The sequence below is a fragment of the Dactylosporangium sp. NPDC051087 genome (assembly GCF_055586325.1).
In genome coordinates this window covers 56,573-171,915 of sequence record NZ_JBVJIJ010000024.1, presented here as the reverse complement: position 1 = coordinate 171,915, position 115,343 = coordinate 56,573, and the positions used below count along the sequence as shown (strand labels likewise).

The 115,343-nt window shown below is 71.6% G+C and carries 93 protein-coding genes, 1 tRNA gene and 1 pseudogene (2 of these 95 running past the window's edge); 61 read left to right on the top strand and 34 right to left on the bottom strand.

Going from position 1 to position 115,343, the window contains the following annotated elements:
* The 3 genes from ACZ6TV_RS38955 to ACZ6TV_RS38945 all read right to left on the bottom strand — a co-directional run.
* Positions 1–10: the start of an Ig-like domain-containing protein gene (locus ACZ6TV_RS38955; RefSeq protein ID WP_465303592.1), read on the bottom strand. The gene continues 1,238 nt to the left of window position 1, outside the view; only the first 10 of its 1,248 coding nucleotides appear in the window; it begins with the start codon at positions 8–10; its stop codon lies beyond the left edge, outside the window.
* 21 nt (positions 11–31) lie between these two features.
* The gene (locus tag ACZ6TV_RS38950; RefSeq protein WP_465303590.1) at positions 32–2,443 is read right to left on the bottom strand and encodes a sensor histidine kinase; all 2,412 of its coding nucleotides are present in this window, start codon (positions 2,441–2,443) and stop codon (positions 32–34) included.
* Between the two features lie 62 nt (positions 2,444–2,505).
* Entirely contained in the window at positions 2,506–3,255 is a 750-nt protein-coding gene (locus ACZ6TV_RS38945; RefSeq protein WP_465303588.1) for an ABC transporter ATP-binding protein, read from the bottom strand.
* A gap of 58 nt (positions 3,256–3,313) precedes the next feature.
* Here ACZ6TV_RS38945 and ACZ6TV_RS38940 point away from each other — a divergent pair, with 58 nt between their 5' ends.
* Positions 3,314–3,904 (top strand): PadR family transcriptional regulator, encoded by a 591-nt coding sequence (locus tag ACZ6TV_RS38940; protein ID WP_465303586.1) that lies wholly within the window; start codon positions 3,314–3,316, stop codon positions 3,902–3,904.
* A 160-nt stretch (positions 3,905–4,064) separates the two neighbouring features.
* Here the strand turns inward: ACZ6TV_RS38940 and ACZ6TV_RS38935 are convergent, their stop codons facing one another.
* On the bottom strand, positions 4,065–5,177 hold the full coding sequence (locus ACZ6TV_RS38935; RefSeq protein ID WP_465303667.1) for an NAD(P)/FAD-dependent oxidoreductase: 1,113 nt from the start codon (positions 5,175–5,177) through the stop codon (positions 4,065–4,067).
* Between the two features lie 90 nt (positions 5,178–5,267).
* Here ACZ6TV_RS38935 and ACZ6TV_RS38930 point away from each other — a divergent pair, with 90 nt between their 5' ends.
* The gene (locus tag ACZ6TV_RS38930; RefSeq protein WP_465303584.1) at positions 5,268–6,197 is read left to right on the top strand and encodes a PfkB family carbohydrate kinase; all 930 of its coding nucleotides are present in this window, start codon (positions 5,268–5,270) and stop codon (positions 6,195–6,197) included.
* A gap of 11 nt (positions 6,198–6,208) precedes the next feature.
* Positions 6,209–7,303, top strand: coding sequence for a DUF5925 domain-containing protein (locus tag ACZ6TV_RS38925; RefSeq protein WP_465303582.1), 1,095 nt, complete (start codon positions 6,209–6,211; stop codon positions 7,301–7,303).
* Positions 7,304–7,307: 4 nt separating this feature from the next.
* Here the strand turns inward: ACZ6TV_RS38925 and ACZ6TV_RS38920 are convergent, their stop codons facing one another.
* Positions 7,308–7,715, bottom strand: coding sequence for a hypothetical protein (locus tag ACZ6TV_RS38920; RefSeq protein ID WP_465303580.1), 408 nt, complete (start codon positions 7,713–7,715; stop codon positions 7,308–7,310).
* Between the two features lie 243 nt (positions 7,716–7,958).
* Here ACZ6TV_RS38920 and ACZ6TV_RS38915 point away from each other — a divergent pair, with 243 nt between their 5' ends.
* From ACZ6TV_RS38915 to ACZ6TV_RS38900, 4 genes are read left to right on the top strand one after another with little or no spacing between them, the layout of a single operon-like run.
* Complete coding sequence (locus ACZ6TV_RS38915) at positions 7,959–10,433, top strand: sensor histidine kinase (RefSeq protein WP_465303578.1); 2,475 nt, start codon at positions 7,959–7,961, stop codon at positions 10,431–10,433.
* Positions 10,434–10,856, top strand: a complete 423-nt coding sequence (locus tag ACZ6TV_RS38910) for a roadblock/LC7 domain-containing protein (RefSeq protein ID WP_465303576.1) — start codon at positions 10,434–10,436, stop codon at positions 10,854–10,856.
* The gene (locus tag ACZ6TV_RS38905) at positions 10,843–11,226 is read left to right on the top strand and encodes a DUF742 domain-containing protein (RefSeq protein WP_465303574.1); all 384 of its coding nucleotides are present in this window, start codon (positions 10,843–10,845) and stop codon (positions 11,224–11,226) included. Before ACZ6TV_RS38910 ends, ACZ6TV_RS38905 begins: the two co-directional genes overlap by 14 nt.
* Positions 11,207–11,812, top strand: a complete 606-nt coding sequence (locus tag ACZ6TV_RS38900) for a GTP-binding protein (protein WP_465303572.1) — start codon at positions 11,207–11,209, stop codon at positions 11,810–11,812. Before ACZ6TV_RS38905 ends, ACZ6TV_RS38900 begins: the two co-directional genes overlap by 20 nt.
* Here ACZ6TV_RS38900 and ACZ6TV_RS38895 read toward each other — a convergent pair.
* Positions 11,766–13,076 (bottom strand): FAD/NAD(P)-binding protein, encoded by a 1,311-nt coding sequence (locus ACZ6TV_RS38895; RefSeq protein WP_465303570.1) that lies wholly within the window; start codon positions 13,074–13,076, stop codon positions 11,766–11,768. The genes ACZ6TV_RS38900 and ACZ6TV_RS38895 overlap by 47 nt on opposite strands.
* Positions 13,077–13,191: 115 nt before the next feature.
* On the opposite strand from ACZ6TV_RS38895, the gene ACZ6TV_RS38890 reads away from it, so the two are divergent.
* On the top strand, positions 13,192–14,676 hold the full coding sequence (locus ACZ6TV_RS38890) for an amino acid permease (RefSeq protein ID WP_465303568.1): 1,485 nt from the start codon (positions 13,192–13,194) through the stop codon (positions 14,674–14,676).
* A gap of 73 nt (positions 14,677–14,749) precedes the next feature.
* Positions 14,750–15,205 (top strand): hypothetical protein, encoded by a 456-nt coding sequence (locus ACZ6TV_RS38885; RefSeq protein WP_465303566.1) that lies wholly within the window; start codon positions 14,750–14,752, stop codon positions 15,203–15,205.
* Here the strand turns inward: ACZ6TV_RS38885 and ACZ6TV_RS38880 are convergent, their stop codons facing one another.
* Entirely contained in the window at positions 15,206–15,868 is a 663-nt protein-coding gene (locus ACZ6TV_RS38880) for a hemerythrin domain-containing protein (protein WP_465303564.1), read from the bottom strand.
* A gap of 106 nt (positions 15,869–15,974) precedes the next feature.
* Here ACZ6TV_RS38880 and ACZ6TV_RS38875 point away from each other — a divergent pair, with 106 nt between their 5' ends.
* On the top strand, positions 15,975–20,285 hold the full coding sequence (locus tag ACZ6TV_RS38875; protein WP_465303562.1) for a BTAD domain-containing putative transcriptional regulator: 4,311 nt from the start codon (positions 15,975–15,977) through the stop codon (positions 20,283–20,285).
* Here the strand turns inward: ACZ6TV_RS38875 and ACZ6TV_RS38870 are convergent.
* The gene (locus tag ACZ6TV_RS38870; RefSeq protein WP_465303560.1) at positions 20,243–21,259 is read right to left on the bottom strand and encodes a hypothetical protein; all 1,017 of its coding nucleotides are present in this window, start codon (positions 21,257–21,259) and stop codon (positions 20,243–20,245) included. The two genes, ACZ6TV_RS38875 and ACZ6TV_RS38870, sit on opposite strands and share 43 nt — an antisense overlap.
* Before the next feature lie 68 nt (positions 21,260–21,327).
* Here ACZ6TV_RS38870 and ACZ6TV_RS38865 point away from each other — a divergent pair, with 68 nt between their 5' ends.
* From ACZ6TV_RS38865 to ACZ6TV_RS38855, 3 genes are all read left to right on the top strand, one after another.
* Positions 21,328–22,020 (top strand): DUF6518 family protein, encoded by a 693-nt coding sequence (locus ACZ6TV_RS38865; protein WP_465303558.1) that lies wholly within the window; start codon positions 21,328–21,330, stop codon positions 22,018–22,020.
* Positions 22,021–22,053: 33 nt separating this feature from the next.
* Positions 22,054–25,644: a hypothetical protein gene (locus ACZ6TV_RS38860; RefSeq protein ID WP_465303556.1), complete on the top strand. Its 3,591-nt coding sequence runs from the start codon at positions 22,054–22,056 to the stop codon at positions 25,642–25,644.
* A 76-nt stretch (positions 25,645–25,720) separates the two neighbouring features.
* Positions 25,721–26,953: a glycosyltransferase gene (locus ACZ6TV_RS38855; protein ID WP_465303554.1), complete on the top strand. Its 1,233-nt coding sequence runs from the start codon at positions 25,721–25,723 to the stop codon at positions 26,951–26,953.
* Here the strand turns inward: ACZ6TV_RS38855 and ACZ6TV_RS38850 are convergent.
* The 4 genes from ACZ6TV_RS38850 to ACZ6TV_RS38835 are packed head-to-tail and all read right to left on the bottom strand — an operon-like array spanning position 26,896 to position 30,489.
* Positions 26,896–28,098: an ABC transporter permease gene (locus ACZ6TV_RS38850; RefSeq protein WP_465303552.1), complete on the bottom strand. Its 1,203-nt coding sequence runs from the start codon at positions 28,096–28,098 to the stop codon at positions 26,896–26,898. The genes ACZ6TV_RS38855 and ACZ6TV_RS38850 overlap by 58 nt on opposite strands.
* Positions 28,095–28,796, bottom strand: coding sequence for an ABC transporter ATP-binding protein (locus tag ACZ6TV_RS38845; protein ID WP_465303665.1), 702 nt, complete (start codon positions 28,794–28,796; stop codon positions 28,095–28,097). Before ACZ6TV_RS38845 ends, ACZ6TV_RS38850 begins: the two co-directional genes overlap by 4 nt.
* Before the next feature lie 5 nt (positions 28,797–28,801).
* Positions 28,802–29,836, bottom strand: coding sequence for a peptidoglycan-binding protein (locus tag ACZ6TV_RS38840; protein ID WP_465303550.1), 1,035 nt, complete (start codon positions 29,834–29,836; stop codon positions 28,802–28,804).
* 35 nt (positions 29,837–29,871) lie between these two features.
* Positions 29,872–30,489, bottom strand: a complete 618-nt coding sequence (locus ACZ6TV_RS38835; RefSeq protein ID WP_465303548.1) for a hypothetical protein — start codon at positions 30,487–30,489, stop codon at positions 29,872–29,874.
* Between the two features lie 125 nt (positions 30,490–30,614).
* Here ACZ6TV_RS38835 and ACZ6TV_RS38830 point away from each other — a divergent pair, with 125 nt between their 5' ends.
* From ACZ6TV_RS38830 to ACZ6TV_RS38815, 4 genes are read left to right on the top strand one after another with little or no spacing between them, the layout of a single operon-like run.
* Positions 30,615–31,271 (top strand): response regulator transcription factor, encoded by a 657-nt coding sequence (locus ACZ6TV_RS38830; RefSeq protein ID WP_465303546.1) that lies wholly within the window; start codon positions 30,615–30,617, stop codon positions 31,269–31,271.
* 2 nt (positions 31,272–31,273) lie between these two features.
* Entirely contained in the window at positions 31,274–32,413 is a 1,140-nt protein-coding gene (locus ACZ6TV_RS38825; protein WP_465303544.1) for a sensor histidine kinase, read from the top strand.
* Positions 32,414–32,443: 30 nt separating this feature from the next.
* Positions 32,444–33,013, top strand: a complete 570-nt coding sequence (locus tag ACZ6TV_RS38820; RefSeq protein ID WP_465303542.1) for an NADAR family protein — start codon at positions 32,444–32,446, stop codon at positions 33,011–33,013.
* Entirely contained in the window at positions 33,010–33,693 is a 684-nt protein-coding gene (locus tag ACZ6TV_RS38815; protein WP_465303540.1) for a hypothetical protein, read from the top strand. Before ACZ6TV_RS38820 ends, ACZ6TV_RS38815 begins: the two co-directional genes overlap by 4 nt.
* A gap of 5 nt (positions 33,694–33,698) precedes the next feature.
* Here the strand turns inward: ACZ6TV_RS38815 and ACZ6TV_RS38810 are convergent, their stop codons facing one another.
* On the bottom strand, positions 33,699–34,241 hold the full coding sequence (locus ACZ6TV_RS38810) for a DoxX family protein (protein ID WP_465303538.1): 543 nt from the start codon (positions 34,239–34,241) through the stop codon (positions 33,699–33,701).
* A gap of 306 nt (positions 34,242–34,547) precedes the next feature.
* Between ACZ6TV_RS38810 and ACZ6TV_RS38805 the strand changes: the two genes are divergently transcribed.
* The gene (locus ACZ6TV_RS38805) at positions 34,548–36,341 is read left to right on the top strand and encodes a hypothetical protein (protein ID WP_465303536.1); all 1,794 of its coding nucleotides are present in this window, start codon (positions 34,548–34,550) and stop codon (positions 36,339–36,341) included.
* 60 nt (positions 36,342–36,401) lie between these two features.
* Here ACZ6TV_RS38805 and ACZ6TV_RS38800 read toward each other — a convergent pair whose 3' ends face one another.
* The 3 genes from ACZ6TV_RS38800 to hrpB form a co-directional block, all read right to left on the bottom strand.
* The gene (locus tag ACZ6TV_RS38800; protein ID WP_465303534.1) at positions 36,402–38,522 is read right to left on the bottom strand and encodes an MMPL family transporter; all 2,121 of its coding nucleotides are present in this window, start codon (positions 38,520–38,522) and stop codon (positions 36,402–36,404) included.
* A gap of 100 nt (positions 38,523–38,622) precedes the next feature.
* Positions 38,623–39,921, bottom strand: coding sequence for a DUF1254 domain-containing protein (locus tag ACZ6TV_RS38795; protein ID WP_465303532.1), 1,299 nt, complete (start codon positions 39,919–39,921; stop codon positions 38,623–38,625).
* A gap of 124 nt (positions 39,922–40,045) precedes the next feature.
* Positions 40,046–42,430: an ATP-dependent helicase HrpB gene (gene hrpB, locus ACZ6TV_RS38790; protein WP_465303530.1), complete on the bottom strand. Its 2,385-nt coding sequence runs from the start codon at positions 42,428–42,430 to the stop codon at positions 40,046–40,048.
* Between the two features lie 73 nt (positions 42,431–42,503).
* On the opposite strand from hrpB, the gene ACZ6TV_RS38785 reads away from it, so the two are divergent.
* The gene (locus tag ACZ6TV_RS38785) at positions 42,504–43,166 is read left to right on the top strand and encodes a GNAT family N-acetyltransferase (protein ID WP_465303528.1); all 663 of its coding nucleotides are present in this window, start codon (positions 42,504–42,506) and stop codon (positions 43,164–43,166) included.
* Positions 43,167–43,227: 61 nt separating this feature from the next.
* On the opposite strand, the gene ACZ6TV_RS38780 is transcribed toward ACZ6TV_RS38785, so the two are convergent.
* Positions 43,228–45,810, bottom strand: coding sequence for a sugar-binding protein (locus ACZ6TV_RS38780; RefSeq protein ID WP_465303526.1), 2,583 nt, complete (start codon positions 45,808–45,810; stop codon positions 43,228–43,230).
* Between the two features lie 671 nt (positions 45,811–46,481).
* Between ACZ6TV_RS38780 and ACZ6TV_RS38775 the strand changes: the two genes are divergently transcribed.
* The 7 genes from ACZ6TV_RS38775 (at position 46,482) to ACZ6TV_RS38745 (ending at position 54,750) form a co-directional block, all read left to right on the top strand.
* Positions 46,482–47,558 carry an ROK family protein gene (locus ACZ6TV_RS38775; RefSeq protein WP_465303524.1) on the top strand — a complete coding sequence of 359 codons (1,077 nt, stop codon included), beginning with the start codon at positions 46,482–46,484 and terminating at the stop codon, positions 47,556–47,558.
* A gap of 29 nt (positions 47,559–47,587) precedes the next feature.
* Entirely contained in the window at positions 47,588–48,646 is a 1,059-nt protein-coding gene (locus ACZ6TV_RS38770) for an extracellular solute-binding protein (protein WP_465303522.1), read from the top strand.
* Between the two features lie 102 nt (positions 48,647–48,748).
* Complete coding sequence (locus ACZ6TV_RS38765; RefSeq protein ID WP_465303520.1) at positions 48,749–49,834, top strand: ABC transporter ATP-binding protein; 1,086 nt, start codon at positions 48,749–48,751, stop codon at positions 49,832–49,834.
* A complete protein-coding gene (locus tag ACZ6TV_RS38760) occupies positions 49,831–51,585 on the top strand; it encodes an ABC transporter permease (protein WP_465303518.1) in 1,755 nt (584 codons plus the stop codon). Before ACZ6TV_RS38765 ends, ACZ6TV_RS38760 begins: the two co-directional genes overlap by 4 nt.
* Positions 51,573–52,403, top strand: coding sequence for a creatininase family protein (locus tag ACZ6TV_RS38755; RefSeq protein ID WP_465303516.1), 831 nt, complete (start codon positions 51,573–51,575; stop codon positions 52,401–52,403). The genes ACZ6TV_RS38760 and ACZ6TV_RS38755 overlap by 13 nt, the downstream gene beginning before the upstream one ends.
* Positions 52,400–53,863: a lyase family protein gene (locus ACZ6TV_RS38750; protein ID WP_465303514.1), complete on the top strand. Its 1,464-nt coding sequence runs from the start codon at positions 52,400–52,402 to the stop codon at positions 53,861–53,863. Before ACZ6TV_RS38755 ends, ACZ6TV_RS38750 begins: the two co-directional genes overlap by 4 nt.
* The gene (locus ACZ6TV_RS38745) at positions 53,860–54,750 is read left to right on the top strand and encodes an ROK family protein (RefSeq protein ID WP_465303512.1); all 891 of its coding nucleotides are present in this window, start codon (positions 53,860–53,862) and stop codon (positions 54,748–54,750) included. The genes ACZ6TV_RS38750 and ACZ6TV_RS38745 overlap by 4 nt, the downstream gene beginning before the upstream one ends.
* A 342-nt stretch (positions 54,751–55,092) precedes the next feature.
* Here the strand turns inward: ACZ6TV_RS38745 and ACZ6TV_RS38740 are convergent, their stop codons facing one another.
* Positions 55,093–56,214, bottom strand: coding sequence for a mannosyltransferase family protein (locus tag ACZ6TV_RS38740; protein WP_465303510.1), 1,122 nt, complete (start codon positions 56,212–56,214; stop codon positions 55,093–55,095).
* Between the two features lie 707 nt (positions 56,215–56,921).
* Here ACZ6TV_RS38740 and ACZ6TV_RS38735 point away from each other — a divergent pair.
* The 8 genes and pseudogenes from ACZ6TV_RS38735 to ACZ6TV_RS38700 all read left to right on the top strand — a co-directional run bounded on the left by ACZ6TV_RS38735 (position 56,922) and on the right by ACZ6TV_RS38700 (position 68,240).
* The gene (locus ACZ6TV_RS38735; RefSeq protein ID WP_465303508.1) at positions 56,922–63,923 is read left to right on the top strand and encodes an RHS repeat-associated core domain-containing protein; all 7,002 of its coding nucleotides are present in this window, start codon (positions 56,922–56,924) and stop codon (positions 63,921–63,923) included.
* A 115-nt stretch (positions 63,924–64,038) separates the two neighbouring features.
* Entirely contained in the window at positions 64,039–64,320 is a 282-nt protein-coding gene (locus ACZ6TV_RS38730) for a hypothetical protein (protein WP_465303506.1), read from the top strand.
* Positions 64,321–64,603: 283 nt separating this feature from the next.
* Complete coding sequence (locus ACZ6TV_RS38725) at positions 64,604–64,861, top strand: hypothetical protein (RefSeq protein ID WP_465303504.1); 258 nt, start codon at positions 64,604–64,606, stop codon at positions 64,859–64,861.
* A 10-nt stretch (positions 64,862–64,871) separates the two neighbouring features.
* Positions 64,872–65,321: a hypothetical protein gene (locus tag ACZ6TV_RS38720; RefSeq protein ID WP_465303673.1), complete on the top strand. Its 450-nt coding sequence runs from the start codon at positions 64,872–64,874 to the stop codon at positions 65,319–65,321.
* A pseudogene (locus ACZ6TV_RS38715) lies at positions 65,233–66,269 on the top strand (DUF3987 domain-containing protein). Before ACZ6TV_RS38720 ends, ACZ6TV_RS38715 begins: the two are co-directional and overlap by 89 nt.
* Positions 66,270–66,310: 41 nt before the next feature.
* The gene (locus ACZ6TV_RS38710) at positions 66,311–66,820 is read left to right on the top strand and encodes a DUF3987 domain-containing protein (RefSeq protein ID WP_465303502.1); all 510 of its coding nucleotides are present in this window, start codon (positions 66,311–66,313) and stop codon (positions 66,818–66,820) included.
* Between the two features lie 101 nt (positions 66,821–66,921).
* A complete protein-coding gene (locus tag ACZ6TV_RS38705; RefSeq protein WP_465303500.1) occupies positions 66,922–67,101 on the top strand; it encodes a helix-turn-helix domain-containing protein in 180 nt (59 codons plus the stop codon).
* A complete protein-coding gene (locus ACZ6TV_RS38700; RefSeq protein WP_465303498.1) occupies positions 67,098–68,240 on the top strand; it encodes a tyrosine-type recombinase/integrase in 1,143 nt (380 codons plus the stop codon). Before ACZ6TV_RS38705 ends, ACZ6TV_RS38700 begins: the two co-directional genes overlap by 4 nt.
* Before the next feature lie 72 nt (positions 68,241–68,312).
* On the opposite strand, the gene ACZ6TV_RS38695 is transcribed toward ACZ6TV_RS38700, so the two are convergent.
* The 4 genes from ACZ6TV_RS38695 to ACZ6TV_RS38680 all read right to left on the bottom strand — a co-directional run bounded on the left by ACZ6TV_RS38695 (position 68,313) and on the right by ACZ6TV_RS38680 (position 71,512).
* The gene (locus tag ACZ6TV_RS38695; protein WP_465303663.1) at positions 68,313–69,140 is read right to left on the bottom strand and encodes a DnaB-like helicase C-terminal domain-containing protein; all 828 of its coding nucleotides are present in this window, start codon (positions 69,138–69,140) and stop codon (positions 68,313–68,315) included.
* A 1,002-nt stretch (positions 69,141–70,142) separates the two neighbouring features.
* Positions 70,143–70,215 (bottom strand) — tRNA-Lys (locus tag ACZ6TV_RS38690).
* Positions 70,216–70,295: 80 nt separating this feature from the next.
* Complete coding sequence (locus ACZ6TV_RS38685) at positions 70,296–70,433, bottom strand: hypothetical protein (protein WP_203853294.1); 138 nt, start codon at positions 70,431–70,433, stop codon at positions 70,296–70,298.
* Between the two features lie 50 nt (positions 70,434–70,483).
* Entirely contained in the window at positions 70,484–71,512 is a 1,029-nt protein-coding gene (locus tag ACZ6TV_RS38680; protein ID WP_465303496.1) for a LacI family DNA-binding transcriptional regulator, read from the bottom strand.
* A 187-nt stretch (positions 71,513–71,699) separates the two neighbouring features.
* On the opposite strand from ACZ6TV_RS38680, the gene ACZ6TV_RS38675 reads away from it, so the two are divergent.
* From ACZ6TV_RS38675 to ACZ6TV_RS38645, 7 genes are all read left to right on the top strand, one after another.
* Positions 71,700–73,040, top strand: a complete 1,341-nt coding sequence (locus ACZ6TV_RS38675; RefSeq protein ID WP_465303494.1) for an ABC transporter substrate-binding protein — start codon at positions 71,700–71,702, stop codon at positions 73,038–73,040.
* 71 nt (positions 73,041–73,111) lie between these two features.
* A complete protein-coding gene (locus ACZ6TV_RS38670; protein WP_465303492.1) occupies positions 73,112–74,110 on the top strand; it encodes a carbohydrate ABC transporter permease in 999 nt (332 codons plus the stop codon).
* Complete coding sequence (locus ACZ6TV_RS38665; RefSeq protein ID WP_465303490.1) at positions 74,107–75,048, top strand: carbohydrate ABC transporter permease; 942 nt, start codon at positions 74,107–74,109, stop codon at positions 75,046–75,048. Before ACZ6TV_RS38670 ends, ACZ6TV_RS38665 begins: the two co-directional genes overlap by 4 nt.
* Positions 75,045–76,661 (top strand): glycoside hydrolase family 13 protein, encoded by a 1,617-nt coding sequence (locus ACZ6TV_RS38660; protein ID WP_465303488.1) that lies wholly within the window; start codon positions 75,045–75,047, stop codon positions 76,659–76,661. Before ACZ6TV_RS38665 ends, ACZ6TV_RS38660 begins: the two co-directional genes overlap by 4 nt.
* Before the next feature lie 31 nt (positions 76,662–76,692).
* On the top strand, positions 76,693–76,887 hold the full coding sequence (locus ACZ6TV_RS38655) for a hypothetical protein (RefSeq protein ID WP_465303486.1): 195 nt from the start codon (positions 76,693–76,695) through the stop codon (positions 76,885–76,887).
* Between the two features lie 115 nt (positions 76,888–77,002).
* Positions 77,003–77,365: a response regulator gene (locus tag ACZ6TV_RS38650; protein WP_465303484.1), complete on the top strand. Its 363-nt coding sequence runs from the start codon at positions 77,003–77,005 to the stop codon at positions 77,363–77,365.
* Positions 77,366–77,475: 110 nt separating this feature from the next.
* Positions 77,476–79,107 carry a S8 family peptidase gene (locus tag ACZ6TV_RS38645; RefSeq protein ID WP_465303482.1) on the top strand — a complete coding sequence of 544 codons (1,632 nt, stop codon included), beginning with the start codon at positions 77,476–77,478 and terminating at the stop codon, positions 79,105–79,107.
* Positions 79,108–79,178: 71 nt separating this feature from the next.
* Here ACZ6TV_RS38645 and ACZ6TV_RS38640 read toward each other — a convergent pair whose 3' ends face one another.
* Positions 79,179–79,607 carry a hypothetical protein gene (locus ACZ6TV_RS38640; RefSeq protein WP_465303480.1) on the bottom strand — a complete coding sequence of 143 codons (429 nt, stop codon included), beginning with the start codon at positions 79,605–79,607 and terminating at the stop codon, positions 79,179–79,181.
* A 224-nt stretch (positions 79,608–79,831) separates the two neighbouring features.
* On the opposite strand from ACZ6TV_RS38640, the gene ACZ6TV_RS38635 reads away from it, so the two are divergent.
* Positions 79,832–82,570, top strand: coding sequence for a BTAD domain-containing putative transcriptional regulator (locus tag ACZ6TV_RS38635; RefSeq protein WP_465303478.1), 2,739 nt, complete (start codon positions 79,832–79,834; stop codon positions 82,568–82,570).
* Between the two features lie 138 nt (positions 82,571–82,708).
* On the opposite strand, the gene ACZ6TV_RS38630 is transcribed toward ACZ6TV_RS38635, so the two are convergent.
* From ACZ6TV_RS38630 to ACZ6TV_RS38615, 4 genes are all read right to left on the bottom strand, one after another.
* The gene (locus tag ACZ6TV_RS38630; RefSeq protein ID WP_465303476.1) at positions 82,709–83,428 is read right to left on the bottom strand and encodes a GAF and ANTAR domain-containing protein; all 720 of its coding nucleotides are present in this window, start codon (positions 83,426–83,428) and stop codon (positions 82,709–82,711) included.
* A gap of 46 nt (positions 83,429–83,474) precedes the next feature.
* Complete coding sequence (locus ACZ6TV_RS38625; RefSeq protein WP_465303474.1) at positions 83,475–84,614, bottom strand: SigB/SigF/SigG family RNA polymerase sigma factor; 1,140 nt, start codon at positions 84,612–84,614, stop codon at positions 83,475–83,477.
* Positions 84,615–84,789: 175 nt separating this feature from the next.
* Entirely contained in the window at positions 84,790–85,530 is a 741-nt protein-coding gene (locus tag ACZ6TV_RS38620) for an ATP-binding protein (protein WP_465303472.1), read from the bottom strand.
* A gap of 67 nt (positions 85,531–85,597) precedes the next feature.
* Complete coding sequence (locus ACZ6TV_RS38615) at positions 85,598–86,290, bottom strand: phosphoribosyltransferase (RefSeq protein ID WP_465303470.1); 693 nt, start codon at positions 86,288–86,290, stop codon at positions 85,598–85,600.
* A gap of 281 nt (positions 86,291–86,571) precedes the next feature.
* Between ACZ6TV_RS38615 and ACZ6TV_RS38610 the strand changes: the two genes are divergently transcribed.
* Positions 86,572–87,069: a phosphatase domain-containing protein gene (locus ACZ6TV_RS38610; protein WP_465303468.1), complete on the top strand. Its 498-nt coding sequence runs from the start codon at positions 86,572–86,574 to the stop codon at positions 87,067–87,069.
* On the opposite strand, the gene ACZ6TV_RS38605 is transcribed toward ACZ6TV_RS38610, so the two are convergent.
* Positions 87,066–89,285 (bottom strand): putative bifunctional diguanylate cyclase/phosphodiesterase, encoded by a 2,220-nt coding sequence (locus ACZ6TV_RS38605; RefSeq protein ID WP_465303466.1) that lies wholly within the window; start codon positions 89,283–89,285, stop codon positions 87,066–87,068. The genes ACZ6TV_RS38610 and ACZ6TV_RS38605 overlap by 4 nt on opposite strands.
* Before the next feature lie 143 nt (positions 89,286–89,428).
* Between ACZ6TV_RS38605 and ACZ6TV_RS38600 the strand changes: the two genes are divergently transcribed.
* From ACZ6TV_RS38600 to ACZ6TV_RS38525, 16 genes are all read left to right on the top strand, one after another.
* Entirely contained in the window at positions 89,429–90,127 is a 699-nt protein-coding gene (locus tag ACZ6TV_RS38600) for a sortase (RefSeq protein ID WP_465303464.1), read from the top strand.
* Positions 90,128–90,276: 149 nt separating this feature from the next.
* Positions 90,277–92,829: a chemotaxis protein CheW gene (locus ACZ6TV_RS38595; protein WP_465303462.1), complete on the top strand. Its 2,553-nt coding sequence runs from the start codon at positions 90,277–90,279 to the stop codon at positions 92,827–92,829.
* A 2-nt stretch (positions 92,830–92,831) separates the two neighbouring features.
* A complete protein-coding gene (locus ACZ6TV_RS38590) occupies positions 92,832–93,287 on the top strand; it encodes a chemotaxis protein CheW (RefSeq protein ID WP_327008652.1) in 456 nt (151 codons plus the stop codon).
* A gap of 6 nt (positions 93,288–93,293) precedes the next feature.
* Positions 93,294–94,835: a methyl-accepting chemotaxis protein gene (locus tag ACZ6TV_RS38585; protein WP_465303460.1), complete on the top strand. Its 1,542-nt coding sequence runs from the start codon at positions 93,294–93,296 to the stop codon at positions 94,833–94,835.
* A gap of 90 nt (positions 94,836–94,925) precedes the next feature.
* Positions 94,926–95,816, top strand: a complete 891-nt coding sequence (locus tag ACZ6TV_RS38580) for a hypothetical protein (protein ID WP_465303458.1) — start codon at positions 94,926–94,928, stop codon at positions 95,814–95,816.
* 185 nt (positions 95,817–96,001) lie between these two features.
* The gene (locus ACZ6TV_RS38575; RefSeq protein WP_465303456.1) at positions 96,002–97,207 is read left to right on the top strand and encodes a protein-glutamate methylesterase/protein-glutamine glutaminase; all 1,206 of its coding nucleotides are present in this window, start codon (positions 96,002–96,004) and stop codon (positions 97,205–97,207) included.
* Entirely contained in the window at positions 97,204–98,061 is an 858-nt protein-coding gene (locus ACZ6TV_RS38570) for a CheR family methyltransferase (protein ID WP_354782224.1), read from the top strand. The genes ACZ6TV_RS38575 and ACZ6TV_RS38570 overlap by 4 nt, the downstream gene beginning before the upstream one ends.
* Positions 98,062–98,067: 6 nt before the next feature.
* Positions 98,068–98,469: a response regulator gene (locus tag ACZ6TV_RS38565; RefSeq protein WP_465303454.1), complete on the top strand. Its 402-nt coding sequence runs from the start codon at positions 98,068–98,070 to the stop codon at positions 98,467–98,469.
* Positions 98,466–98,939, top strand: coding sequence for a chemotaxis protein CheX (locus tag ACZ6TV_RS38560; protein WP_465303452.1), 474 nt, complete (start codon positions 98,466–98,468; stop codon positions 98,937–98,939). Before ACZ6TV_RS38565 ends, ACZ6TV_RS38560 begins: the two co-directional genes overlap by 4 nt.
* Positions 98,936–99,298 (top strand): response regulator, encoded by a 363-nt coding sequence (locus ACZ6TV_RS38555; protein ID WP_465303450.1) that lies wholly within the window; start codon positions 98,936–98,938, stop codon positions 99,296–99,298. The genes ACZ6TV_RS38560 and ACZ6TV_RS38555 overlap by 4 nt, the downstream gene beginning before the upstream one ends.
* Before the next feature lie 8 nt (positions 99,299–99,306).
* Positions 99,307–99,798: a hypothetical protein gene (locus ACZ6TV_RS38550; RefSeq protein WP_465303448.1), complete on the top strand. Its 492-nt coding sequence runs from the start codon at positions 99,307–99,309 to the stop codon at positions 99,796–99,798.
* 122 nt (positions 99,799–99,920) lie between these two features.
* Positions 99,921–100,961, top strand: a complete 1,041-nt coding sequence (locus ACZ6TV_RS38545; RefSeq protein ID WP_465303446.1) for a LacI family DNA-binding transcriptional regulator — start codon at positions 99,921–99,923, stop codon at positions 100,959–100,961.
* Between the two features lie 443 nt (positions 100,962–101,404).
* Positions 101,405–102,775, top strand: a complete 1,371-nt coding sequence (locus ACZ6TV_RS38540; protein ID WP_465303444.1) for an ABC transporter substrate-binding protein — start codon at positions 101,405–101,407, stop codon at positions 102,773–102,775.
* A gap of 105 nt (positions 102,776–102,880) precedes the next feature.
* A complete protein-coding gene (locus ACZ6TV_RS38535) occupies positions 102,881–103,870 on the top strand; it encodes a carbohydrate ABC transporter permease (protein WP_465303442.1) in 990 nt (329 codons plus the stop codon).
* Between the two features lie 35 nt (positions 103,871–103,905).
* Positions 103,906–104,925 carry a carbohydrate ABC transporter permease gene (locus tag ACZ6TV_RS38530; RefSeq protein ID WP_465303440.1) on the top strand — a complete coding sequence of 340 codons (1,020 nt, stop codon included), beginning with the start codon at positions 103,906–103,908 and terminating at the stop codon, positions 104,923–104,925.
* Between the two features lie 72 nt (positions 104,926–104,997).
* Entirely contained in the window at positions 104,998–106,590 is a 1,593-nt protein-coding gene (locus ACZ6TV_RS38525; RefSeq protein ID WP_465303438.1) for a glycoside hydrolase family 13 protein, read from the top strand.
* A 511-nt stretch (positions 106,591–107,101) separates the two neighbouring features.
* On the opposite strand, the gene ACZ6TV_RS38520 is transcribed toward ACZ6TV_RS38525, so the two are convergent.
* A complete protein-coding gene (locus ACZ6TV_RS38520; RefSeq protein ID WP_354782205.1) occupies positions 107,102–107,986 on the bottom strand; it encodes a helix-turn-helix domain-containing protein in 885 nt (294 codons plus the stop codon).
* 87 nt (positions 107,987–108,073) lie between these two features.
* On the opposite strand from ACZ6TV_RS38520, the gene ACZ6TV_RS38515 reads away from it, so the two are divergent.
* Positions 108,074–109,714 (top strand): alpha-amylase family protein, encoded by a 1,641-nt coding sequence (locus ACZ6TV_RS38515; protein WP_465303435.1) that lies wholly within the window; start codon positions 108,074–108,076, stop codon positions 109,712–109,714.
* An 18-nt stretch (positions 109,715–109,732) separates the two neighbouring features.
* Here ACZ6TV_RS38515 and ACZ6TV_RS38510 read toward each other — a convergent pair whose 3' ends face one another.
* From ACZ6TV_RS38510 to ACZ6TV_RS38500, 3 genes are all read right to left on the bottom strand, one after another.
* The gene (locus ACZ6TV_RS38510; RefSeq protein ID WP_465303433.1) at positions 109,733–110,416 is read right to left on the bottom strand and encodes a nuclear transport factor 2 family protein; all 684 of its coding nucleotides are present in this window, start codon (positions 110,414–110,416) and stop codon (positions 109,733–109,735) included.
* A gap of 349 nt (positions 110,417–110,765) precedes the next feature.
* Positions 110,766–112,514 (bottom strand): putative bifunctional diguanylate cyclase/phosphodiesterase, encoded by a 1,749-nt coding sequence (locus tag ACZ6TV_RS38505; RefSeq protein WP_465303661.1) that lies wholly within the window; start codon positions 112,512–112,514, stop codon positions 110,766–110,768.
* A 50-nt stretch (positions 112,515–112,564) separates the two neighbouring features.
* A complete protein-coding gene (locus tag ACZ6TV_RS38500; RefSeq protein ID WP_465303431.1) occupies positions 112,565–113,014 on the bottom strand; it encodes a MarR family winged helix-turn-helix transcriptional regulator in 450 nt (149 codons plus the stop codon).
* Between the two features lie 44 nt (positions 113,015–113,058).
* On the opposite strand from ACZ6TV_RS38500, the gene ACZ6TV_RS38495 reads away from it, so the two are divergent.
* The gene (locus tag ACZ6TV_RS38495) at positions 113,059–113,433 is read left to right on the top strand and encodes a hypothetical protein (protein ID WP_465303429.1); all 375 of its coding nucleotides are present in this window, start codon (positions 113,059–113,061) and stop codon (positions 113,431–113,433) included.
* Here ACZ6TV_RS38495 and ACZ6TV_RS38490 read toward each other — a convergent pair.
* Positions 113,420–114,544, bottom strand: a complete 1,125-nt coding sequence (locus ACZ6TV_RS38490) for a geranylgeranyl reductase family protein (RefSeq protein WP_465303427.1) — start codon at positions 114,542–114,544, stop codon at positions 113,420–113,422. The two genes, ACZ6TV_RS38495 and ACZ6TV_RS38490, sit on opposite strands and share 14 nt — an antisense overlap.
* A gap of 10 nt (positions 114,545–114,554) precedes the next feature.
* On the bottom strand, positions 114,555–115,343 hold the 3' portion of the coding sequence (locus ACZ6TV_RS38485; RefSeq protein ID WP_465303425.1) for an EscU/YscU/HrcU family type III secretion system export apparatus switch protein. It continues 291 nt past the right edge of the window; the window shows 789 of its 1,080 coding nt (coding positions 292–1,080); the start codon falls outside the window, past its right edge — the gene reads right to left on this strand; it ends in the stop codon at positions 114,555–114,557.

Sequence of the window (115,343 nt, the reverse complement as noted above, 5' to 3'; positions counted from 1 at the left end):
GTAGTTGCATCAGCAACCATTGTGCCCCGGTCTACAGCGACGGCAAGCGGACGAGGAACGTCGTGCCCGGTTTGTCACCATGGTCCGTGACGGTGATCGTGCCGCCGTGCCGTTCGACGACGGTGCGGCTGATGGCCAGGCCGAGGCCGGTGCCGGGGAGGCCGAGGCTGCGGATGTTGGAGCCGCGGAAGAAGCGTTCGAACAGCCGGGAACGCTCCTCCTCGGGGATCCCGACGCCGGTGTCGGTGACGCGCAGGTCGACCCCGGCCCGGTCGCGAACCAGCTCGATCTCGACCCGCCCGCCGGCCGGCGTGAACTTCACCGCGTTGGTGACGAGATGGTCGACGACCTTGCGCAGCCGCGGCTGGTCCCCGGCGACAGGTGCCGGGCCGTCCGGCAGCGTGACCTGCATGTCGATGTCCTTCTCCGCGGCCGTGCGGGTGCCGACGGCCGCGGCGGCGCCGACGACCTCGGCGAAGTCCAGGGGCCGCTCGACGAGGGAGACGTAGCCGCTCTCCAGGCCGGCCAGGTCCAGCAGGTCGTCGATGATCACCCGGAGGTTCTCCGCGTTGCGGGCGATCACCGCCAGGAACTGCGACCGGGTCGTCTCGTCGTCGTTGTCGTGCAGCAGCAGCTCGGTGTACGAGGAGATCGACGTCAGCGGCGTGCGCAGCTCGTGGCCGACCAGCGAGATGAACTCGTCCTTGGTGCGGGCCAGCTGCCGGGCCAGGTCCTCGGCGCGGCGGCGCTCCAGGAACTGCCCGACGTGCGCGGCGATCCCGGACAGCAGCGCGATGAGGGACTGCTCGGGCTCCTCGGCGGCGTCGCCGAAGAAGCTGAGCGTGCCGGTGACCCCGCCGCCGTCGCGGATCGGCACGGCGAGACCGACCCGCAGGCCGTGCCGGGCCAGCGACGGCACGTTGAGCCGGCTCGCGGTCGCGGAGATGTCGGGGATCCAGGTGGGCTGGCCGGTCTCCCAGGCGACGCCGGAGACACCGACGCCGGGGGCGAGCGGCCCGGGCTCGGGGATGACGTAGCCGGGTTCGGTCCACATGGCCGCGTTGCGCAGGACGTTGCCGACCTTGTCGACCAGCCACAGCTCGCTGTGCGGCCAGCGCAGGGTCTGCGCGACGGTGCCGAGCAGGTCGGTCCCCGCCTCCTCGATGGTGGGCGCCTGCTCCAGGATGCGGGAGACCGCGAGCTCGCACTCGATGAGCCGCTCCGCCCGGCGCCGGTCGGTGACCTCGTGCAGGGCGGCGACGGCGCCGAGCCGGGCGCCGTCGCTGTCGCGGATCGGCTGCGCGTTGGCCGTGAAGCTGCGCCGGGGCCGTTCGGGCAGGTGAATGACGACCTCGGCCTCGCGGACGTGCTCGCCGTGGAACGCCCGCATGAGGGGGACGTCCTCGGAGAAGGAGGTGGCGTCGCCGACGATCTCCCGCATGGCGCGGTTGAACAGGATCGGCTTGCCGCGTTCGTCGCAGGCGACCACCCCGGCGTCGAGGTTGTCGAGCAGGGCGCTGAGGAAGTGGCGTTCGCGGGCGAGCTGCCGCTCGGCGGTGACGCGTTCGCTGATGTCGTAGACGAACGCGTGGGCGTGCCGCCCGGTCGGGCCCTCCACGACGTTGAGGGTGAGCTCGACGGGGAACTCGTCGCCGGCCCGGTTGATCGCGTAGAGCTGGAGCCGCTGCCCGATCAGCCTCGGTACGCCGCCCCGCGCGAGCCTGGTCAGCCCGGCCCGGTGGGCGGCCCGGAAGCGCTCGGGGATGATCAGCTCGTCCACCTGCTTGCCGATGGCCTCCGTCGCGGACCAGCCGAAGGTCCGCTCGGCCGCCCGGTTCCAGCGCGTGATCTCGCCGGTCAGCTCGATGCCGACGAACGCCTCCAGGGCGGTCTCCAGCACGGCGTCGGTTTCGGCGGCGGCGAGCGCGATGTCGTGGCGGCTGGTCTCGGCGTTGAGCATGACCTCGAGCATCGTGGCGCACTCGGCCACGGCGGCGATGTCGTCCTCGGTCCAGTGCCGCGGCACGGAGTCGGTGACGCACACCGCGCCGAGGGTGTGCCCGTGCAGGTCGTGGACGGGCTGCCCGAGGTACGCCGTGACGCCCCGGTCCTGCACGGCGCCGAGGTCGCGCAGCGCCGGGTGGTCCCGGGCGTCGCTGATGGCCAGCGGCGCGTTCTCGGTCACCACGTACTGGCAGAAGGAGCTGGTCGCCGGCTCCGCGTGGACGCGGTCCAGGTCCGGTGGCAGCCCGTGCCGGCCGACGATGTGCATCCGCTCGTCGTCGACGAGGGTCAGCAGGCCGACCGGTGCGACGACGGCGCGTGCGGCGAGCCGGACCAGGCCGTCGACGGGCGCCGACGAGGAGGCGAGCAGCATCTGTGCGCGTTGGAGTGCCGCGAGCCGTTCGGGCTGCGCGAGCACGCCGAGATCGAGTTGCGGCATTCCCACCCCCGACCCGCAAGCACGTAGCGTTGATCGTACTCGCGCAAAGGGGTTGAATCAGACTAAAGCCGCAGCTGCGTGGCGCGGGCGAGCGTCGAGGCCGGGTCCTCGCCGTCGGTCAGGTCGATGTCGTCGGTGAGCCGGCCGTCGGCGAGCCGGAGCAGCCGGTCGCAGCGGGCCGCGATCTGCTGCTCATGGGTGGCGAGCAGCACCGTCATGCCGTGCGCCTCCCGCAGGTCGAGCAGCAGGTCCAGGATCTGGGTGCCGTTGGCGGAGTCGAGGTTGCCGGTCGGCTCGTCGGCCAGCAGCAGCTTCGGCGACCCGATCAGCGCCCGGGCGATCGCGACCCGCTGCTGCTGGCCGCCGGACAGCTGGGCCGGCAGGGCCCGCTCGCGCCCGCCGAGACCGACGGCGTCGAGCAGCTCCCGGGCGCGTTGCTGCTTGTCGAAGCCGACGCGGAACGGCAGCACCGGCGCGATCACGTTGTCCAGTGCGGTGAGGGCGGGCAGCAGATGATACCGCTGGAACACGAAGCCGACGGTGCGCCGATATTCGCTGAGCCTGCGCCGCCGCAGCGCGGTGACCTCGACGCCGTCGACCACGATCGTGCCCGCGTCGGCGGTCTCGATCGCGCCGACCAGGTGCAGCAGCGTCGACTTGCCCGAGCCGCTCGGCCCGGTGACCGCGGTGAAGGACCCGGCTTCGATGTCGAGGGTCAGCTCGTCGGCGGCGACGATGTCCTGCTCCCCGGTGTGGAACCGTTTCGTCAGACCCGTGACGGTCAGTGCGGCGCCGGTGGACGGTGCGGTCATGGGCCCTACTCTGTCGCAATGCATTGCGACAATGCAAGGGGCGGGTAGGCTTCCGCACATGCCGATCCATCACGCGGTGCTGTCGCTGCTGTCGCACGGCCCCAGCTACGGGTACGAGCTGAAGAGCGCCTTCGAGTCCGCGGTCGGCCCGCAGTGGGGCCCGCTGAACATCGGCCACCTGTATCAGATCCTCGACCGGCTCTCCCGCGACGGCATGGTCAGCTCCGAACGGCACGCCCAGGCGGTCAAGCCCGACCGGGTCGTCTACGAGATCACCGACACCGGCCGCGGTGAGCTGCGCCGCTGGCTGGACGAGGCGAGCCCGCGCAGCGGCGGCTTCCGCGACGACTTCTTCCTCAAGGTGACGGCGGCGGCCCGCTCCGGCGACCCGGAGATCGTCCGCACCGTCCTCGGCCAGCAGCGCACCTACCTCATGCGCGAGCTGCGCAACCTCGACGGCCTGCGGCGCAAGGCCGCCGACGCGGTCGTCGGGCTGCTGCTGTCCGCGGCGACCCGGCACGTCGAGGCGGACCTCGCGTTCGTCGACGACGCCGAGCACGCCCTGCTCCGCGACCCGTCGACGGTGGCCGGCCTGGCCGGCACCCACCGCACCGCCCCGGCGGACGACCGGCTCAGCAAGCCCGCCTAATGCGTGTCTGGTCAGTGGATGCCGGGCTGCGGCGGGCCCAGACGCCGCCCGGAACCACGCCGGTCACACCTGGATACAACACCGGTATCCAGGCGCGCCCGGCGCGGCCCCAGCCGACGCCTGGACCTCGCCTCGCTCCGACCCCACTGACCAAACACGCCTAGCGGGGACGCAGGGCCCCGCGCCGCAGGCCCGGGATCTCGAAGGGCTCGCCGAGCAGCTCGGCCGCGCCCAGCCTGGCCAGGGCCGGCGCCGTCTGGATGCCCGAGCCGCCCTGCCCCGCGAACCAGTAGAACCCGTCCTGCACCGGATCCGGCCCGACGACCGGGTTCCGGTCGGCCGTGAACGTCCGCAGCCCCGCCCAGCTCGTGCGCACCCGCCGCAGCTGCAGGGTGGTCGCCGCGGCGACCCGCTCGACCGCGAGCGCCACGTCCTCGGGCGCGGCGACCGCGTCGACCGGCGGTGACGGCGTCTCGTCGCACGGCGACACCAGCAGCCCGCCGCTCTCGGGACGGAAGTAGAACTCGTCGCCGACGTCGTGGACCAGCGGCCAGCTCGGCGCGACCCCTTCGATGGAGACGATGGCGACGGTACGACGCATCGGCCGCAACCCGGCGACGGCCACCCCGAGCCGGCCCGCGACAGCGTCCGCCCACGCGCCGGCCGCGTTGACGACCCGTCCCGCTTCCAGGTCACCGCGGTCGGTCGTGAGCCGCCAGCCGTGCCCGGTCCACTCGCCGGCCTCCAGGCCGATCGCGGTGCGCAGCACCACCCCGGCCGCGGCGGCGCGCCTGCGGTACAGCTGATGCAGCGCGTCGACGTCGATGTCCTGCGCGGTCCGCTCGACCGCCGCCCGCGCCACCGCCGACGGGCGCAGCGCCGGGCAGAGCGTCTGCGCGCCCGCCACATCCGTGCCGCGCAGCGACGGGTTGGCCGTCAGCAGCGCGTTCATCGCGGGGAGCTGATCCTCGCGGGCGACCCAGACGAGCGGCCGCGCCCGCAGCAGCGGCGTCCCGGACTCGGCGCCGAGCGCGTCGAGGATCGTCCGCGACGCCCGGGTCAGCGCCCGCACCTCCGGCGTGCCGTAACTCTCCAGGAACGCGGCCACGGACCGCCCGGTCGTGTGGTAACCGAACTGGTTCTCCCGCTCGAGCACCACGATCCGCAACGGCTCCCGGTGGCCGCCCGCGGCCTCCGCCCGTGCGACCAGCCGGCCATCAAGCTCGGCGAGCTCGGCGGCGAGGGACAGGCCGGCCATGCCCCCACCGATCATCGCCACGTCTGCGCGTTCGATCCTGTGATTGTCGCAGGCAATGTTGTGATGTTGCAGAATGTTCCGTTTCGCGCCGGGTAGGCATTGGACGTGAGATTCGCCGACCTCGCCGCCCACTGGCAGAACCGTCCCGTGCTCGTCGTCGGAGACGCCGTGCTCGACTGCTGGCTGTCCGGCACCCCGACCCGGATGAGCCGGGAAGCCCCTGTCCCCGTCATCACGCTCGACGCGACCCGTGAGGTCGCCGGCGGCGCCGCGGGCCTCGCCGGCGCGTTCGCCGCGCTCGGCGCGAAGACCACCGTCGTCGGCGCGACCGGCGACGACGACGCGGGCGCCACCCTGCGGTCGCGGGTGTGGGACGGCGGCGCAGTGGACCGGCTGGTCGTCGCGGTCGGCCGGCGTACCGTCACCAAACGGCGCGTCGTCGCCTCGGGCCAGGTCCTCGCCCGGTTCGACGACGGCGACACGGGCGCCCTCGGCGGCACGGCGGCCGAGACGCTCCTGCAACGGCTGGACGAGTCCCTCGCCGAGCGTCCCGAAGCGGTCGTCGTGTGCGACCTGGGCGCCGGCACCCTCGGCCCCGCCGTCCGGGCGCTGCTCGCCGGCCGCCGTCTCGACGTGCCGCTGCTGGCCGTGGACGCGCTGGACCTCGCGCCGTGGGCGCACCTCGGGCCGGACCTCGTCACACCCACACTCGACACCGTCGGCGGGGTCGTCGACGGTACCAACGCGGCCGCCGTCATCGCGTCCCGCGGCATGCTCCTGCGCTCGACCGCCGCCGCCGTCGTCGCGGTCACGCTCGACGCCGACGGGGCGGTCGTGCTCGCCCAGGACGCCGACACGGTCCACACGTCGGCGGCGCCCGCGCCCCGCAACAGGTCCGCGTACGTCGCCGGCTTCGTCCTCGCCCAGCTCGCCGGCGCCCCCTTGCCGGAGGCCGCCGCGACCGCGCAGCGGTGCGCCGCCGTGCGGGAGCTGGCGACGCTGAAAATTGGTGTACGGGAAGCCGCGCCGGCCTGATCCTTGTGTGCGTGACCCACGTCGATCCCACCACCGCGCTGCCGATCGCGGCCGCCGTGGACGACGCGGACAGCGTGATCGACGTCCTCGACCTCCTCGCGCTGTCGGCGTTCGTCGCCGGCAGCCAGCCCCACGCCCGCACCCGCCACCTGTCCAACCTCCGCCGCGAGGCGACCCTCCTGCCGGAGGGCGCCACCGTCCTGCGTGAGGCGTTCGACGACGACGACGTCTGCACGCTCGCCGCCGGCGACGGCTGGACGCTGCGCGCCACCCGCTGGAAGCACGGCCGCCGGGCCAACGTCACCGTCACCGCCGTGTCCGCGGACCTCGCCGACAGCGTCATCGCCGACGCCGTCGACGGGGCCACCGAGCCGCCGCCGCCCGCCGACGAGTCCGTGTCGATCGGCTTCTGGCACTCCGGCAAGCACGGCCCGCAGCGCACCCCGCGCCGGATCACCGCCGAGCCGTGGGACGCGGTGCGCGGCAACTACGCCACGAAGACCGCGGAGGCCCTCGACCGCCTGATGGCCACGACCGCCGAGCAGGTCACCGGCCGGATGATCCTGCTGCACGGGCCGCCCGGCACCGGCAAGACCACCCTGCTGCGGACCCTGGCGAAGCAGTGGCGCGACTGGTGCCAGGTCGACTGCGTGCTCGACCCGGAGCGGTTGTTCGCCGACCCCGCGTACCTCATGGACACCGCCCTCGGCGAGGACGACGACCGCGCCTCGAAGTGGCGACTGCTCCTGCTCGAGGACTGCGACGAGCTGATCCGCGGCGAGGCCAAGCAGGCCACCGGCCAGGCGCTGTCCCGGCTGCTCAACCTCACCGACGGCCTGCTCGGCCAGGGCCGCGACGTGCTGGTCGCGATCACCACCAACGAGGACGTCGCGCACCTGCACCCGGCCGTGGTGCGCCCCGGCCGCTGCCTGGCCCAGCTGCACGTGGCGCCGCTGCCGTTCGCCGAGGCCGCGGCCTGGCTCGGCACCCCGGTGGGCATCGGCCCGGACGGCGCGACGCTCGCCGAGCTGTACGCGCTGCGCGACGGCTCCCCGCGCCTCACCGTCACCGACGACGAACCACCCCGGGTCGGCCTCTACCTGTGACCCGTCAGCCGACGGTCACGTCGGCCGTGGGGTTCAGCGACTTGTCGCAGCGCACGACGACGCGGACCTCCCGGCCGTCGGTCTTGAACGTCACCCGGTATTCGACGGCGGGACCCTGCTGGGCGTCCTCGACGCGGAAGTCGAGCGCCGGCCTGAGGTAGTCGGCCCAGACCATGCCGGCGTCGCAGCGGGCGACGACGTCGCCGCCCGGGGTGCGCAGGGCCCGGGCGGAGCCCGGCGACGGCGACGGGGAGGCGCCGGCCGTCGCGGCGGGGGAGGCGGGCCGGTCACCGCCGGTGGCGGCCAGCAGCGCGGAGCGGACGCCCTCCACCTTGCCGACGCCGACCACGCTCAACGCCGCCGTGCACATGGTCCAGGCGCCGATCGCGAAAACCCAACGTCCACGTCGCATGGCGCCCGTCCTGCCCGGGACGTGGGAAAACACACCGGACCCGGGGGGATTTCAGGGAGGAGATCATGGCGGTCCGGCCGCGGTCCCGGACGGGCACCCACGCAGGTCGGGGACCGTGACGCCGCGCCGGCGGCCGGCCGGGTTTGGGATGCCGACGACCTTGTTGGTGACTTCCCCGCCTGTGTGTCCGTATCATGCCCGAGACGCGCCACCCCCCTTGTCGACGCGACCCACGAGGACCACATGAAATCCCGCACGTGGAGAATCCGCACGTGGTCGATCCGCGCCAAGATCGTCACCCTGCTGCTCCCGCCGCTGCTGTCGCTCGTCGTGCTGTGGGTCTTCGCGACCAGCCTGACGTCCAGCGCCGTGGTCGAGCTGTTCGACGCCCAGACCTACTACGAGCTGGCCGCCGAGCCGGCCGAGAACCTGACCGTCGAGCTGCAGCGGGAACGCAAGCTGTCGCAGGTGTACCTGGGGTCCGGCCGGGCCGAGGGGAAGCCGGAGGCGGCGCTGCTCGCCGAGCAGCGGCGCAAGACCGACACAGCGATCACCAACTTCCGGACCCTGGCCGGCAAGGACGAGACCCGCGAGGCGATGCCCGCACCGGCGAGGGGCCGACTCACCGAGATCATGACGGCGCTCGACGGGATCGTGTCGGCACGCTCGGGCATCTCGCTCGGGCAGATCGACCGGTCCGGCGCGATGGACGTCTACAACGGCCCCGTCGACGCGATCTACCGCTGGTACAACGCGCTGCCCGGCGTCAGCGACGCGGAGCTGAGCAAGGACGCCCGCACCAACATCGCGATGAGCCGCGCCCGTGAGCTGCTCGCCCGGGAGGACTCGCTGGTCAACGGCGCCGCCGCGGCCGGCAAGTTCGTCCGCACCGAGGCCGCCGAACTGATCGCCGCGATCGGCGCGAAGCGCGGCGAATACGCGGAGCAGTCCGCGGAGCTGCCGCCGGCGGTGCAGCAGACGTATCAGGGCATCGTCGCCGGCGACCCGCACAAGAAGATCACCGACTTCGAGAACAAGATCATCTCTGAGGCGAAGCCGAACGCCGCGATCCCGGTCGACATCGCCGTGTGGCGCGACGCGTACGACAAACTCGCCGAGCAGCTGCGCCAGCTGGACCTGCAGTACGGCGACACGATCCTGGTGCGGGCCGAGCCGGTCGCCGTCGGGATCATCGTGCGGCTCGTCCTCGCCGCCGTCCTCGGCCTGCTCGCGATCGCCGTCTCCGTCGTGCTGTCGGTCCGGATCGGCCGGTCGCTGATCAACCGGCTGACGGGCCTGCGCCAGGACGCGCAGACCCTCGCCGACCAGCGGCTGCCCGCGCTCGTCGGCCGGCTGCGCCGCGGCGAGGAGTTCGACCTGGCCGAGGCGGCGCCACCGCTGGAATACGGCACGGACGAGATCGGCAAGGTGGGCAACGCGTTCAGCGCCGTGCAGCGCACCGCCATCGAGTCCGCGGCGCACGAGGCGCAGCTGCGACGCGGCCTCAACGAGGTCTTCCTCAACATCGCCCGCCGCAGCCAGACGCTGCTGCACCGGCAGCTGGCGCTGCTGGACCGCATGGAGCGGCGCACCGGCGACCCGGAGGAGCTGGAGGACCTGTTCCGGGTCGACCACCTCGCGACCCGTATGCGCCGGCACGCCGAGGACCTGGTCATCCTGGCCGGCGCGACCCCGGGCCGCGGCTGGCGCAACCCGGTCCCGATGGTCGACGTGGTCCGCGGCGCGGTCTCCGAGGTCGAGGACTACGCACGGGTGGGCTTCCTCACGCTGCCCGAGGCGTCGCTGGTCGGCCGGGCCGTCGCCGACGTCATCCACCTCCTCGCCGAGGTCATCGAGAACGCGACGTCGTACTCGCCGCCGCACACCCGGGTGCAGATCAGCGGGCAGCTGGTGCCCAACGGGTTCGCGGTCGAGATCGAGGACCGCGGGCTCGGCATGTCCCCGGAGGCGATCGAGGAGGCCAACCAGCGGCTGCTGCACCCGCCGGACTTCGACCCGGCCAACAGCGCCCGGCTCGGCCTGTTCGTGGTGGCGCTGCTCGCGGCCCGCCATGGCGTCCGGGTCACGCTGCGGTCCTCGCCGTACGGTGGCGTGACCGCGGTCGTGCTGATCCCGCCGCACCTGATCACCGGCGCGACACCGGAGCTGACCGCGTCGACACCGTCCGAACTGGCCTCCGAGCTGGCCTCTGAGCTGCCCTCCGAACTCGTGGTCTCCGGGCCGGTTTCCGGGCCGGTGGTCGAGCTGGACGGCGCCGCGCAGGAGCACGTGGTCGCGCCGGCCGAACGGGTCGTCGCCGACGTGCTGGAGATGGTCCCGGCACAGACCCGCGGGTCGCACCGCCGCCCCGACATCGAAGCCGAGGTGCTGCCGTCACCGATGCCGGCCGCGGTGCTGCCGGAGGAGCCGGCGGAACCCGTACACCGGCGGCAACCGGAACCGGAAGACCTGACCGATGACGGGCTGCCCAAGCGGCGCCGGCAGGCGAGCCTCGCCCCGCAGCTGCGGGAACGCCCGGAGGACGAGCACACGGTCGACGGCGTGCCCGCGGCCCAGTTCGCGGCCGCCGCCACGGGCGGTGGCCGGTCCCCGGAGCAGACCCGCGCGATGATGACGTCGCTGCAGGCCGGGTTCACCCGGGGGCGCCGGGAGGCGGCGCTCACCGACGATCAACCCACACTGGAAAGGGACGCATAGGTGGCACAATCGACGAGTCGCACCGGCAAGCTCGACTGGCTCCTCGACGACCTCGTCGAGCGCGTCGAGTCGGCGCAGCACGCCGTGGTGCTCTCCGCCGACGGGCTGCTCATGGGGGCGTCCACGGGTCTCGGCCGCGACGACGCCGAGCACCTGTCGGCGGTGGCCTCAGGGTTTCAGAGCCTGGCCCGCAGCGCCGGCCGGCACTTCAACGGCGGCGCCGTCCGGCAGACGATCGTGGAGATGGACGACGCGTTCCTCTTCGTCACCGCCGCCGGTCAGGGCGCCTGCCTGGCGGTGCTGAGCGCGGCGGACTCCGACATCGGCGTGATCGCCTACGAGATGGCGATGCTGGTGACCCGGGTCGGGCAGTACCTCACCGCACCGTCACGAACGGGCGCACCCTCCGATGTCGCGGGGTGACCACGACTGGCTCGACTCCGACGCCGGGCCGGTGGTGCGCCCCTACGCCGTGACCGGAGGACGGGCGAAACCCGTCGTCGGCGGCTTCGACCTGGTGGCGTTCGTCGTCAACGCCTCCGACGGTGCCGGGCCACGGCACCTGCAGCCCGAGCACTACGCGATCCTGGCCCGCACCCGCGAACCGGTCACGGTCGCGGAACTCGCCTCACACCTCGATCTCGCGCTCGGCGTGGTGCGCGTGCTGCTGGGCGACCTGCTCCAGCAGGGCCTCATCGAGATGCACGAACCGGTGTACGAACAGTCCGTCGGGCCGCAGCGGCTCGACGATCGCATCCTCAAGGCGGTTGTCAATGGTCTCCGATCGCTCTGACGGGCACATCCCGCTGGCGGTGAAGATCCTCATCGCCGGGGGATTCGGCGTCGGCAAGACCACGCTCGTCAGCGCGGTCAGCGAGATCCGTCCCCTCCAGACGGAGGAGGTGCTCACCAACGTCGGCGTCGGCATCGACGACGTCAACGGCGTGGAGGGCAAGACCACCACGACGGTGGCGATGGACTTCGGCCGGATCAGCATCAACGACGACATCGTCCTCTACCTCTTCGGTACCCCCGGGCAGGACCGCTTCTGGTTCCTGTGGGACGAGCTGGCGCTGGGCGCGCTGGGCGCGGTCGTGCTCGCCGACACCCGGCGGCTCACCGACTGCTTCCCGTCGGTGGACTACTTCGAGGAGCGCAACACGCCGTTCCTGGTCGCCGTCAACTGCTTCGACGGCGTGCAGAAGCACACCGCGGAAGCGGTCCGCAAGGCCCTGGACCTCGACCCGGACGTGCCGGTCGTGCTCTGCGACGCCCGGGACCGGCGCTCGATCAAGGGCGTGCTCATCGCCCTCGTCGAGCACGTGATGACGATCAAGCAGCCACCGGCACTCGAGCCAGCGCGGCGGCCTGGGTTCTGATCTCCGGCACGGCCGTCGTCTCCCACCAGGCACCCCGGCGGGTCGGGCCGATCGCGAGGATGCGGTCGTCCGGCTCGCCGTCGCGCCCGATGAGCCGGCCCCGGCCGTCGACGTCCAGCCCGGTGCCGGTCGGGTCGCGGCGGGCCAGGCCGTCGTCCAGCAGCGCCCGGCCCAGGGTGCTGGTGGCCGCGCCGCCCGGGCCGGTGCAGTTGACGATCGCGCCGACCGGCCAGCTCACGTCCCGGTCCTTGAACCTGAGCGTCACCACGAACCCGCGCTCACCCCGGCGGATCGAGTGGATCGCCGCCGCATGCGTGCGCAGCGCGCCGCTGTCCCGCAGCGCGGTGACCCTCGCGGCCACCGTCGGCGCCATCCGGTGCCGGTGGACCTCCCAGTACGCCGCGGCGTGCTGCAGGAACCGGCGCCGCGCGTCCACCGACAGCTGCCACCACAGCCGGTCGATCTGCGGCCGCACGTTGTCCACGGCGCTGCGCCAGTCGGGCTCCGTCGCCGCGTACCGCCGGACCGCGCGCAGCAGCCCGCGGGCGTCGCTGCCGTCGTGGGCGAACGTCCCGACGGCCTTCGGCTGGGTCTCCAGATGCGACTGGGGGAGCAGCCCGCGGCGCGACACCGCGTGCAGCGGCGCCCGGCGTCCCCGGTTGCTCAGCGACATCGCCACGTCGAGGGCGGTGAGGCCGGTGCCGATCAGCAGCACCGGCACGTCGCCCGGCACCCGGTCCAGCGCACCCGGCGTCCACGGGTTTCCCACATAGTAGGGATGCGTCCGTACGGCCGAGGTGATGGACAGCGGGCCGGCCGGGGCGCCGTGGCCGAGGGCGAGCACCACCCGGTCGGCGGTCACCGCCTCCCCACCGCGCAACACCACGCTCAGTTGCCCCGACTGCTCCTGCAGGCGGATCGCCACGCCGCGCACGTGCTCGAAGTCGGCGCCCCGGAGCCGGTCGTGCAGGTAGTCGCCGAACACCGCGCGGGGCGCGAAGTCCGCCGGGCCGATGGAGAGTCCCTGCTCCCGGCACCAGTCGACGAAGTCGGTCGGCGTGTCGGCGAGGGCGCTCATCGCCGCCGCCCGCGAGTTGAGCAGATGCGTCGGGTCGGTGGTCCGGTACGCCGCGCCGCGACCGAGCGTGTCCGCCGACGCCGGGTCGACGAGCACGACGCGCTCGCGGTGCTCCTCGGGTGCGCTGACATGGATCGTCGTCAGCGCGCCGCTACAGCCTCCGCCCACGACCACTGTGGTTCGCATGGCAACCCCTAATTTATATCTAACCGGTAGGTTTTAACTGTACTAGATGCCGGCGTCGGCGTGTAGAACCCGGCTCCACCGGGCATGTCGCATCTGAGGCCTTGGAGGTGCACCGATGTCGATATTTCGCACCAAGTCGATCGAACAGTCGCTGCGGGACACGGACGAACCAGGCAGAGGACTCCGCAAAAACCTGTCCGCGTTCCACCTCACCGTCTTCGGGGTGGGCGTCATCATCGGCACCGGGATCTTCGTGCTGACCGGCCAGCAGGCCGCCCGCAACGCCGGACCCGCGATCGTGCTGTCCTTCGCCCTGGCCGGCATCGTCTGCGCCCTCGCCGCCCTCTGCTACGCCGAGTTCGCCTCCAGCGTGCCGGTGGCCGGCTCCGCCTACACGTTCTCGTACGCCACCCTCGGACAGTTCGTCGCCTGGATCATCGGCTGGGACCTGTGCCTGGAGCTCGCGCTCGGCGCCGCCGTCGTCTCCCGCGGCTGGTCCGCCTACCTGCAGGAACTCTTCGACCTGCCCACCTGGCTCGCCGGCGACGCCGCACGCCCCGACTTCGGCGCCGCGTTCATCGTCGCCGCCCTCACCATCGTCGCGATCATGGGCGCGAAACTGTCCGGCCGCGTCACCGGCTTCCTGGTCGTCGTCAAGGTCGCCGTCGTCGTGTTCGTCATCGGCCTCGGACTCTTCTTCATCAAGGCCACCAACTACACGCCGTTCATCCCCGCCGCCGAACCCAGCGAAAAGATCGGCGGCGGCGACGCCCCGCTGCTGCAGGTCCTCGCCGGGATCACCCCGCAGCACTTCGGCTGGTTCGGCATCGTCGCCGCCGCCTCCATCGTGTTCTTCGCCTACATCGGCTTCGACGTCGTCGCCACCACCGCCGAGGAGACCCGCAACCCGCAGCGGGACGTCCCGTGGGGCATCATCGGCTCGCTCGTCATCTGCGGCGTCCTGTACATGGCGACCGCCTTCGTCGTCACCGGCATGGTCCCCTTCGACCAGCTCGACACCGCCGCGCCGCTCGCCAAGGCCTTCGACCTCGTCGGGCAGGGCTGGGCCGCCGACATCATCTCCCTCGGCGCCGTGTGCGGCATCACCTCGGTCATCCTGGTGCTGCTGCTCGGCCAGTCCCGGGTGACGTTCGCCATGGCCCGCGACGGGCTGCTCCCGCCGGTCCTCGCCCGAGTCCACCCCAAGTACGGCACGCCGTGGGTCATGTCGACCATCACCGGGGTCGTCGTCGCGGTGCTCGCCGCGTTCGTCCCGCTGTCCGAGCTGTCCGAGCTGACCAGCATCGGGACGCTGTTCGCGTTCGTCGTCGTGTCGATCGGCGTCGTCGTCCTGCGCCGGACCCGGCCCGACCTGCCCCGGGCGTTCCGGGTGCCGGGAGTGCCATGGCTGCCGGCGCTGAGCGTCGTGGCCAGCGTGTGGCTCATGCTCAACCTGCCGGTCATCACGTGGGCGCGGTTCCTGATCTGGATGGCCGCCGGTCTGATCCTCTTCTTCGTGTACGGCATGCGCCGCGCGAACCTGGCCATCGACCGCGCCACCACCGAGGGTGACACGCGAGCCGACCGGCCGTCGTCGTAGGGCCGGGTGCTTGTGGCCACCCGCACGTGGCCCGGGTGGCGGCGGGCTCGGCAGTGCTGGAAAGGTGGCATGCATGAGCGACTTCGGCCTGCAGTCCGACTTCGGTGCGGACTTCGACCCAGACGACCTCAGCGTGTCCGACTTCGCCGACCCGCACGCCGTGTTCGGTGAGGAACACGGCGTGCAGGCCGGTCTCGAACCCGCCTCCGGGTCGGACGCGGGGTCTGACGCCGGGTCGGATGCCGGTTCGCAGGCGCCGCCTTCCACGGAAGGGCTGGCGACCGCCGGCTACGACAGCGACGGTGACGGCGTCGCCGACGTCCTGCTCGCCGACGAGAACCACGACGGTGTGACCGACATCGCCATGTGGGACACCAACGCCGACGGCCTCATCGACCAGGTCGCCTACGACCAGGACCACGACGGCCGGATCGACCTGATCTACCACGACGACAACTTCGACGGCGAGGTCGACCGGGTCGAGACCGCCGACGGCTCGCAAGAGATCCCCGGGTACACCTCGAACTAGCTACCGCAGCCCGGCGCGCACCTTCCGCATCTGCTTCGCGTACTGGCGGCGGCCCACCGTGTGCCACAGGACCCGCGCCGACACGGGCAGATGCGACAGGAACCGCGCCGTCTCCTCCGGCGTCGCCTCCTCCAGCAGCGCGCCCAACATGAACAGCAGCTTGTCCTTCGGCGTGTGCGACCGCGCCTCCTCACCGAGCTCCGCCCACTCCGCGGCCGTGATGTGCTCCGACACCAGCGGCAGCACCGAACGCTCCTCCTCGTCGAGATGCACGAGCAGGTCCCGGCTGTGCTCGTCCATCGCCTCGGCCAGCGCGTCCCGGGCGTCCGCCGAAGCGTCCCGCTCCCACGTCGCGAGGCGGCCCATCACCGTGTGCAACCCACCGGCGACCACCTCATGCTGCTGCTCCATCCGCAGCACCAGATCCGCGTCCAGATCGACCCGGGCGAGCAGCTTCGGCCACAACAACGCGTCCTCGGAAGTGTGGTGCGAGTGCAGGCCCTTGTCGTACTCGCGGACCATGCCGCCCAGAAAACGGGCGCGCTCGACGTCGCCGGGCCGCACACCGCGGACGAGCTCGGTCATCAGCCGCGACTCGCGCCGGAACACCCGGTGCACGACGATCATCTCCTGAACCCACGGACGCTCGACGGTGGTGGTCATATCGGTCACTCTCCAGATCAGTTCGCTCAGCAGTGGATTCAAGGTGCGCGGACTGTCTTGTAGCGGTCTTGGAAGCCGCTTGGGGGCCGCTACGATGGCGCGCGTCATGCTGATGCGGGTGCTCGGACCGTTCGCGGTCGACGTCAACGGCGGTGCGGCCGACCTCGGCGGCCCCCGCCAACGCGCCGTGCTCGCGCTCCTGCTGACCGCCGGCGGCGAAGTCGTCTCCGTCGACCGGATGATCGACGACCTGTGGCGCGGCGAAGCACCCCCACGGGCGATTGCGTCGCTGCAGGCGTACGTGTCCAACCTCCGCCGCGTCCTCGAACCCGGCCGCGAACGCCGCGCCCCCGCCCGCCTCCTGGTCAGCGCACCACCCGGCTACGCGATCCGGGTCCCACCCGACGCCGTCGACGCCTGGCGCTTCGAATCCCTGCTCGCCGACGCCCGCGCGGCCCACACCGCCGCACCGGGCCGGGCCAGGCTGCTGCTCCGCGGCGCACTCGAACTGTGGCAGGGCGCCGCGTACGCCGAGTTCGCCGAGGAACCCTGGGCCCAGCCCGAAGCCGCCCGGCTCGAAGAGCTCCGCACGGTCGCCCGCGAACTGCTCCTCGACGTGGCACTGCGCACCGGCGGCGCGGCCGAGGCCGTCCCGGAGGCGGAGCTGCTGACCCGCCAGGCGCCGCTGCGCGAGGAGGGCTGGCGGCTGCTCGCCCTCGCCCTGTGGAGCACCGGCCGCCAGGCCGACGCCCTGGCCGCGCTGCGCCGCGCCCGCGGCATCCTCGCCGAGGACCTGGGCCTGGACCCTGGCCCCGCCCTCGTCGAACTGGAGTCCGCGATCCTCGCCCAGCGCGTCGAACTCCTGGACAACCTGCGCGGCGACCACCCGCACGGCGGTCTACGCGGCGACTTGCGTGGCGACATCCCACGTGACGGCGCACGCGGCCACTACCCGCACGGTGGCCTGCGCGGCGACTTGCCTGGCGACTTGCGTGGCGACATCCCGCGCGGCGGCGCACGCGGCGACCACCCGCACGGTGGCCTGCGCGGCGACTTGCGTGGCGACATCCCACGTGACGGCGCACGCGGCGACCACCCGCACGGTGGCCTGCGCGGCGACTTGCCTGGCGACTTGCGTGGCGACATCCCGCGCGGCAACTACCCGCACGGCGGCCTGCGCGGTGACATCCCGGGTGACGGCGCACGCGACAACAGCCCGCACAGCGACGACCTGCCTGGCGGCCTGGCCGGCGAGGACCTGTCCGGCGGCGAGGTCACCGGCACCGGCACCGCGCGTCGCACAGAGGCCTCAGGCACCGCGCGTGGCGGCGAGGTCTCCGGCACCGTGCGGCGCGCCGAGCTTCAGGGCGCCCCGGGCCGCGGACCAGCAACCGGCGATCACGGCCCTCGACCGGCGAATCACCCGACCGCCCCAGACTCGCCGGCGGCCGCAGACCCTCGGGCGGGCGCGAGTCTTCAAGCGGCCGCGAGTCTTCAAGCCGCCGCGAACCCTCAAGCCGCCGCGAACCCGTGGAGCGCCGGAGCAACCGCGAACCCCGGAAGCCCTCAAGCAACCGCGAATCCCCGGAACCCCCGAGCCGCCGCGAATCCCCGAGCCGCCGCGAACCCCCGAGCCGCCGCGAACCCCCGCGCAACCGCGAACCCCCCGCCAGCCGCGGATTTTCCCGCGGGTGGCGGGCCGGGCGCGACGGCGGGCGAGCTGCACGTCGAGCCGGACGTACCGCACGAGCCGAACGAGCTGAACGAACGGAGCACGGAGCCGGGCGAGCGAAGCAGAAACCCCGAGGCGGCGGCGGGCGGCAGCTTCATCACCACGCTACCTCAGCCGACCAAGTCGATCTCCGACGTCGTCACCCTCCGAAGTTTACCCAGCAGGCAGGCGTGGGACGCAAACCCTGAGGTGTTCGTCGGGCGGGGGCAGGAGCTGGCGACGCTGTGCGCCGCCGCGGCGGAGGCGGTGCCGAGCGGGCCGCGGATCGTGTTGCTCAGCGGCGAAGCCGGGGTCGGCAAGACGAGCCTACTCGCCCGGTTCCGGCAGCACCTCATCGACGAGGGCTGGCTCGTCGCCGTCGGGCGGTGTCCTGAGGTCGACGGCGCGCCGCCCGCGTGGGCGTGGGTGGAGGCGTTGCGGCAGCTCGCCGTGGAGGTGCCGCCCGGGGACCTCGGGCCGGCGCTCGCGCCGCTGCTCGACGACGCCGGTGCGGGGCACAGCGAGGGTAACGACGTGGCCGCCGGGCGGTTCCGGTTGCATCAGGCGGTGCGCGCCTGGCTGGGTGACGCCGCCGCGCGGGGGGCGGTGGCGATCGTGCTCGACGACCTGCACGCCGCGGATGCCGAGACGTTGCTGCTGCTGGCCAGCGCGGCGGAGCTCACCGGGGTGCGGGTGCTGCTCGTCGCGGCGTACCGGCCCGCCGACAACCGGGACCGGCTCGACGGGGCGCTGGCGGCGCTCGCCCGGCGGTCGCCGGTGCGGGTCCATCTCGACGGGCTCGGCGCCGAGGACGTGCAGCGGCTCGTCGGTGCCGACGTCGACGCCGGGACGGTTGCGGCGCTCGCCGAGCGTACCGGCGGGAATCCCTTCTATCTGAAGGAGTCCGCGCGGCTGCTGGCGTCGGAAGGGGCGCTCGTCGCCACGTCGGAGGTGCCGGAAGGGGTCCGGGACGTGCTGCGCCGGCGGCTGTCGAGGCTGCCGCAGGCGGCGGTCGCGGTGTTGCGGCTCGCCGCCGTCGTGGGACGTGAGGCCGACGTGGAGACGCTCGTCGGGGCCGCCGACGCCGACGAGGGTGCCGTTCTGGACGCGCTCGAGGCCGGGCTCATCGCGGGGCTGCTGACGGAGCCGGCGCCGGGGCGGGTCAGGTTCGTGCACGGGCTGGTGCGCGACACGATGTACACGGACCTGTCGCAGCTGCGCCGTACCCGGATGCACGCGAGGGTCGCCGCCTGCACGCGGCGGCTGCGGCCCGACGACTACCCGGCGCTCGCCCACCACTACGCGCGGGCCGCCTCGTCGGACACGGCGGCGCTCGCCGTCGACTACGCGGTCCGGGCCGCCGAGCTCGCCGAGCGGCGCTACGCGTACGACGCCGCCGTCGAACTCCTGGCCGGTGCCGTGCAAGCCGCGGAAACCGCAGGCGCCGTGCAGGCCGCGGAAACCGCCGCGGGGGACCGGGACCAGTTGCGTGTCGACCTGCTCGGCCGGCTCCTGCGGGCGCAGGCGCGTGCCGGTGCGGTGGCGCAGGCGCGGCAGACCCGCGACCGGGCCCTCGACGTGGCCGTCGCCAGCGGGCGGGAGGAGCTGCTGATCTCGGCGTTCACCGCGTGGAAGGTGCCGACGCCGTGGCAGATCCGCACGTACGGCGTGATCGACCACCGCGTCGTCGGCCTGCTCGCACGGCTGCTGCGCCGGCCCGGCCTCGACGCGGAGACCAGGGTGCGGCTCCTCGACGCGCTCACCATGGAGCTCGACGGCGAGGACGATCCGCGTGGCCCCGCCGCCGGCGTCGAAGCGCTCGAGCTGGCCGCTGCCGTGGCGGATCCGGCGGTACAGGCGCTGGGGCTGGTCGCCAGGGCCAGGACGATGCGCTACGACCTGGAGGCGGAGGAGCGGGCCGCGGTCGGCACGCGGCTGGGTGAGCTCGCCCGGGCGCACGGCATGGTCGCCTACGAATGGGTCGCCGAGCAGATCCTCACCAACTGTGCGGCCGTGCGCAACGAGGCCGCCGACGTCCGGGCCCGCGTCGCCCGGCAGGGTGTGCTCGCCGACGCGTACCAGCTGCCGGAACCCCAGGCGATCATCCTCAGCGCCCGGGCGACCCTCGCGCACGTCGCCGGCGACTACGCCGAGTCGCAGCGCCTCTACGACGAGACGCTCGCCGTCATGCGCCGGCAGGGGTCGCTGCACGCGGACGCCTACCACTTCTTCGCCACCGCGAGCCTGCTCATCAGCCAGGGCCGGCTCGGTGAGCACCTGACGCACACCCGCGCGACGCGGGAGGCGCTCGGCCCGGTCGCCGACGACGCGCTCGCCCTCGCCCTGGTGCACGCGGGCCGCGTCGACGAGGCGCGGGAGATCAGGATCGGCGTCCACGAGCACCTTCCCGACTACTTCCAGTCCGCGTTCCTGGCGGTGCGCGGGCTCGCGGTCGTCGCCCTCGACCGGGCGGACCTGGCGCCGGCCGTCATCGGCGATTTGCTGCCGGTCCGCACGCAGATCGCGGGGATGAGCAGCACCTCGATCGCGATGCAGCCGGTCGCGTACGTCCTCGGCCGCCTGTACGCGCTGCTGGGCGACCGTGACCGGGCGCGGGAACATTACGAGCTCGCCCGCGAGGTGGCGACCGCGTGGGACGCCGCTCACTGGGTCCGCGACGCCGAAGCCGGCCTGGCCGGACTCTGACCGTCCACAGTCGACGGCCACCGGCGGCTGACCCGCCGGCACCAGACGAGCAGCGCGACGGCCACGCACGCGAACCCGGCATTGCCCCACCAGCGCACGGGGTCACCGGGATCCATGAGCCACGTCAGGACGAAGCCGAGCCAGGCGTACGTCAGCAGCACCCCGCCGGCGAGCGCCACCTGACGCTCCTGGGTCCACTGTGGACGCCGGGCGAGCGCGGAGACGACCACGGCGGCCAGGAGCAGCAGCGCAGCGCCCATCCAGACGCCGGTCCAGCTCTCCGGGCGGGCCACGAACGCTCCCGACAGGACGAACCCGCCGGCGCCGGCCAGCCACGGCCGCGGCACCCAGCCGCCGGGCAGGGCGGGGCCGCGCGCGCCGGGGCGGCGGGTCACAAACGCCGCCGCCACCAGCAGCGCCGCGACCACGGCCGCGCCCGTCAGCTGCGCCGGCGTGGCGAGGAACCCCTCCGACTCGCGCAGCTCCCGGAACACGATCCGTAGGCCCCACCCGTACAGCAGCAGCGTCCCGGCGAACCCGGCGCGGCCCAGCCAGGGAGTGGTGCGCCGGGCCGGCGTCAGGTGCTCCACCACCGCGATCGGCAGCGCGATGCTCCACACCGCGTGCCCGGTCACGAACGACATCGCGTTCAGCGCGCTGATCCCCAGCGCCGGCACCGGTGTCACCGCCTGGAAGTCGTGGCCCTCGAACGACGGGTTGAACAGCGACTGGTCCGCCAGTCCCGCCTCGATGACGCCGTACGCCGCGCCGAGCAGCAGGATCGCGGGCCACCCGAATCCCGTGCGCCGCACCAGTTCCCGGATCAGCAGCGCGCCGCCGCCGTACATCGGCACCAGGAACGGCAGGGCCGGCAGCAGCCGGACCGAAAGGTTGCCGAGCAGAAACTCGCCGGTGAACGGCGCCAGGACGAGCAGCCCGGCCACCGGCGCCATCCTGCGGATGAAAGTCCCCATGCCGTCGAGTCCACCGCCCGCGGGGCACCGGGCCTACCGCCGAAAGTCGTTCACTACCATCACCTTCCGTGTGGGTGCGGTCGTCGGTCGTCGGTGTGCTGCTCGGCGGGCTGGCGTACGCTGCCGACTTCTGCCACGGGCTGCTCGCCGTCGCGATGGTGCTGGTGTCCAGCAGCGGCCTCGCGTGGGGCGGCGCCGCCCTGATCCTCGCCTTCGCCGCCGCGGGCCGCCGGACCGCCGCGATCGGCGCCGCAGTCACCGTCCTCGCCGTAGCCACCGTCGTCTACTACGGCGTGATCCTGGCCGACGGGGACCGCTGGCGCTGGGGCCAGCTGGAGGACGGCAGCTCGGCCGCCGCGTACGGGCTGCGGTCGGTGCTGGTGGCGACCGCGTTCTGGCTCGCCGCGTCCGTCGCCGGCGGGGTCGTCCTCGGCCTGCTCGGCCACGCGATCCGCCGGTCCCGGCCCCGGGCCTCCGCGATCGCCGCCGGGGCCGCCTGCGCGCTCCTCGCGGGACAGGCGCTGGTGCGGCTCCTGCAGGCGAGCGGCTACCGGGCCGGATACCTGGCCGAGGTCGCGCCGTGGCTGGTCGAGGCCGGCGCCGAGGCGGGGCTCGCCGTCGCGGTCTGCGTCGTGCTCCTGCGCCGTGGCCCCCGCCCGCGCGCGTGGGGCTGGTTCGCGGCGGCGACGGTCACGCTCGGCACGGTCGCCCTGCTCGCCTGGCGGCAGGTCGAGGCGATCCGGATGACGGGCTTCTGGTGACGTACCGGGGCGCGAGGGTAGGAAGATGTGGGGATGGACGGCGACCATCTGCCCTACCCCGCCCGCCGGCGGATGTTCGCGGCCCGGGCCGTCGCCGGGGCGGCGGACGGCACGCTCGGCGTGACCCTCACAGCGCTGCGCGGCGGTGACCGGCAGGCCCGCGAGACGGCGCTGTTCATGGCGCTCGTCGGGCAGGACCGGCAGGGGGTGCTCGCCGCGCTCACCGACGACGACCCGCACATCCGCACCGGTGCCCTGCTCGCCTGGGCCGGGTCCGCCGACACCCCGGCGGAGCCAGTCGCCCGGCTCGTCGCGGACGCCCCCTCGGACACGCGGGCCCGGCTGTACCGGCGGATCCGCGTCTGCCGGCGCACGGACCTCGCCGAGGCGCTCGTCGACCCGGTCCGCGCCCGGTTCGGCGACGCCGAGGCCGCGGCGCTGCTCCCCGCCTGCGGTGCGGCGACCGTCGACCGGCTGCTCCCGCAGCTGACCCACGCGCTCGGCGACCGGGCCGCCCTGACCCGGCGGTTCCCGCGCGGCTGCCTCGAGCAGGCCGGGCTGGAGCTGGCGGAGCTGCCCGCCGCCGCCCGCACCGCCTGGTGGGCGCGGCACGGGACCGGGGTCCTGGCCGCCGCGCCCGCGCTGCCGCACCAGGTCCTGGACCTCCTGGAGGCGTACGCGCCGGCCGGGACGCTGCCGGGGCCGCTGCGCGCCTACGGGGTGCTCGTCGCCGCCGACCCGCTGCGGGTCCTCGACCTGCTGACGGCGCCGTCGCGGGCGGCGTGGCTGCCGGGGGTGACGCTGCCCCGGGCGGTGCTGTCGCGGCTGAGCCGCCTGCCGGTCGCCGGGCTGGCCGGGCTCGCGCTGCGGCTGCGCGGCAACGGTCCGGCGTTCGCCCGGCTGCTGGCCGCCGTGCCGCCCGGCGACCGGGCCGAGCTCTTCACCCGCGCGATGTCGGACGTGGACCGCTCCCGGTCGGAGCCGGACCCCGCCGTGCACGGGCTGCTGCCCGACGCGCTGCGGGTGGCGGAGGCGCGGCGGGCGGGCACGCTGGAGGCGGTGCGGCAGAGCGAGCCGCTGACCCTGTCGTACACGGCGCACCTGCCGTGGGCGGAGGCGGAGGCGCCGCTGCTCGCCGCGACCCGCCGGGCCCGCGCCGAGGACCGCGCCACCGCCTGGCAGCTGCTGATCCGGTGCGCGGCGCGCAGCAACGACCCGGCCGCCGTCCTCGCCGCGACGCACCACCTCCTGCGGCTGCGCAACGAACAGGACCCCGTCCGGGCCGCCGCGCTGAGCAGCCTCGGCGAGGTCCGCCCGGCGCTGCTGCGCCCCGAGCTCGTCGAACCCCTCGAACAGGTCGTCGCCGACGTCGTGCAGGCCGGTGCCCCGATGGCGGCGCACCAGCTCAGCCAGCTCGCGGTGACGGTGCTGCGGGAGCGGTTCGACTCGCCGGTCCTCGTCCGCTGGGCGCTGCACACGTTCCAGCGGGTCCTCGGCGACGACCGGGTGCCGTACCTCGGCCGCCTGGACCGCGGGCTGCGCCGGGGGCAGGAGACGCAGGCGTTCGAGGCGGTCCGCGGCTGGGTGCAGCTCGGCGCCGAACGCGCCCGCTTCGAGCCGCTCTTCGCCGTCGCCCGGGCCCTCGGCAGGCGGGCGTGGCGGCTGCCGGAGCTGCAGTCGATGCTGGAGCGGGCGATCCGCCGCGGCAACCTCGCCGACGTCACCCGCACCGCCGCCGGCCTGTGGCTCGCCGACCCGCGGCACCGCGCCGACCGGGTCGAGGCCGTGCTGCGCGAGGACCCGTCGGCGATCGCGCTGCCCGTCGTGTGGCACGCGGTCTGCACCAGCCGCGACGACCTGCTCGGCGCCGCCCTGACCGGCACGCCACCGACCGGCCGTTTCGTGGCCGCCGGTGCCCGCTGGGTGCCGCCGCGCGCGGTCCTGCCCAGGCGCTGGCCGCCCCGGCTGCAGCAGCTGTACGCCGAACGCCAGGCCGACGTGGTCGCCGACCCGGGCGCGACCCCGCAGTCCCGCGCGACCGCCCTGCGCGACGCGGCCCCGATCCCCGTGCACGGCGAGGCGCTGCTGCTGCGGTGGGCCGGCGCCGGGGACGGGCCCGTCGCGGAGGCGGCCCTGGCGGCGCTCGCCTGGACCGGCAGTCCGGCGGCGGCGCTGCCGGTGCTCCTCGCCCACGCGGGCGACGACCGGGCCAGGGTCACCGTCGCCGCGCTCGGCCGGGCCAGCCGCTTCGCCCCGCCGTCGGCCCTGCTCGCCGCCCTCGAACCGCTCCTCGACCCGGCGCGGGGGAAGGTGACGGTGCGCAAGGAGGCGGTCCGGCTGCTCGCCGCCCGGTCGGTGCCGGGCGCGGCCGGCGTGCTGTGGCGGCTGTGGCAGGACCCGGCACTGCACCGTGACGTCCGGGTCGCGGTCGTGTCCGCGGCCAGGCAGCGGGCCGAGGACCCGGGCATGTGGCGGATCCTGCGCGCCGCGTCGGCGGGCGGCGGCCGCGACGACGTCATGACGCTCCTCGCGGCCGACCCGTGGCTGGTGCCGGTGGGCCGCCGGGCCGAGTACGCGGCCCTGGTCGCGGCCGCCGGCGCCGCCCCCGACCGGGCCGTGGCCGTGCGGGCCTGGGAGGTGCTGCCGGCGTGGGCGCCGTGGCTGGCGGACGTCAGCGGCGCCGTCGTGGCGCGGCTGACCGACCTCGACGACCGGGTCGTCTGGCCCGCGGTCGTCCGCGCCGTGGTCGGCCTGGTCGCCGCGGGCCTCGGTGAAGCACCCCTGGTCGCCGCCGTCCACGCCCTCGCCGCCGCCGAAACCACGACGAACGCCGCCGAAGCCGCCACGGCCGCAGCCGGCACCGCCACGAACATCCCCGAAGCCGCCCCGGACGCCGCCGGCACCGCCCGAACCGTGCCCGCCGGCACCGCCCGAACCGTGCCCGCCGGCGACTCCCAACCCGCCGCGACCGCCGCCGGGGCCGCCGGGACCGAAACCACCGCGACCGCCGCCCAACCCGCCGCGACCGGCGGCCGACCCGCCGAAACCGCCGGGACAGCCGCAACCGCCGCCCAACCCGCCGCAACCGCCGCCCAACCCGCCGCGACCGGCGGCCGACCCGCCGTCGGCGGGGGACAGGATCTGGCGGCGCGGCGGCGGGTCGAAGCGCTGGTCAAAGGCGTCATCGGCTGGTCGGGGCGGGCCGCCGCCGACGCGCCCGGGCGGCGGGCCGCCGGAGCGGCCGGACGGGCGCTGTCCACGATGGACGGGTTCGTGGCCGCGGCCGCGGCGCTGCTCACCGAGGCGGCCGACCTCGCCGACCCGGCCGGCCTCGACGAGGTCCGCGACCTGGTCGCCGACCGGCCGGTCCTCGCCGCCGGGCTGGCCGGGCGGATCGGGCAGCGGCTGGAGCGGGTCGTCGCCGAGCCCGAGACGCTGAGGCGGACGGCCGCCGCGCTCGCCGCCGGAGGAGGCCTCGCGGACGGGTTGTTCGCACTCGCGTACGCCGGCCGGGGCAGGAGCCTCGGGTGGCCGCCGCCGTGGCGGGCGGTGGTGCGGGACCTGCGCCTTCACCGGGTCGCCGAGGTTCGCGACGCCGCGCTGGCCGTGTCCTTGGATCAATGAACATCCCGTGGCCGGACGGCGTACACCTCGCGCGGGCCATCCCCGAAGCGGGCAGGTGTGCCGCACCATGTGCGGCGTGAGAGTTGCGCACTTCTGCGACAGCCACGCCGGCCGCTCCGACGGCGTGGCGATCTCCGTCGCGACGACCGTCGGCCTGCTCCGCGACGCCGGTCACGAGGTCCAGGTGTACCAGCCGGCGCCGCTGCTGCGCGGCCGGGCCGAGCCGTGCGGGGTCCGGTCGGTGCCGGTGCCGCTGCGCAACGTCCGCATCGGCGTGCCGCGGTTCCCCGGCATGCGGCGGGTTCCCGAGGTCGTGCACATCCACACGCAGGGACCGGTCGGCGTCGGCGGGCTGCGGTACGCGCGGGCCCACGACATCCCGGTCGTCATGACCTGGCACACCGACCTGCTCGCGTACTCCGCGCATTTCATGGAGATCCAGCTCGGGGCCGCGCACGCCGCGCAGCGCCTCCAGGTCGGCTGGACCGTGCGGGACTACCTGAAGCTGACCCGGCCCGGCACCGAGCGGCGGGCCCAGCTGCTGCGGGTCGGTCAGGAGTTCCTGGACCGCACCGCGATCCTCATCGCGCCGTCGGAGAAGACGGCGGCGAGCCTCGCCGAGTTCGAGCGGGTCCCTCCGGTGTGGACGGTGCCGACGTCGGTGACGCTGCCCGACTGCCCGCTCGGCCGCGACGAACTGCGCCGGTCGCTGCGCCTGCCGGCCGACGCGCCCGTCGTCCTCGCCGTCGGGCGGGCCACGAAGGAGAAGGACCCGCAGCTGCTGCTGGAGTCGTTCGCGCGGCTGCTGCGGCGGCTGCCGGACGCCCGGCTGGTGATGCTCGGGGTGCTGCAGCGCCGGCAGGCGGTCCTGCGGCTGGCCCGGCAGGCCGGGGTCGCGCACGCGGTCCGGCTGGTCCGGCCGGTGCCGCACGCGAGCATGGCCGCCTACTACCGGATGGCCGACGTCCTGGCGTTCGCGTCGACCACCGACACGCAGGGGCTCGTGCTGGTCGAGGCGGAGGCGCAGGGGCTGCCCGTCGTCCTCGCCGACGCGGCGCTCGCCGGGACGCACCGGCTGAGCACCGCGCCGGACGCGGACTCGTTCGCCGCCGCGCTCGTGCGGGTCCTGACGGATCCGCTGCTGCACCGCGAGGTGGCCGAGGCCGGCCGGGCCGCCGCCGAGGCGTATTCGACCCAGAACTACCTCGACCACCTGCTGCGGGTGTACGGTGCCGCCCGGCAGGCGGCCGATCACGGCGCGGCGAGGGCCTCCGTCGGCGCGAGCCTGGCCGCCCGCACCGCGGGGTAGAGCCCGGCGACCGCGCCGATGACCAGTGTCGCGACGACACCGCCGGCGGTCGCCCACGGCGGCACGATCGCCGGCCAGCCGCGGGTGAAGGCGTACACCCCGGTCACCGCGACGCCGAGGACCACCCCGCCGACCCCGCCGAGCGCCGACAGCAGCAGCGACTCGGCGAGGAACTGCAGCAGGACCTGCCCGCGGGTGGCGCCCAGCGCCCGCCGCAGGCCGATCTCGGCGCGCCGCTCCAGGACCGAGATGACCATCGTGTTGGCCACCCCGACCCCGCCGACGAGCAGCGCGACGGCGCCGAGACCGAGCAGCAGCCCGGTGAACGTCCGGTCCGTGGCCTGCCGGGCGGCGAGCGCGTCCGACGGCCGGGACACCCTGACCTCGCTGGGACTCTGCGGGTTCGCGGTCGCGGCCAGGACGGCCCGGACCGCCTCGACCTGCTCGTCCCTGGACCTCGTGTAGACGGTCGTCGGGTGCCCGTCGAAGCCGAGGTAGGTCTGCGCGGCCGGCCAGCCGACGAGGGCGGTCGCGTCGAGCTCCGGCGCGAGGGGTACCGGCCGGAGCACCCCGACGACCGTGAACCACCGGCGGTCCAGGTACACCTGGACACCGTCGCCGGCCGTGTCGACGCCGAGCCGCCGGGCCGCCGCCGCGCCGAGGACGACCGCCGGGTAGCGGGCCGTCGCCGCGTTGAACCAGATCCCGTCGGCCAGGGACGCCCCGACCGTCCGCGGCAGGTCCAGGTGCGCGGCCTGCACGCTGATCGCGCCGGTCTGCGCGACCGGGATGTGGTCGTTGCGGTAGACGTGCGCGCCGGACACCTTGCCGGTCGCGGCGACCTCGGTGACCGGCCCGATCCGCGAGATCATCGTGACCGACTCGTCGGGCAGGGTCGCGTCGCCGCCGAACAGGTCGCTGCCGGGCGCGACGGTGAGCAGGTTGGTGCCGAGCGCGTCGAGCTGCCGGTCCAGCTCCGCCCGGCTGGAAGAGGAGATGCCGACGACGGCGGTCATCGCGGCGATGCCGATCGCGATGCCCAGCGCGGACAGGAACACCCGCATCGGCCTGGTCCGCAGCCCGGCACTGCCGACCCGCAGCACGTCACTGAGGTACAGCCGAGCCGGCCGCAGCGGCGCGGTCATGACATCACCCCCGCGCCGTGGCGTGGTGCCGGGTCCGGCGTCGCGGCCGGGACGACCGAGCCGTCGCGCATGACGACCTGCCGGGGCAGGGCCGCCGCGATCGCCTGGTCGTGGGTGATGACGAGGACGGTGGTGCCGCCGGCGTGCAGCTCCCGCAGCAGCTCGACGACGCCGGCGCCCGACGCGGAGTCGAGGTTGCCGGTCGGCTCGTCGGCGAGCAGCAGGGCGGGCTCGCCGACGACGGCGCGGGCGATCGCGACCCGCTGCCGCTCACCCCCGGACAGTTCGTGCGGCAGATGGTCGAGCCGGTCGGCGAGCCCGACCCGCACCAGCGCCGCCTCCGCCTTCGCGCGCCGCTGCGCCCGCGACGGTCCCGCGTAGAGCAGGCCGTCGGCGACGTTGTCCAGCGCGCTCTGCCCGGGCGCGAGGTGGAACTGCTGGAAGACGAACCCGATCCGCCGGGCCCGCAGCGCGGACAGCTGCCGGTCGGTGAGCGCGGACACGTCGTGCCCGTCGATGCGCACGGTGCCGGCCGACGGCCGGTCGAGCGTGCCGATCAGGTGCAGCATGGTCGACTTGCCGGAGCCAGACGGCCCGACGATCGCGACCATCTCCCCCGATCCGATCGACAGCGACACCTCCCTCACGGCGGTGACGCCGCCGGGGTACGACTTGCTGACGCCGTCCAGGGCGACCACGTCGCTCATGACGGCACCCCGACCTGGACGCCCTCGGCGATGCCGTCACCGGTGACCTCGACCCGGCCGGCGGCGAACATGCCGACCTCGACGGCGACGACCCGGCCGGCGCCGTTTTCGACGATCTGCAGCCCGTACCCGCCCTCGGCGAGCGCGAGCAGCGCCGCCACCGGCGCGGTCAGCACGTTCTCCTTGCGTGAGGCGGTGAACCCGACCTCGACGGTGGCGTGCTCCAGACCGGCGAACGCGGTGCTGTCGTCGGGCGCGACGGTCACCTCCAGGCCGGTCTCCGCCGGATTGTTGCCCTCGGCGGGGGTGATGACCGTCTGGACCCGCACGACCTTGCCGGGCACGGTCTTGCCGGTGGGGAGCTTGACGGTGACCGCGGTGCCGGCGGCCGCGAGCCGCTGGTCGGACACCTCCAGGGTGACGGTGACGACCGGGCCGGTGCCGGTGCAGGTGAGCAGCGCACCGCCGGCCGGGTCGCCGACGGCCGCCTTGTGCTCCTCGACGCGGACGGCACCGGCGGCGTAGACGACCCGGCCGAGCTCGACCACGCCGGTCTTCGTCAGGCCCAGCTTGCCCTGCCACGCCTTGACCGCGGTCGCCGTCGAGGCGGTGTACTCGTCGTCGACGGTGAACCCCTTGTAGCCGAGCGCGGCCAGGTTCTCCTCGAACTGGCGGACGTCGGCGCCCTCCGTGCCGGGCGCCAGGATGCGGTACGCGGGCAGGGCGCCGTACAGCAGCACGACCGGCAGGTCGTCCACCCGGTACAGCGACTGTCCACGCTGGACGGTCGCGCCGGTGTCCGGCAGCCCGGTCAGCGTGCCGGAGAGCCGGCCGGACACCGTGACGGCGTCGCCGTGGCCGAGCTCGCCGTCCTCGGTCTGGGTGTCGACGAGCGTCTGCCGGGTCACCTTCGCGGTCCGCGGCGGCGCCGCCTTCGCCGACGTCGCGGCGTCGCTGTCCCGGTCCGGCAGGCCGAGCCCGGCCGCCGCGGCGGCGCCGACGGCCGCGACCACCGCGACCGTCACCGCCACCCGTCCCGCCCTGGACCCGCGCCGACGACCCGCGCTCATGCGCCGCCGCCGGTCTCTGTCTTCTGGTTCGTCGAGCCCTCGCCGTCGGAGCCGGGCCGCTTCGGCCGGAACTCCTGGCACGCCTGCTCCGCCTTCTTGAACGCCTCGCTGCCGGGGTCGAGCGCGCCGGCGGCGTTGCCGTCGATGCGGATGCCGCCGTCCTCGCCCGGGTCCGGGAAGTCCGGCAGGCCGTTCTCCCGCATGCACTGCGCGAACCTGCGCATCCGCTCCTGCATCTCCGGGTCGGCCTTCATCGGCTCGCCGCCGTTGGGCAGGAACTGCTTGCACTTCGCGTTGGCGGCGTCGGCCTTGGCCTTGTCGGTGCCCTCCGGCAGCATCATCGAGACCGCGCCGCCGTCGATCTGCGGGTCGGGCATGTCGACGCCCTGTTCGCGCATGCACTGGGCGTACCTGAGGAAGTTCTCCTGGTCCTTCACCGGGTCCGGCCGGCCCGCCCCGGCACCCGGGGTGGCGCTCGCCGTCGGTGTGCCGCCGGCGCTGGCCACCCCGTCGTCGCCGCCGCCGGGCCCGGCGCACCCGGTGACGGCGAGACCGAGGACGAGCAGCAGGCCGAGCATCGGGGCGGACACCGGCGCTGTCCTGACGCGCAACATGGTTCCTCCTGGCGGGCCGGGCGTTCGCCGGCCGCTGCGCCGAAGTCAAACGGGCGGCGCGTCACCGGGCCGTAACCGGAAACGTTGACGCCGGCGTGACACCGCGGCGCGGCACCATGGGGGGTATGCGGATTCTGGTGGTGGAGGACGAGCCGCTGCTCGCCGAGACGGTCGCGCAGGGGCTGCGCCGCGACGCGCACGCGGTCGACGTCGTCCACGACGGCGGTGCCGCCCTGGAGCGCCTCGACGTCAACGACTACGACGTCGTCGTCCTCGACCGGGACCTGCCGGTCGTCCACGGCGACGACGTGTGCCGGTCCCTCGCCGCCCGCGACGGCGCGGCCCGGGTGCTGATGCTGACCGCCGCCGCCGACATCGACGACCGGGTCGCCGGGCTCGCCCTCGGCGCCGACGACTACCTGCCGAAGCCGTTCGCGTTCCGCGAGCTGTCGGCGCGGGTCGCCGCGCTCGGCCGGCGGGCGCGGGCCGCGGCGCCGCCCGTGCTGGAACGCGCCGGGATCCGGCTCGACCCGCACCGCCGCGAGGTGTACCGCGACGGCCGGTACGTGCCGCTGTCCCGCAAGGAGTTCGCCGTCCTCGCCGAGCTGCTGCGCGCCGGCGGCGCCGCGGTCTCCGCCGAGCAGCTGCTGGAGAAGGCGTGGGACGAGCACGCGGACCCGTTCACCCACACGGTCCGGATGACGATCCTCAAGCTGCGCCGCAAGCTCGGCGACCCGCCGGTCGTGCTGACCGAGCCCGGCGTCGGCTACCGGGTGGCGTGACGATGCGGAAGCTGACGATCAGGGCGCGGTTGACGCTGGTGTACGGCGGCTTGTTCCTCCTCGCCGGGCTGGTGCTGCTCGGGGTGTGCTACGCGCTGCTGTACCAGCGGCTCAGCGGCAACACGCTGATCGCCGGCATCGCGGGCGAGGCCCCGCCGGCCATGCCGCCCGACGGGAAGATGTTCTTCAGGCAGGTCCAGGACACCGTCGCCAACGACACCCGTCAGGTGATGCTCACCCAGGGCGGGATCGCGCTCGGCGTCATCGCGCTCGCCGCGACCGCGTTCGGCTGGCTGATCGCCGGGCGGCTCCTCCAGCCGCTGCACCAGGTGACCGCGACCGCCCGCCGCATCGCCAACGCCCCGGACCGGGGCCTGCACGAGCGGATCGCGTTGAGCGGCCCGCACGACGAGGTCAAGGAGCTCGCCGACACGTTCGACCTGATGCTGGCCCGGCTCGACCAGGCGTTCGACGGCCAGCGGCGGTTCATCGCCAACGCCTCCCACGAGCTGCGGACCCCGCTGACGCTCAACCGGACGCTCCTGGAGGTCGCGATCGACCCCGACACCGCATCCCCGGAGCTGCGCCAGCTGGGCGCCACCCTCCTCGCCGTCAATGCCCGGCACGAGCAGCTCATCGACGGCCTGCTCCTGCTCGCCCGGTCGGAGCGGGCGGTGACGGACCGCTCGTTCGTCGACCTCGCCGACATCGTCGAGCACGTCACGGCGCAACTGCCGCCCGCGAAGGCCGCGGTGGACTGCGCGCCGCAGGAGGCACCCACGACCGGCAACGCGGTGCTGCTGGAGCGGCTCGTGCACAACCTCGTCGAGAACGGGGTCCGGCACAACCTGCCCGAGGGCGGCTGGGTCCACGTCAGCTGCGGCACCCGGCCGGACGGGACCGTCGCGGTGACGGTGAGCAACACGGGTCCGGTCGTGCCGCGGTACGAGATCCCGCGCCTCTTCGAGCCGTTCCGAAGGTTAGGGCCCGAACGGGTCGCCGCCGGGGTGCCCGGCGCGGGTCTCGGCCTGTCGATCGTGCGGGCCGTCGCCCGCGCCCACGGCGGGCACGTGCACGCCGAACCCCGCGACGGCGGCGGCCTGGTAGTGACGGTGATCTTGCCTGTCGCACCGCCGACATAAGCGCGGCCCGGCGTCCGGCAGACTCGGGGGATGCCAGTACCGTCCGATCCACCCGCCGACACCGCCGAGCTCATCGCCCTGATGGACAGCGGCGCCAAGGTCCGGTTCCTGCATTTCTGGGGCCACCGGCCCGGCCCCGGCGGGTCCGTCGGCGCGGGTTGCCTCAGCCAGTGGTGGCCGGTCGAGTTCACCGTCGGCGGCGTGCGTTTCGCCTCCGCCGAGCACTACATGATGTGGTCGAAGGCGACCCTGTTCGACGACGCCGCGACCGCGGCGAAGGTGCTGGCCGCCGGGCACCCGAACGACGCGAAGACCCTCGGCCGGCAAGTCCGCGGCTTCGACGAGACCGTCTGGAAGCGGGAACGCTTCGACGTCGTCGTGCGTGGCAGCGTCGAGAAGTTCGGCCAGCACGCCGACCTGCGCGCGTTCCTCGTCGGCACCGGCGACCGGATCCTCGTCGAGGCGAGCCCTCTGGACCGGGTCTGGGGCATCGGCCTCGGCGCCCGCGACGCGTCCGCCGACGAGCCGGCCCTGTGGCGCGGCCTCAACCTGCTCGGCTTCGCGCTCATGCGGGCCCGGACGATCCTGGTGTCGGCATGACCTCGTTGCGTAAACAGCGCAAGCCCGAGCCGCTGCCGCTGCCGGAGTGGCTGGCGTGGCCGGTCCGGGTCGTCGCGGTCGCCGTCGTCCTGCCGTTCAAGCTGCTGTGGGAGCTCTTCGGCGTCGTCAACCGCTACGTCGTGGCGCCGGTGGCGGGGTTCCTGCGCCGGTACGTGCTGCGCCCGCTCGGCATCGCGTTCGACTACGTGGTGGTCCGCCCGATGCGCTGGCTGCTGCGGTACCTCGTCGTCGTCCCGCTCGCCTGGCTGATCGAGCACGTGCTCGCCCCGGCGCTGCAGGCGCTGTGGGACGGCACCGTGTGGCTCGCGAAGCGGACCCGGCTGTTCTGGGTCTACCTCGGCAAGGGCATCTGGTGGACGGCGGTGCTGCTGTACCGCTACCTCCTGCGCCCCATCGGCATCGCCATCGGGTTCGTCGTCGGCGTCCTCGTCGACTACGGCCTGCGCCCCGCCGGTCAGCTGCTCGCCTGGCTGTGGCGGTGGCTCGTCGTGCCGCCCGCCAGGGCGGTCGCCTGGACGATCGCCTGGTCCTGGAACCATTCCGTCGTGCTGCTGTGGCGGTATCTCGTCGCCCCCACCGGCCGGTGGATTCGGGACGCGGTACTGCGGCCGGTGGGGCGGACGGTCGGTCGCGTCCTGGCGACCATCGGGCTGCGCTGACCCGTTCAGAACCGGGCGTGGGTCATCGTGTACCAGGTCGGCACGAACATCGTCAGCACCAGCACCACCAGCACCACGCCCGCGACGACGACCCGCCGGGTGGTGAGCGGCCCGGCCGGCAGCGGCCGCAGGCGCCACCGCCCGGCGGCGACGAACGCGGCGACCCCGCCCAGCAGGACGTTCGCGGGCACCAGCGAATATTCGCCGCGCACGAGGTGGAACCCGGCGGCCAGGAGCATGGTGAGGGCCAGGCCCGCCGCGGCGAGCGGCACCAGGTACGGCCTGACCCGGGTGAGCGCCGGCAGGATCAGGCCGATGCCGCCGAGCACCTCGACGACGCCGATGAAGACGATCAGCGGCTGCGGCACCGCCGCGTACCAGGCGACCGCCCGGGGCGCCTCGGCGTAGAGGGTGGCGTCGGCCAGCAGGACCTTGCCGAAGCCGCTGCCGGCGAAGAAGAAGCCCCACAGGACCTGCAGCGTCCACAGGACGCCGCTGAGGGTGAACCGGGGCGTGAACCAGGACCTGCGGGCGGTGACCGTGCTCATGTCGTCTCTCCTGACTGCGCTGTTCGCTGACAGGAGACATCGGAGCATCGGGGCGCCCCGCCGCGCGCCGCCCGTGGGACACCGTGGGACACCCGGCGCGCGCCCCACCTGCGCAAACGCGACCTTGTTCCGTGGTCTCGACCCGGGACGGCCCGCCGTGCCGCGGGAAAACGGGTCAGTGCGGAGCGCCCCGGATCGATACGCTGCGGGTAATCGCATCCACCTCTGTCATGGAAGGGGATCCACTTGATCAATGACACCCGCGGATTACGGGGACGCGGGCGGACAGCGGCGAAAGCGCTCACCGTGACGGCGGTCGCCGCCGCGGCCGTGCTCGCCGCGACCCCGGCGAACGCAGCCGAGCCGCACTTCTCGTTCACCCCCTCGTTCAGCGCCCTCACCGACTCGGCGACGCCCGGGACGACGACGTACTACCCGGAGGGCTCCCTCCCGCTCGGCGCGCACGTCACCGGCGGGGTCACCCACAAGACCCGGATCTACTTCGGGTTCGACATCGGCAACGTCCCCCGCGCCCGGCTGCACGCCGCCAAGCTGCGGGTCATCGACACCGGCGCCACCGGCTGCGGCAAGCCGCGCGCCCTGGAGGCCCGGCCGGTCGCGGACTTCACCACCGCCAACTCGTGGAACCGTCCGCCGGCGTCGGCGGGCAGCACCGTCACCCCGGTCGCCGAGACGCCCGGCTGCGTGTCGGTGCTCAACTTCGACCTGACCGACGGGCTCGACAAGGCGCTCAAGAAGCACCAGAGCCGCCTGTACGTCGAGATCAAGGTCCCCGGCGGCAAGGAGAACCAGCCCGAGTTCGGCCGCTACCTGGAGCAGAGCAGCTACCGCCTCAACGTGGAGCTGACCAACACGCCGCCGAAGACGCCGACGAGGGTCGGCTACACCTACGGCGACAGCGGGTCCTGCGCCGGCAGCACGTACTACGCCGGCTACGACTTCACGGTGCACGCCGAGCAGACCGACCCCGACGCCGGCGACGCGCTGACCACCCAGGCCGAGCTCTGGCCCGCCGGCAACCCGTCGGCGGTGACGTCGATCCCGATGAGCCAGACCAGCGGCGGGGACGGCGTCTGGGGCTCCGGCTACGTCGCCATCGGCGGCCTCGCCGAGGGCACCTACGCCTGGCACGCCCGCACCTACGACCAGCGGGCCTACTCGGCGTGGAGCGCGCCGTGCACCTTCGTGGTGGACAAGACGGCGCCGAACACGCCCGGCGTCTCCTCGGTGGACTACCCGGAGAACCCGCCGCTGCCGACCGGTGAGGCCGGCCATCCGGGCACGTTCGTCTTCACCGCCAACGGCTCCGCCGACGTGACCGAGTTCGTCTACGGCACGTCGCGGTTCAACCTGAGCAACCGGGTCGCCGCCGACCACGTGGGCGGCTCCGCCACGGTCGAGTGGCGTCCGTGGGGCAGCGGCCAGCAGACGCTGTACGTGGCGAGCATCGACCGCGCACGGCTGATGTCGGTGGTGCGCGAGTACAAGATGAACGTGCGCAGCTACGGGGTCAACGCGTGGCGGACCGAGCAGGTCCCGGACCCGGCCGGCAGCCGCGGCGCCGTCGTCACGCTGCACTTCGAGACCCAGGTCGGCAACGGCATCACCAGGATCGCCTACACGGTCGACGGCGGCGCGCAGCAGTACGCCACGGTCGGCGCCGACGGTGTCGCCGAAGGGCTGACGGTGCCGCTGCAGGCCGGTCAGCACGAGCTGACCTACGCCGGCCAGGACAGCTCCGGCGCCTCCCACTACGACCCGGTCACGACCTATTTCTTCTCGGTCGACGACCCGGAGGTCACCTCCGACGGCGTCTACCCGGTCGACGGGTCGGGCGGCGGCGTCGGCGTCGAGGGTGTCTTCACCGTCACGCCGTACTTCGCGGCCGGCGTCCAGGACGTGCAGTACTTCACGTCTCTGGACAGCACCCCCAGGACGGTCGCCGTCGACGCCGACGGCAAGGCCCGCGTGCACTGGACGCCCACCGAGCCCGGGTGGACGTACTTCTGGGTCACGGTCCGCTACACCGACGGCACCAGCTCCAGCCCGCACTCGTTCGCGGTCACCGTGAACGGCTGAGCGTTCCGCGAAACGGGCCCGGCGGTGTTCCGCCGGGCCCGTTTTTCGTTCCCGCCCGGGTCAGGCCACGGGCTCGAGCTGCCGGGCGGGCTCCGCCTCGACCTTCACGTGCGGCAGCAGGCGGTCCAGCCACGCCGGCAGCCACCAGTTCGCCCGGCCGAGCAGCGACATCGCCGCCGGGACCAGGACCAGGCGGACCAGGGTCGCGTCGATGAGGACGGCGGCGGCCATGCCCACGCCGGTCATCTTGACCGTGACGTCCGGGTCGAGGGCGAAGCCGACGAACACCGCGACCATGATGGCCGCCGCGCCGCTGATGACCCGGCCGGTCGCCGACAGGCCGCGGATCACGCTGCCCTGCGCGTCGCCGGTCGCCAGCCAGTCCTCGCGGACCCGGGACAGCAGGAACACCTCGTAGTCCATCGACAGTCCGAACAGGACGGTGAAGAGCAGGATCGGCACCCAGGTCGACACCGGCGTCGCGTGCGGCAGGCCGACCGCCCGCGCGCCCGCGTCGGTCTGGAAGATCGCGGTCATCACGCCGTACGCCGCGGCCACCGACAGCAGGTTCATCACGGCCGCCTTGACCGCGACGACCGGCGCCCGGAACAGCACCGTCAGCAGCACCAGCGACAGCGCGACGACGAACGCCACGACGATCCACAGCCGGGTGGCGAGCCGGTCGGAGATGTCGGCGAACACCGCGACGAGCCCCGTGACGAGCGCGCCGTCGGGCAGCACGTCGGCGCGGAGGTGGTCGAGCAGCGCGATGGTCCGCTCGTCCTGCGGACCGGTCGAGGGCTCGACGAGGATGACGGCCGCGTCGCCGGTACGAGCGGCGGGCACCACCAGCGCGACGCCGGGCTCGACGCGCAGCGCCGCGACGAGACCGTCCACATCGGACACCTTGGCCGTGTCGACGGCGATGACGAGCGGGCCGTTGGCGCCGGGACCGAACTCGGCGGACGTCAGGTCGTACGCCTGCCGCGCGGTGTTGGAGGTCGGCTGGCTGCCGGCGTCCTGCGGCCAGGTGCGCATGCCGAGGACCGGCGCCGCCAGCGCGGCCAGGACCAGCAGCGACGCCAGTGCCGCGAGCACGGGCCGCCGCCCGACGAGCGCCGCCCACCGCGCCGTCCACCCGGGCTCCGCCGGCGCCTTGCGGGCCGGGACCGTGGCGCCGGTCGCGATCTGCTTGCGGACCGCGCGGGGCAGGACCCGGTGGCCCGCCAGGCCGCACAGCGCGGGGACGAGCGTCAAGGAGGCGAGCATGACCGCGCCGAGCGCGGCGAACGTGGCGTAGCCGTACGACGAGTACACCGGCAGCGTCGACAGCTTCAGACCGAACAGCGACACCAGGACGGTGAGGCCGGCGACGATGACCGACGACCCGGCGGTCGCGTTCGCCGCCGCGGCCGCCTCGCGCGGGGCCAGCCCGGCCTGGAGCCCCTCCACGTGCCGGGCGACGAGCAGCAGCGCGTAGTCGATGCCGACGCCGAGGCCGACCATGGTCGCGATCGTCGGCGCCGTGCCGCTGATGTCGGTGACGCGCGCCAGCAGCGCGATGACGGCGCTCGCGACGCCGAGACCGGCGATCGCCACGATCAGCGGCAGGCCCGCCGCGACGACCGAGCCGAGCGCGAGCACCAGGATCAGCAGCGCCACGACGATGCCGACCGCCTCCGCGGTGCCGGACGGCACGGAGATGTTCTCCGCGACCTGACCGCCGAACTCGACCTGGACCCCCTCGCGGACGAGCGGCTCGGCGGCGGTGCGCAGCGCGTCCATGCCGGCGGTGCCGGCGAAGTCGGTGACCGGGATGGTGTACCGCACCGCGATCAGCGCCGTGTCGCCGTCGGCCGACATCCGCGGCTGCGACACGTCACCGACGCTCGGCATCGCGGCGAGCCGGGCCCGCAGCCCCTCCAGGGTCGCCGGGTCGACGGGACCCTTGCCGTGCACGACGACACGGGCGTCGGTGCCGGCCAGCGCCGGCAGGTGTTCGCGCAGGAACTCGGTGCCGGCCTGCGACTCGGTGCCGGGCACGTTGTAGTCGTCGTGCGGGGTGCCGCCGAAGCCGGCCGACAACGTGGTGAACGCGACGAGCACGATCAGCCAGGCGCCGATCGTGCGCCAGGGGTGCGCGGCGGCCGCTCCTCCGAGCCGGCCGAGCAAGCGGGACATATGTGGTGCCTCCAAGTCGTCTGATGCAGCGGTGCCACCATCCCCGGTGGCACTTTCAGCCGACTTGGAGTTCGCTAGTACCCCCTGCTCAGGCCGCTGTTCAGGCCGCCTTGACCGGCACGACGGGCGGCGGCCGGAACTCGCCGTGCAGGACGGCCGGGCCCGGCTGGTACATCCGCAGCACCGGACGGAAGCCGCCCTCCGGCGCCGGCAGCCAGTTGGTGTCGTCGCCGGGCCGGTCGCGCTGGACGCGGATGGTCAGCGACCCGTCGGCGTCCCGCCGCAGGCCGGGCGTGCCGCTGCCGACGGCGCGCCGGTCCAGCTGGTTCGGGACCGGTCGCGAGCCGGGCACGTCGTAGACGGCCAGGGACCAGCCGGCGTCGGCCGGTGGCGGCTCGGCGAAGCGGAGCTCGTAGGCGTTCGAGCCGCTGAGCCGCTCCCCGTCGCGGTCCTTGTGCACGGTCGGCGCGACCGCCTCGTAGGCGTGGTTGCCCCACAGGCCGGTCCGCGCGGCGACGGCCCGCACCACGTGCGCCTCGTCGCGGTCCGGCATCGTCCACTCCGGCGTGTCCATCGTGCCGACCTCGAAGTAGTCGAGGTTGAAGTCGAACATGTGCAGGTCGTTGGTCCAGCCGTTGACGAGCCCGGCGTGCCGGGTCATCGCCTCCTCCTCGAGCTGGTCACGGGCGGCGGCGAGCCCGTCGCGCAGCGTCTCGCGGAACTCGCGCGGCGCACCGGCGTACGGCGACGTGCCGGGCTCCAGCAGCCCGATCGGCGCGAACCTGCGCTGGTAGCGCCGCTCCGCCGGGGACGGCGGGAACGCCGCGAGGGACCGCCGCAGCGACTCGAAGAACAGCAGGTCCTCGGGCACGCCGGCCTGCGGGTGCGGCAGCCCGTCGAGCGGCACCTGGGGGTACATCGGCTCGATCCGCAGCGCGTCCTGCAGCGCGTGCACCTCTGCAAGCTCGTGCTGGCCGCACGCGAACCGGCCGATGAGCGTCGTCACCATCGTCGGGATCCTGATGACCTGGGCGCCGGGCGCCTCCCGTCCCGCCCATCCGGGCGGCACCAGCAGGAGCTCCCGCTCGGCGCTGCCGGTGGAGCGCTCGCTGATGTAGGCGAAGTTGTCCGTCCACGCGTCGACGAACTGCAGCACGTGATACCGGTCGCCGGTGTCCGGGACGCGCAGCCACAGCGGTCCGCCGGACAGGTCGAGCCGCGCGGTCGAGTACAGCAGGTCGGGGTTGCAGTTGCGCCGGTCGTCGAAGCGCCGCTGATGCGTGAACGTGTTGTCCGGGCCACCGTCGCGTTCCACGGCGGCGAGGCTGGTCAGCAACGGGTAGCCGTACTGGAACGCCTCGGCGGCCAGCGTCGTCAGGTCCATCGCCCTCAGGTCCATGCGCGTTCCTTCCGGGGTTCGGATCGCCTCCTCCTGGACTCCAGCCTGCGCGCCGGGCGGCGCCCGGGTGGGTGAGACGCCGGGTGGCTTCGCCGGCGGCCGCGGCCGCCCGGGTCCTGCGGTGTCAGCGGCGTGGGTTGGTCCGTTTGGTGGGGGTCGCGGTCGCCGGGTCCTCCGGCCAGGGGTGGCGTGGGTAGCGGCCGCGGAGCTCGGCCCGGACCTGCTGGTATCCGGTGCGCCAGAACGACGCGAGGTCCCGGGTGACGGCGACGGGACGGCCGGCGGGGGACAGCAGGTGCAGCAGGACCGCCACCCGGCCGTCGCCGACGGTCGGGGTCTCCAGCCAGCCGAACGCCTCCTGGACCTTCACCGCGAGGACGGGTGCCTCCGGGTCGCTGTAGTCGATGCGGACCATGGACCCGCTGGGCACCGGCAGCCGCTCCGGTGCGATCTCGTTCAGCCGCGCCGCGGCGGGCCACGGCAGCATCGCCCGGAGCGTCCGCTCGGGGTCCACTGTGGACAGCTGCCGGACCGTGCTGAGATCCGTGTGCGCGATGACGGCGGCGTCGCTGACGTCCGGCCACGGCGGGCCGAGCACCCGGTGGCAGAAAGCCATCCGCTGCCGCAGCTGCGCCGCCTCCTTCGTCCAGCGCAGCCCCTGTTTCACCAGCGCCTCGCGCATGGCCCGCTCGACGAGTTCGCGCGGCGGGTCCTTGAGCTCGCGGGTCCGCAGGACGATCGCACCCAGCTGCTCCCGGCGCTCCGCGCCGTGCGCCGTCACCTCGTCCACTGTGGACAGCAGCGCGGCGCCGGCCTCGCGCGCGGTGTCCTCGTCGATGGCGGCGGCGAGCCTGACCCGCGCGGCGGCGTTGCCCGGCTGGCGGTCCGCGACGGCGACGGCGAGCCACGGGTGCCCCGTGAGCGGCGACCCCTGCGCCAGGGCCGCCTCGGTGCCGCCCGCCATCAGGTACCCGCCGCCGCGCAGCCTCGCCAGCCGCTCCGGGTGGGCGAGCCCGACGATCAGCCCGGCCGCGAGGTCGTCGGGCAGCTGCTTCGCCGCCGTGTCCGGCAGGTCCCGCCGCAGGCGGTCCGCCTCGGCGCGCCAGCGCGGGTCGCGGGTGTCGCGCAGGTGCCGCCAGGCGGCGGCCAGGTCGTCGCCCCTGGCCAGGGAGTCGTCGGAGAGGATCGCCACCACCTCGGCGGCGTTGCGCGCACCCACCTTCGGCCCGCCGTCCAGCAGCGCCCTGGCCAGCCGGGGATGCGCGCCGACGCGGGACATGCGGTGCCCGCGCGGGGTGGCCCGCCCGTCGTCGTCCACGGCGCCGAGCGCCCGCAACGTCGCCCGCGCCACCTGCATCGCGGCGGCCGGGGGAGGGTCCGGCAGGGCGAGACCGGCGCCGTCGGGATGCCCCCAGCAGGCGAGCGCGAGGGCGAACGCGGTCAGCTCCGCCACGGCGACCTCCGGCTCGGGCTGCGCCGGCAGGCGTTCGTCGTCGGCCTGGGACCAGCAGCGGTAGACGACCCCGGGCGCCTCCCGCCCCGCCCGCCCGGCCCGCTGGACGGTTGATGCTTTCGCCGCTCGTACCGTGGCGAGCGAACCCAGACCGCGAGCGTGGTCGGTCCGGGGCACCCGCGCCAGACCGGCATCGACGACGACCCGGACCCCCGGCACGGTCAGGCTGCTCTCCGCGACGGCCGTGGCGAGCACGACCCGGCGCCGGTCCCCGGCCCGGATCGCGGTGTCCTGCGCCGCCGCGGGCAACCGGCCGTGCAGGACGTCCACCGGCAGGCCGTCCAGCCCGCGCCGCACGGACGCGATCTCACCCGCACCCGGCAGGAAGACCAGCAGGTCCCCGGCCGTCTCCCGCCACGCCCTGCGCACGACCGCCGCGACGTGGTCCAGGAACGCCGGGTCGACCCACAGCCCGTGCGGCGGCCTGACCGGCCGGTCCGGCGGGCACCACACGACCGCGACGTCGTGCAGCGCCCCCTCGGCCGCCACGACGTCCGCCTGCAGCAGGTCCGCGAACCGCTGCGCGTCGGCGGTCGCCGAGGCCGCCAGGAGCCGCAGGTCCGGCCGCAGCGTCTGCCGGCACTCCAGCAGGAACCCCAGCACCAGGTCCGTGTCCAGGTGCCGCTCGTGACACTCGTCGATCATCACGGTGCCGACGCCGGCCAGCTCGGGGTCGGCGAGGAGCCGCTGCACGAGCAGCCCGGTCGTGACCACCTCGACCCTGGTGCGGGGCCCGACCCTGCGGTCGCCGCGGACGCTGTACCCGACGGTCTCCCCGACCCGCTCGCCGCGCAGCTCCGCCATCCTCCGCGCCGCCGCCCGCGCCGCGATCCGCCTGGGCTCCGCCACCACGACCGTGCCCTCGAACGCGTCGGCGAGCGCCGTCGGCACGAGCGTCGTCTTCCCCGTCCCGGGCGGCGCCACGAGCACCGCCGTCCCCGTCCCGAGCGCCCCGACGACATCCCCGAGCACCCGCCGCACCGCCAGCTCCGCCACGCCCCCACTCCTACAGCACCGGTGCGCAGGGACGGTCCGCGGGGCCGGACCGGCGGTCGGCTAGCCTGCGCTGATGTCCGACCTACGTGAGCTCGTCGTCCGCTGGCAGCGCGGCTGGGGGCTGTCCCGCGCGGTCCCCGCCGCCGACGACCTCGGCCCGGGCCTGCGGGTGCGCTGCCAGCAGATGGGCCGGCAGGTCGAGTACTTCGCACTCGACCTCGACCCGGCGTCGCTGCACGACCTGGCGCTGCGGGTCACCGCCGAGGACGAGGTCACCTGGCTGACCGTCCCGACCCGCGACCCCGACGGCACCGCCGCACTGCTGGAATCGGCGGGCCTCGTCGTGCTGAAGCGCTCCGAACTGATGATGACCATCGACCTGCGCGCCCACCCGTCGCCGCCGCCTTCCGCCGGGTACACATTGCGGACCCGCGTCCAGGACGCCGTGGTCACCGCCACCGTCCACGACCCGGACGGCGTCACCGGCGCTCACGGCACGATGGGCCTGACCGGCCTCGACGCCGTCGCGGACCGCATCGAGACGATGTCCGCCCACCGCCGCCGCGGCCTCGGCAGCACCGTCATGGGCGCCCTGGCGACCGAGGCGGTCTCAGCGGGCGCCACCCGCGGCATCCTGGTCGCCAGCGAAGAGGGCCAGCACCTGTACGCGAAACTCGGCTGGCACCCCGCCGCGCAGGTCCTCATCGCCGCGCGGCCGGGAGTGACGTACCCCTGATTTCTCCGCCGACCACGAAGGGAGGGGCGGCGGGTGCCGGCCCCTCCCCACGTGGTGTTTCTCAGTTCAGCCGCTGGGCGATGCCGGTGGTGGCCTCACCGGCCTGGTACGAGACCAGCAGCGTGGCGCCGGCCGGCAGCGCACCGGTCGTCGGCAGCCACACGTCGCGCGAGCCGCTGCCGCCGAACTCGACCGTCGTGTGCGCCAGGACCGCGTTGCCGTCCCAGACGAACACCCGGGCGGTGCCGGCCTGGCGGGTCTTGAGCTCGACCCCGACGCCGTCCTGCCGCTTGGTGACGTCCGTGATCTTGATCGTGCCGTCACTCAGCGCGGTCCAGCCGCCGGGGGCGACCTGGTCCACGCTCGACTGCAGGATCGTCTGCGGCGAGTTCACGCTCATCGCGGCCGTGTCCGGGATGATCGGCGCCTTGGGCGAGGACGGCTGGGTCTGGTAGCCGTCGAGCTTGGCGACGCCCCAGCGCCACGGGTCGGCCCGCACACCGCTCCACGTGGACCAGCCGACGCGGGTCTGGCCCGCCAGGTCCTGCGTGTCGGAGTCGTTCACGAGGATGTTCATGCCCATCTTCGCCGCGTCCACGTTGTCGGGCAGGACGCTGAACGGCACCTTCACCTCGATGCGGTAACCGGTGTAGGGGCTGCTGACGACCGACGCCACCTGCATGCCGGGCGCGGTCACCGGGCCGGCGCCCTGGTGGTTGTCCCGCTCCCGGGCGAAGCACGGCGGGTTGCCGTTGGCCGGGTCCTTCGTCGCCGGGAAGAGCGCCACGTTGAACACCGTGGAGGTGTTCGGCGAGCCGCCGCGCGGGTCGATGCCGAACTCGATGTTGTCGTTGCGCCGGGGACGCTTGCAGTCCTCGGGCGGCAGCACCGTGCCGAGCACGTCGTCGGTGATCTCGAACAGCGCGTAGATCGCGTCGTCGGTGTACGTCAGCCAGGCCTTGCCGGAGATGTCCGCCGCCGTGGCCGCGGTGCCCTCCCAGCGGGTGGAGATGTCGATGGCCGGACCGCTGTACTCGCCCGGGCTCCCCGTGCCGTCGACGACCGGGGCCTTCGCCGCCTTGGGGATGGACGTGACCGGCACGATGTTGAGGACACCGGGCTCGACCGCGGTGCCGCCGACGTAGCCGGTCTCGATCTGCACCGCGTAGCGTCCGTCGTTGGGCGCCCGGTTGGCGGTCGGCAGCGACGCGTCGGTGTTGGTCACCGTGAACGTGACCGAGCCGCGCGCGCCGGGCTGCAGGCCGCTGTAGCTCTGCTGCGCCTCGGCCACGGCGAAGCCGGCGGGCACCTTGAGCTTCACCGAGCCGGACTGCACCTGGTCGCTGTGGTTGGTGAGGTCGACGCGGACCGGCCGGGTGCCGCCGCTGGGGATGCTCAGCATCGACTCGATCAGCGCGTCGAGGGACTGGACCTCGTTGCGCTGCGTCCACTCGCGGAAGTCACCCACCTCGGGCAGCGGCTCGAGCGTGCCGCGGACCGGGGCGGTGGCCTGCACCAGCGTGGTGTTGCTGCCGGTGCCGTCCTTCTTGGAGGTCATGGTCGCCTTGAGCTGGAACCGCTCGCCCGCGACCAGGGTGGCCGGTGGGGTGACGGTGAACGTGGCGACGGACTCCTTGTTGTTGGGCGTGACGGTGCCGATGCCGCCCTTGCCCGTGACGGTCCAGCCCGCCGGGGCCTGCAGGGCCACGTTCGCGCCCGGGATCGCCTGGGTGGCCCGCACGTGGGCCTTGACCTCGAAGGGCTGGCCGGCCAGGACCTCCCACTGCTCGGAGCGGACGTGCAGCTCCGTGCCGAGCGGCAGGCCGCCGGCGGCGCGGATGCTGGTGCCCTGCAGCGCGGCGGTGCCGCCGACGTTCGGGTCCGGGTACGGGGTCCGGCTGTCGATCATCGTGATCCGGTTGCAGCCGATGCTCGCCGGGTTGGTCTGCGCGTCGGCCGTGTCGGCCCAGCCCTGGGAGGCGTACTCGCGCCGGGCCAGCACGCCGACCTGGTTCCAGCGCATGCCGCCGTTGCGGGCGGACTCGTAGCCCTGCCAGGTGCCGAAGATGGTGTTGGTCGCCTGTGAGGGGGTGAAGGTGGTCTCGCAGGCCTGGCCGTTGGAGCTGGTGCCGCTGCCGCCGCCCTGGAAGAGGCGGGCGGGCCGGAAGGGCTGGAGCCCTTCCTTCTTGATCTGTTCGGGGAAGGCGTTGGGGTCCGCCGCCGCGTAGAACGCCTCGACGGCGAGCATCGCGGCTTCCTGGTGGTTGCCGTGGTTGCCCTGGGTCGCCGACGGGTTCATCGTGACGATGACCTCGGGCTTGGTGGTCCGGATCGTGCGCACGATGCGCGACAGCGACTTCTCGTAGTTCCAGATCTGCTCGGACAGCGGCGCGCTCGCCGTGTAGTAGAAGTCCAGCGCGTCGAGGTTGTAGACGTTCATGACGCCGGCCCGGCCGACGGCGCGGCGCTCCTCGTCCTCACGCAGGATGCCGAGCGCGGGACCTTCCTCGAGGCCGACCGCGTTGCCGCCGCCCTCGCCCCGGGTCATCGTGATGACCCCGGCCTTCATGTTGTGGTACTCGTTCCAGTACCCGAACATGCCGAGCTGTCCGGCCTCGTCGTCCGGGTGCGCACCGATGAACATGATGTCCAGGTCGATCGGTGCGTTCGGTTTGGCCTGTGCAGGGCTTGCCAGGCCCGCGATCAACAGACCGCATGTCGCGATCACGGCTTTGCCGCGCCATCTCATAGGGCAACCTTCTTCGTGTGGTGGAGACGGGGGTACTCCTGGACCGCTGGCGGTTTGCCGAGTTATTTCAGACTGCGAAATTAGTGCGTGGACGCGACGGCGCCCGGCACGGCAGGACGACCGTCCACAATGGACAGTCGCCATGCATCACAGCGGCCGGCAAGCCGGTCAGCACTGGAAGGGTGTTGTGGCGTAACGCTAGGGACCGCCCGAAAGAGCTGTCAACACCTCGGACGGGCATTTTCTTCGCTCTAGAAAGAATCGCCAAACGAGAACGCCTGAACATGGTCCCGATCCGACCATGAATGTCCATATTTGTGTTTATGATCTGTCCACATTACTGTCCTTTTATGCGAGCCACCTGGCCTTTTGCCATGTCCAGCTCGTCGGATATCGCGAGGGCACCGTGGCCCTTCGAGATCGTTCCGTGACTTGACCGCCGATTTTCTTCGCACTAGTAAGAAAGGGTGATCGCCGTGGGGAGAGCACCGACAAGTCCGGTCAGCCGGGAACGGTCGCGTGAGATCAAGCGCCAGTCGGTGATCTCGGCTGCCCGGGAAGCGCGTGTGCTGTCCCGGGTCGATCTGGCCGAGCTCACCGGACTTCCTGCGGCGACGCTGACGGCGCTCGTGCGTGACCTGATCGCCGACGGATACCTGATCGAGCGCGGCCCGGGCGCCAACACGCACGGGCGGCCACGGGCGATGCTCGAGTTCAACCCGCGCGCCGAGCTGGTGGCCGCGGTGTCCCTCGAGCCGCCCCGCATCACGTGCGAGATCGCGGACAGCAACGGCACGGTGATCGCCCACCGCACGTCCCGCCTCGGCCGCGACGTCGTCGAGACCGTCTGCCAGTTCGTGGCGGAGCTGGTCGCCGACAACCGGCCGTCGCTGTGCGGGGTCGCGATCGCCGTGCCCGGGGTGTCGTCCGACGGCGCGGTCCGGCTGGCGCCCTCGGTCGGCCTCGTCGAGGCGCGGCCGATCGGCCAGTCGGTGCAGCAGGAGCTCGGCGTGCCGGTGGTCGTCGACAACGACGTCAACCTGATGGCGGCGGGGGAGCGGATGGCCGGCGCCGGGAAGGACGTCGACGACCTGATGCTGCTGCACGTCGCGGACGGCATCGGCGCGGGTCTCATCCTCGACGGCCAGGTGCGGCGGGGGGCGAGCGGCGCGGCGGGGGAGATAGGTTTCCTCCCGCTCGATCCGCAAGCGGACCGCGCCTACAGCGGGGTCGGCCCGTTCGAGGCGCGTTGGTCGGCCAACGCGATCGCGGAGCGGGTCGTCGCACTGAACCCCGGCCGCCGCCCCGAGGCGCCGGTCAGCGAGCTGATCGAGCTCGCGGCCACGTCCGACGCGGCCCGTGCCTACCTCGACGAGGTGCTGGAGGCGTGGGCCCGGCTCGTCATCTCCTGCGCCTGCGTCGTCGACCCGGGCCGGGTGCTGCTCAGCGGCGCGGCGGCCCAGCTCGACGACGCGGCGCTGGCGCGCATCCAGGACCTGGTCTCCGCGAGGGTTCCGGCCTCCACCGAGGTGCGCCGGGCCGTGCTCGGGGACCAGGCGGTGCTGCACGGCGCGATCAGTTACGCCCTGTCGGCCGCGGTACGGCTACCCGGCCCTTTCCTCACCACGAACCACCACCGATAACACCCCCCTTTCTGCATGCGGAGGAAGTCATGAGACGTCGCGTTGCCCTCACCCTCGCGGTCAGCACGTTAGTGGCCGGTCTGACCGGTTGCGGGAGTGAGACCAAGGACTCCACCTCGGCGGGCGCGTCCGGGAAGCCGGCCGAGAAGATCGTCGTCTACAGCGCGCGCGACAAGAAGGTCACCGACTTCGTCGTCGAGCAGTTCGTCGCCAAGCACCCCGAGTACAAGGGCAAGGTCGAGGTGCTCAACATGGGCGCCCAGGAGGTGCTCGAGCGGACCCGCGCCGAGAAGGCCAACCCGCAGGGCTCGGTCTGGTGGGGCGGCACGCAGCAGGGCCTGTCGGCCGGTGCCGGCGACGGCCTGCTCGAGGCGTGGCAGCCTTCCTTCGCAGGGCAGATGGACGCCCGGTACAAGGACGCGCAGGGCCGCTGGTTCGGCGAGATCCTGCTGCCCGAGGTCATCATGTACAACAACAAGGCGATCCCGGCCGACCAGGCGCCGAAGGACTGGGACGACCTGCTCGACCCGAAGTGGAAGAAGAAGGTCATCATCCGCGACGTGGCCGCGTCGGGCACCATGCGGTCCATCTACGCCTCGATGATCCAGCGCCTGTCGAAGGACGGCAGCAACCCGCAGCCCGGCTACGACTGGCTGCGCAAGCTCGACGCCAACACCGGTGACTACGCCGCCAACCCGACGGACCTGTACGTCAAGATGTCCCGCGAGCAGGGCGTGCTCAGCGCCTGGAACCTGCAGGACATCCTGCTGCAGTCCGAGCAGTCGAAGATGCCGTTCGGCTACGTGATGCCGGCGTCCGGCGCGCCGGTGCTCGTCGACGGCGTGGCCGCGATCAAGGGCGGCAACACCGAGGGCGCCAAGACCTTCATCGAGTTCCTGTTCGACGGCGAGCTGCGGGCCAAGCTGGCCAAGGACTTCTTCCAGATCCCCGCGGTGCCGATCGCCGAGAAGCCGCAGTGGCTGGCGGACCTCAACCTCAAGCCGATGGACGTCGACTGGGACGTCATCGCCAAGAACGAGACCCAGTGGATCAACCACTGGAACGCCGAGATCAAGAACAAGGGCTGACCGCCCACCGGGCCGGGTCGTCGCACGGCGGCGACCCGGCCCCCCCGGACGCTCCAATTCCGCTGACCGTCCAGGCATCGACGGCAGCCTAGAGAGGGAAAGATGATCGACGTCGAGTTGGAGTCGGTGAGCAAACGCTTCGCCCGGTCGGGCGAGGCCGCCGCGGTCGACGACGTGAACCTCACCATCGGTGCGGGGGAGTTCTTCACACTCCTGGGGCCGAGCGGGTGCGGCAAGACGACCACGCTGCGGATGGTGGCCGGGTTCTACTTCCCCACCATGGGGCACATCCGCTTCGGCGGGCAGGACGTCACCCGGCTCGCGCCCAACAAGCGCGACACCGGCATGGTGTTCCAGAACTACGCGCTCTTCCCGCACATGACCGTGGCGCAGAACGTCGCCTACGGGCTCAAGGTGCGCAAGGTGTCCCGCGCCGAGGCGACCCGGCGGGTGGCCGAGGCGCTGGCCCAGGTCCACCTCGACGGATACGGGTCGCGGCGGATCGAGCAGCTCTCCGGCGGTCAGCAGCAGCGCGTCGCACTGGCGCGAGCGCTGGTGATCCGCCCGCGCATGCTCCTGCTCGACGAGCCGCTGTCCAACCTGGACGCGAAACTGCGCGAGGAGACCCGCACCGAGATCCGGCGCATCCAGCGCGACGCCGGCACCACGTCCATCTACGTGACCCACGACCAGGCCGAGGCGATGGCCATGTCGGACCGTATCGCCGTGATGCAGGCCGGCCGCGTGCAGCAGATCGGCACCCCGCGCGAGGTGTACCACCAGCCGGCCAACGCGTTCGTCGCGCGCTTCATCGGCCGCAGCAACGTGCTGTCGCTGCCGGTCACCACCGCCGACGCCACCAGCGTCGAGGTCGCGCTGCCCGGCGGCGCCGGGCACATCGTGGCCGGCGCGCCGGAAGGGCACGGGCTGCGTACCGGCGACACCGCACTGGTCTCCGCCCGGCCCGAGCACATCGCGCTGGCCGGCCCCGAGGATCCCGGCGTGATCCGCGGACAGGTGACCGCCCTCGAGTTCACCGGCATGGCCACGCACCTGACGATCGACATCGGCACCGACGAGGGCGGTGAGGTGACCGTCGCGGCGGTCGAAGTGCCCGGCCGCGTCGACGTCGGTGACCGGATCGGCCTGCGGCTCTCCGCCGACCGGCTGTGGGTGGTCCGGCCGTGACCGCGGCGTCGTCCGCCATCACGTCCCGCCGGGTCGCGCTGGTCCGGCGGCTGGCCGGTGGTGCGAACTCGGCCTGGTTCCCGTACCTGATGGTGGCCCCGCTCGTCCTGATCCTCTGGGGCTACGTGGTGCAGCCGATGCTCGCCACGTTCGTGGAGAGCGTCAGCGAGGACGGCGTCAGCAACTACACGCAGTTCTTCACCTCGGCCGGCGTCGCGCGCACCTCCCTGATCACGTCGCTGGCCATCTCGGTGGCCAGCGTGGTGCTCTGCGGCGTCGTCGGTGTCGCGATGGCGTTCCTGCTCAAGCGGTTCTCGTTCCCCGGCCGCCGCCTCATCGAGGCGTTCATCCTGGTGCCGGCCGCACTGCCGCCGCTGATCGGGGCGATCTCGTTCCAGCTCCTGTACAGCGAGATCGGCATCCTGCCACGCGGCCTGCAGCACCTGTTCGGGACCGAGTCGCCGGTGCTCGCGTTCGACGGCATCGCCGGGGTGCTCGTCGTGCACACCTTCACCATGTACCCCTTCTTCTACCTGGCCGCGTCGGCCGCGCTGGCGGGCCTGGACCCGTCGATCGAGGAGGCCGCGTACAACCTGGGCGCCGGACGCGTCCGGGTCTGGCGCACGGTGCTGCTGCCGATGCTGACGCCCGCGATGGTGTCCGCGTCGCTGCTGGTCTTCATGACGTCGCTGGCGTCCTACACGGCGCCGCTGCTGTTCGGCGTCGACCAGACCATGACGATGCAGATCTACATCAACCGCACCAACGGCGACCTGCCGATGGCCTCGACGTACGCGTCGGCGCTCGGCCTGGTGTCGATCGCCTTCCTGCTGCTGATGCGCTGGTACGAGGGGCGGCGCAGCTACCTGTCGCAGTCGAAGGGCATCTCCGCGCGCCGCCGGGAGATCTCCAACCCGGTCGGGCGCTGGCTCGCGCCGGTCGCCTCCGTGCTGGCGGCGATCGTGCTGCTGGCCCCGGTCGCGACGATCGCGCTGGTGGCGTTCTCCGAGGACGGGTCGTGGACGACGGAGATCATCCCGTCCGCGTACTCCGTCGACAACTTCGTCACGATCGTGTCCGAGCCGAAGGCGTTCCAGCCGATCCTGAACTCGCTGCAGATGAGCCTGCTCGCCACCGCCGGGTGCGTCGTGATCGGCGTGCTGATCGCCTACGCGGTGCGCCGGCTGCGCTTCGTCGGCAGGAGCCTGCTCGACGTCGGCGTCATGATCGCGTGGGCGCTGCCGGGCACCGTCGTGGCGATCAACCTGATCTCGGCGTTCAGCACCGGCAACTCGTTCAGCTTCGGGCAGGCGCTGATCGGCACCTTCTGGATCCTGCCGCTGGCGTACTTCGTGCGGTTCCTGCCGCTGGTGTTCCGGGCCAGCTCCGCGTCCCTGGCGCTGATCGACCCGTCGCTGGAGGAGGCCGCGCGCAACCTCGGCGCGTCGTGGTTCCGGGCCTTCCTCAACATCACGGTGCGGCTCATGCTGCCGGGCGTCATCGTCGGCGCACTGCTGGCGTTCGTGCACGGGGTGGGCGAGTTCGTCGCGTCGGTGCTCATCTACACCTCCTCGACCGTCCCGATCTCGGTGGCCATCAACAACCGCATGTACTCCTTCGAGATCGGCACGGCCGCCGCGTACGGCATGCTGCAGGTGGTGCTGATCTTCGTGGTGATGTGGTTCTCCAGCCGGCTGGAGAACGGCGGCGGCCGGGCCGCGGCACGACAGGCGGAACAATGGACGAACTGATCGAGGCCTGGCAGGCGGACGGCGGGCTCCTCCCGGTGAGCCGCCTGCCCGGGCACGAACTGGCGCGCGTCGCCGCGGCGGCCGACTTCGCGGTCCTGCCCGTCGGCGCGGTCGAGTGGCACGGACCGCACCTGCCGCTCGGCACCGACCTGATCCTGGCCGACGGGTTCGCGAGCGAGGTTGCCGGCGCCGGGCTGCGGGCCGTGTCGTTCCCGGCCGTCCCGTACGCGGCGTGCCCGGGGCAGACACGGCCGTGGCCCGGCACCGTCGCCGTACGGCCCGAGATCGCCGTCGGATACCTGTGCGACGTGCTCGACGGCATCGTCGCTGCGGGCTTCCCGCGGGTACTCGTGGTCAACGGGCACGACGCCAACATGTCCACGGCCCGGGCCGCGATGGAATGGGTGTCCGGCCGGCGGCGGGCGAGCCTGCTGCTGGTCAACTGGTTCCAGCTCGTCGACGCCCGCGAGACGACCGAGCTGTTCGGTGAGCTGCCCTCGCGCGGACACGGCGGCGCCTACGAGACGTCCGCCGTGCTCGGCTTCGACCCGGAGGCGGTGCACCCGGGCGTCGCGCCCGACCTGCCGCCCCGTCCGAAGTTGCCGACCGCCTATCCGTACGTCCTGGTCGAGTCGCGACCCGAGCCGTGGCAGGGCTGGTCCGGCCACGTCTCGCTGGCCACCGAGGCGGCCGGGCGGCGGGTGCGCGAGACGGCCGCCGCCCGGCTCGGAGAAGTCGCGCGGGCCTGGGTCGCAGCGCCGCTGCCCGGCCCGCCCGGCGCCGATCCGGCACCACAACGACACGAGGGGAACGCATGACGCACCAGCCGTTGACCACCTACCAGCAGCACCACCTCCGCGTCGTCTTCGACCACCACGCCACCTACCTCTACGGGCCGATGGTGAAGGCCAGCGAGGCGCACGTGGTGATGCTCGCCGAGCAGGGTCTCGTCCCCGCCGACGCGGCGGCGCAGATGCTGCGCGGGCTGGTCAAGCTCCGCGACGACCGGCCCGGGACGTTCGACTACGACGGCTCGGTCGAGGACACGTACTTCACGCTGGAGAAGCGGCTCGCCGAGGCCTGCGGCATCCCGACCGGGCAGCTCAGCGTCCAGCTCGCCCGTAGCCGCAACGACCTGGACTCGGGCGTGTTCCGGATGGTCCTGCGCGACCAGCTGCTCGGTGTGATCACCGCGCTCGGCGACGCGGGCGCCGTGCTGCTGGACCGCGCCGACCGGTACGCCGACGTGGTCGTGGTCGGGTACACCCACCGCCGCCCCGCCCAGCCGACCACCATCGGACACGTGCTCGCCGGATACGCCGAGGCCCTCGCGGGCCAGGCCGCCGCATACGCGAGCCTGCTCGCCGAGATGAACCGGTCGCCGCTCGGCTCCTGCGCCTTCGCGGGCACGGACCTGGCGATCGACCCCCACCGCGTGGCCGAGCTGCTCGGCTTCGACGAAGTGGTGGTCAACTCGTACGAGGCCGTCGCCGGCGCCGACCACCTCATGCGGACGGGCGCGCTCAACGCGCAGGCGACCGCCACCGGGGCGCGCGTGGCCCGCACGCTCATGGACTGGCTGACCTGGGAATGGGTGCGCACCCCCGAGGAGTTCACGCAGGGCAGCAGCATCATGCCGCAGAAGCGCAACCCGGTCGTGCTGGAGCACCTGGTCTCGATGGCCGGCGCGACGGCCGCCGACGCCGCGTCCGTGTTCAACAACGTCGGCGCGGCCTGGTGGGAGGACTCCAACAACGCCACCACCGACGTGCAGGTGCGGCTGTGGGAGAGCAACGACCGCGCGTACCGGTTCTTCACCCTGCTCGGCGGCCTGTTCGAGCTGCTGGAGCCGCTGCGTCCGCCGACCGGCGAGACGATCGTCGCGACCGGCGCGACCACGACCGCCGCGGCCGACGCGCTGACCCGGCACGGCCTGCCGTTCCGCGCCGCCCACTCGGTCATCGGCCGCCTGGTCCGCTCCGGGCCGCCCGCGACCTGGACCGACGACGGCATCCGGGAGGCGGCGCGCGACGTCGCCGGGATCGACCCGCTCGACGCCGCCGCCGTGCAGGACCTCCGCGCCGCCGCCCTGCTTCCGGAGCTGGTGCTGCGCCGCGCCCAGTCGGACGGCCCGGGCGAGGACGCCGTCCGGGCCCAGGTCGCCCGGCTCCGATCCAACCTGGCGGCGACGCTCGCCGAGGTCGACGCGCTGCGGCAGCGGCTGCGCGACGCCGACACGAAGCTCGCGACCGCGGTCGCGGAAAGGGTCGCACAGTGAACCTCGAAGCCCCCACCGACCGGCGGTTGTTGGGCATCGACTTCGGCGGCACGAAGATGGCGATCGGGATCGGCGACACCGACGGACGCCTGCTCGTCTCGGAGCGCCTGCCGACCCTCGCCGCCCGCGGCGCGCGGCAGGCGCTCGACCGCGCCCTCGACCTGGCGCAGAAGCTCGTCACCGACACCGGCGGCACCCTGCACGCGGTCGGGATCGCCTCGCCCGGCGTGATCCGCGAGGACGGCATCGACCTCGCGCCGAACGTGCCGGGCTGGGAGAGCCTGCGCCTGGCCGATGCCGTCCGCGATCACCTGGGCGTCTCCCGCGTACGGGTCGCCAACGACCTCAACGCCGCGGCCCTCGCCGAACTGCACCGCGGAGCGCTGCGCGACGCCGACCCCGGCCTCGTCATCGGCCTGGGCACGGGAGTCGCCACGGCCGTCACGGTCAACGGCGCCGTGGTGCCCGGGTTCCGCGGCGCGGCCGGCGAGATCGCCTACGCCGTCACCGGCCCGGACTGGCCGGCGTCGCCGGAGCCGCTGCTCGAGACCGACTTCTCCGGGCGGGCCCTGGACGAGCTGGCGGACCGGCTCGCCCTGCCCGACGGCGCGGCCGGCCTCTGCGCGGCCGCGGCGGAGCCCGGGCTGGTGCGCGACGCGCTGGTCGCCCGGGTCGACGAGCTGGCCCGCCACGTCGTCACGTGCTGCCTGCTGCTCGACCCGCAGCGCCTCGTGCTCGTCGGTGGTGTCGCCCGCGACGACCTGGTGCGCGAGCTGCTGCTCGACCGGCTCTCCCGCGCGCTGCCGTACCCGCCCGAGGTGGTCCTTTCCGACTTCGCGCAGGACGCCGCGCTGCTCGGCTCGATCACGCTCGCGGCGCAGGCCTGACCGCCCCCGCCCGCAGGACCGCCCCGGGACCCGCACACAACACCCCGGGGCGGTCCCACCGATCACGCACTTCGGCGGAGCGTGCACCGCCCGCCCCGTTGCCGCCGTCCTGGGGATGGGTGCAGGCAGCAGCAGCGGTGCGATTGGCGGTGCCGAACGGCGAGCGCTGCCGGTAGGGCAACCGATGAGCGCTGGACTTCACGATGGGTGTGTTGGTACCGGCTTCGGGATCCTGCGCCGCGCACCGTAAGGGACATTCCGGTGCGCCGATCCAGTCGCAGGTACGCCGATACCGAGCCGGACGCAGTCGGCCTTCTTCCAGGATTTGCCGGTTGTGCCGTTCTACGCGACCCATCCGGCGTGCAGGAACCGGGCGATGAGGATGCCCTGGATGGTCAGGAACAGGGCGAGCGCGGACCGGTCGACGGTGGCGCGGCTGCCGAGCCGGCCGAGCATCATGAACGCCGGGAACACTTCCAGGCCGATGCGGGACGCGGACAGCAGCGGGTAGGGCACGTCGTCGGTGAACCGGGACGGGAAGCTGACCATGAACAGCAGCAGCCCGGCGCCGAGCAGCGGCAGGATCAGCTGGTCGCGGCGGACCCGCCACGGGCCGGCGAACATCAGCACGATCAGGGCCAGCAGGAACAGCACGGTGCCGAGTTCGAGGAGGTTGTGCACGAACACGTCGCCGAACGCGCCGCGCAGCTGCCCTTTGTGGAACAGCGCGTCGAGCGCGTCTGCGGGAGCGGACCACGGCCAGTCGAGTTCGCGGCCCCAGTGGTCGCGTTGGGCGTGGGAGAACGCGAGCGGGTTGCCGTAGGCGGCGTGGCTGACGGCGGCGACCGCTGCGAGGCCGAGCGGGATGACGAGCCCGGCGAGCGCGTCGATGCGGACCTTGCGGCCGTTGACGCGGAGGTACTCGTAGGCGAACGCGAGCAGCAGCAGGATGCCGGCGGAGCGGGTCGCGGCGGCCAGGGCACCGGCGGCGCCGGCCCACCACCAGTGGCCGCGGCGCAGGCAGTACACGCAAGCCACGAGCAGCGCGATGAACAGGCCTTCGTTGTAGGCGGCGGTGAGGAAGAACCCGGTCGGGAACGCCACCAGGTAGAACGTGGTCCGGCCAGCGGTGCCGCGGTCGAATTCCAGGTCGGTCAGCCGGTACAGCAGGATCAGCGCGGCGAGCAGCGCGAGGTTCGCGACCAGCAGCGCGGCGACCCACGCCTCACCCAGGCACAGCGGGGTCGCGATCCGGATCAGGAACGGGTACAGCGGGAAGAACGCCGCCGGTGCCGCGTCCGGGTCGTCCCAGTAGCCGTTCTGCGACAGCGCGATGAACCACGTCGAGTCGTACTGCGTCGCCCACAGCTTCGCCACCGCCGTGGTGTTGAGCTTCGGGTCGCCGGTGCCGATCCACGCGAACAGGGTGGCGCCGGCGAGGCCGATCTTGGTCGCGAGGAACACGCCGAGACCGGCCAGCGTCGCCCGCCGCCATGGCCGCTCCGCAACCGGTGCGCTGCCAGGCTCCTGGCCGGTTGCCTGGATGGTCGGCTGGTCGGGCTCGTGCTCCTGACCGGGCCTTTGCCGGGGTACGCGGCCCGGCTGATCGAGAGGGGCGGCGGTGAGGGGAGGTGAAGCGGCTTCACCGTGCGCGTCCATCGGGGCAACCTACAAGGCGAGGGGAGCGCTTCGGAGGTCACCCCTGTGTTGATTCGCGTTGCGGGCCGGGATTCCGCGCTGCCCATGATGCGTGCCGTGCCGTTCGAGGCCGGTCCGATGCCCCTTTACGCAGACCTCATGGTGATTCACGCCCAAGGCCTGATGCACGGTGGTTTCAGCTCCACTGGGCTCGGTGTCTGGATGTGCGTTCAGTGAAGATTAGAACACGTGTTCGACGATGGTTTGGTCTTTGTGCACGTCGCACGGCCTGCGGCTTTGTTCGCGTCGGCGGGTAGGTGGTGGCGCAGGGTAGTTGGTGAATGTGACCTCTTGTGCGCTGATCATGTCAGCCCGTAGCTTGCGGTCGTCGATGTCCGGCTGGCGGGCTCGGCGTACGGGGAGGCCTTATGTCGGCGTCGGCTCGGTCTGTGTCGGGTGTCCGGAAGCGCCGGTGGGTGGCGTCTGGGTCGCGGTGGCTGACGGCGGCGACGGCTGGTCTGCTCGGCGCGTCGATGTTGGTGGCGCCGCCGGCGGCGGCGCAGCCGCCGACGTGGCCGGTGCCTGCCGCGCCGCCCGGTGCCACGTCGGTACCGGTGACGCGGGTGCCGACGAAGGCGCCTTCGACGTCGGACACGGACACCGCGAAACCCCGGACCCCGGCCGCGGCATGGCCGTCCGGCGGTGACGCGGTCGTGTCGGTGGACACCGCGGCGTCGGGCGCCGCGCGGTCCGCGACCGCGACCACGACGGCGGGGAAGGCCACGCCGGGTGGGTTGTCGGTGGTGGTCCGCGGCAGCGCCGTCTCCAGTGACGCGCGCAGCACCCAGACCGCCGTGAAAGCGCCGGGTCAGGTGCGTGTCGCCGTCGCCGGGCAGGACGTCAGCGCCAAGGCCGGGGTGCGGGGTGTGCTGTTCACCGTCGCGAAGGCCGACAGCACGACCGGCACGGCGCAGGTCGCGCTCGACATCGACTACGCCGGGTTCGCCGAAGGGTACGGCGGCGACTACGGCGGCCGGCTCCGCCTGGTCCGGATGCCCGCCTGCGTACTGACCACCCCCGAACGCTCCGAATGCCAAGTGCAGACCCCGGTCGATGGCGCCAGCAACGATCCCGAGACCCGCGTGATCTCCGTGGACGCGGTCGATGTGGCGCAGACCGCGGTCGCGTTGACATCGGCGGCGACGTCGAAGACGTCCGAGCCGAAGCCCGGCGACCCCGCATCCGGGACCGTGAAGGCAGGCGAGCGGTCCACCACCACGTTCACCGACACCAAGGACGAGCAGGCGGCTGCAGCGGCGACTGGTGGGACGGTGTACGCGCTCGCGTCGGTCGCGGCCGGCCCTGCCGGCAACTACAGCGCGACGTCGCTGTCGCCGACGTACGGCTGGGCGGCCGGTTCGCAGGGCGGCGAGTTCACCTACTCGTATCCGCTGCAGGTGCCGCCGAGCCTGGGCGGTCCGGCGCCGGACCTGACGCTGCAGTACTCGTCGGGGTCCGTCGACGGTAAGACGGCGTTCACGAACCCGCAGTCCTCGTGGATCGGTGACGGCTGGGACCTCAACGTCGGCTACATCGAGCGTCCGTTCAAATCGTGCGCTGACGACGGTGTGCCGGGTATGGCGGATCTGTGCTGGGGACCGGACAACATCTTCACGATGGTGTTCGGCGGCAAGTCCGTGCGCCTGATCCAGGCTTCCCCCAATGGGCCCTGGAAGGGCGAGGTCGACGACGGGTCCCTGCTGGAACTGCGGCAGACCACGGAGCCTGCGTGGGGTTGGAGCAACGGCGATCACTTCAACTACTTCTGGAAGCTCACCACGGTCGACGGGACCCAGTACTTCTTCGGCCGTAACCAGCGGTTCGTGGGTGACGCGTCGCAGAACAGTGTGCAGAAGGTCCTGGTCCATGGCGGGAACGGCGAGCCGTGCTGGCAGGGCAGCATCGCGAACAGCGGCTGCTACCACGCGTCGCGGTGGAATCTCGACTACGTCGTGGACCCGCGCGGGAACTCGATGTCGTACTTCTACCAGAAGTACGAGGGCAGCTACGGGCACTGGAACAGCAACAGCACCCGCAACTACGACATCACCACCCAGCTGAGCCGCATCGAGTACGGCACCCGCCAGGGCCAGGAAGGCGGCGCCAACAACGCGCCGATGAAGGTCACGCTGCTGGCCGGCAACCGCACCACCCCCACCCTGCAATGGCCGGACACCCCATGGGACCAGCACTGCGCTGCCGGCGCGAGCTCGTGCGCGGAGAAGTCACAGACGTTCTGGACGCCGTGGCGGCTCGCGGTCGTCACCACCGAGGTGTGGGACCCGACCGGTGCCGGCCACTACCAGGAGGTCGACCGGTGGGACCTGGTCCACACCTTCCCCGCCCCGTTCGACGGTTCACCGATGCAGATGTGGCTCGACGACATCATCCACCAGGGCCGCGACACCACCAGCGGCGGCAGCACCACCGAGATCGTCCTGCCGTCCACCCACTTCAGCGGCGTTCTGCTGGAGAACCTCGTCACCAACGGCCCCCTTCGCTACCGCCGGTACCGGCTGAACCTGATCAAGAACGGGCACGGCGGTGAGACCAAGGTCGAGTACTCGGCGCCGGAGTGCACGATCGCGAACACCAGCGGGCTGCCGTGGGACCAGAACTACCGCCTGTGCTTCCCGCAATACCATGACGGTGGCTGGGACATGTACCAGAAGTACCGCACCGACAAGGTCACCGAGATCGACCGGGTCGGCGGCGCCCCGGACATCGTCACCCTGTACACGTACGGCCTTGAGGGCGCCGGCACGACCGTTCTGTGGCACTACGACCAAGGGGATCTGGTCAACGGCGCCTACCGGACGTGGGCCGACTGGGCCGGGTACAGCACCGTCACCGCCGTCACCGACGCCACCGGCGCCAAGCCGACCAGGACGAAAACGCTGTACTTCCGCGGCATGAACGCCGACTTCGTCACCGGAGGGCAACGCAATCTCAGCATCACCGACTCGCTCGGCACCGCCATACCGGACTGGCCCGCCTACCGCGGTGTGGCGCGAGAGGTGTCCACATTCGACGGAGCCGACGTCAAGGTCAAGCAGTTCATCACGCCGCAGCACGTGCAGCTCGCGACCCGGACCGCGCCGTGGGTGATGGGCAACATCAGCGCGCAGCGCGTCTCGACCGCATCGGTACGGACCGGCACGTCGCTCAACGTGGCGAGCAACGCGTGGCAGTGGGTGAAGACGTCCTACACCTACGACCCCACGTACGGGCTGCAGACCTCCGTCTTCGACGAGGGCGACGAGGGCATCACCTCCGACGACGTCTGCATCACCACCACATATGCCACGCCGGACACGGCTAAGTTCATGGTTGCGTACCCGTCGCAGACCCTGACCACCGACTGCACGGCGCCACCGACCGGCAACCACTACCTGTCCGGCACGCAGACGCAATACGACACCCTCGCCGTCGGCGCCACCCCCACCAAGGGGCTCGCCACCCGCACCAACGTGCTCGAATCCGTGTCCGGCACCGTGCTGAACTGGCAGAAGAGCAGCTCCACCACCTACGACACCACCTACGGACGCGTCACCGAGTCGTACGACGCACTGGACCGTAAAACCACCCTCCTGTACGACCCCCCATCTGGCAGCGCCCCGACCACCGTCATCAGCAAGAACCCCGCGCTGCACCAAACGACGACCACCTTGAGCCGGACCCGCGGTCAGACCCTCGCCGTGCAGGATCCCAACAACCGCACCACCACCAGCCAATACGACGCGCTCGGAAGGCTCACCAAGGTCTACCAGCCCCGCAACGTCACCAACGCCATCGGCTACACCGCGACGACGTCGACCGTGCCGTTCGCGGACATCGACGGGACCGGCTCCACCACGGTCGCGCTCACCGGGGACGAGAACCACACCCAGATCAGCCTGCCGTTCGCGTTCAACTTCTACGGCACCAGCTACAGCAGCGCCTACCTGTCGACAAACGGCCTGCTGTCCTTCACCGGCCAAGCCGCAGACTCCGCGCCAACCACCATCCCGAACACCGCCGCGCCGAACGCCGCTCTGTACCCGTTCTGGGACGACCTGAACCTCGACGCCACCTCAAGGGTGTACACCCGCACGACCGGTACCGCCCCGAACCGGCAGTTCGCGATCGAGTGGTACCAGGCATACCTGTACGGACGCAGCACCCGCGTCTCGTTCACCGTCACCCTCAACGAGAACGACGGCAAGATCACCTTCAACTACGGCGGTATCGACAACGACGCCGACCGCGGCAACGCCGCCACCATCGGCGTCGAAAACGCCACCGGCACCGCCGCCAACCAGTACGCCTACCACCAGACGCTCCTGGCCACGAACCAGGCGATCACCTTCACCCCGTCCGCGGCACCGCCGAACCCGCTGCCGGACGTCCAGTACACGTACCACATGTACGACCTGGACAAGTACCCGACGACCGGTGGCCCAACCTGGGTCTCCACCAAGACCCTGGGACCCAACGGCAACCAGATCGAATCGTTCACGATCTACGACGGCCTCGTCCGCGCCCGCCAGACCCAGACACCGTCGGCCAGTGTGGCAGGCGGACGCGTTATCGCCGCCGCCCAATACGACGGCCGCGGCCTGTCAACCAAGAGCAGCGTCATCTGGAACGCCGCGACAGCCAGCAGCACCCTCGTGGGGTTCCAAGACATCGACGTCCAACGTCAGCAACGGACCACCTACGACGCCCTCGGCCGTGCCACAGCCACCGCCAACTGGGCGGCGAACACGCTCCAATCACAGATCACGACCGAATACGACGGGAACCAGATCACCACCACCCCACCGGACGCAGATCGTGGCGCGACCGTCACCGTCCTCGACGCGCGAGGGCGGGCCACTGCACTGAAGGTCTACCCGACCAACATCATCACTGGGAGCCCGGAAACCACGACTTACGACTACAACCCACTCGGGCAGGTCACCACCATCATCGATGCCGCCGGCAACCAGACCACCCGCAGCTACAACCTGCTCGGTCAACAGACGAGCGGAACTGACCCGGACGCGGGCAGTACCTCCGCCAAGTACGACGCCGCCGGACAGATCACCTGGACCATCGACGGCCGCGGAAAAAAAATCTCCCACGAATACGACAACCTCGGCCGCGAAACGACCCGCTGGGCAGGCGACATCACCACCGGCACCAAACTCGCCACTTTCGCTTACGACACCAAAGCCAAAGGACTGCTCGACGCAGCCACTCGATGGGTCGGCAACGACCAGTACGTCGACAGCATCGACGGCTACACCACGCGCTATCAGCCCACCGGCATGACCACGACCATCCCGATGGCCCAGGCCGCCCTCGCCGGCACCTACCAGGTCACCTACAGCTATAACGAGCTCGGTCAATTGGTAGCCGTCGGATACCCGAACAAGCACGGGCTGCCGGCCGAGACCGTCACCTACGCTTACACCAACCTGGGCCTGCCAAGCACCGCAGCAGGCATCGACCCCTACGTCGCCGCGAGCACCTACAGTGAGTACGGCGAACTCACCCAACGTGTCCACGGCACGGCTGGTATCGCCCAACTCACCCGCACCTATGCAAATGAACCCGACACCGGCCGGCTCGCCAACGTCACCTCGAAACTGCCGAACCAGGCCCAGCCGGGCCAGTTCATCACCGTCCAGAACGACACCTATACCTACACCCGCAGCGGCGACATCACCCGCATCCTCGACGGAACCGACAACCAGGCCCAATGCTACCGATATGACGGTCAATACCGGCTCACCGCTGCCTGGACAGCCCTCGACGCCTGCGCCGCCAACCCCGCCGACGCCGCCGTCGCCAATTCCGGCAAGTACCCGTACTGGGACACGTATACGTTCGACACCAGCGGCCGTCGCACCACGGACATCCACCGCACCAGCGCCACCACAACAACGACCCGCACCTTCAACTACCCGACCACCGGAGCCACTGCCCAGCGCGTCCACGCCGCGACCTCAGTCGCCTACACCGGTGCGATAAGCCGCACCGACACCATGACCTACGACAACGCTGGCAACACCCAACAACGCACCATCAACGGCGTCGTTACCAACTTCACCTTCAACCCCGAGAACCAGTTCGCCGCCGCCACCGTCCACACCGTCGACGGAGACCAGACGACCACCCACCTCTACGACGCCACCGGCGGACTGCTCATCCGCAAAGACCCCACCGGCACTACGCTGTACGCCGCCAGCCAGGAATACAAAGCCGTCGGTAGCACTGTCACCGCCACCCGCTATTACACCCACGCTGGTGCCACCATTGCCGTGCGCAACAGCAGCGGATGCTATTGGCTGGCTGGCGACCACCAGACCAGCGCCAACCTCACTGTCAACGCCATTACCGGCGTCGTACAACGCCGCTGGTACACCCCCTACGGTGACAAACGCGCAACGCAAGGAACCTGGCCCACAGACCGCGGCTTCCTCAACAAGCAAACCAATACTTCGACCGAGCTCCTCGACGTCGGTGCTCGCGAATACGATCCGTTTCTCGGCACCTTCCTCAGTCCGGACCCGCTGATGGATTTCGGCGATCCGCGTACCTTCTCTGCGTACGCCTATGCTGCACACAGTCCGATCACTAACAGTGATCCGTCTGGTTTGGCCTTCGAAAATGAAGGCGGCGAGTTCCGCCCATTGGCCTGGACGAAGCTTGTGCCGGGAAGTAAGTCGGAGAAGAAGCGGCAAGGCCTGGCCGAGTCGATTATGAACTCGCCATTCCCTGGTTTTGCGAAGGCGGAGATCGACAACTTCCGCAATCGAACCATCAACCCATACAAAGGGCCAGACGTCATGACTTACGGTGATGCCCTTAGCTGGGCCGCCGGCGATGACGACACCTGGCTGACGGTCTGCAATAGGGCAGGTGGTAGTGCAGACGACTGCGGCGTATCCCCATACACTGGCATCGACCAGAACGACCCCTCTGACGCCGAGTGGACGATCGCCCTTGTTGGTGTTATAGCTGTCGGCGGCGCACTTGGCTGTACGATGGCGCCCGCGGCGTGCGCGTCGTTGGCTCTCAGTGCAGCAATTTTGGTTGGCGAGGCAACACTAAGTTACGCAACGGGTACGGCCGCATATTCAGGTGTCACCGGCGCGGCGGCTCTGATCGGAATTAAGCTCTTTCTGGCTGCGGACGCAAAAGCGGCGGCAGCCGCGGGCGGTCCCAGTGTTGCCGTGAGCTGGACTGAAATGATCAGAAAGCCCCTCGGGCGCGGTAGCACGGGACGGACGACTGCGAATAATTTAAATGAACAGCTCGCTATGGCGGAGGCAATGTCAAATCCGACAGCAGGCAAGGCTTTGGCGATGAAGAAAGGCATGACCGATCCGAGATGGGACAAAAGTGAGGGTTGGGTAAAGATGGGTCAGAATGTAAATGGTGTCGAGATTCACTATGTTCGGAATACGATAACCGGACAGGTCGACGACTTCAAGTTTAAGAATTAATATGATTGTCGAATGTACTTCTGGAAACTTTCGAAATCTCCCCCCAAATCCTTCATTATACAATCCTGAATCCGTTTCTCACGTAATCCCTGGAAAGCGGTACTACGTATTTGCGATGGCGATTTACGGGGGAGTTTTATTAGTGCTTGTGAGTGACGAGACGAAGTTTCCCAGCTGGTATCCACTTCAGCTTTTTAGGGTTGTCGATCCCGTCCTTCCTGCTGGATGGCGGTTTGCTACGTATGGCGACGTGGCATATCTTGAGGCGCTTTGGGGATATGCGGAAATCGTTGAGGATGAGTCGCATTATGACGCACTCCTGGAGCGAGAGCCGGCAGCTCTCGAGATATTCTCGCGATATGAGAGAGAGGCGCTCGAAGCTGATTTTGGAGGATGATACCCAAACTCCCAAAGGGGCAATTTTTCCGGGTAATAATGGTTATTTCGGGTCGCTACGTGTGTCAGTTCGCGGCAGTCAACATCAGTTGTTCGTTAAGAGTTGCTTACATGCTGGGTCGATAGAAAACAGGTGCCGCTTGAGCTGAGAAGGTAGGATTCGTTGAGAGTCTTTGTTGCGGTGTGGGAGTCGCCGGTACGTTCTGCGTCGAGGAAGCTCGTGCAGGCGGCGGCGCCCACCCCCGGCGGCGACGGCAGCATCGACGGCGTTGCGGTGCTGCCGTATGCGGTGCTCCTGGTCGAGGGACGCCGTGCTCGCCGCGCTGCACGCCAAGTTCGTCGAGCAGTGGTGGCGCTCGTACCCGGTCGGTCGTGTCTACCCACAGCGGCCCTGGTGTACCTGGGTCACGGTCAACGACCCGGGCCTTGACTGGTTCGACGAAGCCGGACGGGACTACCTTGCCGTGCTCGCGCAGACGCGTGGGGCGAGCACCCGGGCGGCGAGCCACCGAATCGCTCCCGCCGCCCCGGACCAGCAGTGAACCTGCCCTGATGACCGTCGACGGACGTCTCAGCGCGGACGAAGCTGAGCTGCGTGAGCGGAGCCTGCGCGCCGGGGTGTCGTGCGACCTGGTCGTGCACCACACCGACAAGGCGATCGTCGCCATCGGCAGCCGCGCCGGTCAGCCGGTGGTGGCGAAGCTGCTGACCACCGCCGACCCGTACTGGGTGGCCCGCCGTGAGCACGAACTGCAGGCCTACGACCGGTTCTCCACCGATCCGCCGCCCGTGCGCGCGCCGCGGCTGCTCTGGAACGACGAGCGGCTCACCGTGCTCAGCCACGTGCCCGGCGACAGGCTCGACGACCCACCGGCACCTGACCGCAGAACCCGCTGCCGAGCGCGTCCAGCAGCTGCTGGACGCCCTCGACCGGGTCCAGGGGTGGCGGCCCGCCTCGCGGCTGCTCGCCGCCGTCGACTACCCGGCCCGCGCCGCCGCTGAACACGACGCCGGGCTGCTCGACGATCGCGACTACGCCGCGCTCCACCGGCTGCTGGCCTTCGGCGGTGAGCTGGTCGCGGCACACGGCGATCCGTTGCCGGCGAACGTACTGTTCGACGGCGACAGCTGCGCCCTGGTCGGCTGGGAGTACGCAGGGCGCTACCTGCCCGGCTACGACCTTGCCGTGCTGTACACCGTCGGCGCGCACGCCAGCCCGGCACTGGAGCAGACGATCACCGCCCGAGTCGCGGCAGCCGGCACCAGCGCCGCGTTCGCCGTCAACGCGATGCTGCTGTACTGCCGGGAGATCCGGATGCACCGGGCGCTGCCCGCCTGCACCTTCCGGACCCAGCGGCGCGTTGCCACCAAGGCCGCCGAACGAGCGGCGAACGCTGCCGCCCATGGCGCCGGTCCGGCACGTGATCGCCTCATCACCGATGCGGCAGGCGCGACGATGAGCGCCGACGCCATCAGCATCCCGGTCCTGCCCAGACTGATCGCCGACGACGTCACCAGCGAACAAGCCGCATCCCTGCTCGCCGAACAGGGCGGCCGACTCGCGGTCCTCTCCCCGGAGGGCGGCATCTTCGCCACCCTCGCCGGCCGCTACAGCGGCACCCCAACCTGGAGGTCTTCCTCAAAGGCCACGCCGGAGACATGCTCCGCGTCGACCGCCGCTCCCGCCCAACAGAGCATGTCGACGCCCCGGCCTTGACCCTCGGCCTGGCGGTCCAACCTGAGGTGCTGCGAGACATCGCCCTCATGCCCGGCTTCCGCGGCAAGGGCCTCCTCGCCCGCATCCTCTTCGCCCTGCCAGAGAACACGGTCGGCCGCCGCCGCATCGGCACCGCGCATGTACCTGCGGCCGTTGCCGAGGCGTATGGGGTACATCTCGGCGGCCTGGTCTCCGCGCTCGACGGCTGGACCGACCCGGCCGTCCTGCCCTGACCGTCACCGCGAACGCCAGCATCCTCGACATCGAACGCGAGGTGGAACCCCGCCTCGCACCGAACGGCGCGTGGGCGCACATCGTCGACTGGGGCAGCAAGTACACCGGAGCCGTCGCCCGCATCGCCGGCCTGCTCCACCTCGCAACCCACCTCACCGACGGCTGCACCCGCCCGATCGAGGCCGCGACCGTCGAACGGGCCGCCACGCTCGGCCGCTACTTCGCCGAGCACGCCATCACCGCCTTCGACGACATGGGCACCGACCCGGTGGTCGACGACGCCCGGCACATCCTCGCGTGGATCGAGCGAACGACCTGTCACCGCTTCACCAAACGCGACCTCTTCAGCGCCCTCTCCCGAGGCCGATTCCGCAAGGCCACCGACCTCGACCCACCACTCAATCTGTTGCAGGCACACGGATTCCTCCGGCCGGAACCATCAGTGGATCGCGGGGGAGTAGGCCGCCCACCGTCGCCGGCGTGGCTCACCCACCCAGACATCACGAAGCCCGCGGGCACTGTCCACCCCCTCTCGGCGGTGACCGCATGACGCCGCGCAATCCGCAGAACCCGCACAACTCACGAAGCGCGGATTCCGCGGATTCCGCGAACCCGTCCCGTCTGCCCCTCACCCCCGCAAGGAGATCCGAAGTGGCAAGGAAGAGCGTGAGGCCGGCCGAGGCAGCCGAACTGCTGAGCGTCAGTCGCGACACCGTCTACGTGCTGATGCGCTCCGGCCGCCTGCGCTCGGTGAAGGTGGGCCGCGCCCGGCTCATCCCCGTCGCCGCAATCGAAGAACTGCTGTTGACCGGCCAAGAGGAGGCGGCATGACCACCATACGACGCCGAGGCCACGGTGAGGGATCGGTCTACGAGCAGCGCCCCGGCCTGTGGGCTGCCTCAGTCGACCTCGGTTGGATCGACGGCAAACGCCGGCGAAAGACGGTCTACGCAAAGACCCAGGCCGAAGCCATCACCAAACGCGACGATCTGAAGAAGCGAATGGAACGCGGAGAGAACCTGACCGCCGCACCGCGCACGCTGTCGCAATGGCTCGACGAGTGGCTGGTCATGAAGGCCCACCAGGGCACCCGCCCCACGACGATTCGCATGTACCTGTGGCTGATCGAGAGCCATGTCAGGCCAACGCTCGGCACCACCAAGCTCGACAAGCTGACCCCAACCATGATCCGCCGCATGATCTCGGCGAAAGCAGAGTCGAAGCTGCCGGTAACCACCGTTCGACACATCCACGGCATCATCCGAAATGCACTCGCGGATGCCCTCCGGGAGGAGCTGATCCACCGGAACCCCGCACTCGCCGTGAAGCCGTCGGCCGCCAAGAGGACCGAACGTCGCGCGTTGACTCTGGAAGAGGCGAAGCGCCTGATCGCCGCCATCCAGGGTGACCGCCTGGAAGCCCTCTGGGTGTGCGCACTGACGGTCGGCCTACGTCGCGGCGAACTGCTCGGCCTGCGCTGGTCCGACATCGACTTCTCCGAGAACCGCCTCACCGTCCGCCAGGCGCTGTCGCGGGTGAACGGTGAACTGGCGTTCTCGGCTCCGAAGACCGACCGGTCCCGCCGTACGGTCCCGATCCCAAGCCCGACGCTTGCCGCACTGAAGGCGCACAGAATCCGCCAGAGGAACGAACGCGAGGAGGCGGGCAGGCGCTGGAAGGAGCACGGCCTCGTCTTCCCATCGGTGATCGGCACACCCAAGGAGCCGCGGAACGCCGACCGGGTGTGGCACGCAACACGTGCGAGAGCCGAACTGGCCTGGCTTAGGCTCCATGACCTGCGGCACGCTTGTGCAACGTTCCTGCTCGCCTCAGGTGCTTCGCCCAGAACGGTTATGAAGACGCTCGGCCACAGTCAGATCTCACTCACGATGAACACGTATGCCCACGTCCTCGAAGACGTAGAGCGAACTGCAATAGACGACGCCGCCAGCAAGTTGTTCGGTGACTAGAAGCTGCTTTGTGACACGGTTTGAGGAATGGACGGTGCTCAAACCGTGTCGGCATCCCCCACTCAACCGTTGCTACATCGCCATGTCAACGAAGCGTGCAAGGTGCAGCTGTGCGGCCACGGTTATCGTATCTGTAGGGCCGTTCCGGTGCTTAACAACGATAAAGTCCGCTTCGCCTGCTCGTGGTGACATCATGTCGTAAAAGTCGTCGCGATGGACCACAATGACAACGTCAGCGTCACTGTCGATCCCGTTGAGATCTTCGATCGTGGGTGGTTGCTGCCTCCTCTCGTTACCGTCAGGGTCGTGCTGGATCGAGTCAATCGCTACCACTGGGATTTGAAGCTCCAGCGCTAGATTCTTCAGTGCGCGAGATACTTCCATCTCCTTGGTTCTTGCCGGATTTGGTCCGTCTACTTCTGCGAGCTGTCTTACACTGTCGACCACTAGAAGGCCAAGGCCATGTTCAGTCGCCACCCTGCGAGCTTCGTCGACAACATTTTGCAGACCGGGCGTGTGAGGGTCGTGGACAAAGAACGGCGATTCTGAGATCTCACCGAGTCGGCGAGCGAGCTTGGTCCAGTCATCGTCTGTCAGCTGGCCGGAACTCAGAACATGCACGGGTATCCGGGCTTCGGCCGAGACGAGGCGTCGGATCACCTCGATCTTTGTCATGCGGAAGGACATGAACAGCACGGGTATGCCGAGCTTCACGGCAACGTGTCTGCCAACAGTGAGCGCGAACGTCGACTTGCCGATCGCCGGCAGGCCAGTTGCCACAATGAGTTGGCCTGGGCTCAGTCCATTTAGAAGCCGGTCCAAGTCGATAAATCCGGTTGGAACGCCGGCCGACTGGCCGGTTCCAATTAATTCGATATCATCAATCAGCTCCTGAAGCATGTCCGCTAGAACTTTCGTGTGCAGGGTGCTGTCGCCTTCGTTGTCGCCAGACGTTTCGGAATCGGGCGCCGTTTCATCCGAAATGTTCCGATGTGCGTCATCGTTCGGAACTGCCACGGGGCGGCGTTTGGCGTTTCTGGCGTCAATCCAGAGCTGCTTAAACTTCTCGGTACTACCTCCTAGCTGGTCAACAATAATCTCCAGCTGTCCCCACGTTGGTAGCCTCTTGCATCGAAGAACGGCGTGGACCGTTGTATGGCTAATTGCGTAGGAGGTTTTTCCGGCAATTTGTCGCACGCTTGGCTCGCCCGCTTGGATATGCAACTCCTCGATCGCTGCGCGCAGAGCCGCCAGTTGGCTGGATGGCTGTTCCTGCTGGCGCGGCGAGTCGCCGTCGGCCGTCTCACTCAAGATCGTCCGCCCCTGTCAGCGCTTGTAAAGTCTGGTCCCTCATTGTCAAGAGTCGTAGCGCGGCGTCAACGACGGCCGACGGTGGCCCAGACTCGGTTCAGGCGGCGGCTGCGGAGTTGGCGCCACGAGACCCACATCCGCTGACTGCGTCAATCGGCGTGTGGGCTAGACCTCATCCCGTCCTGAAAGGAACGATCGTTATCATGCCTTACCCCGCGTGGGCCGCTCTGACCTGCATCATTGGCATTCTGCTAGTGGCAGGTGTCTATCTCTGGTCCGCGGATCGAGCGCGTCGCGCTCGTGCACTCCGTCTGCTGAAGATGGTGATTCTGGGTCGCTAGCCCAACGGCGAGCACCGCGCACTGAGCTGGACATTGTTGCCTCGGGCCAGCAATGCGGACGCGAGCGGCCCGTGCGCTGCGTGAGGGGACCGGCGGGAGCGACGCGTTGTCTCGCACGTCGTCTTGGCGCCACGGCGACAGGCGGAGCGGGCGTCCGGCAAGTCGTTGGCTGTACGGGGTGGCTGTACGACCCTCACAACGCGAAAGGCCCAGGTCCGGCAGTGATGCCGGGGCCTGGGCCTTTGTCGCGTACGCCGCGTAGGACTTGAACCTACAACCCGCAGATTAAGAGTCTGCTGCTCTGCCAGTTGAGCTAGCGGCGCCTGGCTGAACGGAGGAAACTCTAGCACGCCCTAGCCGGGCCCCAAAAACGAGATACCCCCCGTCCGGCCTGTGCCGTGCGTTACTCCTCATCGTCCTCCCAGAAGAAGTCGGTGGGTGTGGGTTGCTCCGGCTCCTGGTCCATCAGGTCCGTGTCGGGGCCGATCAGGTCCTCGAGCTCGTCGTCCGGCTGCTCCCAGGTCACCGGCATCTCGGTCATGTCACTAACCCCCTGAAGTGCTTACCGAAGGGAATCCAACGGGCCGCGAGCTACCCGGTCCGGGCGGTCCTAACCGCGACGGGCCAAGTGGAGGAGCGCAGGACGAGGGTGGTGGGCATGAGCAGCTCTTCGGGGGTCCAGTCACTGACCGTCATGGCTCGGCGGAGCATGCCGGCGGCCAGGACGCCCTGTTCGAAGACGCGCTGGCGGACGGTGGTGAGGTCGAGCAGGGCGCTCAGTTCGTGGTCGTCGAAGCCGATGACAGAGACGTGGCGGCCGGTGCGGCGCAGCGCGGAGAGGGCGCCGAAGGCGAGCTCGTCGGACTCGGCGAAGACCGCGGTGGGTGGGTCGGCGAGGGCGAGGAGGCGGCGCATGGCCTGTTCGCCGCCGTCGAGGCCGTGCGGGACGGACATGACGAGCTCGTCGCAGGCGGGGAGGCCCGCGGCGGCGAGGGTGTCGAGGTAGGCGCGGCGGCGGGCGTGCGCGACGGGCAGGAACATCGCCTGGTCGGCGTAGGTGGAGATCATGCCGATGCGCCGGTGGCCGAGGCTCAGGAGGTGCTGGATGGCGGAGGTGGCCGCGGCCACGTCGTCGATGCGGACCACGCCGGCGCCGGGGACGTCGTGGCCGATGGCGACGATCGGGACGCCGAGGCTGCGCAGGTCGTCGATCTCGGGGTCGCTGAACTGCATGGCGACGACGAGGACGGCGTCGACGCGGCGGCGCAGGGGGAGCTGCCCGAAGAAGCGTTGCCGGGCGGCGACGTCGCCGAGGTTGTACAGCAGCAGGTCGAGGTCGTGCTCGCGCAGGACGGACTCCGCGCCGGCGACGATCTGGCCGAAGAACCAGCGGGCGGCGTACGGGACGATCACCCCGACGGTGTGGGTGCGGCCGCTGGCGAGTCGTGAGGCGATCGGTGACACGACGTACGACAGCGACGCCGCGGCGTGCAGCACGCGGTCGCGCGTCTCGTCGGAGACGTTGGGTAGCCCCCGGAGGGTGCGTGACACGGTGGCGGTGGAGACGCCCGCCAGCCGGGCCACGTCCTCCATGCTCACGGGCACGGGAACGTCGGCCACAGGGGGCAGGCTAGCAACACTCCAGGCGACAGCAATATGTCCGCCGTGTTGCTAACTCGTTATCGATGAATCCCCTAGAAGGGCTCGACAAACCGACCTTGCAAACGCTTACATCCGAGGGACACAGCACACCGGTACGTGGGCGGAGCTGTTCGCCCGGACCGGGTCTAGCCAAAGGAGGCTAACCATGGCTGTCCTCTCGAGGCGGCGTCGGGCGTTCGCGCTCGCCGGTGTGGCCGCGCTGGCACTCGTCGCCGCCGCTTGCGGTGACAGTGGCAGTGACACCGGCACATCCAACGCCGACAAGCCCGAGTGCGCGCCGTACGCGCAATACAAGGTCGACAAGAAGAAGACCGTCTCGATCTACGCGACGATCCGCGACGCCGAAGCCACCAAGCTGACGAACTCGTGGAAGCAGTTCGAAGAGTGCACCAACATCAAGATCGACTATGAGGGGTCCGGCGAGTTCGAGACCCAGATCAAGGTGCGCGCCGACGGCGGTCAGCCGCCGGACATCGCGGTCTTCCCGCAGCCGGGCCTGCTCGCGTCGTTCGCGACGAAGGGCCAGCTCAAGGAGCTCCCCGCGCCGGTGAAGGCCAACCTCGACAAGAACTGGTCGAAGGACTGGGCCAAGTACTCCACGGTCAACGGCAAGATCTACGGCGTGCCGCTGGGCGCCAACGTCAAGTCGCTGGTCTGGTACTCGCCGCAGCTGTTCAAGGAGAAGGGCTACAAGGTCCCCACCACGTGGGACGAGATGATCAAGCTCTCCGACGACATCGCGGCCACCGGCATCAAGGCGTGGTGCGCCGGTATCGAGTCCGGTGACGCGACCGGCTGGCCGGCCACCGACTGGATCGAGGACATCGTCCTTCGCGACCAGGGCCCGGACGTCTACGACCAGTGGGTCAACCACACGATCCCGTTCAACGACCCGCGCATCGTCTCGGCCGCCGAGCGGACCGCCTCGATCCTCAAGAACCCCAAGTACGTGGGCAACCCGAAGACCATCGTGACCACCTCCTTCCAGGAGGGTGGCCTGCCGGTCAAGGACAAGAAGTGCGGTCTGCACCGCCAGGCCAACTTCTACTCCAACCAGTGGGCGAAGGGCACCAACGTGGCCGAGGACGGCGACGTCTTCGCCTTCTACCTCCCGGCCGTGGACCCCGCCAAGGGCAAGCCCGTCCTGGTCGCCGGCGAGTTCGTCTCCGCGTTCTCGGACCGCGACGAGGTCGTCAAGGTGCAGACCTACCTCGCCTCGGCGGAGTGGGCCAACAGCAAGGCCGCGCTCGGTGACTGGATCTCGGCCAACAAGAACCTGGACACCAGCCTGGTCAAGGGCACGATCGACCAGCTGTCGGTGAAGATCCTGCAGGACCCGGCCACCGTGGCCCGGTTCGACGGCTCCGACCTGATGCCCGCCGCCGTCGGCTCGAAGTCCTTCTGGACCGGTATGACCGACTGGATCAACGGCACCAAGGACACCAAGGCAACGCTGGACTACATCGAAAGCACCTGGCCCAAGTAAGTCGTTGAAGGTCCGGCACCGGCGTCCACGCGAAAGCGGCGCCGGTGCCGGCCCGGTCGGAGGACACCCCCATGGACTATGACTTCTCCGAAGACGTCGCCAAGATCTGGCCGGCTCTGCTGTTCATCGGCGCCTTCGTGGCGGTGATCGGCGGACTGCTGTTCGTGCTCGACATCCTGCCCAGATGGGGGAAGGGCAAGGAACGGCTGCAGATGTTCGGCTTTCTCGGCCCCGCCCTCATCCTGCTCGGCGTCGGGCTGATCTACCCGCTCATCCGCACGGTGACGCTGTCGTTCTACAACAACTCCCGCGGCTCGTTCGTGGGCCTGGACAACTACAGCTGGATCGTCACCAACGACGACACGCTGATCATGCTGCGCAACACCCTGATCTGGGTGGTGTGCGTGCCGCTGCTGGCGACCGCGTTCGGCCTCATCTACGCGGTCCTGGTCGACAAGGCCCGCGGCGAGGGCATCGCCAAGTCGCTCATCTTCATGCCGATGGCGATCTCGCTCGTCGGCGCGACCATCATCTGGAAGTTCATCTACGCGTTCCGCGAGGCGGACGAGGAGCAGATCGGTCTGCTCAACCAGGTCCTGGTCTGGTTCGGCGGTGAGCCGCAGCAGTTCCTCACCAGCTCGCCGAGCAACACGTTCTACATGATCGTCATGATGATCTGGATCCAGGCCGGCTTCGCGATGGTCATCCTGTCCGCCGCGATCAAGGCCATCCCGTCCGAGATCGTCGAGGCGGCCAAGCTCGACGGCGCCAACCCGTGGCAGATGTTCTGGAAGGTCACGATGCCGAGCATCCGGCCCGCGGTCGTGGTGGTCACCATCACCATCACCATCGCGACGCTGAAGGTCTTCGACATCGTCCGGACCTCGACCAACGGCAACTTCAAGAGCAGCGTGCTCGCCTTCGAGATGTACAACCAGGCGTTCCGGCTGAGTGACGACCCCAGCGGTGAGGGGCGCGGCGCCGCGCTCGCCGTCGTGCTGTTCCTGCTCGTCGTGCCGGTCGTCGTCTACCAGGCCCGGCAGCTGCGGAAGCGAGCGGAGATCCGATGAGCGACGTTTCCCTTGAGAAGAACGAGGACACGCAGGTCCCCGAGGCGAGCCCGCTGTACAAGGGCGACGACACGATGGCGGCCCGGGTCCGGCGCAAGCTGACCTCCCGCGTCGCCAGCATCGTGGCGATCGTCATCGCGGTCGTCTGGACGATCCCCACGTTCGGCCTGTTCGTCTCGTCGCTGCGGCCCGAGGAGGACATCAAGACCACGGGCTGGTGGAAGTTCTTCACCAACCCCAGCCTGACCCTGGACAACTACAACGACGTCGTCTTCGGCGACTCGGCGAGCTCCGGCCGGCTGGCCAGCTACTTCATCAACTCGCTCACGATCACCGTGCCGGCCGTGGTGTTCTCGGTCAGCCTGGCGGCGATGGCCGCCTACGCGCTGTCCTGGCTCAACTTCCGGGGCCGGGACTGGATCTTCATCGGCGTGTTCACGCTGCAGATCGTGCCGCTGCAGATGGCGCTCATCCCGCTGCTGCAGCTGCTGGGCGACTACACCAAGTGGGGCGGCGGCTTCTTCGCCGTCTGGTTCGCGCACACCTGCTTCGGCCTGCCGCTCGGCGTGTTCCTGCTGCACAACTTCATGTCCGAGCTGCCGAAGGACCTGTTCGAGGCGGCGCGGGTCGACGGTGCCGGTCCGGCGATGACGTTCCGGCGGATCGTACTGCCGCTCATCACGCCGGCACTTGCCTCCCTGACGATCTTCCAGTTCCTGTGGATCTGGAATGATCTCCTGGTGGGGTTGGTGTTCACGTCCGGCCCGGACACCCGGCCGCTGACGGTCCGGCTGGCCGAGCTGGCGGGTACCCGAGGCAACGACTGGCAACGGCTGACCTCCGGGGCGTTCGTCTCGATGGTCATCCCGATCATCGTGTTCCTGTCGTTGCAGAGATTTTTCGTTCGCGGCCTGCTGGCCGGTGGAGTCAAGGGGTGAGTTCGCTGGTCTGGTGGCGTGATGCCGTGATCTATCAGGTCTACCCACGCTCGTTCGCGGACGCGGACGGCGACGGTATGGGGGACCTGCGCGGCATCACGTCGCGCCTGGACCACCTGGCCGAGCTGGGTGTCGACGCGCTGTGGATGTCGCCGTTCTATCCCTCGCCGCAGCACGACGCGGGATACGACGTCGCCGACTACCGCGACGTCGACCCCCGGTTCGGCACCCTGGAGGACTTCGACGCCCTCGTCGCCGCCGCGAAGGCGCGCGGCCTGCGGGTCGTCGTCGACCTGGTGCCCAACCACACCTCCAGCGACCATGTCTGGTTCCAGGAGGCCCTCGCCGCCGGTCCCGGAAGCAAGTCGCGGGAGCGCTACCACTTCCGCAAGGGCCTGGGCCCCGACGGTGAGCTGCCGCCCAACGGCTGGCAGAGCGTCTTCGGCGGCCCCGCCTGGACCCGCGTGCCGGACGGCGAGTGGTATCTGCACCTGTTCGACACGAGCCAGCCCGACCTCAACTGGGACCTGGCCGAGGTCCGGCAGATGTTCGTCGACGTGCTGCGCTTCTGGCTCGACCGGGGGGTCGACGGGTTCCGGGTCGACGTCGCGCACGGCCTGATCAAGGAGAGCGGCCTGCCCGACTGGACCGAGGCGCAGGTGCCGATCACCAGCCCCGGCGCCGAGCACCGCACCCCGCCGATGTGGGACCAGGACGGCGTCCACGACATCTACCGCGAGTGGCGGCGGGTCCTGGACTCCTACGACGGCGACCGGATGATGGTCGGCGAGGCCTGGGTGTCGCCGGCCGAGCGGATGGCCCGCTACATCCGCCCCGACGAGATGCACCAGGCGTTCAACTTCAACTACCTGATGGCCCCGTGGACCGCCGCGGACCAGCGCACGGCGATCACGGATTCGATCGCCGGCGTCGCTCCGGTCGGCGCCGTGTGTACGTGGGTGCTGTCCAACCACGACGTCGTGCGGCACGCGTCCCGGCTCGGGTTCGAGCCCGGGTACAGCACGCAGGGCGGCATCGGCGTCGGCGACCCGCAGCCCGACGAGGCGCTCGGCCTGCGCCGGGCCCGGGCCGCCACGATGCTGATGCTGTCGCTGCCCGGCTCCGCATACCTGTACCAGGGCGAGGAGCTCGGCCTGCCGGAGCACACGACGCTGCCCGACGGTGAGCGCCAGGACCCGACCTGGTTCCGCTCCAAGCACGAGGTCCGGGGCCGCGACGGCTGCCGCGTGCCGGTGCCGTGGGAGCGGGACGCCCCGTCGTTCGGCTTCGGGCCGGCCGCCGCGTCGTGGCTGCCGCAGCCCGCCGACTGGGGTCGCTTCGCCGCCGACGCCGAGCGGGGCGTCCCCGGCTCGACCCTGTCGCTCTACACCGAGGCGTTGCGGTTGCGCCGCTCGTACGAGCTGGGCCGCGGCACCCTGGACTGGAACGACGGTGACGAGCTCGTCGACTTCCGCAACGGCGGGATCCGGGTGATCACCAACTTCGGTCAGGTGCCGGCCCCGCTCCCGCCGGGTGAGGTCCTGCTGGCCAGCGGCGACCTGGCCGCCGACGGCAGCCTGCCCCCGGACACGACCGCCTGGATCAGGGCATGAAGGGCGTGACAGCACCCGTTACCGTGACGGAATGATTGCACTGTTCGCATACGTCGTCAGCTCGCTGAACCCCTCGGTGCTCGAGTTCAGCGGCGAGGTGGCGAAGAAGAAACCCAAGGTCAGCGGCGGCAGCAGCCTGATCGGGGGCTGCTGTTGCGCCGTCGTGGTCATCGTCGTCGTGGTCGTCGCGGTGATCGTCCTGCGCCGTCGCAGGTCGGGTTCCTGACGTCTGCGTCCGGCGGACGCGACGCCGGACGGACAGCGGGGCAAGTTGCTTCACGTGGCAGGGTTCCCCGGCCGATGAGACGGTTGCGATCCGTCGGGAAGGGAACCCTGCTGCCATGGCACGAGTGCTGCTCGTCGACGACGACGCGGACATCCGCGAGACCACCGCGATCAGGTTGCAGATCGGCGGCCACCACGTGATCACCGCGGCCACACCGCAGGAGGCCCTCGACGTCGCCGCCGGTCAGCCGCACTTCGACGTGGCCGTGCTCGACCTGCACCTGCCCCGCGTCGACGGCGACGAGCTGCTCGACCTGTTCCGCGGCAACCAGGCGACGGCCGACGTGCCGGTGGTCTTCTACAGCGCCAACGCGCCGCACGCCACGTCGGTGCACGGCCTGTCCCTCGCGGACACGAAACTCACCCGCGGCCGTCCCCTCAACTCCCTCCTCGCCACCATCAACTGCCTGTCCCACTAGGCACACAGGGCCCGCAACCGCACCGCAACCCGCGGCGAACCGGGGCCGCACCGCCGGCTCCCGAATCTGGTGAAGCACGCACGTCACCACTTCGGGAGGGGCAAAGCCAGATGCGAGTCACCCTGCGCGCCACGTTCGTCGCCGCCGCCGCGGTCGCCGGACTCGTGACCGCCGGATCTCCGGCCCTGGCCGCCCCGGCGGAGGGGCAGATCCGCGACGCCGGGCAGCCCGGCGCGATCCGCGACCGGTACATCGTCGTCCTCAAGGACACGGTCGCCGCCGCCGACACGGCGGGCAGTGCCAGCCGCCTCGCCGACCGCTTCGGCGGGCAGGTGGAGCGCTCGTTCGGCAGCACGCTGAAGGGCTTCTCGGCGCGGCTCACCGAGCGCGGCGCCAAGCGGCTCGCCGCCAACCCGCTCGTCGACTACGTCCAGCAGGACCGCACCGTCGAGCTCGCCGCCAGCCAGACCGGCGCGCCGTGGGGGCTGGACCGCATCGACCAGGCGAGCCTGCCGCTCAACGGCACGTACTCCTACACCTCCGGCGCCGCCGGCGTCACCGCGTACGTGCTGGACACCGGCGTCCGGATGACGCACAGCGAGTTCGGCGGCCGGGCCCGCTCCGGCTACGACTTCGTCGACAACGACACCGACGCGAGCGACTGCCACGGCCACGGCACCCACGTCGCCGGCACGATCGGCGGCAGCACCTACGGCGTCGCGAAGTCCGTGAGCATCGTCAGCGTCCGGGTCCTGGACTGCAACGGCTCCGGCTCCTACTCCGGCATCATCGCCGGCATCAACTGGGTGACCGCGAACGCGCAGAAGCCCGCGGTCGTCAACATGAGTCTCGGCGGCTCCGCCAGCCCGGCCCTGGACCAGGCGGTCCGCAACTCGATCGCCTCCGGTGTCACGTACGCGCTCGCCGCCGGCAACGAGAACGTCGACGCGTGCGACATCTCCCCGGCCCGCACGCCCGAGGCGATCACCGTCGGCGCCACCGACTCCGGCGACAACCGGGCCTCGTTCTCCAACTACGGCGCCTGCGTCGACGTGTTCGCCCCCGGCGTCGCGATCACCTCCGCCAGCAACAGCGGCGACCACGGCTCGGCGATCATGAGCGGTACCTCGATGGCGTCCCCGCACGTCGCCGGCGCCGCGGCGCTCTACCTGTCGGCGAACCCGTCGGCGAGCCCGGCGCAGGTGCAGAGCGCGCTCCTGGCCACGTCGGTGGCGGGCGTCGTCGCCAACCCCGGCACCGGCTCGCCGAACCGGCTGCTCCAGGCCCCGGCCGTCGCCCCCGTCACCCAGCAGCCCGTGACCCAGCAGCCGGTCACCCAGCAGCCCGTCACGCAGCCGGTCGCCGTCGTCGCCACACCCGCCCCGGCACCGGCCCCCTGCAACGTGCGCACCAACGGCGCCGACGCCACGATCCGCGACCGCGGCACCGTCACCACCGCCGTCGTCGTCAGCGGCTGCGCCGGCAAGGCGTCGGCGAAGACCCGCGTCGAGGTGCACGTCGTGCACGCCAAGCGGGGCGACCTGGTGGTCGAGCTGATCGCGCCGAACGGCTCCGTCAAGCGCCTCAAGGCCGCCAACTCGAAGGACAAGGCGAAGAACCTCGACGCCGCCTACACCGTCAACATGAGCGCCCGCATGAAGAACGGGACCTGGAAGCTGCGGGTGCGCGACTCGTACAAGGGCAACACGGGCTACCTGGACAGCTGGACCCTGACCGTCTGAACCAGCACAGGCACGGCCGCACCGGTTTCGCCAAGGACGGCGGGCCGGTGCGGCCGTGTTTCCGGGGGTGGTTACGGGAAGTACACGTTGGGGCTGTACGAGACGACCTGCTCGACACCGTTGACGACGATGGCGATCCGGGCGTCGGCGTAGCCGGTCGGCGGGAGGACCGCGTAGTTCCACGGGCCGTAGTGGCCGGCGACGCAGCTCGAGACGTGGGCTCCGCCGCTCACGGCGGAGCCGTTGATCCGCATCTGCTGCTTGACCTGGCAGGTGAACCCGCCGGGGGCGTTGCTCTCGACGTAGAAGTCGGGCTTCAGGTGCGGGCTGCTGAAGCTGATGCAGGACGTGACGTACAGCACGCCCGCACCGCCGAAGTGGTAGGAGACGCGAGGGCCGCAACCCCCGCCGGAGGAGGCCTGCGCCGGCGAGGGCACCGCCACCAGTACGGCGAGCACCGCCACCAGCGCCGCACCCATGTGCTTCAACGATCTGAACACCCTGTTCCCTTCCGCCGTGTCGTATCGATCGATGACCATCATCGGCGGGGCGTGCTTCCGATCGGTCCCGATCGCGAACCCGTACCTGGTCCGCACCGGCCGGACCGACCGTGACCAGCGGGCCGGCGTCGAAGTGCAATATTCATGTCCATGTTTCGATGTGCAGGGTGAGCGTGCGCCGGAACCCGTACTAGGGTGGACCCGACGGGACGGGGGTCCGGTGCGTGAACGACGTCAGCGGCGGGTTCGGCGGGTTGCTCAGAGCGGGCCGCCACGCGGCGGGACTCACCCAGCGGCACCTGGCCGATCGCGCCGGCATCAGCCTCGCCGCGATCCGTGACCTGGAGCAGGGGCGCACCCGCCGGCCGCAGCGGCGCTTCGTCGACGCCATCGCCGCCGCGCTCGCGCTCGACGGCGCGGCCGAGACCGCCCTGCGCCGGGCCGCCGAGCCGCGGGACCGGGATCCACCGGGCGCGGCCGCCGGCGCCGGCCACCCCGTGCGGATCGGCGTCCTGGGGCCGCTCGCCGTGCACCGCGACACCGCCGACGTGCCGGTGGGCCGTGGCGGCCGCCGCGCGGTGCTCGCCCGCCTGGCCCTGTCGGCCAACGAGCCCGCGCCGATGACCGACCTGGTCGAGCTGCTCGGGGACGCCCGGTCGCCGGTGCGCGCGGTGCAGACCTACCTGTCCAGGCTCCGGTCGGCCCTGCGCCCGGCCGTGCTCAGCCGCACACCCGGCGGCTACCGGCTCGACCTCGCCGACGACCAGCTCGACCTCGCCGAGTTCCGGCGCCTGATGCGGCTGAGCCGCACGGCGCGGCCGGCCGAGGCCGTCGAGCTCCTGGAGGCCGCCCTGGCGCTGTGGCGCGGCGGTCCGCTCAGCGACATCCCGCAGCTGCACGGCCATCCGCTGCTCGTCGCGCTCGGCGACGAGCGGATCGCGGCGGCGCTGCGGTATGCGGAGCTGGCGCTGCGCAGTGGACGGGCCGCGGCGTGCCTGCCCCTGCTGCGCGAGCTCGCCATCGCCAACCCGCTCCACGAGCCGCTGCACGCGTGCCTCATCACCGTCCTCGCCGCCGGTGACCTGCAGGCCGCCGCGCTCAACGCGTACGCCGCCATCCGCCACCGGCTGGCGGCCGAGCTGGGCATCCAGCCCGGCCCGGAGCTGCTCGCCGCCCACCGGCGGGCCCTGCGGCCGCCGCCCCCGGAGACGGGCGCATCCGGCGCGCAGCTAGGGACCGGGCCCGCGGAGGCCGGTGCGGCGCCGCCGCCCGCGCAGCTGCCGGCCGACCTCCCGCAGTTCGCCGGGCGGCTCGCCGCCGTGACGCGGCTCGACGGCATCCTCGCCGCCCACCCCGCCGGATCGGCGGTCGTCATCACGGCGGTGTCCGGGCCGGCCGGCGTCGGCAAGACCGCGCTCGCGGTCCACTGGGCGCACCGGGTGCGGGGCCGGTTCCCGGACGGCCAGCTCCACGCCGACCTCCGCGGGCACCACCCGGCCGCCCCGCGGGACCCGGGTGAGGTCCTGCACGGCTTCCTGACGGCGCTGGGCGTCCCGGCGGCGGGGATCCCGGCCGGGACGGACGCCCGGTCCGCGCTGTTGCGCACCCTGCTCGCGGACCGGCGCGTCCTGCTCCTGCTGGACAACGCCCGCGACGCCGAGCAGGTCCGGCCGCTGCTGCCCGGCGCGCCCGGCTGCCACGTCCTGATCACCAGCCGGCGCACCCTCGCGAGTCTCATCGCCGGCCAGGGCGCGCACCTCGTGCCGCTGGACGTCCTGACCCCCGACGAGAGCCGGGACCTGCTGGCGCACCGCCTCGGCAAGCGGCGGACGGCCGCCGAGCCCCGCGCGGCCGACCTGATCGTGGAGCGCTGCGCCCGCCTGCCGCTGGCCCTGGCCATCGCGGCCGCCCGCGCCATCACCCGCCCGCAGGCGTCCCTGGCCGACCTGGTGGCGCAGCTCGGCGACGACCGTGCCCGCCTCGCCGCGCTCACCACCGGCGACCCGGACACCGACGTCCGGGCGGCGTTCTCGTGGTCGTACCGGGAGCTGAGCGCCGCCGCGGCGCGCCTGTTCCGCCTGCTGGGGCTGCAGCCCGCGGAGGATCTCGCCGCGCCGGCGGCGGCCCGTCTGGCCGGGCTGCCCGTCCCGCAGACCCGCGCGCTGCTGGCCGAGCTGACGGACACCCACCTGGTCGCCGAGGCGACGCCCGGCCGGTACACCTTCCACGGCCTGCTGCGCGCGTATGCCGCGGACCGCGCGGCCGAGGAGGAGCCGCCGGGCGCCGCCCGGGCCGGCCTCACCCGCCTGTTCGACCACTACCTGCACACCGCCCGGGCGGCGGCGCGCCTGCTGGTCCCGGGCGGGCCACGGCCCCGCCGGAGGCCGGACCGCGACCCGGCCGGGCCGGCCTTCGACGGGGCGGTGGCCGCCCGCGCGTGGCTCGACGCCGAGCGGGCCAACCTCGTCGCCGTGGCCGGGCACGCCGCCGCCCACGGCTGGCCCGGCCACACCACGGCGCTGGCCTCGGCCGTGCGGCGCTCCTTCGGCAGCGGCGACCGCGACGGGCTCCTCCTGCACGCCCACGCGTACGCCGCCGCCCGCCGGCAGGGGGACCGGGCGGCCGAGGCGCGGGCGCTGACCGGCCTCGGCCTGGCGGCGCACCGGCCGGGCGACCCGGGCACGGCCGCCGGGCACCACCGCACGGCGAAGATCACCAACGGGCTGGGCGCCGCGCTGCTCGCGGCCGGCGACATCGGCACCGCGCAGGCCAGCTACGCCGCCGCCCTGGCCCTGGCCGACCGCGCCGGCGACCGCCGCGAGCAGGCCGACGCGCACAACGGCCTGGCGCACGCGCACCGGGCCGAGGGCGACACCGAGAAGGCCCGCCACCACTGGCAGCAGGCCCTGACGATCTACGCCGACATCGGGATCAGCATCGCGACCGCGCTGTCACTGATGTGAGCGGCCGGGGCCCGAGGCAGCGGTCCAGGCGGCGGTCTAGCCGACGGTCGCGCGGCGCTCGACGGTCTCGACGAGCCGCTGGGCGACCGCGGCGAGATGTGAGCGGCCGGGGCCCGAGGCAGCGGTCCAGGCGGCGGTCTAGCCGACGGTCGCACGGCGCTCGACGGTCTCGACGAGCCGCTGGGCGACCGCGGCGAGCGGCAGCCCGAGCCGGCCCGCGGTGCCGTGCAGCACCTCGAGGGCCGCCTCCGACGAGCACGCCCGCTGCACCATCATGATCCCGATGGCCCGGTTGACGATCTCGCCGTCGGCGAGGGCCTCCGTCAGCGTCGCGTGCAGGTTCGCCTGCCGCCCACGGTCGAGGACCGCGGCCAGCAGCAGCCCGGCGTGCTCGGCGATCAGCATCGCCGTGAGCCCCGCGTCCGGGGTGAACCGTCCGGGCTGCGCCGCGTACACCGTCAACGCCCCGATGACCTGCTCGTCGATGTCGACCGGGACGGTCAGGACGCCGTGCACCCCGGCCTCCAGCGCGTGCTCGCGCCAGCCCGGCCACCGCTCGTCCGACGACAGGTCGGCGCTGACGATGAGGTCACGGGTGCGGATCGCCTCCATCGAGGGTCCGGTGCCGCTGTGGTACTGGCTGTCGTGCAGTGTCGCCGGCAGCTCGGACGAGGCGGCGGCCGTCGACGGGCCGCCCGCCCGCACCAGCGTGACCGCACACCACGACGCCCCGTCCACCAGGTCGGCAGCGGTCTCGACGAGGTCCTCGAGGGCCTCGTCGAGGTCGTCGCTGGCGATCAGGCGGGCGGTGAGCTGGCGCAGCACGGCGGCGATCTCCACCGTGTGGAGCTCCGTCACGTTTCCCCCTTCGGACACGCCGCCTCCTACCCGGCGCGCCTGGTTCTCAACCGTCGAGCAACGCGCGCCGTAATCCTTCCAGGGTGCGCGACAGCAGCCGCGACACGTGCATCTGGGAGATCCCGAGGTCGGCGGCGATCTGCGCCTGGGTGCGGTTGCCGTAGAAACGCAGCGACAGGATCCGCCGCTCCCGCTCCGGCAGGCGGGCGATCAGCGGCTTGACGGCCTGCCGGAACTCGACGCCGTCGATGTCGCGGTCGTCGTCGCCGAGCACGTCGGCGAGCGTGCCCGCGTCGTCGTCCCCGCCGAGCGGCGCGAACAGCGACACCGGCCGGTAGGCCGAGGACGCCACCAGCGCCTCCAGGATCTGGTCCTCGGCGACACCGAGATGCTCGGCGACGTCGCGCGGCGTGGGGGAGCGCCCCAGCCGCTGCCCGAGCGTGTCCCGCACCCGGTTGATCTCGATCCGCAGCTCCTGGAGCCGCCGGGGCACGTGCACGCCCCAGCCCTTGTCCCGGAAGTACCGCTTCAGCTCCCCGACGATCGTCGGGGTCGCGTAGCCGCCGAAGTCGGTGCCGTAGTCGGGGTCGAAGCCGTCGATCGCCTTCATCAGCCCGAGCGCGGCGACCTGGCTGAGGTCGGCGGGCGACTCGCCCATCCCGTGGAACCGGCGCGCCAGGCGGTCGGCCAGGGGCAGGCTGTGCTCGATCGCCCGCTGCCGCAGCGCACCCCGCCGGGTGTCCGCGACGTCCATCGAGGCGGCCTGGCGCAGCAGCTCGTTGACCGTCGTCCACTGGCTCTGCGGCTCTTCGTCCTCCTGTACCGGCGGCGGCGCGCCGACCGGTGGATCGTCGTAGGCCCGCAGGCGTTTCGCCGCCCCGATGATCTCCAGGACGTCGAGCACCAGGTCGGAGGCGCCCGGGGTGCGCAGGCCACCGCCGCGCTCCTGGGCCTCCAGCTGGGCCCGCAGCAGGGTGTCGGCGGCCGCGCAGTCGAGCAGTCGCAGCCGCGAAAGGTCGACGGTCAGGTTGACCTGTCCGGCGTCCAGCCGCTGGCTGAGCGCGTGTCGCAGGTCGAGGCTCGCCGCATGGTCGAGCACCCCGGCCGGCCGCAGGATCTCCTCGTCTCCTTCGCGCCATGATTCCAGTGAAAGTGCCGAATCAAATCGGTCTCTGTATATGGGCATTGTCTCCATGGTGGAGACTCCCCCCTATCCCATCGCGTTGCGCAGCAAGCGATTCGCGGTTGAGCGTGCGGTCGTGGAACCGGGCGGAATTGCTTTCCCGGTCACTGTACGCACGGGGGAATTGCCAATGAATATGTGAAAGGGTGAGGTACCGGGTGACCTTTCCGTGGCGCTTTTATGCGCGCAGGGTGGCCCAGACGACCTTGCCGTCGGGCAGCGGCGTGCAGCCCCACCGGTGGGTGAGCGCCTCGACGACGAGCAGCCCGCGGCCGCTCTCGGCGAGGGTGTCCCCGGTCGTGCCGCGGACCGGCAGCTCGCGGCTGCCGTCGCGCACGGAGAGGTGCAGCTGGCGGTGGCGCAGCCCGGCCCGGACCTCCAGTTCGGTGCGCGCGTGCCGGACCCCGTTGCTGACCAGCTCGGTGACGATGAGCTCGGCGAGGTCGGCCAGGCGCGACACCCCCCACGTCCGGCAGGCCCGGTCCACCAGGTGCCGCGCCGCGGCGGTCGCGTCGACCATCGGCTGGAGCTTGACCCGCATCGCGCGCGGCTCGCCGCCGGGCGCGCCGGCGCCACCGTGCGCGATGGCCGCGTCGGTGGTCGCGAACAGGGGGATCTGCCGCGCGACCGCCATGCGGTCCAGCGCGGAGCGCAGCGGCGCGGGGGCGGCCGCCATGGTGACGGCGCTGCCGGGCCAGGCAGCGGCGTGCTGGGCGAGGGCCGGGAGCACGGTCAGTGCGACGTCGTCGTGGGCCTGCAGCCCGGCGACGTCGAGCACGATGAGCGCCGGCTCGGCGGCGAGACATTCCAGGACGGTGGTGCGCAGCATCGGCGCGGTGCTCACGCCGAGACTCCCGGCCACGTGCACCACGGTCGCATCCCCGCGGACCTCGACGGTCGCGGCAAGACTCGCCCTCATGGGGTGACGCTCTACCCGCCCCCGGTGGGTTAAACCCTGGAGGCGGGCAGTGCGTGCGGTGTGCCGGTCAGACCGGCGTGGGCACCTTCACGGCGCCCCAGGCCATGGCGCAGATGTCGCTGACGTCCGCGTCGGTGACCGGGGTGAAATCGGTGTAGTAGAGACCGAGGGCGTGGAACTCCCGGGGGGAGTGGATGTCGATCACCGCGTCGACGTCGCCGGTGAGCAGGTCCACCGACTCCGCGGCGCAGACCGGGGCCGCGAACACGATGTGCGCCGGCTTCTGGGTCTGCAGCGCCCGGATCGCCGCCCGCGCGGTGACCCCGGTCGCCAGCCCGTCGTCGACGAGCACGACCACCCGTCCGGTGACCTCGGCGGCCGGCCGTGACCCGCGGTACCGCTCCTGGCGGCGCCGCAGCTCCACCCGCTCCCGCTGGACGGCGGGCGCGAGGTCACTGGTGTTCAGCCCGGCGCACGCGAGCGCGCTGCGGTCGAACACCGGTGGGCCGTTCTCCGCGATCGCGCCGACACCCTGATCGGACTGCCACGGCAGGCCGATCTTCCGGGCGACCATCAGGTCGAAGTCGGCTCGCAGGGCCTCCGCCACCGCGTGCCCGACGGGGACCCCGCCCCGGGGGAGCGCGAGCACCAGCGGGGCCTGCGTCATGTCGAGCTGCCGCAGGTGTGCCGCGACCGCCGTGCCGAGCATGCGACCCGCGGCCGTCCGGTCCGCGAACCGCTCCGCCTCAGGCGGCCACATGGTCGTAGGCTTCCACTCGGGCGACCCGGAGGCCGGCCAACATGATCCGCATCAAGCGGACACCCCCTTCGATCGGCGCGGTGGGGCACCGCCACGCTGGGCCTCGTCCCCTGTGGCCGCTCTGCCGCGGCCGCCACGCCCGGTGCGAAGACTACGCCGGTTGAGCTGCGAAAACGTCCGCTTGGCGTACTTCCTCGAGGGTGAACCCGACGTTTCCGAAATATCTGTCACCTGCCGTTTCCAGTGTGACGGTACTGGCGGATGAACGGCATGATGTGCCCGTGGACGAAGCAGTGGAGCGGGACGCGGCGCTCGCCGTGTTCGACATCGACGGTGTGGTCGCCGACGTCCGGCACCGGCTCAGGCACCTCGATCGGCGGCCCAAGGACTGGGCCCGGTTCTTCGCCGCCGCGGACCGCGACCCGGTCCTGCCGGAGGGCGTGGAGCTCGCGCTGCGGCACGCCGCCGAGCACGTCCTGGTCTGGCTCACCGGCCGCCCCGAGCACCTGCGCCCGGTGACCGACGCCTGGCTGCGCCGGGCGGGCCTGCCCGCCGAGCTGCTCTTCATGCGGCCGGCCGGCGACCGCCGCCCGGCGAGGGACTTCAAGTCCGCTCAGCTGGCCCGGCTGGCCCGCGAGTCGTCGATCGCGGTCGTCGTCGACGACGACCCGGAGGTGGTGACGACGCTGCGCAGGCTCGGCCACCCCGTCCTGCTCGCCGACTGGGTCCCGCACTCCTCGACCCTGCGGACCGCCCAGGAGCAGGACGGTAGGACCTAAGGCACCAGCTGGCCGGCGAGGAAGGTCTGCAGGGCGTCGGCGGGCATCGGTCGGGCGAACAGGAAGCCCTGGGCGTAGTCGCAGTCCAGCTCGCGCAGCGCGGCGGCCTGCTCCTCGGTCTCGACGCCCTCGGCGACCGGGCGGAGGTACATGGCGCGGGCGAGCTCGACGACGGCGCGGAAGAGTGCCTTCTCCTGGCGGTCGGCGACCCTGGACACGAACGCCCGGTCGATCTTCAGCACGTCGATGGGCAGGGTACGCAGGTACGCGAGGGACGAGTAGCCGGTGCCGAAGTCGTCGATGGCGATCCGGACGCCGTGGGCGCGCAGCCGGGCGAGCCGCCGGCTGACCGCCTCGGTCTCCTCGACGGTCGCGGTCACCAGGACCGTCTCGGTGATCTCCAGGACGAGCGCCGCGCCGGGCAGACCGGTGCGCTTGAGGGTGGCGAGGACCTCGTCGGCGAACCGCGGGTTGCGCAGCTGGCGGCCGGAGACGTTCACGGTGACGGAGATGCCGTGCGAGGCGTGCCAGGCGCGGGCGTCGGTCGCCGCGCGTTCCAGGACCCAGGCGCCGAGCCGGCCGATCAGCCCGGTCTCCTCAGCGACGGGCACGAAGCGCACCGGCGAGACCGCCGTCCCGTCGGGAGCGGTGAAGCGCAGCAGCGCCTCGACCGCCGCTACGCGCCCGGTGTGGACGTCGACGACCGGCTGGTAGTGCACGGCGAACCCGCCGCCGCTGCCGCCGCCTGTGCCGTCGACGGCGGCCCGCAGCTGCTCGGCGAGCGCGGCGTGCGCGACCTGCGCGGCGCGCATCGCGGGGTCGTAGCGCTCGGCGCGGTTGCGGCCCGCCTCCTTCGCCGCGTAGAGCGCCAGGTCGGCGTTCTGCAGCGCCTCGCCGGTGCTGGCCGGCTCGCCGGCGTAGACGCCGGCGCTCGCGGTGAGGCGCAGCTCCCGGCCGTCGACGAGGTACGGCAGGGCGAGGTCGGCGACGCACCGCTCGGCGAGGTCGTCGAGCCCGGCGGGGCCGGCGCAGACCACCGCGAACTCGTCGCCGCCGAGCCGGGCGAGGAGGTCACCGGGGCCGGCGATGGCGCGCAGCCGGGCGGCCGCCTGCTGCAGCAGCGCGTCGCCCGCGGGGTGGCCGAGCGTGTCGTTGACGTCCTTGAACCCGTCGAGGTCGACGATGAGCAGGCCGACGCCGTCGAGCGCGTCGATGCCGGCCTGCAGGCGGGCGCGGAACTCCTCCCGGTTGGCCAGGCCCGTCAGCACGTCGTGCTGGGCGCGGAACGCCAGCTCCTGCTGCAGCGACGTGCGCTCCCGCAGCGCCCGGCCGAGGCGCAGCACCATCGCCACCATGAGCGCGGCGGTGAGGACCGCCGGCACGAGCGAGTGCACCCACGACCCGGTGCCGCGGTGGATGCCGAGGTCGGCGATGAGGACGGCCGGGCCGAGCAGCGCCAGGGCGATGAACCCGGCGATGGGGGTGGCGCTCACGTCGCCCGGGCGGGGACGGTCGCCGATGTCGCGGATGTCCGGGTGCAGGCACGCCGCGGCGAGCAGGAAGCTCCAGGCGAGCCACCCGACGGAGGCCATCGGTGCCTCGACGACGCCGCCGCGCCCCCAGACGTACATGATCACGTAGCTGACGTCGGTGAGGACCATCGCGGCCGTCGACGCCAGCAGCAGGCCGTACGCGACGCCGGGCCGGGCCGCGAACGCGACGCGCAGCAGCATCGACACGACGAGGAGGTCGCAGACGGCGAGGGTGGTGATGCCGGCGGTCGTCGCCTGGTCCAGGCCGGCCCGGGACAGCAGCGGGTACAGCACGAACGCCCACGCCAGCTGCGCCATGCCGATGAGGGCGATGACGGCGTCGAGCAGGCGGTTCGAGGACCACGGCCGCAGGCGGCGGGCGAGCAGCCACAGCGCGACGCCCGTCAGCGGGTAGGACAGCAGGTAGCCCGCCTCCGCCGCCGGCGCGAGGCCCGGCACGGCGACCTCGGCGGCGGTCGTGCCGCACGAGACGCCGACGCCGGCGATGAGCAGCCAGAACGTGGCGGCGGGCGCCGGGCGGTGCCGGCGCACGCCGACCACCGCCGCGCCGAGGCAGGCCACCTGCACCGCGACCCAGAACGCGCCGAAGCCGTTCGGCGTCAGGGCGGCGGCCGCGGCGGACGCGACGGCGGCGCACGTCAAGAACCACAGCCAGATCCTCACCCGCCCATTCAGCGTTACCCCGGGTGCGGGCCGGTTGTGGTCCGGGGTGCGAGCGGGGAGGCGCCGGTCCGCGGCGGCCACCGTCCGGCTGAATGGCGAGCGAAGCTCCTTCTGCCCGAATTTCAACGCCTATAGTCCAATTTGTGGATACCGGCAGGCGTGGCGACCGGACGACCCGCCTGCTCCTGTTCGCGGCCGTCCTGCTGCTCGCCTCCGGCGTGGCCGCGGGCGGCGTGACGGCGTGGAGCTGGTGGGGCCGGGTCCGCGCCGTCCAGGCCGCCCAGGAGCGCCTCGCTGCCGAATGGGCCGGCGAGCCCCGGCGGGTCACCTCGGACGCGACCGTCGCCGCCGAGGCGGCCGGCCGCCGCCCGCCGGCCGGGATGCCCGTGCGCCCCGCCCGTGACAGCGGCGACGGGCCGGTCGCGGTGCTGCACGTACCGACGCTGCGGCTGAAGCTCTTCGTCGTCGAAGGGTCCGGGGACGACCGGCTCATGCTCGGCCCCGGGCACATCACCGGCACCGCCGCGTTCGGCGAGACCGGCAACGCGGGCATCGCCGGGCACCGCTACCCGGGCGTCTTCTGGGACCTCGACGAGCTCGAGGTCAGCGCGCCGGTCGTGGTCGAGACCCGGGACACCTGGCTGGTCTACCGCGTCGTCGACGGCAGCGTCGTGCGGCCGGAGCAGAGCGAGGTCCTCGCCCCGCCCGCGCCCGGCGCCGGGCCGCTGCTCACGCTCGTCACGTGCGAGCCGAAGCTCAGCACGTCCCGCCGCCTGATCCGGCAGGCCACCCTGGTGCGCCGCGACCCGCTCACGGGCCCGCGCCCCGCGGAGCTCAACTAACACCGCGTGACCGTCTGCTCACCGGAACGCAACGAATCTCCTTGACCGGCCCTCCAGGGTGCCGATGGTCCCTGTGAGTTTGCCGTTAAGGACCCGTTCCAGGTCCCGGCGGGTGGTTTGTCCCGGTGAGGGCTGAAGGGAGCCTGGCCGTGAGCGACTTGGGTGACATCGTTCAGGAGTTTCTCGTGGAGTCGCACGAGAACCTGGACCAGCTGGACCGGGACCTGGTGGCCCTCGAAGCGGCGCCCGGGTCGCGGGAGCTGTTGTCGTCGATCTTCCGGACGATCCACACGATCAAGGGCACGTCCGGTTTCCTGGCGTTCAACCGTCTGGAGAAGGTGACGCACGTCGGGGAGTCGCTGCTGTCCCGTCTCCGTGACGGGGCGCAGGGCATGACGCCGTCGACCACGGACGCGCTGCTGCGGATGGTGGACACGGTCCGCGGTCTGCTGTCGGAGATCGAGGAACACGGTCAGGAGCTCGAAGGCGACGACACAGGTGTGATCGCCGCCGTCAACGCCTGCATCACCGACGGCGCGCCGCCCGCCAGGGCCGCCGCCGCCGCTCCCGCCGCCCCTGCCGCCGCACCGCCGGCCGCCGCCAAATCCGCTGCCGCCGAACCCGCTGCCGCCGCACCCGCCGTCGACACCACCAAGGCGCCAGCCGCAGAACCTGCCGCAGAACCGGCCGCCGTGTCGGGCACCGTCATCGATCCGACGCCCGTCGTCGAGGTCGTCGTGGTCGAGCCGGTCGTGGTCGTCGCCCCCGCTGTAGCCGCGCCTGTCCCCGCTCCCGCCGCCGCTGCCCCCGCTCCCGCCGCTGCCGACGCCGCGCTGCCGGCCGCCGCCCCGGCTCCCAGCGCCGCGCGGCCCGCCGCCGCGCCTGCCGGTGCCGCTCCCGCTGGTGCCGCTTCCGGCGGTGGCGCCAAGCCGGGTGCTCCTGGTGGTGACGCCCCCGCCGAGGACGGCGTAACCAAGCGCAGTGTGGCGGATCAGTCGATCCGGGTGGATGTGGATCTGCTGGACAAGCTGATGAACCTCGTCGGGGAGTTGGTGCTGACCCGGAATCAGTTGATCCGGGCGATCGGTTCGGTGGCGGATCCGGGGATGACGCGGACGGGTCAGCGGTTGAACCTCATCACCTCCGAACTGCAGGAGTCGGTGATGAAGACCCGGATGCAGGCGATCGATCATTTGTGGTCGAAGCTGCCCCGGGTGGTGCGGGACCTGTCCTCGACGTTCGGCAAACAGATCCGCCTTGCCCAGGAAGGCAAGGAGACCGAGCTCGACCGGTCCCTCCTCGAAGCGGTGAAGGACCCGCTGACCCACCTGGTCCGTAACGCTGTCGATCATGGGATCGAGACGCCGGAGGATCGCGTCGCGGCGGGGAAGAACCCGGAGGGGACGTTGACGTTGCGTGCCTACCACGAGGGTGGGCATGTGATCGTCGAGGTCCGTGATGACGGGTCGGGGATCGACCCGGACAAGATCGCGCGGATCGCGGTGGAGAAGGGTCTCGTGTCCCGGGATCAGTTGGCGACGATGGATCGGCGGGAGATCCTGGCGTTGGTGTTCCGGCCGGGGTTCTCCACGGCGAAGGCGGTCACGAACGTGTCCGGTCGTGGTGTCGGCATGGATGTGGTGAAGACCAACATCGAACGGATCGGCGGCGCCGTCGACGTCGACTCCGTCGTGGGTAAGGGCACCACCTGGCGGCTCACGATCCCGCTGACCCTGGCCATCATCCAGGCGTTGACGATCGAGTGCGGCAACGAGCGGTACGTCATCCCACAGGTCGCCGTGCACGAACTCGTGTACCTCGACGGGCAGTCCGGACGCGTCGTCGAACACGCCATGGACGCCCCCGTGTACCGGCTGCGCGGCAAGCTCCTCCCGCTCGTCTACCTCGACGACACCCTCGGCCTGCACCGCGACGGCGACCACAACAAGGACGTCTACGTCGCCGTGCTCCAGGCCGAGGGCAAGCGCTTCGGCCTCGTCGTCGACCGGGTCCTCAACACCGAAGAGGTCGTCGTCAAGCCGCTCACGAGCCGGTTCAAGGACATCGGCACGTACGCCGGCGCCACCCTCCTCGGCGACGGCCGGGTCGCCCTCATCCTCGACGTCGCGTCCCTCGCCCGCCGGGCCCACCTCGCCGCCGGCGCGGAACGCTCCGAAGGCGACACCACCGTGCGCCGCGGCGGCGGCAACGGCGACCGGCTCCTCATCGCCGGCGTCGGTGACCGGCGCGTCGCGATCCCCCTGGACATGGTCACCCGCCTGGAAGAGTTCCCCGTCGAACGGATCGAACGCACCGGCAGCCGCGAAGTCGTGCAGTACCGCGACCAGATCCTGCCCGTCCTGCGCCTGTCCCACATGCTCGGCGCCTACGAAACCGAGTCCGGCCCGACCGTTCCCGTCGTGGTCTACACCGAGAACGGCCGGTCCGTCGCCCTCGCCGTGGAGAAGATCCTCGACATCGTCGAAGAAGGCCTCGACGACTCCCGCCGCGACTTCGGCGACGACGGCCTCCTCGGCTCCGCCGTCATCCAGCAACGCGTCACCGAACTCCTCGACGTCCGCCGCGCCATCCTCGCCGCCGACCCCCTCTTCCACACCAAGATCGACACCACGACCGACCCGTACGACCCGTACCAGTCGGACGCCACCGCCGACTACACCTACCAGCACGCCGGAGCCTGACCATGGCCAGCCGCCAGTACGCCACCTTCGAGGTCGCCGACCAGCTCTTCGGGCTCGACGTCGCCAAGGTGCAGGAGGTCCTCTCCTTCGACCAGTACACGCCCGTGCCGCTCGCCCCCGAGTCCGTCGGCGGGCTGTTCAACCTCCGCGGCCAGGTCATCGCCGCCGTCGACCTGCGGGTGCAGCTCGGGCTGCCGCCCCGCACGAAGAGCGCCGAACCGGCCATGAACGTCATCGTGAAGACCGACGAGGAGTCCGTCTCCCTGCTGGTCGACCGGATCGGCGAGGTCGTCACGCTGCAGGACGACACGTTCGAGCCGCCGCCGGACACCCTGCACGGGCCGAGCCGGCACCTCATCACCGGCGCGTTCAAGCTCGACGGCCGGCTGCTGCTGGCGCTGGACACCACGAAGGCCGTCAACACCAGCCAGCCGGGCACCGGCAACCGCGAGGAATAGGTCCCCATGAACTGGTTCACCAACCGCGGGGTCCGCACGAAGGTGCTCAGCGCCATCGTCGTCGCCGGCATCGCCATGATCGCCATGACGTTCGGCGCCCTCCAAGGCCTCAGCGACGCCAACGCCACCACGCGCAAGGTCACCGCGAAGAGCGCCCAGTTCGCCGCGCTGTCCGACATCCGCGACGGCATCACCGACACGCTCAGCGCGCTCAGCGACGACAAGCGCCTCGCCGCCGACAAGGAGGTGATGGCGGCGATCGAGCGGTACCGCGCCGGTGCCGCATCCGCCCACGCCGCCAAGGCCGAGATCGTCGAGACGGCGATGAAGGCCTACCAGACGGTGCGCGACGCCGAGATGATCCCCGCCGCCAACGCCGGCCGCGTCGACCTGTACGTGCAGATCGCCGCGGCCAAGGGCACCCCGCAGATCGTCAAGGCCCAGGACACCCTCGACGAGCTGCAGGCGGCGGAGTTCGCCGAGGCCGAGCAGTGGCGCGCGGACGCGCAGGACAACTACGAGTCCAGCCGGATGATGATGATCGGCGCGGCCGTGCTCGGGCTGATCGCGGCGTTCGGTGTCGGCCTGTGGGTCACCTCGCTGGTCGTGCGGCCGCTGCGCCGGGTCTCCGACGTGCTCGGCGCCGTCGCCGCCGGCGACCTGAGCCGCCGGGTCGAGATCACCTCCGCCGACGAGGTCGGCGTCATGGCCGTCGCGCTCAACAAGGCCACCGAGAGCATGCGCACGACCGTACAGACCATGGACCACACCGCCTCGTCGCTCGCCGCGTCCGCCGGCGAGCTCACCGGGGTCAGCGCCCAGATCGCCAGCGGCACCGGCGAGGCCAGCGACCAGGCCAACCTCGTCGCCGCCGCGGCCGAGCAGGTCTCCCGCAACGTGCAGACCGTCGCCGCCGGCGCCGACGAGATGGGCCTGTCGATCCGGGAGATCGCGCAGAACGCCAGCGAGGCGGCGAAGGTCGCGTCGCAGGCCGTGATGGCGGCCGAGTCGACGAACCAGGCCGTCGCCCGGCTCGGCGAGTCGTCCACGGAGATCGGCAACGTCGTCAAGGTCATCACCTCGATCGCCGAGCAGACCAACCTGCTCGCGCTGAACGCCACCATCGAGGCGGCCCGCGCCGGGGAGGCGGGCAAGGGCTTCGCCGTCGTCGCCAACGAGGTCAAGGACCTGGCGCAGGAGACCGCCCGGGCGACCGAGGACATCTCCCGGCGGGTCGAGGCGATCCAGGCCGACACCACCGGCGCGGTCGCGGCGATCGGCGAGATCAGCCAGATCATCTCGCGGATCAACGACTACCAGCTCACCATCGCCTCGGCGGTCGAGGAGCAGACGGCGACGACCAACGAGATGAACCGCAGCGTGAGCGAGGCCGCGACCGGCTCGGTCGAGATCGCCACGAACGTGTCCACCGTCGCCGCCGCAACCCAGAACACGTCACTCAACGTAGCCGAGGCGCAACGCGCGGCTTCGGATCTGTCCCGGATGTCGAGCGAGATGCGCGCGCTCGTCGCACGGTTCAAGATCTGACCCTGGCCGGGCGGGGTACGCTCCCAGGGCCCCGCCCGCGACCCTTTTGGCTGACAGACCGGGGTGCAGCTGCGTTGCAGACTAGTTGCCATGTACAGCCTGGTTAGCGCCCCCGTTCTCGGCTTCGACCTCTCCCGCCTCCAGGGAGGATCGGCCGCCGCCGATGTGCTGCTCCGCGGACTTTCGCTCACGCAGAGTGACCTTGACGCGGTCGCGTCGGCGCGTGCCGACGACGACTGGGACCGTGTCGACCTGTGGCGGGACGTCGACGCCGCCGCCCAGGAGCGGCGCGCCGTCAACGCCGACGCCGGCGCGCTGGCCGTGGTCGAGCGCGCGCCGCTCGGCACCCTCGACGGGCTGCTGCACTGCCTGCGGTACGACATCCTCGACTGGACCTGGGGCAACCGCCCGGCGCGGGCGACCACGCCGACGCCGCAGGTGCGCGCCCCGCGGCAGCGGCAGAGCGAGGTCGCGAGCAAGGCCACCGGCGTGCTGTCCGACGCCGCCGCGGCCGCCTACCTGCGGGAGCTGCTGACCGACGAGTCGCGGCGCCGGCTGAGCGCCCCCTACACCGCGGCGCTGCGCGCGCTGCCCGAGGCCGAGCACGACCTCGGCCCGCAGGGCGACGAGCTGCGCCAGATGCTGAGCCGGGTCGGCGCGCTGTCGCCGGCGGAGATGCGGCAGCTCAACAAGGTCACCGACACCTCCCGCCCCGGGCTGACCGACTGGGCGCCGGCCGTGCACTCCGCGTCCTGGGCCGTCTTCCTGTCCGGCCGGGTCCGCGCCGGTGCCGCCGCGCAGCTGCTGCTCGTGCAGGCCCTCGACCGCTCCGGCGTGCCGGTCAGCGACCGGGCCGGCGGGGTGTGGAACCTGCTCAGCGGCGCCGTCCAGGCCCTCATGGTCCGCGACCTGCTGGACTCCGCGACGGCGAAGCGCCTGCTCGACCCGTACTTCACCGCGATGGGCCCGCTCGCCGTCTGAGCCCCCGCCGCCACGGGCCCGCCCCCGGGTCTGCGCCCCAAACATCGCCCCTGTCCGGTTGCTCCGGGCAGGGGCGGTTCTTTTGGAATTTCCCTCATCGTCCCCGGAGCACCGCCGATTAGCCCGCTGGAACGTGACGGGCCTCGCATTTGCGATGAGGCCCCCGGTGCTGGAGGCAGGGGCGCGTGATCTCGGTTCTGGTGGTGGACGACTCGGTCGTCGTCCGGCGTCTGATCACCGACGCGCTCAGCGACGACCCGGAGATCCGCGTCGTCGGCACCGCCCCCAACGGCAAGGTCGCGCTGACGAAGATCGAGCAGCTGCGCCCGGACCTCGTGACCCTGGACATCGAGATGCCGATCATGGACGGCCTCGAGACGCTGCGGGCGATCCGCGGCCTGTACGCGCGGCTCCCGGTCATCATGTTCAGCACGCTCACCGCGGCGGGTGCGACCGCGACCCTGGACGCGCTGTCCGCCGGCGCCAGCGACTACGTCACCAAGCCCGCCAACGTCGGCAGCGTCGCGGAGAGCATCCGGTCGGTCCGCGAGCAGATCATCCCGCGGATCCACGCCCTGTGCGGCGGCGGCCGCCGGTCCACCCTGCCCCGGCCGCCGATCGGCATCGGCCCCAACATCGGCCCCAACACCCGGACGTTCGGCACCGGCCACGCCGTCGCGCCGCCGCTCGCCCGCCCGGGCGGCAACCCGCTGCCGGGCTCGGTCCGCCCGCCGGTGACCGCCCCGCCCACGACCGCGCCGGCCCGCACCTCGCCGCGCGGCGACCGGGTCGAGGTCGTCACCATCGGCTGCTCCACCGGCGGCCCCGACGCGCTGACCACCGTCGTGCGGGCCCTCCCGGCGAACCTGCCGGTGCCGGTGGTCGTGGTGCAGCACATGCCGCCGGTCTTCACCAAGATGTTCGCCGACCGGCTCGACCGGACCGCCGCGCTGACCGTCGTGGAGGCGACCGGCGACATGCCCGTGCGCCCCGGCACCGTCTACATCGCGCCCGGCGACTACCACCTGGAGGTGCACCGCCGCGGGACAGAGGTGATCACCAAACTCAACACCGGCCCGCCGGAGAACTTCTGCCGCCCCGCCGTGGACGTGCTGTTCCGCTCGGTGGCCAAGACCTACGGCGGTGCCACCCTCGCGATCGTCCTCACCGGGATGGGACAGGACGGCAAACGCGGCGCCGAGCAGCTGCGCGGCGCGGGCGCCGAGATCGTCGCGCAGGACGAGGCGACCTCCGTCGTCTGGGGGATGCCCGGCGCGGTGGCGACGGCCGGGCTCGCGCACGCCGTCCTGCCGCTGGGCGACATCGCCCACCATCTCATCAGCCGTACGGCCGGGGGCCGGGGTGCGAAATCCATGGAGGTGACCCGATGACATTGACCGCCCAGGAATTCGCCTTCATCAGCGGCCTCGTCCGGCGCGACGCGGCAATCGTGCTCGAGGCGGGCAAGGAATACCTGGTGGAGGCGCGGTTGCTGCCGCTGGCCCGGCAGTCCGGCCTGCCGAGCGTGTCCGAGTTCGTCGCCCGTGCCCAGCAGCGCCCCGAGCCCGAGATCCACCGCAAGATCGTGGACGCGCTCACGACCAACGAGACGTCGTTCTTCCGCGACGGCGAGCCCTTCAAGCAGCTCGTCGACACCGTGCTGCCGGATCTGCTGGTACGGCGGGCGACCACCCGCTCGATCAAGGTCTGGTCGGCGGCGAGCTCCAGCGGGCAGGAGCCGTACACGATCGCCATGGTGCTGCAGGACAACCTGCCGCCGGGCTGGTCCTTCGACATCATCGGCACCGACATCTCCACCGAGATGCTCACCCGGGCCGAGGCCGGCCAGTACACGCAGCTCGAGGTCAACCGCGGGCTGCCGGCGCCGCTGCTGGTGAAGCACTTCGAGCGCAACGGCGCGCACTGGCAGGTCGCCCAGGCGTTGCGCAAGCACACCTCGTTCCGCCGGCTCAACCTCGCCGCGCCGTTTCCCTCCATGGGGCCGTTCGACATCGTGTTCATCCGCAACGTGCTGATCTATTTCGATGTACAGACGAAGCGGACGGTGCTGCAACGGGTCGCCGGCACCTTACGACCCGACGGCTGGCTCTTCCTCGGCTCCGCCGAAACGACGATCGGCATCGACGACAGATTCGAACGGGTGGTCGCCGGCAGGACGTCCGCCTACAAGCTGCGGACCGCACCGAAGACCGCCGCTTCCGTGAGCGCTGTAGGAAAGGGGTGACGCCAGATGCTCACCATGGTGATCGACGATTCGCGCGCTATGCGCCTCATCTTGAAGCGGATCGTGGCACAGCTCGGCTTCGAAGTTGTCGAGGCGGGCAACGGCCAAGAGGCGATGGACTACCTCACGGCCAATGTTCTCGACGGTGACGGCGAGATCCCCGGCCTGGCGCTGGTCGACTGGAACATGCCCGAGATGAACGGGCTGGAGTTCGTGACCGCGGTCCGTGCCGAACCCCGCCTGCGCGGGATGACGTTGATGATGGTCACGACGGAGAGCGAACAGAGCCAGATCGTGCGGGCCCTCGCATCGGGCGCCCACGAGTACGTGATCAAGCCGTTCACACCGGACGCGATCATCGACAAGCTGGCGCTGCTCGGCCTCGTCCCGAACGGAGTCGCAGCATGACGAACCCAACCGAGGAAGACCTCAAGGTCATCGCCGAACAGGTCTGGTCCTCCTACCTCGATCTCGACGGCGCCAGCCCGCTGGTGCCGATCCCCGCGGACAAGCACCAGGCCGACGTCACGGCCTCGGTGTCGGTCACCGGAGCCTGGCGCGGGCACGTCCTGGTCAGCTGCTCCGACGCGGCATCGAGGAACGTCGCGGCCGCGCTGCTGGGCATCGACTTCGACGACGTGGCCGAGGAGGACGTCGCCGACGCCCTGGGCGAGCTCGCCAACATCATCGGCGGCAACGTGAAGAGCCTGCTGCCGGAGCCCAGCGCGCTGTCGCTGCCGCACGTGCACGTCGAGGGGACGCAGGGGCGCTACCCGCACGTCACCGAGGTGTGCCACCTCGAAGGTACCTGGATGGACGAGTCGGTCACCGTGACCGTTCTGGAGAGCACCACCGATCTCGCTGGAGCAGTGGCATGAAAATTCTGATCGCCGACGACAGCCGGGTCATGCGGCAGATCGTGACGCGGACCCTCCGGCAGGCCGGCTACGAGGGGCACGATCTGGTCGAGGCGTGTGACGGGCAGGAGGCCTTCGACAAGGCCGTGGCGGAGAAACCGGACCTGGTGCTGTCGGACTGGAACATGCCGCACCTGACCGGAGTCGAGGTGCTGCGGATGCTGCGGGCCAACGGCGACCAGGTGCCGTTCGGCTTCGTCACGTCCGAGGGCACGCCCGAGATGCGACAGGCGGCCGAGGACGCCGGGGCACTCTTTCTGGTCACGAAGCCGTTCACAGCGGACACATTCAAGGACGCACTCGACCCAATTTTGGGATGATTTGAGCCATGTCGCATGTTCTGCCCGTTCCCAAGGCCGTCAAGGACCTCTTTGACGACCTTCTCGGCCGGCCGGTCACGGTCAACCCGGCCGAGCCCCTCCGAGCCGCCGACGTCCCCAAGACCCTGGTCGCCCTCTACACCGACGAACGCACGCAACTGCTCGCCGTGATCGGGATGGACTTCGGGCTCACCGCCTACACGGGCGCCGCGATCGGCCTCATCCCGCCGGGCGGCGCCGAGGCCTGCATCGAGGACAACGAGATCTCCAAGATGATCGGCGAGAACGCCATCGAGGTGTGCAACATCCTCGCCGGTCTGCTGAACAAGGAAGGCGTCCCGCGCCTGAAGCTGTACCAGACGTTCCTGCCCGGCGAGACCGCGCCGACCGACGCGGTGAACTGGCTGCTGGCGCTGGGCCGCCGGATCGACCTCATCGTGGACGTCTCCGGATACGGTGCCGGGAAGATCTCGATCGCCCTGGCCGGCGCCGGCGGCTGATCGTGGCGGCTGCGGCCTTTGTGCCGGTTTTCCGGTGGTCGCAGCCGCATGATCAGCGCCGGGGCGGATGGGTGGGCGACATCGTGCAAAAAATTGCGTAGTCATGCACTACGCTTGCGGGCATGACTCGACGACTCGCTGAGGTGGCGAAGTACGCCGGCGTGAGCGAGGCGACCGTGAGTCGGGTGCTCAACGGCAAGCCCGGCATCTCCGACGCTACCCGCACCGCTGTGCTCACCGCGCTCGACGTTCTGGGCTATGAGCGGCCCACGAAGCTGCGCGGAGAACGCGCGCGTCTCGTGGGGCTCGTGCTGCCGGAGCTGCAGAACCCGATCTTCCCTGCCTTCGCCGAGGTGGTCGCCGGCGCGCTGTCCAAGCGCGGCTTCACCCCGGTGCTGTGCACCCGGACCGCGGACGGCGTCTCGGAGGCCGACTACGTCGAGATGCTGCTGGACCAGCACGTGTCCGGCATCATCTTCTGCGGCGGGCTCTATCACCAGGCGGCCGCGGAGCACGAGCACTATCACCGCCTGCACGAGCGCGGCCTGCCCGCCGTGCTGGTCAACGCCGCCATCGACGACCTGGGCTTCCCGCGGGTGTCGGTCGACGACGGTCACGCGGTGGACCAGGCGTTCAACCACCTGGTCTCGTTGGGACACAAGCGGATCGGGCTCATCCTCGGCCCGGCGGACCACGCGCCGTCCAACCGGAAGCTGACCGCTTTCGAGGCGGCCGCGCAGTTCAACGACACCGTCAACGACGAGGACGTCGAGCGGGTCATCTTCTCCATGGAGGGTGGCCGGGCCGGCGCCACGCGGCTCATCAAGCACGGCGTCACCGGCATCATCTGCGCCAGCGACGTGCAGGCGCTGGGCGCGATCCGGGCGGCCCGGCGGCTGGGCCGTGAGGTCCCCGACGACATCTCCGTCGTCGGCTTCGACGACTCGCTGTTCATGAACTGCACGGATCCGCCGCTGACCACCGTGCGCCAGCCCATCCAGGCGATGGGCCAGGCCGCCGTGACCCTCCTCGTCAGCCAGGTGGCCGGCACGCTGGTGCCGACCGAGGAGATGCTCTTCGAGCCGGAGCTCGTCGTGCGCGGCTCGACCGGCGCCCTCAAGATCCCGGCGCCGAAGGCGACAAAGGCGGCATCCGCGGCGTAGCAACCGTAGCTTTCTGTAGAGCGCCACGACTCCTGCACGGAGTCGTGGCGCTCTTTCGTTGCGTCCGCAAGCAGCTTCCCGCTGCGGACCGCGAGCGCTCGACCGCGTCCAGTCAGGGACATCCGGCCCTCGCTGCGCGTTTTCGGCCGCTTTCGTGCAAGTCCCCGGGCTGTGGGAGCGAGTCCATGCAAGCAGCTGCCAGTGGATCATTAAAATTTTGCAACGGACCATGGACTTCTTGTGGCGAGTGAGCCTAATCTCTTGCCTACGCCAGGCCGAAACCCTGACGCGATGCGATGGAAACCGACGAGTAACGCGCCTGAAGCTCTTGCGAATACCCCGGCAGCCGACGCAAGGCTGCGCACGGTCTCCGCCCCAACCGAATTCCCCCCATCCGGGTCCACGCAGGGCTGGATGTCTCCACACCCCAACAAGGAGCGACGATGAAGTACTCACGTACCAGGATGGCTCTGGCCATCGCCGGTGCGCTGGCGCTCACCAGCACGCTCGTCGCGTGCGGAAGCGACGAGGACACCAAGGCCGACGCGAACGCCAAGGTCACGCTGAACGTCGTGGGTCTGCTCCCCGGCGCGAAGCCCGAGGCGCAGCAGGCCCTCGCGGCCGAGGTGGCGGACTTCCAGAAGGAAAACCCGAACATCACGGTCGTCACCAAGGACTACGAGTGGAAGGCCACCACGTTCGCGGCCGACCTCGCCGGTGGCACCCTGCCGGTGGTGTTCGAGATCCCCTTCACCGACGCGAAGACGCTGATCGCCAACGGGCAGATCGCCGACATGCAGTCCAACGTGGACACGCTGTCCTACGCGAAGAACTTCAACCCGAACGTCCTGCAGTACGGCCAGGGCCCGGACGGTCACGTCTACGCCATCCCCGCCAAGAGCGTCTACGCGGTCGGCCTGCACTACAACCGTGACCTGTTCACCAAGGCCGGCCTCGACCCGGCCAAGCCGCCGACGACGTGGGACGAGGTCCGCACCGCCGCCAAGGCGATCGCGGAGAAGACCCAGCAGGCCGGCTTCGCGCAGATGGCCAAGGACGGCACCGGCGGCTGGCAGCTGACGGTCGACACCTACGCCCGCGGCGGTCGCCTCGAGGACGGCAAGAAGGCCACCCTCACCAACGACGCCACCAAGGCCTCGCTGCAGTTCCTGAAGGACCTGCGCTGGACCGACAACTCCATGGGCGCGAACTTCGACTACGACTGGACCGGCATCAACCAGGCGTTCGCCGCCGGCAAGATCGGCATGTACACCTCGGGCCAGGACGTCTACACGAGCCTCGTGCAGACCAACAACATCGACCCGAAGACCTACGGCCTCACGATGATCCCGCTGACCGGCAGCGACGCGGGCGTCCTCGGCGGTGGCACCATGGCCGGGGTCTCCACCAAGGCCAGCGCCAACGAGAAGGCCGCGGCGATCAAGTGGATCGACTACCACTACCTCCGCAAGTACACCTCCGAGGCCGCCGCGAAGAAGAACGCCGAGATCCAGATCGCGAGCAAGCAGCCCGTCGGTACCCCTGAGCTGCCGATCTTCTCGCAGCAGCAGTACGAGACCTACCAGGGCTGGATCAAGCCGCAGATCAACGTCCCGCTGGACCAGATGACCTCCTTCACCAGCAAGGTCTTCTCGGCCAAGGTCGTCAACGAGCCGGCCATCGCCACCCAGGACGTCTACAAGTCGCTCGACTCGGTCGTCCAGGCCGTGCTGACCGACAAGAACGCCAACATCGACCAGCTCCTCACCGACGCCAACGCGAAGGCGCAGCGCGCCATCGACTCGGCCGGCTGATCCCTCTCCACACCACCGACAACCCACCAGGTGTGGGCCGCGGGGAGACCGGCGGCCCACACCGGGGGGTTCTGCCCTTCGAAAACCAGGACGAGGAGTGACGTCGTGAGTGCATCGGGAGCCCTGCGGCAGACCGGCGGCTCCGCCGGCCGGGGCAACCACGACCCGGGCTCGGACGGGCCCACGCGCCGGGTCCGCCGGCGCGACCCGGTGACCTGGGTCCAGCGCGGCGGGCTCAGCTCGCTCCTGTTCGCGCTGCCGCTCCTGATCGTCTTCGGGGTCTTCTCGTGGTGGCCGATCCTGCGGTCGATCGTCATGAGCTTCCAGAAGACCAACCTGGTCGGCGACCCGACCTGGGTCGGCTGGAAGAACTTCGAGTTCGTGCTCACCGATCCCGACCTGCCGAAGGCGATCCTCAACACCCTGTACTTCGCGCTGCTCGCCCTGGTGTTCGGCTACCCGCTCCCGCTGGTGACGGCGGTGCTGATGAGCTCGGTCCGGCGCCGCAAGGGGCTGTTCTCCGTGCTCGCCTACCTCCCGGTCGTCGTGCCGCCGGTCGTCGCGGTGCTGCTGTGGAAGTTCTTCTACGACGGCGCGGCCGACGGCGTGTTCAACACGATCCTGAGCTACGTCGGGCTCGGCCCGTACGCCTGGCTGTCGAGCCCCTCCCTGGCGATGCCGTCCCTCGTGCTCGAGGCGACCTGGGCCGCGGCCGGCGGAACCGTGATCATCTACCTGGCCGCGCTGCTGAGCGTCCCCGACGAGCTGTACGACGCCGCCGAGGTCGACGGTGCCGGCATCTGGCGCCGGGTCTGGCACGTCAGCATGCCGCAACTGCGCGGTGTGCTGCTCATCACGTTCATCCTGCAGATCATCGGCACGGTCCAGGTCTTCCTCGAGCCGTTCCTGTTCACCGGCGGCGGCCCGGCAGGCGCCACCCTCACGGTGCTGCTGATGATCTACGACTACGCGTTCGGCAGGTCCCTGGGCGGCAACTACGGCGCGGCCACGGCGCTGTCCGTCATGCTCGCGACGTTCCTCGCGATCCTGTCGCTGGTGTACTTCAAGCTCACGTCCGGCTGGAGCAAGTCATGACCGGGCAACACAGCTCAGAGGGGAAGAGGACCACCATGACCGTCACCGATCGCAACGGGCGGCGGGACACCGGGCCCGTCGTCGCGGGTGCCCGGGGGCGGGCGTCCGACCTCGGGGCCCCGGCCGGTGCGGCCAGGGTCGCCCGGCCCGCCCGCAGGCGCAAGAAGTCGCAGTTCGAGGGCGGCCGCGGCTACGTGTCCGCGCAGGACTGGCGCAACCCGCGCATCAGGGCGACCATGACCACCCTGCACGCGATCCTGCTCGGGCTGCTGCTCCTGGTCGGCATCGGGCCGATCCTGCTCCTGGCGAAGTACGCCATCACCCCCACGCAGGACATCATCCGCACCCCCCTGGCGATCTTCCCGAACGGCGTACGCCTGGAGAACATCTCCGAGGCCTGGAACGACGTCCAGATCAGCAAGTACTTCCTCAACACGATCTGGCTGGCCGCCGGCTCCTGGTTCGTGCAGATGCTCGTCGCCACCACCGGCGGCTACGTGCTGTCGGTCCTGCGTCCCGCCTGGGGCAAGATCGTCAACGGCCTGGTGATCGCGACGCTGTTCGTGCCCAGCGTGGTGCTGCTCGTGCCGCTGTACCTCACGATCCTCAACCCGCCGGTCGTCGGCCAGTCGCTGATCAACAACTTCCTGGCCGTGTGGCTGCCGTCCGGCGCCAGCGCCTTCAACGTCGTGCTCATGACCCGGTTCTTCGACGGCCTCCCGCGCGAGGTGTTCGAGGCGGCCAAGGTCGACGGCGCCAGCAACTTCCGGCTCTTCTGGTCGGTGGTTCTGCCGATGTCCAAGCCCATCCTCGGCGTGGTGTCGGTGTTCGCGACGATCGCCAGCTGGAAGGACTTCCTCTGGCCGATGCTCGTGCTCAAGGACCCCTCGATGCAGCCGCTGTCGGTGCGGCTGCCGGCGATCGCCTCACAGACCGACCTGGGTGTGTTCCTCGCCGCTCTCGCGATCTCGACGCTCATCCCGATCGTCTTCTTCATCGCCTTCCAGCGACTCTTCCTCTCGGGCGCAGGATTGGGAGGGGCCGTGAAGGGCTAGGTCACGACCCTCGCCAGATCCCGATCCACCTGTCGTGTGTAGGCAATTCGAGTGTGAGAAAGCAGGTTCCACGTGGCCGACCAACACCACCAAGCTTGGTGGCGCAGTGCCGCTATCTACCAGGTCTATCTGCGTAGCTTCGCCGACGGCAACGGCGACGGTGTCGGCGACCTGGCGGGCCTGCGTTCCAGACTGCCCTACCTGGCCGGCCTCGGTGTCGACGCGATCTGGATCGTGCCGTGGTACCCGTCCCCGCTCGCCGACGGCGGCTACGACGTCGCCGACTTCCGCGCCATCGACCCGATCTTCGGCACCCTCGCGGAGGCCGAGAAGCTGATCGAGGAGGCGCACGCCGCCGGCATCCGGGTCATCTGCGACATCGTCCCCAACCACTGCTCCGACCAGCACGCCTGGTTCCAGAAGGCCCTCGCGTCGGCGCCCGGCTCGCCCGAGCGCGACCTGTTCTGGTTCCGCAAGGGCCGCGGGCCGGAGGGCGACCAGCCGCCTACCGACCTGCAGTCCATCTTCGGCGGCCCGGCCTGGACCCGCGTGCCGGACGGCGAGTGGTACCTGCACCTGTTCGCCTCCGAGCAGCCGGACTTCAACTGGGACCACCCGGCCGTCCGCGACGAGTTCGAGGACATCGTCCGCTTCTGGCTCGACCGCGGCATCGACGGCATCCGCATCGACTCCGCCGCCGTCCTCATCAAGGACCCGCTGGTCAGCGACAAGTACGAGGACAACGACGGCATCCACGACGTCTACCAGGCCTGGCGGCGCATCTCCGACACGTACACGCCGCCGCGCGCCCTCATCGGCGAGGTGTGGCTGCCCGACCACGAGGCCTTCGCCAGGTACCTGGCCCCGAACGAGCTGCACACGGCGTTCAACTTCGCGTTCCTCAACGCGCCGTGGGAAGCGGCGCGGCTGCGCTACGAGATCGACATGACCCTCGAGGTGCACGCGCCGGTCTCCGCGCCCGCCACCTGGGTGCTGTCCAACCACGACGTCACCCGCGAGGTCACCCGCTTCGGCCGGGAGTCGACCAACTTCTCCTTCGCCGAGAAGCGCTACAACGTGCCCTCGGACCTGGAGCTCGGCACCCGCCGCGCCCGGGCCGCCGCGCTGCTCATCATGTCGCTGCCCGGTGCGGTCTACCTGTACCAGGGCGAGGAGCTCGGCCTGGAAGAGGTCGAGGACCTCGACGACGACCTCCGCGAAGACCCGATGTACCACCGCTCCGGCGGCACCAACCCCGGCCGCGACGGCTGCCGGGTCCCGCTGCCCTGGTCCGGCGGCGAGGCCCCCTTCGGCTTCAGCCCCGCCGACGCCGGCGGTAGCCCCTGGCTGCCGCAGCCCGCCACCTGGGCCGGCAAGACCGTCGCCGCGCAGGAGGGCGTCGAGGGTTCGTTCCTCGAGCTGTACCGCCAGGCCCTCCGCGTCCGCCGCGCCGAACCCTCCCTCGGGGACGGCCCGATGCGCTGGCTCGACTCCGCCCCGGACGTCCTCGCCTTCGCCCGCGACGACACGTTCGCGAACGTCACCAACCTCGGTACGGCGCCGGCCACGCTGCCGCCGCACCGCGAGGTGCTCGTCAGCAGCGTGCCGCTCAACGACGACGGCACCCTTCCCCCGGACGCCTCCGCCTGGCTCCGGCTCTCCTGACCCACACAGCACCACGCAGGCGCCGTCTGGAACCTGGCGCTGGGTCCGGCCGCCACCGGGCCCAGCGCCAGCCGGACCGGACGGCCCCCTGAACGCCGGGCGGTCGCACAAGTTGGCGGGTGCGACCGCCCGGTCTGTCATGTCCCCGCGCGGGCCGCGCGGCAGGCGTCAGAACGCGCGGCAGCGTGCCGCAAGTTGCCGATTGCGCCATGCGGCGACGATGAACGGCGTATTTCCCACACTTAACTGTTAAGGGGCCGGAAGGGTCGAGCGTTAACTGTTAAGCCGGGTGGAGATCTTCCGGTCGCCAGGGGCGCCGCCATAACGTCATCGGCAAGGAAAACGAACTTCCTTGTGGAGGCGGCACATGCGTTCCACCCTTACCGTCGCGGCGACATCCCAGCCGTTCAGATGGTGACGCCGGTAGTGTCCGGGAACAGAGGCGGGGCGCTGGTCACACCGGCGCCCCGTTGTTCTCAACTGCCCAAGACCATCTGAGCAGCCGGAACCTTCAGTCCCAGTCCCATCGGAACCCGTAACGACCCGGGCCGTAGTCCAGTGCGATCGCGTGGACTGAATTGCCCACGTCGACCTCGTAAGGGGTCACCTGTTCGGTCTGGCCGTCCATCTGCTGGAACTGATAGACGGCCCGCGGCAGCGCTGCCGGGTCGAAACACACCTCGAGCACGTATTCACGCACAGGAAGCCGAAACTTGCGCTCATAATTGGTCGCCGTCGGAAACGGCGGATAATTGTGCAGCGCATGTTCGGTGATGACCGTTTCACCCTTGGCGAGCGGGCGGTCGAACAGCAGTTCGGCCAGCAGTAGCCCGCTTTCCAAGTGCTCCACCACCCTGCCCAGCCGGCAGTTGCGGACCGCGGTCATCAGCGGCAGCGGGTGCTCCTGCTCGTCGAGGCGCACGATGACCACATAGCGGTCCGGCCCGTCCGCCTCGGCCCGTAAGACCTGCCGGACGAGGAACGAGACCTCGCCGCGCTCCGGCCCCACATTGACCCGGTCGTGCTGGCTCAGCCTGGTCAGCCGCTCGTCCCAGCGGGTGTCCACGCCCTGCGCGAGGTCGGTGATGAGATCCTGCTCCGACCAGAACGCGCCCAGCGCCGGCGCCTCCTGGCTCTTGTGCAGATGCCGGCCGCGCGGGCGCGGCGGCCCGACGAGGGCGGCAAGGGACCCCGGCTCGACCTCCAGGATCTTCTCGAGCTCGGCGAGGGCGGCCAGGGACTCACGGCGCTCCGGGCGGCTGCGCCCGGTCTGCCAGTAACTCAATGTGGCGAGACTCACCGAGAAACCCTCGGCGCGAAGCCGCTCCTGGATGCGTTCCAGTCCCAGGCCCCGTGCCTGGATGGCGTCACGTAGCGCGCCGGCGAAGTCGACCATCAGCCCCCCGGGTGCCATCCTCGCGGTCCGGGCGGGGCGCACGCAAGCGGGCGTTTGCGTAATTGCCGATTCGGTAACCCGGATCGCATGGGCGAGCGCTGGTACACCGAGAGTGTCATCTATTGCCTGGACGTCGAGACGTTCCAGGACTCCAACGGGGATGGCATCGGCGACTTTCAAGGTCTCATCAGTCGTCTCGACTACCTGACCAGGCTCGGGATCAACTGTCTGTGGCTGCATCCCATCCATCCGACACCTGGCAAGGACGACGGCTACGACGCCACGGACTTCTACAACGTCGACCCGCGGCTGGGCACGCTCGGCGACTTCGCCGAGTTGCTGCACGAGGCGGCGAACCGCGGCATCAAGGTCATCATCGACCTGGTGGTGAACCACACCTCGGACGAGCACCCGTGGTTCCAGTCGGCGATCTCCTCGAAGGACTCGCCCTACCGGGACTGGTACGTCTGGGCGGACAAGGAACCGTCGGACCGCCACCAGGGGATGGTGTTCCCGGGCGAGCAGTCCGAGACGTGGACCTACCACCGCAAGGCCCGCGCCTGGTACTACCACCGCTTCTACGACTTCCAGCCGGACCTGAACTTCGCCAATCCGCTGGTGCGCGCCGAGGTCAAGAAGATCCTCGCCTTCTGGATCCAGCTCGGCGTCGCCGGCTTCCGGATGGACGCGGTGCCGTTCATCATCGAGCTGACCGAGCCGGGGCGCCCGGAGTGCCCGATGGACTTCGACTACCTCACCGAGCTGCGCCAGCACATCCAGTGGCGGCGCGGCGACGCGGTGCTGCTCGCCGAGGCCAACGTCGAGCCGGAGAAGCTGCCGGAGTACTTCGGCGACGCGGGCGGCTCGGGCAACCGCATCCACATGCTGTTCGACTTCATGCTCAACGGCCGGCTGATCCTCGCCCTGGCGCGGCAGAACCCCGAGCCGGTCATCGACTGGCTGAAGACCACGCCGAAGCTGCCGCAGGGCGGGCAGTGGGCGACGTTCCTGCGCAACCACGACGAGATCGACCTCTCGCGGCTCACCGCCGAGCAGCGCGAGGACGTGTTCCAGCAGTTCGGGCCCGACGAGAACATGCGCCTGTACGACCGTGGCATCCGCCGCCGGCTCGGGCCCATGCTCGGCAACGACCGCAGCCGCCTGGAACTGGCCTACTCGCTGCAGTTCTCGCTGCGGGGCACCCCGGTGCTGCGGTACGGCGAGGAGATCGGCATGGGCGAGGACCTGACCCAGACCGGCCGCTACGCGATCCGCACGCCGATGCAGTGGTCGTACGCCACCAACGGCGGCTTCAGCGCCGCGGACCCGATCCGCCCGGTGATCAGCAAGGGCGAGTACGGATACGACCGCGTCAACGTGACCGCCCAGCGGCACGACGAGCGGTCGCTGCTCGCCTGGTTCGAGCGGATGATCCGGACGCTGCGGGAGATCCCCGAGGTCGGCGGCGGCTCGTGCGCATGCGTCGACCAGCCGCTCCCGCCGGGGGTCCTGGTGCACCGCGCGGACGGCCCGACCGGCTCGATGCTGTTCCTGCACAACCTCGGCACCCAGGACGCCGTCGTCGACCTCGGCAACCTGGCCGCGGACACGCACCTGCCCAACGACGTCTTCGCCGACCGGGAGTACGAGCCGGTCGGCGACTTCACGAAGCTCCAGCTGGCCGGCTACGGGTACCGCTGGATCCGCCTGCGCCGCGGCAACACGTAGCGGCGCGTCAGGGCCCGGTCAGGGCATCGTCAGGGGCAGCCCCAGCCGGGTGAAGTGCGCCTCGTCGATGAACGCGGTGACGGCGCTCAGCCGCGCGCCGCGCACGGTCAGCACATCGAGCGACCAGGCGCGGTGCGTGCCGGCGGCGGCGGCGTCCCAGCGGTAGGAGGCCACGGCGGGCTGGGCGTTCGCCGTGGCCGGCAGGTGCCGCCACGAGCCGCACCGGGTGAACGGCAGCTCCTCGGCGAAGTCGACCACGGCGGCGATCCCGTGGTACCAGTGCGGCAGCGGCGGCATCGACCAGCTCACGTCCTCGGTGAGCAACGCGACGAGACCGGCCGTGTCGCCGTCCTGCAGCGCCGCCGCGTAGCGGGCCACGAGGTCGCGGACCCGCGCGTCGCCGATCTCGCGGAGGGTCTGCTGCTGGGACGGCTCCGGGATGCGCTCGGCGACCAGCCGGCGGGCCCGCGCAAGGGTGGAGTTCACGGACGTCGGCGTGGTGCGCATCATCGCGGCGATCTCGGCGGCGGAGAAGCCCAGCACGTCGAAGAGCAGCAGCGCCGCGCACACCGTCGTCGCCCACGAGCCGCCGGTGACCGAGCTCCTGCCCGACGCCGCGCAGCAGCGGGCCGCGGTGGAGGACATCATCGCCACGTACGCGGCCGGCGACGTCCCCGGGGCGTGGATGCGGTTCCTGCGCAACGCCGACATCCCGATGGACCCGGACGCGCAGCAGACGGCCGACGAGCGCTTCTGGTTCCTGCACGAGATGCGCGGCACCACCGTGTGGCGGCCGGACGCCGGAGCGCTGACCGCCGGCGGCGCGCGGATCGTGGTCGGGGTGGGGGAGAGGAGTCCGCCGGCCAGATCTGCGACCGCACCTCGGCGGCCCTGGCGGCGTTGCTGGGCACCGAACCGGTCCGGTTCCCGGGCGGGCACATCGCGTTCGTCGAGGACCCCGTCACGTTCGCACCACGCCTGCGAGAGGTCCTCGCCACCCCGGCGCGGACCTGACGCGGCATGGACCGCGGCGGCCCGGGGCGTGACGGGGTCAGCGGCCCGGGATCGCCTCGGCGGTGACCGGGCGGCCGAAGTGCCAGCCCTGGCCGAGGTCGCAGCCGAGGGCGGCGAGGCGGGCGGCCTGGTCGGCGGTCTCGATGCCCTCGGCGGTGACGGTCATCTGCAGGGTGTGCGCGAGGCGGATGACCGTCTCCACGATCTGCTCGTCGACGTGGTCGCTGGCCAGGGAGCGGATGCCGGCCATGAAGGCGCCGGCCAGCTTCAGGCCGTGCACCGGGAGGTGGCGCAGGTAGGCGAGGTTGGAGTAGCCGATGCCGAAGTCGTCGATGACGATGCGCACCCCGAGGTCGGCGATCGTGCGCAGGGTCTGGATCGGCTGGCCGGTCGACTGCATGAGCACCGTCTCGGTCAGCTCCAGCTGCAGGTTGGCCGGGTCGAGGCCGGTGTCGGCCAGGGCGTGCCGGACGTCGTCGAGCAGGCGCGGGTCGGTGCACTGGCGGGGTGAGACGTTGACGCTGATGAGCAGCGGCGTGTCCGGGTGGGTGCGCTGCCAGTCGGCGCCGACCCGGCACGACTCGCGCAGCACCCAGCGGCCCAGCGGGTGGATCATGCCGGACTGCTCGGCGACGGGGATGAACGTGTTGGGCGAGACGGTGCCGAGGTCGGGGTGCCGCCAGCGCAGGAGTGCCTCGGCGCCGCGCAGCCGGTTGTCGGACAGCGCCACGAGGGGCTGGTAGACCAGCTCGAACTCGCCGCGGTCGAGGGCGCCCGCGAGCCGGCCGGTCAGGCCGTAGCGCAGGACCTGCTGCGCGTTGCGCTTGACGTCGAAGAGCGCATACCGCGCGCGGCCCTCCTCCTTCGCCAGGTAGAGGGTGGCGTCGGCGGCGCGCAGCAGCTCCTCGGGCTCGGCGCCGAGGCACGGCTGCTCGACGATGCCGATGCTCGCCGACACGGACAGCTCGTGGCCGTCGAGGCGGACCGGCTTGCTGAGCTCGGCGAGCATTGCCTCGGCCAGCTCGGTCAGCTGGCCCGGGCCGCCGCAGTCGCGCACGACGACCACGAACTCGTCGCCGCCGACCCGGGCCACGAAGTGCCCGGCGCCGTTGACGCAGGCCCGCAGCCGGTCGGCGAGGGCGACGAGGAGCTGGTCGCCGTAGCCGTGGCCGAGCGTGTCGTTGATGGTCTTGAACTCGTCGAGGTCGAGGAAGCAGACCCCGATCCGGTCGCGGTCGCCGGCCTCGGCGATCGTGTCGGTGAGGTGCCGGTAGAGCAGGACCCGGTTGGGCAGGCCGGTCAGCGGGTCGTGGTGCGCCTGGTGGTGCAGCTCGAGCTGGAGGCTGTGCTCGGCGTCGGTGAGCGCCCTGGCCCAGGCGCGGCGGATGCGCTCCTGGTCGTCGAGGATGCGCCGCCGCCCGGCCCGGGTGAAGCCGGCCGCGACCGCGCCGAGCAGCGCGCCGATCCGGTCGTCGTCGGTCTTGACGTCCGCGGCGGCGGGCAGGGCCGCGAGGACCGCGATGGAGCGCTGCAGCGCCTCGGGGCTGGACAGCCCGACGTCGACGAGTGCCGTGCCGGCCTCGGCCGCGGGCGCGGGGTCGAACGGCTCGGCGCGCAGGACGGCGGCGAGCCGGGCGACGAGCCCTTCGAAGCGCTCGCGGAGCACGTCGGCACCGACGTCGAGATAGCTGGTGCGGCGCACGGCGGCGACCCACCGCTGGGCGAGGTCGGACAGCGCAGGCTCGATGAGCACATCGTCCTGGCCGTCGGCGCCGGTCAACCGCATCACCCCTGGCGCGAAGATTACCGTGCGACGCTGCATTGAAGAATCGACGCTCAGTGCCGTTGTGCGGCCGTTTCGGTGAGCCCCGCGACGAAGCGGGTCAGGAGCTGGGCGAACGTCTCGACGTCGGCGGGGGACCAGTCCGAGGTCGCGGCGGCGAAGCGGGCCCGCCGGGCGGCGTGCACCCGCTCCGACAGCGCCACCCCGTCCGCGGTGCGCACCAGCAGTGACCGGCGGCCGTCGTCCTGGTCCGCCTCGCGGCGCAGCCAGCCGGCCTCGACGGCGGCGGCGACCAGCTTGCTGGCCCGGGGCTGGGCCACGTCCAGCGCGGCGGCGACGGACATCACCGTCGCGCGGTCGGCGAGCCCTTCGACGGCGTCGACGACGTCGAAGACGGCCGGGTCGGCGTCGCCGGTCGGACCGCTGCGGGCCAGGGCGCGGCGGGTCTGGCTGCGCCGGATCGACACCATCGCGGCCTCGACGTCGGCGAGAGCAGGATGCATAATCTTTGTTATCTACATTCTTCCGGCATGTACAGGTGGAGTCCATGAAACCAGAGGACCGGCCGATCGGGTACTGGCTGCGCGAGCTCGACCGGCGCATCGAGGACGCGTTCGTGTCCACACTGGACCGCTCGGGCCTGCGGCGGCGGCACTGGCAGGTGCTCAACGGGCTGGGCCCGGACGACCCGTTCTGGGGCCCGGGGGAGCGGTCCCACCGGGAGGTCCTCGCCGACCTCGCCGACCGGGGCTGGGCCGCGCCGGACGGCACGCTCACCGCCGCCGGTGAGCAGGCCAGGGCGGCGATCGCCGCGGAGGTCGCCGCGATCCGCCGCAAGGTCGCCGACGGCGTCCCGGACGAGGACTACCGCACCACCGTGCGCACCCTCGCCCGGATGGCCGGCAACCTCAGCGCCGGGTGACGGCGGACCGGGCGATCGCGCCGGCCGTGCGCGGGGTCAGCGTGCCGTCGCCGAGACCCAGCTCGATCAGGTCGTCGAAGACCGCCTGCCGCCCGGCGGCGGCCCGCACCGCCGCGTCGACGATCCACTGCCGGCCGCCGAGCAGCGCCGCCGCCCGCGAGTGCCGCAGGTGCCGGCCGAGCCGGGCGCGCAGCGCGGTGACATAGCGCCGGTCCGGCGACGACCCGGGCGCCGCCGCGGCCGCACCCGCCAGGGCGCCGGACAGCACCGCGTAGAAGATGCCCTCGCCGGTGAACGGGTTGATCAGCGACAGCGCGTCGCCGGCCAGCAGCAGCCGTCCCCTGGCCGGCACCGGGCGGCGCGTCGACAGCGGCAGATGGTGCGCGCGCAGCCCGGTCGCCGCGGCGGTGTCCACGTCGGGCAGCAGCGCGGCGAGCCGGTCCAGCAGGTGCGCCCGGGAGATCGACCGGCCGCGCAGCACCTCCCCGTAGCCGATGTTGGCGGTGCCGTCCCCGATCGGGAAGGCCCACGCGTACGCCGGCCACTGCTGCGAAGCGGTCACGATCCGCTGCTCGACGGGCCCCTCCGGGGCGGGCGCGTAGCCGCGGATGGCGAGCGCCAGGTGGCCGGGGCCGTTCGGTGGCTGCCCGAGCGCCTTGCGCACCAGCGAATACGCGCCGTCCGCGCCGATGACCGCCCGGCCGGACACCACCCCGTCGACGACGACGCGGGAGCCGCGCTCCTCCAGCGAGCGCACGGTGTGCCGGCGCAGCACCGCCCCCGCCGCCACCGCCGCGTCCGCGATCCGCCGGTCGAGGGTCAGCCTCGGGATGGTGTACGCCGGGCGCGCGTGCCTCCTGGCGACGGCCCCGCCCGCCGGCCCGACGAGCCGCAGCGACGGCACCGGCGCGAAGCCGTCCTCCACCCCGGTCACCCCGAGCCCGGCGAGCACGTCGAGGGCGTGCGGCGCGACCCCGTCGCCGCAGGGCTTGTCCCGCGGGAAGCCGGCCTTGTCCAGCAGCAGCACGCTCGCCCCGGCCCGCCGCGCGGCGACCGCCGCCGCCGCACCCGCGGGACCGGCACCGACCACCACGACGTCGAAGTCGTCCATGCGAGCAAAGCTAGCGTTGCTCCGGGACGGTGTGCACACCCGCGGCGGAGCCCTTCGACTTGAGCATCATGATGAACGCGAGGACCCGGGCTACCGCGCCGAAGAACTCGGCCGGGATCTCGTCGCCGATCTCGCACGCGCCGTGCAGCGCCCTGGCGAGCGGCACGTCCTCGACCATCGGCACGCGGTGCTCGGTGGCCACCTCGCGGATCTTCAACGCGATCACGCCCAGGCCCTTCGCCACCACGCGCGGCGCGCCCTTCGTCGGGTCGTACCGCAGCGCGACCGAGACATGGGTGGGGTTGACGACCACGACGTCGGCCTTCGGCACGTCGGCCATCATGCGGCTGCGGGCCATCTCGTGCTGCCGCTGGCGGATGTGGCCCTTGACGTGCGGGTCGCCCTCGGACTTCTTGTGCTCCTCCTTGACCTCCTCCTTCGACATCTTCAGCTGCTTGTTGACCCGCCGCTTCGCCACGAAGTAGTCGGCGAAGGCGAGCACGAGCCCGGTCGCCGCGGCCACCCGGACGACCTGGAGCACGGTGTCGGCGACCAGGCCGATGATGGTCTGCAGCGGCATCGCCGTCGCGCCGAGCAGCGTCGGGATCAGCGTCTGCATCGTGTTGTAGACGACCAGCCCGAGGATGATCACCTTCGCGAGGGACTTGACCGCCTCCCACGCGGCCTGCCCGCCGAAGGTCTTCTTCAGGCCCTTGAGCGGGTTGAGCTTCTTGAAGTCCGGCTTGAGCTGCTTCGTCGCCGGGCGCAGCCCGCCCTGGGCCGCGGTGCCGAGGATCGC

Coding starts and splice junctions, on each gene's coding strand:
- ACZ6TV_RS38750 (WP_465303514.1), top strand. CDS start 52,400: ATGACGCACCAGCCGTTGACCACCTACCAGCAGCACCACCTCCGCGTC.
- ACZ6TV_RS38780 (WP_465303526.1), bottom strand. CDS start 45,810: ATGTTCATCGGTGCGCACCCGGACGACGAGGCCGGACAGCTCGGCATG.
- ACZ6TV_RS38850 (WP_465303552.1), bottom strand. CDS start 28,098: ATGACCGCGCCGCTGCGGCCGGCTCGGCTGTACCTCAGTGACGTGCTG.
- ACZ6TV_RS38940 (WP_465303586.1), top strand. CDS start 3,314: ATGCCGATCCATCACGCGGTGCTGTCGCTGCTGTCGCACGGCCCCAGC.
- ACZ6TV_RS38870 (WP_465303560.1), bottom strand. CDS start 21,259: ATGGGGACTTTCATCCGCAGGATGGCGCCGGTGGCCGGGCTGCTCGTC.
- ACZ6TV_RS38500 (WP_465303431.1), bottom strand. CDS start 113,014: ATGCATCCTGCTCTCGCCGACGTCGAGGCCGCGATGGTGTCGATCCGG.
- ACZ6TV_RS38555 (WP_465303450.1), top strand. CDS start 98,936: ATGAAAATTCTGATCGCCGACGACAGCCGGGTCATGCGGCAGATCGTG.
- ACZ6TV_RS38570 (WP_354782224.1), top strand. CDS start 97,204: ATGACATTGACCGCCCAGGAATTCGCCTTCATCAGCGGCCTCGTCCGG.
- ACZ6TV_RS38735 (WP_465303508.1), top strand. CDS start 56,922: ATGTTGGTGGCGCCGCCGGCGGCGGCGCAGCCGCCGACGTGGCCGGTG.
- ACZ6TV_RS38620 (WP_465303472.1), bottom strand. CDS start 85,530: ATGAGGGCGAGTCTTGCCGCGACCGTCGAGGTCCGCGGGGATGCGACC.
- ACZ6TV_RS38495 (WP_465303429.1), top strand. CDS start 113,059: ATGAAACCAGAGGACCGGCCGATCGGGTACTGGCTGCGCGAGCTCGAC.
- ACZ6TV_RS38545 (WP_465303446.1), top strand. CDS start 99,921: ATGACTCGACGACTCGCTGAGGTGGCGAAGTACGCCGGCGTGAGCGAG.
- ACZ6TV_RS38720 (WP_465303673.1), top strand. CDS start 64,872: ATGACCGTCGACGGACGTCTCAGCGCGGACGAAGCTGAGCTGCGTGAG.
- ACZ6TV_RS38915 (WP_465303578.1), top strand. CDS start 7,959: ATGAAATCCCGCACGTGGAGAATCCGCACGTGGTCGATCCGCGCCAAG.
- ACZ6TV_RS38670 (WP_465303492.1), top strand. CDS start 73,112: ATGGACTATGACTTCTCCGAAGACGTCGCCAAGATCTGGCCGGCTCTG.
- ACZ6TV_RS38890 (WP_465303568.1), top strand. CDS start 13,192: ATGTCGATATTTCGCACCAAGTCGATCGAACAGTCGCTGCGGGACACG.
- ACZ6TV_RS38650 (WP_465303484.1), top strand. CDS start 77,003: ATGGCACGAGTGCTGCTCGTCGACGACGACGCGGACATCCGCGAGACC.
- ACZ6TV_RS38625 (WP_465303474.1), bottom strand. CDS start 84,614: ATGCCCATATACAGAGACCGATTTGATTCGGCACTTTCACTGGAATCA.
- ACZ6TV_RS38725 (WP_465303504.1), top strand. CDS start 64,604: ATGCGGTGCTCCTGGTCGAGGGACGCCGTGCTCGCCGCGCTGCACGCC.
- ACZ6TV_RS38550 (WP_465303448.1), top strand. CDS start 99,307: ATGTCGCATGTTCTGCCCGTTCCCAAGGCCGTCAAGGACCTCTTTGAC.
- ACZ6TV_RS38540 (WP_465303444.1), top strand. CDS start 101,405: ATGAAGTACTCACGTACCAGGATGGCTCTGGCCATCGCCGGTGCGCTG.
- ACZ6TV_RS38515 (WP_465303435.1), top strand. CDS start 108,074: ATGGGCGAGCGCTGGTACACCGAGAGTGTCATCTATTGCCTGGACGTC.
- ACZ6TV_RS38565 (WP_465303454.1), top strand. CDS start 98,068: ATGCTCACCATGGTGATCGACGATTCGCGCGCTATGCGCCTCATCTTG.
- ACZ6TV_RS38700 (WP_465303498.1), top strand. CDS start 67,098: ATGACCACCATACGACGCCGAGGCCACGGTGAGGGATCGGTCTACGAG.
- ACZ6TV_RS38905 (WP_465303574.1), top strand. CDS start 10,843: ATGTCGCGGGGTGACCACGACTGGCTCGACTCCGACGCCGGGCCGGTG.
- ACZ6TV_RS38675 (WP_465303494.1), top strand. CDS start 71,700: ATGGCTGTCCTCTCGAGGCGGCGTCGGGCGTTCGCGCTCGCCGGTGTG.
- ACZ6TV_RS38505 (WP_465303661.1), bottom strand. CDS start 112,514: ATGCGGTTGACCGGCGCCGACGGCCAGGACGATGTGCTCATCGAGCCT.
- ACZ6TV_RS38835 (WP_465303548.1), bottom strand. CDS start 30,489: ATGTTGCGCGTCAGGACAGCGCCGGTGTCCGCCCCGATGCTCGGCCTG.
- ACZ6TV_RS38825 (WP_465303544.1), top strand. CDS start 31,274: ATGCGGAAGCTGACGATCAGGGCGCGGTTGACGCTGGTGTACGGCGGC.
- ACZ6TV_RS38645 (WP_465303482.1), top strand. CDS start 77,476: ATGCGAGTCACCCTGCGCGCCACGTTCGTCGCCGCCGCCGCGGTCGCC.
- ACZ6TV_RS38875 (WP_465303562.1), top strand. CDS start 15,975: ATGCTGATGCGGGTGCTCGGACCGTTCGCGGTCGACGTCAACGGCGGT.
- ACZ6TV_RS38755 (WP_465303516.1), top strand. CDS start 51,573: ATGGACGAACTGATCGAGGCCTGGCAGGCGGACGGCGGGCTCCTCCCG.
- ACZ6TV_RS38685 (WP_203853294.1), bottom strand. CDS start 70,433: ATGACCGAGATGCCGGTGACCTGGGAGCAGCCGGACGACGAGCTCGAG.
- ACZ6TV_RS38655 (WP_465303486.1), top strand. CDS start 76,693: ATGATTGCACTGTTCGCATACGTCGTCAGCTCGCTGAACCCCTCGGTG.
- ACZ6TV_RS38900 (WP_465303572.1), top strand. CDS start 11,207: ATGGTCTCCGATCGCTCTGACGGGCACATCCCGCTGGCGGTGAAGATC.
- ACZ6TV_RS38765 (WP_465303520.1), top strand. CDS start 48,749: ATGATCGACGTCGAGTTGGAGTCGGTGAGCAAACGCTTCGCCCGGTCG.
- ACZ6TV_RS38795 (WP_465303532.1), bottom strand. CDS start 39,921: ATGGACCTGAGGGCGATGGACCTGACGACGCTGGCCGCCGAGGCGTTC.
- ACZ6TV_RS38950 (WP_465303590.1), bottom strand. CDS start 2,443: ATGCCGCAACTCGATCTCGGCGTGCTCGCGCAGCCCGAACGGCTCGCG.
- ACZ6TV_RS38665 (WP_465303490.1), top strand. CDS start 74,107: ATGAGCGACGTTTCCCTTGAGAAGAACGAGGACACGCAGGTCCCCGAG.
- ACZ6TV_RS38935 (WP_465303667.1), bottom strand. CDS start 5,177: ATGATCGGTGGGGGCATGGCCGGCCTGTCCCTCGCCGCCGAGCTCGCC.
- ACZ6TV_RS38800 (WP_465303534.1), bottom strand. CDS start 38,522: ATGTCCCGCTTGCTCGGCCGGCTCGGAGGAGCGGCCGCCGCGCACCCC.
- ACZ6TV_RS38560 (WP_465303452.1), top strand. CDS start 98,466: ATGACGAACCCAACCGAGGAAGACCTCAAGGTCATCGCCGAACAGGTC.
- ACZ6TV_RS38615 (WP_465303470.1), bottom strand. CDS start 86,290: ATGTGGCCGCCTGAGGCGGAGCGGTTCGCGGACCGGACGGCCGCGGGT.
- ACZ6TV_RS38920 (WP_465303580.1), bottom strand. CDS start 7,715: ATGCGACGTGGACGTTGGGTTTTCGCGATCGGCGCCTGGACCATGTGC.
- ACZ6TV_RS38770 (WP_465303522.1), top strand. CDS start 47,588: ATGAGACGTCGCGTTGCCCTCACCCTCGCGGTCAGCACGTTAGTGGCC.
- ACZ6TV_RS38730 (WP_465303506.1), top strand. CDS start 64,039: ATGGCGATTTACGGGGGAGTTTTATTAGTGCTTGTGAGTGACGAGACG.
- ACZ6TV_RS38830 (WP_465303546.1), top strand. CDS start 30,615: ATGCGGATTCTGGTGGTGGAGGACGAGCCGCTGCTCGCCGAGACGGTC.
- ACZ6TV_RS38885 (WP_465303566.1), top strand. CDS start 14,750: ATGAGCGACTTCGGCCTGCAGTCCGACTTCGGTGCGGACTTCGACCCA.
- ACZ6TV_RS38785 (WP_465303528.1), top strand. CDS start 42,504: ATGTCCGACCTACGTGAGCTCGTCGTCCGCTGGCAGCGCGGCTGGGGG.
- ACZ6TV_RS38580 (WP_465303458.1), top strand. CDS start 94,926: ATGTACAGCCTGGTTAGCGCCCCCGTTCTCGGCTTCGACCTCTCCCGC.
- ACZ6TV_RS38530 (WP_465303440.1), top strand. CDS start 103,906: ATGACCGTCACCGATCGCAACGGGCGGCGGGACACCGGGCCCGTCGTC.
- ACZ6TV_RS38820 (WP_465303542.1), top strand. CDS start 32,444: ATGCCAGTACCGTCCGATCCACCCGCCGACACCGCCGAGCTCATCGCC.
- ACZ6TV_RS38880 (WP_465303564.1), bottom strand. CDS start 15,868: ATGACCACCACCGTCGAGCGTCCGTGGGTTCAGGAGATGATCGTCGTG.
- ACZ6TV_RS38490 (WP_465303427.1), bottom strand. CDS start 114,544: ATGGACGACTTCGACGTCGTGGTGGTCGGTGCCGGTCCCGCGGGTGCG.
- ACZ6TV_RS38585 (WP_465303460.1), top strand. CDS start 93,294: ATGAACTGGTTCACCAACCGCGGGGTCCGCACGAAGGTGCTCAGCGCC.
- ACZ6TV_RS38945 (WP_465303588.1), bottom strand. CDS start 3,255: ATGACCGCACCGTCCACCGGCGCCGCACTGACCGTCACGGGTCTGACG.
- ACZ6TV_RS38895 (WP_465303570.1), bottom strand. CDS start 13,076: ATGCGAACCACAGTGGTCGTGGGCGGAGGCTGTAGCGGCGCGCTGACG.
- ACZ6TV_RS38590 (WP_327008652.1), top strand. CDS start 92,832: ATGGCCAGCCGCCAGTACGCCACCTTCGAGGTCGCCGACCAGCTCTTC.
- ACZ6TV_RS38860 (WP_465303556.1), top strand. CDS start 22,054: ATGGACGGCGACCATCTGCCCTACCCCGCCCGCCGGCGGATGTTCGCG.
- ACZ6TV_RS38810 (WP_465303538.1), bottom strand. CDS start 34,241: ATGAGCACGGTCACCGCCCGCAGGTCCTGGTTCACGCCCCGGTTCACC.
- ACZ6TV_RS38815 (WP_465303540.1), top strand. CDS start 33,010: ATGACCTCGTTGCGTAAACAGCGCAAGCCCGAGCCGCTGCCGCTGCCG.
- ACZ6TV_RS38695 (WP_465303663.1), bottom strand. CDS start 69,140: ATGCTTCAGGAGCTGATTGATGATATCGAATTAATTGGAACCGGCCAG.
- ACZ6TV_RS38520 (WP_354782205.1), bottom strand. CDS start 107,986: ATGGTCGACTTCGCCGGCGCGCTACGTGACGCCATCCAGGCACGGGGC.